Source organism: Streptomyces sp. NPDC001204 (assembly GCF_053598035.1).
In genome coordinates this window covers 294700-381739 of record NZ_JBSFJL010000001.1, presented here as the reverse complement: position 1 = coordinate 381739, position 87040 = coordinate 294700, and the positions used below count along the sequence as shown (strand labels likewise).

Genomic DNA, 87040 nt, shown 5'->3' with positions numbered 1-87040 from the left:
TGGGAGTTGCTGGTTGTCGTGGGTGTGGGCCGGGATCGTGGGCTTTTGGCGGGGTCTGCTGGCAGTTTTCGGCGGAGGTCGGCCGGGTGCCGTTGGGCGTCGTGGGCGCCGTTCGGGACGAGGGGTTGTTGGTGGCGGCCGGCTCGGAGTTGCTGGTTGTCATGGGTGCGGGTCGGGATCGCGGATACCGGCGGGGGTCGGCTGACAGTTTCCGGCGGAGGTCGGCCGGGTGCCGTTGGGCGTCGTGGGCGCGGGTCCGGACCGGGCGCCGTGTACGCGGGACGGGTCGTGACGGGACCGGTGTCCTCCGGGCCGCTGTTCTTGTTCGTCGCCCGCGGGGCCTCCGCAGGTGGGGGTCGCGGGCGAGTCATGGAAGTCATCAAGCAGAAAGGCGGGGCGGCATGACGACCTCGTTTCGCACCGAGCGGGACCTGATCGGTCGCCTCGACGTGCCCGACGGCGTGCGCTGGGGCATCCACACCGCCCGCGCCCTGGAGAACTTCCCGGTGTCGGGCACGCCGATCTCGTCGTACCCCCACCTGGTGAGCGCGCTCGCCACGGTCAAGCAGGCGGCCGCGCTCGCCAACCGGGATCTCGGCCTCCTCGACGAATCCCGCGCGCGGGCCGTCGTCGAGGCCTGCGAGCAGATCCGGAAGGGAGAACTGCACGAGGAGTTCGTGGTCGACGTCGTGCAGGGCGGGGCCGGCACCTCGACCAACATGAACGCCAACGAGGTGATCGCCAACCGGGCCCTGGAGATCCTGGGCCGCCCCCGGGGCGACTACGCGCATCTCGACCCGCACGGACACGTCAACCTCGGGCAGAGCACCAACGACGCCTATCCCACGGCGCTGCGGGTGGGGCTCTGCGAGGCGGCCGACGACCTGCTCGCCGCGCTGGCGCTGCTGGAGGACGCGTTCCGGGCCAAGGCGGCGGAGTTCGCCGGCTTCCTCAAGATGGGCCGGACCCAGTTGCAGGACGCGGTGCCGATGACCCTGGGGCAGGAGTTCGGCGCGTTCGCCGTCATGCTGGCCGAGGACCAGCAGCGCCTGCGCGAGGCCCGGGAACTGCTGCTGGAGGTCAACCTGGGCGGCACGGCGATCGGAACCGGCTTGAACGCCCCCGCGGGGTACGCCCGGCTGGCCACCCGGCACCTGGCGGCGCTCACCGGCCGGCCGTTCGTCTCCGCCGCGGACCTGGTGGAGGCCACGCAGGACGTGGGAGCGCTGGTGCACTTCTCGGGGGTGCTCAAACGCACGGCGGTGAAGCTGTCCAAGATGGCAGGCGATCTGCGGCTGCTGTCCTCGGGCCCGCGGGCCGGTCTGGCCGAGATCCGGCTGCCCGCGGTGCAGGCGGGATCCAGCATCATGCCGGGCAAGGTGAACCCGGTGATCGCGGAGATGGTGAACCAGGTCGCGTTCTGCGTGGTGGGCAACGACGTCACGGTGTCGATGGCCGCCGAGGCAGGACAGCTCCAGCTGAACGCCTTCGAACCGGTCGTCGCCCGCTGCCTGTTCCAGGGGCTGACCGAACTGACCGCCGCCTGCCGCCTGTTGGCGACCAGGTGCGTGCACGGCATCACCGCCGACCGGGACCGGCTGCGGGCGGGTGTCGAGCGCTCGATCGGGCTGGTGACCGCGCTGGTGCCGCACCTGGGTTATCACCGGGCGACCGAGGTGGCCAAGGCGGCGCTGCGCAACGGAACCAGCGTGGTCGAGGAGATCCGCGCCCAGCACCTGCTCGACGACACGACGCTGGTCACCCTGCTCGGCGACCCCGAACGGCTCGTGGGCCCGCGGCGCGAGCGGCGGTCCGACGGCTGAACCCGCACGGCGGGGAGGGCGGACTCGAAGGAGAACCCGAGTGGAACCCGAGAGGAGCCCGCCCTGCCCGCCGTGAGTCGTCAGGAGACCGCCGGCAGCGGATCCGCCTCCGCGGTGGCCGGGCGGGCGGCCTCCCGCCGCACGCGGGCGATGTGCAGACGCCCCGTGCACCAGATGCCGATCACCGAGATCACCATCAGCAGCACGGCCGGGGGCCAGTAGTGGCCGCCCGCCAGCGCGGCAAGGGACACACAGGCCACCGGCGCGAAGCCGCCGAAGATGAGGTTGCAGACCTGGTACGACAGGGAGATCCCGGTGTAGCGGACGTGCGGTTCGAAACCTTCGGCGAGGATCGCGGCGATCGGTCCGTACAGGGCCGACATCACGAACCGCATCGCGAGCATCATCAGGTAGATCAGTGCGACGCTGCCCGTGCCCATCGCCATGAACTGCGGCGCCGCCAGGACGACGACTCCGGCGAGTCCGGCGATGACGACCTTGTGCGCGCCGACGCGGTCGCCGAGCCAGGCCAGGCCCGGGGTCACCAGCAGTTCGAGGAAGGCCGCCAGCGTCAGGCCGTTGAGCAGCATCGACTCGGACAGGTGCAGGTGTCCGGTGCCGTAGGACAGCAGGTAGCTGGTCACCACGTAGTAGCCGCCGGTGGCCGTGGCCAGGGCGAAGACGCCGACCAGTACGGTGCGCCAGGCCTTCTGGAGCACCTCCGCCACCGGCAGCTTGGCCTCGGTCCCGCGCTCCTCGCGCACCTCGGACATCACCGGGGAGTCCTCGAGCTTGACGCGGATGACGAATCCGATGGCGACGAGGACGGCGGAGGCGAGGAACGGCACGCGCCAGCCCCAGCTGAGGAACGCGTCGTGGCCGAAGAGGTTCATCAGGCTGAAGGCGCCGGTGGAGAGCAGGGCGCCGACGGACGAACCGAGCTGGGCGAACGAGCCGAAGAAGGTCCTCCTGCCCTTCGGGGCGTTCTCCACCGCGATCAGCACCGCGCCGCCCCACTCACCGCCGATCGCGACGCCCTGGACCAGGCGCAGGACGATGAGCAGGACCGGAGCCAGGGCGCCGACCTGGGCGTAGGTCGGCAGCAGGCCGATGGCGAAGGACGCGATGCCCATCATCAGCAGGGTGATGACGAGGGTCTTCTTGCGTCCCACCCGGTCGCCTATGTGCCCGAACACGATGCCGCCGAGCGGTCGCAGCAGGAAGCCGACGGCGAACGTGCCGAAGGCGGACAGGGTCTTGAGCAGCGAGGGCATGTCCGCGGGGAAGAACACGTCGTTGAAGACGATGGCCGCGGCGGTGGCGAAGGCGTAGAAGTCGTACCACTCGATCGAGGTGCCGGCCAGGGCGGCCAGCGCGGCTCTGCGCGCGTTTCTCGGATCGGGCTGGTGGGTGCGGTCCGGCATGCGGGACCTCCGGCTGAGGGTGGGGACGGGGGAGCGGGAGAGCGGCGCGGCGGTGCGCGCCGCTCCCGGGTGAAGGGGACGGAGCGGGGGCGGAGCTCAGCGGCCGGGGGCCGCCCAGGCGCGGGTGCCGCCGATCCAGGTCTCGCGCACGCCGATGCCGGTGAGTTCGTCGGCCGCGGTGTGCAGGGGATCGGCGTCGAGGACGACGAAGTCGGCGAGCATGCCCGGCGCCAGCGTGCCCACCGCGTGCTCGCGGTGCAGGGCGCGGGCGGCCGCGGCGGTGTGCGCGTGCAGGCCGTCGGCGACCGGCAGCCGCAGCGCCTCGTCGCCCAGGACGGTGCCCAGGACCGTGCGCCGGGTGGCGGCCGCGGAGACCGCCTCCAGCGGGGCGGGCGGGGCGACCGGCGCGTCGGAGCTGAACACGACCGGAACACCGGCCGTGCGGCAGCGCCCCGCGGGGTTGTAGCGGTGGCCGAGCTCGCCGACGGCGGTCAGCGTGCCGTCACCGGTCCGCAGGTGGTGCTGCGGCTGCATCACCGGGACGACCCCCAGCGCGCCCATGCGCTCGATCTGCTCGTCGGTGGGCAGTCCGCAGTGCTCGATACGGTGCCGCATGTCCGGCCGGGGCCGGTCCGCCTGCGCCTTCTCGACCGCGTCGAGGACCATGCCGATGGCGTACGGGGACTGGGCGTGCGTCGCGGTCTGCAACCCCGCCCGGTGGGCCCGCGCGACGATCTCCGCGTACTCCTCGACCGAGTGGTACAGCTGCCCGTGGTGGCAGCAGTCGGCGGCGTAGCCCTCGGGGAAGTAGGCGGTCCAGCCGCCCAGCGTGCCGTCCGCGTAGAACTTCACGCCCTGCACACGGAACAGGTCGCCGCCGAAGCCGTGGACGACGCCGAGTTCCAGCGCGGTGTCCAGCAGCGCGGAGGTGAGGTACGCCGACACACGCATGCGCAGTGAGCCGGACTCCTGCGCCCGCAGATAGGTCTCCGTCTCGCGGCGCGAGGCCTGCGCGTCACCGACCGTGGTGACACCGGCGGCCAGGAAGACCTCCTGGGCGCGCGCCAGATGGTCGGCCATGATGGCGTCCGGCTCGGTGAGGTGGAAGTTCGGGCCGTGGTTGCCGATCTTCACCCCGCCCGGTCCGGTGAGCATGTCGCACGCGGCGTCCCACAGCTGCCCGTCGGGCTCGCCGGAGGCGAATCGGCCGATGCTGCCCCCCTCGGGGTCCGGGGTGCCGGCCGTGATGCCGCAGGTCCGCAGCGTGTGGGAGTTGACGACGCCGCCGTGACCGGAGGCGTTCATCACGTAGACCTCGCGGTCGTCGGCGACGCGGTCGAGGTCGTGGCGGGTGGGGTGGCGGCGTTCGGCGAGGCGGCGGTGCTCGTAGCCGAAGCCGCGTACCGGGACTCCGGCGGGCAGCTCGCGGGCGGCGTCGCGCAGCACGTCGACCAGGGTGTCGATGTCCGGCACGCGCTCGGGCCGGCAGTCGACCCAGGCCAGGGCCTGGCCGTACATCACCGGGTGGCAGTGCGCGTCGACGAAACCGGGGTGGACCAGACCGCCGTCGAGCTCCAGCTCGCGGTCCACGCGGCCGAGCGCGGCGCGGGCGTCGTCGGCCGTGCCGACGTGCACGATCCGGTCGCCGCGCACGGCCAGGGCTTCCGCGCGGGTCGTGGTGCCGGCGGAGGCGATCGCGGCGCCGGTCACCAGCAGGGTGCGGTCGGGGTTGTCGAGAGGGTGGTGCATGGGGCCTGCTTTCGACCAGGGGACGCCGAAGGTACGCGGAGGCGACGCGACGGCTGATTCGTTCGCCTGGACGATAGATAACGAACGACAGATTGGCTAGAGGTGCTTCAGGGAAAAATTTCGGAAGGTGTCGGGGGTGTGTGCTTACGGATCGTCCGTCGGAGGGGGTGATTGCCGGCGGTTCATGCTCCGGAGTCCGGTGCCGGGGTTCGTGCTCCGGCGTCAGGTGCCGGTGCCGCGGCTCCCGGGTCGTAGCGCTCCTTCACCAGTTCCATGTGCAGCCAGCTCTCCACGCCGCTCACCTGCTCGCACGCCCGCATCCGCTCCAGGGTGGCCAGGAGTGCCGGCAGCGACTCGGCCGTGATGGTGCCGACCAGATCGGCCCGGCCGATGCAGGCGGACAGGAACGACACGCGGTCCCAGGAGGCGAGCCGCTCGGCCACCGGATCCGCGGGACCCTCCAGGCGCACCGCGAAGCCGCAGAGGTGGCCCATGCCCAGCAGTTCGGGCCGTACGAGGGCGAGCACCTTCGCGACGCCGCCGTCGAGCAGCCGCAGCGTGCGGGACCGGGTGGCGCCCGCCGACAGCCCCACCCGGTCGGCGAGTTCGGCGAACGGCAGCCGGCCGTCGCGCTCCAGCTCGTCCAGGATCCGCCGGTCCAGCTCGTCGAGCTCGGCGGCGGCCGGGGGGTCGGGGAGCAGGTAGGGGTCCTTCAGCTGGCGGGTGGTGATCAGCGGATCGACCGTCCGCACGCCCGGCAGGGTGCGCACCCGCTCGATCGCCCGGTCCAGCTCGGCGAACCCCTCGGTGCGCAGCTCGGTCATGATGGCCCGCTGTCCCGCCGTGAGGGTGACGAACGGCGCCTGGGGCATCGCGGCGATGGCGCGCGCCACCGGTCCGGCCGCGCCGCAGGTGTCGATCGACAGGTGCGCCGAGGCGGTCAGCCCGCGCACGGCGGGGTGCACGATGGCCACCACGCGCACCGCGCCGGAGTCCAGCATCCGCTGGACCCGGGCCCGGGTGGCGGGCCGTGACAGGCCCACGCGCTGGGCCAGCGTCTCGTAGGTGAGGCGGCCGTCCGTCTGCAGTTCGCGCACGACGGCGAGGTCGGTGTGGTCCAGATCCACCTGGGCTGTTCCCCTCGGTTCCTTCGGTGTGTCGGCCCGCGGTGCGGCGGCGCCCGGGTCCGGTGTCATTCTCGGGCATCGTCCGCCGGGTCCACCGGCGGGTGACGCGCATCACTACACGGTCGAGTCAATCACTGATGGACATCAGATCAGCCGAAACGTAGGTTGATGGCGTTCCAAACGGTCGAATCAGTTGAGGAGGTCGCCGTGGGGCAACCCGTGGTCGTCTACACGGACCTGGGCGAGCTGGACCCGGAGCCGGGCGTCCGGCTCCTCACCGACGCGGGTTTCGCCGTGCGGATCGCCGGCAGCCGCGACCCCGAGGCCATCGCGGCCGCGGCCCATGACGCGGTGGCGCTGATCGTCGGCTACGCGCGCGTGGACGAGGCACTCCTCGACCGCCTGCCGAGGCTGCGCGTCCTCGCCACCATGTCGGCCGGGTACGACATGATCGACGCCGGCGCGGCCCGCCGGCGCGGCCTGTGGGTGACCAACCTGCCCGGCACCGCCACCGAGGACGTCGCCGTCCACGCCCTCGCCTCGGCCCTCTCCCTCGTACGCCGGCTGCCACAGGCCGACGCCGTGGTGCGCGGCGGAGGCTGGGCCACCGACTTCGCCAGAGCCGAACTGCCGCGCCGAACAGGCGGGTTGACGCTGGGCCTGGTCGGGATGGGCCGTATCGCCCGGGAACTCGTCCGGATCGCGGCTCCCGTCTTCGGCCGCCTCGCCGCGTACGACCCGCAGGCCGACCCCTCCGGATGGCCGGCCGGTGTCGACCGGCTCGAACTGGACGAACTGGTGGGCGCGGCGGACGTGCTGTCCCTGCACGTCCCGCTCACCGACCGGACCCGGGGCATGGTCGACGACGGGCTGCTCGCCCGCATGCGGCCGGGCGGCCTGCTGGTGAACGTCTCCCGCGGCGAACTCGTCGACCCCGGGGCCCTGCTCCGGGCGCTCGACAGCGGCCGGCTCACCGGAGCCGCCCTCGACGTCCTGCCCGTGGAGCCCCCGCCCGCCGGCGACCCGCTGTGCGGCCACCCGCGCATCCAGCTGTCCCCGCACAGCGCCTTCCTGTCCGACGCCTCGCACCGCGCGTACGTGTGCGAGCCCGCCGAGAACGTCATCGCCTGGCAGCGCACGGGCCGACCCCTCACCCCCGTGGTCGACCCCGAGGCCTGAACCGTCCCGAAGGAGCCCCCATGACCGACCCGCTGAGCACGCCCGCGACCCGGAGCCCGGCCGCGCCGGCCCTCGATCCGGCAGCCGAGGAGCTGCGGCTGCGCCGCGAACTGGCCGCCGTCTACCGGCTCGTCGCGCACTTCCGCATGACCGACCTGATCTTCACGCACATCTCGCTGCGGCTGCCGGGCCCGGACCACCACTTCCTGATCAACCCCTACGGCCTGCTGTTCGAGGAGATCACCGCCTCGAACCTGGTGAAGATCGACCTGTTCGGCAACCCGGTCGAGCCGACCCCGTACCCGGTCAACCCGGCCGGTTTCGTCATCCACAGCGCGATCCACGCCGCACGCGAGGACGCGCGGTGCGTGCTGCACACCCACACCAAGGCGGGCTGCGCCGTCGCCGCCCAGCGCGACGGGCTGCTGCCGGTCAACCAGATGTCGATGGAGTTCCACAACCGGGTCGGCTACCACGACTACGAGGGCGTCGCCCTCAACCTCGACGAACAGCGGCGCCTCGTCGCCGACATCGGTGGCCACTCCGCCCTGATCCTGCGCAACCACGGGCTGCTGACGGTCGGCGAGAGCGCGGCCCAGGCGTTCCTGCGCATGTACTACCTGGAGAAGGCCTGCGAGATCCAGGTGACCGCGCAGGCGGGCGGCGGCCCCCTCGTCGTCCCGCCGGCCGAGGTCTGCGAGTACACCGCCCAGCAGCTCGCGGGCGAGGCGACCTCGGACTTCGAGGACGTCGACGCCTACGAACTCGCCTGGGCGGCGCTGCTGCGCCTGCTCGACCGGACCTGCCCCGACTACAAGGACTGACCACCACCCGTTCCGGCCCCGGCGGGGGCCGCGGTCAGACGAGCCGGCGGTGGACGCGCAGCGCCAGGTGCAGGGCCGGCGCCCGGGGCGTTCCCGTCGGATCGCCGCCCAGGAGGTCGAACGCGCGCTGCAACCGCGCGTAGAGGGACTGGCGTTGCAGATGCAGTTCCGCCGCCGCGCGGGTCTTGTTGAAGCCGGTCTCGAAATACGTCTCCAGGGTGGTGAGCAGGAGGTCGCGTTCCTCGTGCCGCAGGGTGAGCAGGAGCCCGAGCTGTTCCCGTACGAGCCGCTCCGCCGGGATGCGCAGCTCGTCGTCGAGCAGCAGCCGCTCCGCACTCAGCTCGGTGGCGTCGACCACCCCGGCCCGGAACGCGCGCGTGGGGCGGCGCACGCACTCCAGCGCCGCGCCCAGCGAGACGGCCGCGTCCTCCAGGGCCGGCATCAGCGGACCGACCGCGATCGCCGTCCGGTCGGACGAGCGCCACTCGGTGAGATCGGCGACGAGCCGGGCCCGCAGGCCGGCGGCGCCGTCGCGGTCCCGCAGTGACAGGAGTGTGTGCACGGCGAGCGGGGACGGCACGTCGACCGCGGTCCGGCCGTAGCGGGACAGCAGATCGTCCAGGCGGCGCAGTTCGGCCGACGGCCCGGTGGCGCGGGCGGCCACTCCGATGACCGGCGCGTCGGCGCTGAAACCGATCGACACGCCCAGCCGGCGGATCCGCTGCGGATGGGCGCCGTTCGCGGCGGCCGGCCGGACGAGTTCACTCGCGGCGAACTCCCGCGGGCCCGGCGGCCGGAACCGCAGCAGTGCCAGCTTCAGGGCCTCCACCGTCCGGTCCTGTGCCAGTTCCAGCGTCTCGACGTCCGCGTCGGCGTCCGGGTAGAGCACGAGGGTGGCCGCGGGGACCCCGCGGATCGTCAGCCGCGTCCCCATGCCGCCGAACGGGGTCGGCTCCTCCCGCGCGGGCCCGCTCCCCGGGTCCTTCTCGGGGCCGCTGACGGTGATGAGCCGGTCGTTCGCGTCGAAGACGGCGGCCGCCGTCGAGGTGTGCCGCACGAGCGCGTCCAGCACCTCCTGCACGCCGGCGCCCTCGGCGAGCAGTTCGGACTGCTCCTGGGAGAGCGCGTCCACCGAGCGCAGCCGCGCCACGGAGTCGTTGATCAGGGCGCCGTTGATCACTTCGGCGACCTCCACGAACGGGACCACCCGCCGCAGCTCGACGACGGGGAAATCCCGCGCGGCCGCCTCCTCGACGAGCCGCGCCGGAACCTTCCGGAGCTCGCCGCCGGTCTCGATCGCGACGTGGCAGCGAGCCGGCCGGACAGGGCGCTGGACCGCGCTGAACCGGGACGGGCGTGGCACCGGGCCGGGCCCCGCGCTGGGCCGGACGTGGCAGCGAGCCGGCCGGACAGGGCGCTGGACCGCGCTGAACCGGGACGGGCGTGGCACCGCCCGGAGCGCCCCGGACATGGCACCGAGCCGAACTGCGCCGGACCCGGCCCAACCGGCCCTGACCCGGCCGGACCGTCCCGGACCAGGAAGACCTGGCTCAGCCGGGGTTACGGACGGGCCAGGCCCGACTTCAGCCCCGCGCCGCACAAGGGGACCACCGCCGACTTACCGCCCAGGGCGCCCTCGCGGATCGCCGCCCAGCAGACCGCGCCCGTCGACTCGACGTACAGGCCGCGGGAGGCCAGGTCCAGCTGGGCGTGGCGGATGCGGTCCTCCGTCACGGTCAGGAAGGTGCCGCCCGAGTTTCGTACCGCGCGCAGGATCTGGCGGGCCCGGGGCGGGTGGGGGACGGCGATGCCCTCGGCGTGGGTGGGGGCCATGGGGGTCGTGCCGGTGAGTTCCTCCGCGCCCTCCTCCCAGGCGCGGGCGAGCGGGGCGACCGCCGCCGCCTGCACCGCCCACAGCGCCGGGCGACGGTCCAGCAGACCGGCCCCGAACAGCTCGGCGATCGCCAGCGCCGCGCCCAGCAGCAGCGTGCCGTTCCCCGCCGGCAGGACCAGGACCTCCGGCAGGCGCCCGCCGAGGTCCTCCCACAACTCGTGCACGTAGGTCTTCGTGCCGTGCAGGAAGTACGGGTTGAAGACGTGCGAGGCGTAGAACGTGTCCGGCTCGTCCGCGGCGCGCTGCGCGGCCCTGCCCGCCGCCTCGCGGTTGCCGTCGACCACCTCCAGGCGGGCGCCGTGCGCCTCGATCTGCTCCAGCTTCTTCGCCGACGTGCCGAGCGGGACGTACACCGTGCACGGCAGCCGCGCGCGGGCGCAGTACGCGGCGATCGCCGTGCCCGCGTTGCCGCTGCTGTCGGCGACCACCCGGCGCGGTTCGGCGCGCAGCGCCAGTTCGGCCAGCAGCACCGCGCCCCGGTCCTTGAACGACAGCGTCGGCATCAGGAAGTCCAGCTTCGCCGAGACCTCGTCCGTCAGCGGCACCAAGGGGGTGCGGCCCTCGCCGAGGGACAGCGTGGGCGCAGGCATCGGCAGCGTCTCCGCGTACCGCCACAGGGAGTTCACCCTCCCGGTGAGGGACTTCAGGGACGCCGGGGTGGGGGAGAAGTCGAGATCGAGCGGCCCGTGGCAGGTCGGGCAGCGCCAGGCGAGGGAGTCGCCGGGGACGCGGACGCCGTCGGTGGGGCAGTAGCGGTCCGGCAGAGGTGTCATGTACGGAGGTTAAGGGGCGAGGTTCGCCGACGCCCCGTCATGACTCCCGCACGGCACGTCCGTCGCACTCGGCCCCGCCTCCTCGCCCCCGACGCTTCCGTTTTCCGCCATGTGCAGGTGTGACGGCGGCCGTAGCGGGGAGAAAGCGCCTGGGCATGCCTTCGCCGCCCGCAAGTCATCACTTCGAGTGATTCTCTGGCCCCTGCTTGCAAGTACAACCCGTGGTTGCCACGCTGTTGCTGTCTGTACAACTTGATGGGAGCGGCCAGTGACTTTCGGTGAGCAGCCGGCGTACCTGCGCGTCGCGGATGATCTCCGCAAGAAGATCGTCGACGGTCTGCTGCCCCCGCACACCCGGCTGCCCTCACAGGCCAGAATCCGCGAGGAGTACGGCGTCTCGGACACGGTCGCGCTCGAGGCCCGCAAGGTGCTGATGGCCGAGGGGCTGGTCGAGGGCCGCTCCGGCTCGGGGACGTATGTGCGCGAGCGGCCCGTGCCGCGCCGGGTCGCCCGTTCCGGCTTCCGCCTGACCGGCGGCGCCACGCCGTTCCGGCAGGAGCAGGCCGACGCCGAGGTGCGCGGCACCTGGGAGTCGAGCAGCACGCAGGCCGAGGCGAGCGGCGCCATCGCCGAGCGGCTCGGCATCAAGCCCGGCGACCGCGTGATGCGCACCAAGTACGTGTTCCGGGACGCCGGCGAGGCGATGATGCTCTCCACCTCCTGGGAGTCGCTCGCGCTCACCGGCCGCACCCCCGTCATGCTCCCCGAGGAGGGCCCGCTCGGCGGCATGGGCGTGGTCGAGCGCATGCGCGCCATCGACGTCATCGTCGACAACGTCACCGAGGAGGTCGGCGCCCGCCCCGGCCTCGCCGAGGAACTGCACTCCCTGGGCGGTGTCCCCGGCCATGTCGTGGTCGTCGTCCAGCGCACCTTCTACGCCTCCGGCCGCCCCGTGGAGACGGCGGACGTCGTGATCCCCGCCGACCGTTACCGGGTGGCGTACCACCTGCCGGTGAGGTAGGAGACGCCCGTCAGGGGCTGTGCGGCAGGAGGCTCGGAGGGGCGGGCGCCGGCCCGGAAGCAAGCGTGGAAGCAGGCCCGGAAGCGGTGATTCCGCGGGGGTGGTGTGCGCCCCCTCGGCGCCCGGCCCGTCCGTCCGTCTGCCGCGCCGCCCCGCCCGTGCGCCGCATTCCGGCCGTTCTCCCAGGTCGCCACCGCGGCTGCCGCATGCCCCCGAGCGGATGTACAGAGGCCCTCGCACGGCGCGTTCGTCTCCGTGCGCCCCGGGCGGCCGGCTCCCGTACTGGCCGGTTGCCTACCTCTTTGTGAAAAGCCGTATTCGCTGCGTGAAGGTTGGGCGTAGGCTCAGGCATATGCGGAGTGCGGTTTCCTCAACGGGCGGGACGCGGCGGGGGCCGGGAGCCGGACGCACAGGGGCGGGAAGGAGCAGTGGGGGCGCGATGAACGACAGCACGGTCACCCTTCCCTGGCTCGTCGTCCGGCAGGACGACAACGGCAATCGGTACAGCGTGGGCCGGTACGCCACCCGCGCCGAGGCCCAGAAGATCGCGGAAAGCCTCGACGGTCCGGACACCCAGCTGTACTGGGTCGAGCGGATCGGGCAGGGCGCCGGCGGTGCGGGCGGCGACGGCTGACCCCTTCGCCGGACGCGGGCCCGCTCCCGTAGGCTCCGGCGCATGAGCGAACGGATCGTGGTGGTCGGTGCCGCCCTGCTCGACGGCGGCCGCCTGCTCGCCGCGCGCCGCAGCGCGCCCGCCGAGCTGGCCGGCCGCTGGGAGCTGCCCGGCGGCAAGGTCGAGCCCGGTGAACGGCCCGAGGCCGCTCTCGTACGCGAGTTGCGCGAGGAACTCGGCGTCGAGACCGAGGCCGTCGAGCGGGTGCCGGGCAGCTGGCCCCTGCGGCCGCCGTACGAACTCCAGGTGTGGACCGCGCGGCTGCGCCCCGGCTCCGCCGACCCCAAGCCCCTCCAGGACCACGACGACCTGCGCTGGCTCACCCCGGCCGAGATCTGGAGCGTCCCCTGGTTGGACCAGGACGTGCCCGCCGTGCGGCAGACCCTCACCCGCCTCGGAGCCGGCCCGGCGGACGGCGTCCCAGGGGCGTGAGAGTCATCGTGTGCTCCGTCGAAGTCCGGGGCGCACGGGAGACGTAGGGCGTGCGCCGGGTACGCCGTTCGTGCCACACCGCACCGCCGCGAGCGGTAATGCCCCCTGGATGCCGGGTATGCCCCCTTTAGTCCTCCGAAACCGGACATGGGTGGGCTCGCCGGCCCGCGAGGTGATCGGCGTGCCTGGGAAGTGAACGGCGTGATCGACACCGATGGCGACACCGCCGAGTGGACCTTTCCCGCGGATCCCGGCGCGGTGCGCACGGCCCGCGCCGCCGTCCGCGGCAAGCTGCGCAGCTGGGACATGGACGCGCTCGGCGACACCGCGGCCCTGCTGGTGAGCGAACTGGTCACCAACTCCCTGCGGCACGCGACCGGTCCCATCGGCGTTCGGCTGCTGCGCCCCGCGGACCTGCCCAGGGTGCTGCTGGTAGAGGTCTCCGACCCGCTGCCCGACCCGCCCCGCGAGCGTCCGGCCCGCCCGGACGACGAGTCCGGCCGCGGCCTGCAACTGGTCGCCTCCACCTCCCGCCGCTGGGGCACCCGGCCGGACGACGCCGGCAAGACGGTCTGGTTCGAACTGGCCGTCCCGGGGTGAGCGGAGCGGTGGACGGGCCGTGCGCGGAGCCCGCCGGACAGCCCCCGCCGCACAGCGGCCGGCGGCGGCCGGCGACGGTTGTCCGCGAGCGGGATTCGACCCGGTCCTGCCTGGTTAGAAGACTGATGGTGTTGTCGCAGGCCCGGACCGGAAAGCATCGGGATGGTCCTGTGATCGTGAACACCGTGTTGTGCGGCGCCGTAGTGCTGGATACTGCGGGCAGCCGCCCCCGGTGACCGGTGCCGGACGCGGTGAGCTGGAGGGGACGGTTCGCGTGAGCGAGATACCAGCGAAGGCCACGGAGTCCGAGGACCCGTCGGACGGCGCGATGGCGGGGTCCGCGGGCGGCGGGGCGCCGTCCGCGGACGCCATGTGGCAGAGCAGCCCGCCCGGCTCGATGTACGACTACATCAAGGTGGCCTCCTTCTCCATCGGCCCCGACGGCCACGTCGACCAGTGGAGCCTGCGCGCCGAGCGGCTCTTCGGCATCCCCGCCGAACGCGCCGTCGGGATGGACCCCATCAAGGCGTTCGTCGACCCCGACCTGCGCGAGCACGGCCAGCGCAAGATGGCCGAGATCCTCGACGGGCGCGAGTGGACCGGCGTGGTCCCCTTCCGGATCCCGGACGACGAGGACGGCCGGCGCGGTGAGGAGGGACTCGCCGAGGTCTACGTGATGCCGACGACCACGGTGGAGGGCGACAGGGCCGCCGTGTGCACCGTCGTCGACGTCCGCACCCTGCGTCGGATCGAGACCGACCTCGCCGCCTCGCAGGCGATTTTCGGTCAATCCCCGTTCGGTTTCCTGTTGATCGACACCGACCTCAAGGTCCGCCGCGCCAACGAGCGGTTCGCCTCGATCTTCGGCGGCTCGCCGGACGACCACCGCGGCAGGGGCGTGCACGACTACCTGCCGCGCGGCGAGGCCGAGCGGGTCACCGCCACCCTGCGCCGGGTACTGGAGAACGGGCAGTCCATCACGGACATGCACGTCTCCGGCTTCGTGCCGGGAACCGAGGAGCGCCGCCACTGGTCCGTCAACCTCTACCGCGTGCACAGCGGCAGCGGCCGCACCATCGGCATCGCCTGGCTCGGGACCGACATCACCGCCCGCCGCGACGCCGCCCGCGAGGCCGCCTCCGCGCGGCGCAACCTCGCCCTCCTCAACGAGGCGGGCGCCCGCATCGGCAACTCCCTCGACCTGGAGACCACCGCGCGCGAACTCCTCGACGTCGTGGTCCCCGGCTTCTGCGACCTGGCGACCGTCGACCTCTACCAGGGCCTGCTGGCCGGCGACGAGACCCCGCCCGGCCTCGCCGACGGCAGCGCCGAACTGCGCCGCGTCGCCTTCGCCAGCGCGGTCTCCGGCGCGCCGTTCGGCGGCACCGGCGCACACGTCGAACTCGGCGCCGTCCACCACTATCCGTTCAACTCGCCCCGCGCGGACGCCCTGCGCACCGCCCGCCCGACGACCGTGCCCGGTGAGGACGGCGGTCTCGTGCAGACCACGCTGGCCGTGCCGATGGTCGCTCAGGACACGGTGGTGGGACTCGCGCAGTTCGCCCGGACCAAGGGCAGCGAGCCATTCGGCCAGCGCGACCGCGACCTCGCCGTCGACCTCGCCGCGCGCGCCGCCGTCTGCATCGACAACGCCCGCCTGTACCGGCGCGAGCACGAACGCGCCCTGATACTGCAGCGGTCCCTGCTCCCGCCCGGCGACCCCGAGGCCTCCGGCCTCGACATCGCCTGCCGCTACCTGCCCGGCAGCGCCGCCACCGGCCGGCCCAGCGAGGTCGGCGGCGACTGGTTCGACGTCATCGAACTCCCCGGCCACCGCACCGCGCTGGTCGTCGGCGACGTCATGGGCCGTGGTCTGCGCGCCGCAGTCGCCATGGGCGAACTGCGCACGGCCGTACGCACGCTGGCCCTGCTCGACCTGGAACCGGCCGAGGTCCTCTCCCAGTTGGACGAGATCGCCCGCGGTCTCGGCGCGCCCGGCGGTGTCCAGCAGGCCACCCGGGCCGCCCGCCGCCCCCGCGAGGCCGACCTCTCCGAGGTGTACCTGGCGACCTGCATCTACGCCGTCTACGACGCGGTCACCCGGCGGTGCACCTTCGCCAACGCCGGCCATCTGCCGCCGGTGCTCGTCGAACCCGGCGAGTCCGCGCTGATGCTGGACGTGCCGCCCGGCATGCCGCTCGGCGTCGGCGGTGAACCCTTCGAGGAGGTGGAGGTCGAACTCCCCGAGGGCGCCCTGCTGGCCCTCTACACGGACGGCCTGGTCGAATCCCGCGACCACCCCCTGGACGAGGGCCTCCAGGCCTTCCTCGGTGCCCTCACGGACCCCTCCCGTCCCCTGGAGGACGTCTGCGACCACATCCTCAACACGCTAGGCACCCACCACGGCGAGGACGACATCGCGCTGCTGATGGCCCGCGTCCAGGGCCTGCCCGCCGAGTCCGTCGGCGACTGGGCCCTGCCGCGCGAACCCCGCAGCGTCGGCCGCGCCCGCGAGTACGCCCGCGCCCAGCTGACCGCCTGGGACCTCGAACCGCTGATCGACACCACCGAACTCCTCGTCAGCGAACTCGTCACCAACGCCCTGCGCTACGGCGAGGGCGAGATCAGGCTCCGCCTCCTGCTCGACCGCACCCTGGTCTGCGAGGTGTGGGACTCCGGCCTCGTCCAGCCGCGTCGCCGCCGCGCCCGCGACACCGACGAGGGCGGCCGCGGCCTCCAGCTCGTGGGCCTGCTCAGCGCCGCCTGGGGCTCCCGCCGCACCCCCCGCGGCAAGACGGTCTGGTTCGAGCTCCCCCTGCCCGACGGGGAGAACGACCTGATCGACCCGGCGGAGGCGCTGCTGAGCCTGTTCTGACCGCTCCGCCCGGCCACCGTCTACGCCGCCGGTCCCGGACGGCGACGCCCCCGCGTCCGCGGGCCGCCGTAGCAGGCGGGCGGACCGCCGTCGGGATCCTCGGCCAGGAGGATGCCGCCGAGCACCGCTCCGGTGGCGCCCGCGGACGGGTCGGTGGTGGCGGTGCGCGGGTTGCCGTGCAGGCGTACGTCCTGTTCGGCGAGGTCGTGGGCCTGGCGGGCCAGGGTGTCGGCGGTCTGCGGGTCGGTCGGGAGGAGGCGAAGCGCCTCCGACAGCCGGATGCGGGCCGTGGCGCCGACCGCGGCCCGGTGCGTGCCGACGAAGTCGTCGGCGGCGGCGACGGCGCTGCGTGCGACGAGTTCCTCGGCGGCCGCCAGGACACCGGCCCGCCGGCTCCCGGCCGACGCGGTCGCCCGCACGATCCGCCGCAGCGCGTCCAGCGGGTCGTACGGCCCCGCGGCCGGCTCGGCGTGTACGCGTACGTGGGCCAGCTCCAGGTCGGCGTGCGTGACGCGGGCGCGCAGCTCACCGGCGGCGACGTCGACGGGGACGGCCGCCGAGGGAGTGCCCGCCGCGAGGGCGGGTGCCTCGTCCGAGGCGGTGGTTTCCGGAGCCGGACCGTCGGCCGTACGCTGCGCGGACTCGAGGGACTTGGCGGACTCCCGGGAGCCCGGGGCGGGCGCGGTGGCGCGGTCCGGGTCGCCGGTCAGTTGCCCGGCGGCGGACTCGGCCGCTCGCCGGATCGCCTCGAGGTCCGCCTCCGCGCCGCCGAGCGCCGCCGGTACGAGTCGCTCGGCGGTCGACAGCTCCTCGGCCAGCCGTTCGACGCCGTGCACGAACACCGCGATCTGGGCGATCGCTCCCTCGGCCACGCGCAGGTGACAGGCCGCAGCCCGGGGGTTTCCCGAATCCGCCGACTGGCGGGTCCGGTTCAGCCGGGAAGTGGCCAGCAGCAGGCGGTCCTTGGCCTGCTCCACGTGTCCCGTGACGGACGCGACGGCCGCCGGCCCGTACCGTTCGCGGAGCGCGGCGACGGTCGAGGCGGCGGTCCCCGTGCGCCCCGCCAACTTCCGGAACCGCGCCTCCGCGACCTCCAGCGCCTCAGCCGGTCCCCGCTCCAGACCGCGCAGTTCGTCGAACGCGGCGGCCTCCGCGTCCAGCAGCCGCCCCGCCTCCTCACAGCGCCCGACCACGCCGGCCAGCGCCTGCCGCCGGGCGGCCGCGTCCTCGGGGACCCCGTGGTCGTAGCGCTCCCGCATCCGGCAGGCGGCGGCGAACTCCGCCTCCGCCTCCCGCACCGCCCGCGCGAACGGTTCGACGGCCGCCGCGCCGAACCGCGCCTCGGCGAAGCCGAGTTCGTCCTGGCTGGTGCGCACCCAGTCGTCCGTGAGGCGGATCAACTGTGCCGATCTACCGCCGAGTTCATCGGACGGCGGCGGTCGCCAGGGCGCGGAGGGCGGGGCGGGACCGCCGCCGGGGGTCGTACGGGTCCTGGCCCGCCGGGTCCGCCGGACGTACCCGTACCCGGCGAGCACCCCCGCCGCGCCCACCGCCACGAGCGGCAGGGCGAGATATCCCGGCGAGGTCTCGTCGTGCCGCTGAGCGGCGGTGGCGGTCACCGGAGGGGTCTGGGGGAGCGCAACCGCGGGGCCGCTGTTGATCGTCATCCCCGGAAGCACCAGCCACACCAGGCCCGCCGCGCCGCACAGCACGGTGTGAGCGACCCGCCCCGGCGGGCGGCGTGTCGCGCGCCGCGGCCGGGCCGCCCGGAACACCGATGCCGTCACATTCGGGAGCGTATGACCGCCCGAGCGGGCACGCGACCGGGGCTGCGGCACTGGTGGGGCCGACGGGACGCGGCAACGCGGGAGGGGACACCGGCATGAAGAACACCACCGGCAGACAAGAAACGTCCGGCCAGGAAAGCACGACCGCCACCCCTGGCGGCGAGGACGCGTCCGCTACGGACGACACCTCGGTCGGGCGGGATACCGTCGGTGCGGAGCCGGCGTCCGGCGCGGGGAGTGCGAGCGGTACGGGTGGCGGTAGTGGCAGGCACGACGCTGCCGGAGGGGGGAGCGGGACCGGCAGGGCCGGTACCACCGGTGCGGGGAGTGCCTCCGGTATGGATGACGTCACTGGCGGGCGGGATACCGCCGGCGCGGAGCCGGCGTCCGATGCGGGGAGTGCGAGCGGTACGGGTGGCGGCAGTGGCAGGCACGACGCTGCCGGAGGGGGGAGCGGGACCGGCAGGGCCGGTACCACCGGTGCGGGGAGTGCCTCCGGTATGGATGACGTCACCGGCGGGCGGGAGACCGCCGGCGCGGAGCCGGCGTCCGGCGCGGGGAGTGCGAGCGGTACGGGTGGCGGCAGTGGCAGGCACGACGCTGCCGGAGGGGGGAGCGGGACCGGCAGGGCCGGTACCACCGGTGCGGAGAGTGCCTCCGGTATGGATGACGTCACCGGCGGGCGGGAGACCGCCGGCGCGGAGCCGGCGTCCGGCACGGGGAGCGCGACCGGTACTGGGGGCATCGGCGGTACGCACGACACCCCCGGCGCGGGGAGCGCGAGCGGCGGAGCCGGTATCACCGGCGGGGAGGACGTGTCCGGTACCGACGACTTCACGGGCGGGCGGGAGATCGCCGGCGCGGACCCCGCGAGCGGCAGGATCGGTATCACCGGCGGGGAGGACGCGTCCGGCACGGGCGACATCACCGGCGGGCGAGAGGCCGCTGGCGCGGAGCACACGTCCGACGCGGGGAGCGCGACCGGTACGGGCGACACCGGCGGCACGCACGACACACCCGGCGCGGAGCCCGCGACCGGCAGGGTCGGTATCACCGGCGAGGAGGACGCGTCCGGTACGGACGACCCCGCCGGTGAGCGAGAGGCCACCGGCGCGGAGAGCGCGACCGGCGGGGACGACAGCACCCGCGCGGGGAGCGAGACCGGCAAGGACGGCAGCGCACGTGCGGCGAGCGCGTCCGGTACGGGTGGCACCGTTGCCGGGCGAGAAGCCGCCGACGCGCCAGGCGCCGTGAACACGGCGCGCACCGACCCCGATCCGGGGCGCGCGGGTCCGCCATCCCGGCGGCGCCGTGGGCTGCGCTGGGTTCGTCGTGTCGCCCTCGGTGTCGTCCTGCTGTTGGTGTTGCCGCTGCTCGCCGCCGAGACCGCCCTGCGGGTGAACTACACGGGCGACCCCGCCGACGGGACGTACACCAGGGGCCAGGATGCGATCTGGCTGGGCCACGCCTGGGTGGACGGCAGGAAGACGGACGCCGATGTCGCGGCTCTTGCCCGGCGCCTGCGCGGCACCGGCATCCGCGACCTCTACGTGCACGCGGGCCCGCTCGAACACGACGGCACGCTCCCCAAATCGTCCTATCCCAGAGCGGGTTGGCTGATACCCACCGTGCACCGCGCGCTGCCCGGCATCCGCGTGCAGGCCTGGCTCGGCGACGAGCTGGCCACCGAGAGCCCGGACGGGATGCGGCTGGAGCGGGCCGCGACGCGCGCGGCCGTCGTCACCTCCACCCGCGAGATCCTGGCGGCCGGTTTCGACGGCGCCCACTTCGACCTGGAGCCGCTGCACTCCGGCGACCGCGACTACCTCGACCTCCTCGACGACCTGCGCGCCGTCACCCGCGCCCACGGCGTCCCCCTGTCCGTCGCCGCCCACCAGATCGATCCGCTGCCCGCCTTCCACTCCGTGTGGGGCACGCTCACCAACCACCCCAAGTGGTGGTCGCAGGCGTACTTCGCCCAGGTCGCCCGCCGCGTCGACCAGATCGCCCTGATGTCGTACGACACCATGCAGCCGCTGCCCAGCCTGTACGGCGGCTACGTCGCCCAGCAGACCTCCCTCGCCCTGGAGGTCACCCCGCCCACGACCGACCTGCTGATGGGCCTGCCGTTCTTCCACGACAACCGCTTCGGCCACCGCGCCTCCGCCGAAACGGTCCCCGCGGCCGTCCGCGGCGTCCGCCTCGGCCTCTCCCGCACGGACGCCGGTCGCGAGCGCTTCGGCGTCGCGCTGTACGTGGACTTCGCCGCCACGGAGGACGACTGGACCGCGTACAGGGACGGCTGGGTGCGACGGTCATGATCACGACGCTGATGGGAGGATGACCGGTGTGGAGTGGATGGCGATGGGGACGACCGTGCTGGCCGTCGTGGCCGTGACGGGGGTGGCCGTGATCGGAATCGCGGCGATCACGACCGGTTGGGTGCCGCCGGTCGGCTGGAAAAAGGTCCTGCGGCCCAAGCTGTGGGGGTACGGCTCATTGATCGGTGCCGTCGGCATGGGCGCGTTCCTGAGCCTCGGCCCGCTCAGCAGCAGGCCGGCCGCCCACTTCGACCTCGCGCTCGTCGGCATGGCCGTGTTCTTCCTGGGCACGTTCCTCCAGTACCTGTCCCAGCGCCCCGCCGGCACCGACTCCCTGAACCGCCCCCAGGGCGGGGCCTAGGACGACCGACGCCCGATCTTCGACCCCAGCCACACCAACGGGTCGTACTTGCGGTCCACCGCCCGTTCCTTCAGGGGGATCAGCGCGTTGTCGGTGATCCTGATGCCCTCGGGGCAGACCTCCGTGCAGCACTTGGTGATGTTGCAGTAGCCCAGCCCGTGGTCGTCCTGGGCCGCCCGCTTGCGGTCCAGGCCGGTGTCCGCGGCGGCGTCCAGCGGGTGCATGTCGAGTTCGGCGATACGCATCAGGAATCGCGGGCCCGCGTACGCCCGCTTGTTGTCCTCGTGGTCGCGCACGACATGGCACACGTCCTGGCACAGGAAGCACTCGATGCACTTGCGGAACTCCTGCGGCCGGTCCACGTCCTCCTGGAACATGCGGTACTCGCCGGGACCGAGACCGTCCGGCGGGACGAACGCCGGGACCTCGCGCGCCTTGGCGTAGTTGTAGCCGACGTCCGTCACCAGGTCACGCACGACCGGGAAGGTCCGCAGCGGGGAGACGGTGATCGTCTCCTCGGGCTCGAAGACCGACATACGGGTCATGCACATCAGCCGCGGCCGCCCGTTGATCTCCGCGGAGCACGAACCGCACTTGCCCGCCTTGCAGTTCCAGCGCACGGCGAGATCCGGCGCCTGGGTGGCCTGGATCCGGTGGACGATGTCGAGGACCACCTCGCCTTCGTTGACCTCGACCGCGAAGTCCTCCAGGCCCCCGCCCCGAGCGTCACCCCGCCACACCTTGAAGCGGGCCTCATAGCTGCTCACTCGTACAGCTCCTCTTCGGCGAGGTACTTGACCAGCTCCTCCTTCTCGAAGAGGGCGAGCAGGTCGGGGCGGATGGGTTCGGTGGTCTCCCGGGAGAGGGTGATCTGGCCGCGTACGGGGTCCGTCGCCGCCAGCCCGCCCGTCGGGTCGGTCAGCCGGCACAGCAGGTTGATCCGGCGCCAGGCGCGCTCCATCGACGGGCAGTCCTCCCGGGTGTGCCCGCCGCGCGACTCCGTGCGCTCCAGCGCGGCGCGCGCCACGCACTCGCTGACCAGCAGCATGTTCCGCAGGTCGAGTGCGAGATGCCAGCCGGGGTTGAACTGCCGGTGCCCCTCGACCCCGGCGCGCCGCGCCCGTACCCGCAGTTCGGCGAGTTTCTTCAGCGCCTGCTCCATCTCGCCCTCGCGGCGGATGATGCCGACCAGGTCGTTCATGGTCTGCTGGAGTTCCTGGTGCAGGGTGTACGGGTTCTCCGGCGGGCCGCCCGCCGGTTCCCCGTCCTGACCGCCCTCCGCCGAGAACGGCCGCAGCGCCTCCGCGGCCGCCGCGTCCACCTGGGCGCCGTCCACGGCCGGGCGTTCGCGCGCCGCCCCTCGCGCGTACTCGGCCGCGTGCCACCCGGCCCGGCGCCCGAACACCAGCAGGTCGGAGAGCGAGTTGCCGCCGAGCCGGTTGGAGCCGTGCATGCCGCCCGCGACCTCCCCGGCCGCGAACAGCCCCGGCACCCCGCGGGCGGCCGCCGTGTCGGAGTCGACCGCGATGCCGCCCATGACGTAGTGGCAGGTCGGCCCGACCTCCATCGGCTCCGCCGTGATGTCGACGTCGGCCAGCTCCTTGAACTGGTGGTACATCGAGGGCAGCCGGCGCCGCACGACCTCGGCCGGCATCCGCGTCGACACATCCAGGAACACCCCGCCGTGCGGCGAACCACGGCCCGCCTTGACCTCGGAGTTGATGGCGCGGGCGACCTCGTCACGGGGCAGCAGCTCCGGCGGGCGCCGGTTGTGGTCCGGGTCCTCGTACCAGCGGTCCGCCTCCTCCTCCGACTCGGCGTACTTCTCCTTGAAGACGTCGGGGATGTAGTCGAACATGAACCGCTTGTCCTCGGAGTTGCGCAGCACCCCGCCGTCGCCGCGGACCGACTCGGTGACGAGGATGCCCTTCACCGACGGCGGCCAGACCATGCCCGTCGGATGGAACTGCACGAACTCCATGTTCAGCAGCGGCGCCCCGGCGAGCAGCGCGAGCGCGTGCCCGTCGCCGGTGTACTCCCACGAGTTGGACGTCACCTTGAACGACTTGCCGATGCCGCCGGTCGCGATGACGACCGAGGGCGCCTCCAGCACGAAGAAGCGGCCGGACTCGCGCTCGTAGGCGAAGACCCCGCAGACACGGTCGCCGTCTTTGAGGACCCTCGTCACCGTGCACTCCTGGAAGACCTTCAGACGGGACTCGTAGTCCCCGGTCTCCCTCTTGTCCTCCTGCTGCAGCGAGACGATCTTCTGCTGGAGCGTGCGGATCAGCTCCAGGCCCGTACGGTCGCCGACGTGCGCCAGGCGCGGGTACTCGTGGCCGCCGAAGTTGCGCTGCGAGATCCGGCCGTCCTTCGTACGGTCGAACAGCGCGCCCCAGGTCTCCAGCTCCCACACCCGCTGCGGCGCCTCCTGCGCGTGCAGCTCGGCCATCCGCCACTGGTTGAGGAACTTGCCGCCGCGCATGGTGTCGCGGAAGTGGACCTGCCAGTTGTCGTGCTCGTTGGCGTTGGCCATGGCCGCCGCGATGCCGCCCTCGGCCATCACCGTGTGCGCCTTGCCGAACAGCGACTTGCAGATCACCGCGGTACGCGCCCCGCGCTCGCGCGCCTCGATCGCGGCCCGCAGCCCGGCGCCGCCCGCGCCCACCACGACGACGTCCCACTCCTGCCGGTCCACCACGGACATCACAAGGCCCCAGTCGTCGTACTCATCAGAAGAACCGCGGATCGTCGAAGGCGCCGGAGGCGACCAGGAACACGTAGAAGTCGGCGAGCGCCACGCTGAACAGCGAGGCCCAGGCGAGCTGCATGTGGCGGGCGTTCAGCCGGCTCACGAACTGCCAGAGCCGGTAGCGCACCGGATGCTTCGAGAAGTGCTTGAGCTTGCCGCCCACGATGTGCCGGCAGGAGTGGCAGGAGACCGTGTACGCCCAGATCAGCAGGATGTTGACCAGGAAGACGAGGGTGCCGAGGCCCATGTGGCCCCAGCGGTAGTGCTGGTCGCGGAAGGCCAGCACGGTGTCGTAGGTCAGCACGCCGGCGACCAGGATCGCCGCGTAGAAGAAGTACCGGTGGACGTTCTGCAGGATCAGCGGGAAGCGGGTCTCACCGGTGTACTTGCGGTGCGGCTCGGCGACCGCGCAGGCCGGCGGGGACGCCCAGAAGCCCCGGTAGTAGGCCTTGCGGTAGTAGTAGCAGGTCAGCCGGAAGCCCAGCGGGAAGATCAGGATGATGATCGCCGGGGAGATCGCCCACCAGCTGCCGAACAGGTCGGCGTTGGGTCCCGCGTGCATGGTCCGGCAGTTCTGCGCCAGACACGGCGAGTAGAACGGCGAGACGTACGGCGCCGCGTAGTAGTGCGTGTTCGCGAAAGCCCGCCAGGTCGAGTACACGACGAACGCGAGCAGTCCGGCCGCGGTGGCGGCGGGCGCCAGCCACCAGCGGTCGGTCCGCAGATGCCGGGCGGCGATCGCGGCCCGCCCGGGGGAGCGGACCCCGCCGCCGAGCGGATGGGGTTGTGTGCCGGGAGGTTCCGTACCTGTGGCCAATGCGGGACGCACCTTCCTGTCGGGCTCGCCTCCGGGGCACTGGAGCCGGTGCCGAGCCCCTTCGGGTCATGCGCGGTCGGTTCAGGGGGCGTGGCGGTCTCGGGCGCCGAGTCCCTCGTCGTCCGAGTCCGTCCACAGGGAGATGTCGTAGGGAGCGTCGGAGATGGTGACGAGCGAGGGCCGCTGGGGGGCGGCCTGGCTCTGGGTGGCCTCGCGCAGCAGGGCCACACTCTCCCGCAGGTGGTCGGCGTCGGTACGCACGCGGCGTATCTCCAGCCCGCCACCGAGTTGCTGCTCCAGTCGGCCCACCGACCGCAGCAGATCGTCGAGGGCTCGCTGGACCGACGTCAGGTCGTCGTGCACGGACATGACGTGACCTCGCTTCCATGGGCGTACAGCCCTAGGCGGCAACGTTCATGCGCCTGCGAGTGTTGCGCGTCACACCTGTCGGTGGGAAGGGATGTGCCGCGATTGGCGGATTGCACATCCCACACGCACGCCCGCACGCGCTCTGTGTGCGCCGGGGACGACCTGCGCCGAACGAGTGACCTTCCGGACCCGCTCCGCCGTGTCGCCTCCGGCTGACGAACCCTTTCCTCTTCAGTGGGCCGTAGATCTGATGAGCACCAAAATACCGCCAAATGCGATCAAACCCCACCCGTGCCACCGGCGGGAGCGGCTCCACGGAGGTAGCGCAGATGTCCTACGACGGTGTCGGTCCGCGCGCGGTCATGCGCTCGGTCGCCTTCCTGACCGCAGGCGCCCTCGCGGTGCCACTCCTCGCCGGCTGCGGCTCGGACGACGAGGGCAACAAGCCGCTGGCCGCCCAGGACATCGCGCCCGCAGCCCGCAAGCAGATCGCCGACGGAGGCAGGCTGCGCTGGGCGGTCGACACGATGCCGCAGACGCTGAACGCCTTCCAGGCGGACGCCGACGCCGGCACCACCCGCATCGCCCAGGCCGTGCTGCCCACCATGTTCCGGCTCGACGCGAACGGCCACCCGCAGCCCGACGCCGACTACCTGGAGTCCGCCCGGGTGGTCGAGACCGAGCCCAAGCAGGTCGTCGTCTACCGGCTCAACCAGCAGGCCGTCTGGAGCGACGGCCGCGAGATCGGCGCCGCGGACTTCGCCGCCCAGTGGCGCGCCCTGTCCGGCAAGAACTCGGCGTACTGGACCGCCCGCAACGCCGGATACGACCGCATCGAGAAGGTCGAGCGCGGCGCCAACGACCTGGAGGTCCGGGTCACCTTCGCCCGCCCCTACGCCGACTGGCGGTCGCTGTTCTCGCCGCTGTACCCGAAGGACGTCATGGGCACCGCGAACGCCTTCAACGACGGCGCCCGCAGGAAGCTGGCGGTCAGCGCCGGTCCGTTCGCCGTGCAGAAGATCGACACCAAGGCCAAGGACATCGTCCTCGGCCGCAACCCGCGCTGGTGGGGCCACTCGGTCAAGCTGTCCGAGATCGTGCTGCACGAGGTGCCGCGCGACAAGCGGGCTGCCGCCCTCGCCGAGGGTTCCGTGGACGTGGCGGACATCGACCCCGCCGACGTCCCGCGGATCACGTCCGCCGGCGCCCGGGGCGGCAGCCCCCTCCAGGGCCCGGCAGGCGGCCGCACCGCCGCGAGGGCGCTGCTCTCCTGGGCGGTGCTGCACGGATCCGACGCGCAGGCCGCCGACCGCGAGCGCCGCGCCCTGGCGGCGGAGCGCACGTCGCTCACCACGTACCCGCGGCAGCAGCAGGCGCTGCGCGACTTCCAGGTGCGCAAGTCGCTGGAGCCCGCGTACACCCAGCTCGCCCTCAACGGCTCCGAGGGCCCCCTGGCCGACGAGCGCGTCCGCCACGCGGTGGCGCACGCGCTGGACCGCAAGGAACTCGCCGAGATCGTCCTGAAGCCGCTCGGCCTGCCCGCGGTCCCGGCCGGCAGCCACCTCGCCGTGTCCGGCCAGAGCGCCTATGCCGACAGCAGCGACGCCCTCGGCGGCCAGGACACCGCCCAGGCGCGGGACCTGCTCGCGGACGCCGGCTGGGTGCCCGGGCCGGTCAAGGAGCAGAAGAAGGGGGACAAGGCGGCCGGCGGCGAGGGCCACGGCTCACAGAACTCCGCCGGGGACGGCGACGGGACGAACATCGTCGGCCGGAACGACCACGTGGAGGACGGCAAGGCACCCGGCCCGAGCGAGCAGGAACGGGACCGCAAGGACGACCAGCGGGAGCAGCGCGGGCCGGGCGACGAGGGCGCCACGCAACTCGCCCAGGACGGCAGGCAGTACACGAGCGACCACGTCAAGCAGGGCAGCGCGCCCGGCGCCTACGCCCCCAAGGGCACCGCCGCGCCGCGGCCCGGCGCCGCCGCCGGGCCGCTGGCCAAGGACGGCAAGCCGCTCACGCTGCGCTTCGTGGTTCCCTCCGGCCCCGGCTCGGACACGCTGCGCAAGGTGGCCGACCGGGTGACCGCCATGCTCAAGAAGGTCGGCGTCGGCACGGCGATCACCAGGGTCCCCGACGAGAGCTACTTCCGGGACCACATCGCCTCCGGGCAGTTCGACCTCGCGCTGTACTCCTGGCCGGCCTCCGCCTGGCCGGCCACCGACGCCCGCCCCATCTACGCCAAGCCCGTACCGGCCGCCGACGGCTCCCTGAACGTCCAGCAGAACTACACCCGCGTCGGCACCGACCAGGTCGACCAGCTCTTCGACCAGGCCATCACCACACTGGACGAGGGCGAGCAGGCCGGCCTGCTGCGCAAGGCCGACGCCCGCATCTGGGCGGCGGCCGGTTCGATCCCCCTCTACCAGCGCCCCCAGCTGACGGCCGTCCGCAAGAACCTCGCGAACGTCGGGGCCTTCGGCTTCCAGACCCCCGTCTACGAGGACATGGGCTTCCTGAAGAAGGGGGCACAGCCTTCGGGCGGCGGGTCGCCGAAGGGCTGACGCCGCAAACACGCCGGCAGGCGCCGCTCCGGAGAGCGGCGCCTGCCGGTGACGTTGTGCCCGAGGGTCAGGAGTGCTTGGCGCGGCTGGCGGCGCGGGCGCGGTCGCGCTGGTCGAGCACGACCTTGCGGATGCGGACCGCCTCCGGGGTCACCTCGACGCACTCGTCGTCGCGGCAGAACTCCAGCGACTGCTCCAGGGAGAGCTTGCGCGGCGGGACGATCGCCTCGAACGAGTCGGCCGACGACGACCGCATGTTCGTGAGCTTCTTCTCCTTGGTGATGTTGACGTCCATGTCGTCGGAGCGGGAGTTCTCACCGACGATCATGCCCTCGTACACCTCGGTGCCCGGATCCACGAAGAGCACGCCGCGCTCCTGGAGGTTGGTCATCGCGAAGGCGGTGACGGCGCCGGAGCGGTCGGCGACCAGCGAGCCGTTGTTGCGGGTCTGCAGCGTGCCGAACCAGGGCTCGAAGCCCTCGTGGATGGAGTGGCCGATGCCCGTGCCGCGGGTCTGGGTCAGGAACTCGGTGCGGAAGCCGATCAGACCCCGGGAGGGGACGACGAACTCCATGCGGACCCAGCCGGAGCCGTGGTTGGACATGTTGTCCATCCGGCCCTTGCGCACGCCCATGAGCTGCGTGACGGCGCCCATGTGCTCCTCGGGCACGTCGACCGTCATCCGCTCGACCGGCTCGTGGACCTTGCCGTCGACCTCCTTGGTGACCACCTGCGGCTTGCCGATGGTCAGCTCGAAGCCCTCGCGGCGCATCTGCTCGACCAGGATGGCCAGCGCCAGCTCGCCGCGGCCCTGGACCTCCCAGGCGTCGGGGCGGTCGGTTTCCAGTACGCGCAGCGACACGTTGCCGATCAGCTCGCGGTCCAGGCGGTCCTTGACCTGGCGGGCGGTCACCTTGCGGTCCTTGACGGCCGCCTTCGCGTCGGCGCCCTTGCCGGTGCCGCCGCGGCCGACCAGCGGGGAGGTGTTGGTGCCGATGGTCATGGAGATCGCCGGCTCGTCGACCGTGATCAGCGGCAGCGCGACCGGGTTCTCGGTGTCCGCCAGGGTCTCGCCGATCATGATGTCCGGGATGCCCGCGACGGCGCAGATGTCACCGGGGCCGGCCTTCTCGGCGGGCTTGCGGGTGAGCGCCTCGGTCATCATCAGCTCGGAGATCCGCACGTTCTGCACGGAGCCGTCGCGCTTGATCCACGCGACCGTCTGGCCCTTGCGCAGCTCGCCCTGCTCCACGCGCAGCAGCGCGATACGGCCGAGGAAGTTGTCGGCGTCGAGGTTGGTGACGTGCGCCTGGAGGGGGGCGGCCTCGTCGTAGACGGGGGCCGGGATGTGCTGGAGGATCGTGGAGAAGAACGGCTCCAGGTTGCTGGAGTCGGAGGGGACCGTGCCGTCCTCCGGCTTGGTCAGCGAGGCGATGCCGTCCCGGCCGCACGCGTAGACGATCGGGAACTCGATCTGGTCCTCGTCGGCGTCCAGGTCCAGGAACAGGTCGTAGGCCTCGTTGACGACCTCGTCGATGCGGGCGTCGGGCCGGTCCGTCTTGTTGATGCAGAGGATCACGGGCAGCCGGGCCTGGAGGGCCTTGCGCAGCACGAAGCGGGTCTGCGGCAGCGGGCCCTCGGAGGCGTCGACGAGCAGGACGACGCCGTCGACCATCGACAGGCCGCGCTCGACCTCGCCGCCGAAGTCGGCGTGGCCGGGGGTGTCGATGATGTTGATCGTGATGGGCTCCCCGCCGTCCTTGGGGTGGTACTTCACCGCCGTGTTCTTGGCGAGGATCGTGATGCCCTTCTCACGCTCCAGGTCGTTCGAGTCCATCATGCGGTCGTCGACCTGGTCGAGCTGGTGCGCGGCGAAGGCGCCGGCCTGCTTCAGCATGGCGTCGACGATGGTGGTCTTGCCGTGGTCGACGTGGGCGACGATGGCGACGTTGCGGATGTCGTGGCGCGTGGCCATAGTGAGGCGTACTCCCGAAGTGTGCGGACGACCTGCGCGTACGTCGGTGTTACGCGGGCCCTGCCGGGCGGGACACGCCACGGCCTCACCCCATGGTACGGGGTGCCGTGACCCCGACGTCGTCCCAGACCGGCGCGAAGGCCGCAACCGGCCGCAAGCTCAGGTTTCCCTCAAGTCGCTGGTGCCCCTTGGATCACGACTGTCTACTTTGACCCGGCCTCGTCATTCGGCGAGGTGGCCGCCCGGCCGGGACCAGCCGGCCGGGACAGTTGAAACGGGGAGAAGACAGTGACCAAGAGGTTCATGTCGGCGGTGGCGGCCACGGGTCTGGCCGCGGCGTCGATCGTGGTGCTCGGTCCGGTGAGCTCGGCCAGCGCCAGGCCCCTGGTGTGTGAGCCGGGCCACAAGTCCGCGACCTGGTCCAGCCTGAGCAACGCCTGGGTGATCACCCACGCCAAGCAGATCAACATCCCCAGCGGAGGCACCGGCACCTACACCAAGTCCGCGACCTACCGCAAGACCGTCAGCTCCGGCCGGGAGATCACCGGCGGGGCCAGCTACTCGGCCAGCTGGGTCATCTCCAGCATGGACGCCCATGTCTCCGGGACCCTGACCAAGGCGGGGGAGAAGACGAAGGAGACCAGCGAGTCGGTCACCTTCAACTTCAACAAGCCGGGGACCTACGTGGTCTTCAGCGGTGTCAAGAAGGCCTCCGGCTACTACCAGGCCAAGACCTGCAACAGCAACGGCACGGACTGGACCAAGGTCGGCTACGGCAAGGCGCGCAGCTGGAACGTCCAGGCTGAGGGCGCCGTCAAGTGCAGCGAGAAGCCGAAGAGCGGGACCGTGAAGCTCGCGGCGAAGAAGGGGTACTGCTGACCCCTGGGCCCCGCCGGGCCCGCTGATCGGCGCGCACCGCGCGCCCGGCCGCGGCCGGGGTTCCGCAAGGAGCCCCGGCCGCGGTGCGTTCGCGGGCGGGACCAGCGGATAGAGGGTTTTCCCTAGGGAGCGGCCGGGGGGGCCGCTCAGGGATCGCATCAACGACTCCACGGCACTAGGGTGGCGCAAATGTGCCTGCCCTTCGGTGGGTGTGTCCCGGTTCATCCCGCTCGCGATGCCGCGAGCACGAATTTGCCGACGGACGCAACTGATTTGCCGTCAGGTCGTCCGCTATCCGGACACTCGATCCCGATAGTTGTGTAACAAGTCCGTTTCGCAGGGATCTTTCGCCAAACGGTTTGTCCGGATTTTGGAAGATGTAGACATCAGGTGTGATCGAACCGAGACCGAATGGCAGTGGTCCCACCGGTGAGCGATGGCAGATAGTTAGGCGCGTAGAGCTCGGGTCGAGCGGGTCATGCGCTGCAGGAGGCGCCGACTCACGAGCGTTGCGGGTGCACTAGACCTTCCCCGTTCTTCATGACCGTGGGATGTCGTGTGCTCCGCCTTGCGGTGAACACAGGACTCAGAGGAGGAACCCATGCGTGGTGCCAGGAGCGCCAAGTGGGTCGCTGGTGCAATCGTCATAGCCCTGGCTGCGACCGCCTGCGGAGGCGGCGACGACAGCAGCAGCGGCAGCAAGGGCTCCGGCAAGGACGGTGGCTCCTTCCGGATGGGTATCACCGAGCCGGTGGCCATTGACCCCTACAACGCGCAGGAGTCCGAGGGCATCCTCGTCACGACCAACCTGTTCACCGGTCTGTACCTGCCGACCGCCGACGGTCAGGTCGTTCCGGCGCTGGCCACCTCGAAGAAGGTCAGCAAGGACGGCAAGACCTGGACCTTCGGCATCAAGAAGGACACCAAGTTCACCAACGGTGAGGCGGTGGACGCCGAGTCGTTCATCCGCGGCTGGAACCGCGTGGCCCAGAAGTCGGCCGCCTCCGACGTGGCCTACCACATGGCCGGCGTCGAGGGCTTCGACGACGTGCAGTCCGGCAAGGCCAAGACCCTGTCCGGTCTGAGCGCCCCGGACCCGTACACCCTCCAGGTGAAGCTGTCCGCGCCGGACTTCGAGTTCTACATCAAGCTCACGCACACGGTCTTCAGCCCTGTCCCGAAGGTCGCGGGCGACGCCAAGAACAAGGCGTACAACGACGCCCCCATCGGCAACGGCCCCTTCAAGATGTCGGGCAAGTGGGAGCACAACAAGTCGATCACGCTCGTCCGCAACGACGACTACGGCCTGACGAAGGCGCACCTGGACAAGGTGCAGATCGACATCCTCAACTCCAACAACGGCGTGACGCTGGAGTACCAGGGCTTCGAGTCGGGTCAGTACGACTGGGCCCGTATGCCCACCCCGCAGCTGCCGGCCGCCAAGGCCAAGTACGACCCGCAGGGTGAGTGGCTGGAGGAGGACACCAATGGCATGAACTACCTCCTGCCGATCACGGACAACGGTCCGCTGAAGAACCCGAAGGCGCGCGAGGCCGTCTCCTACGCGATCGACCGGGACGCCATCATCAAGGGCGTCTTCCAGAACATGCAGAGCAAGTCGACGACGATCCTGCCGCCGGCGTTCAAGGACGTGTACCAGAAGGACCTGTGCACCTCCTGCGTCGCGCAGGACAAGGCCAAGGCCAAGCAGCTCGCCAAGGAAGGCGGCCTGAAGCCGGGCACCACCATCGAGCTCGGCTACAACACCGGTGCGGGCCACGAGGAGTGGATCCAGGCCGTCAAGCAGCAGCTCGAGGACGTCCTCGGCGTCAAGGTGAAGGCGACCGGCAAGCCGTTCGCCGAGCTCCTCGCCGACCAGCAGAAGCCGAACGCGACCGGTCTGTACCGCTTCGCCTGGGGCGCGGACTACCCGACGCCGGACAACTTCCTGTACCCGCTGCTGGACACCGCGTCCATCAACAAGGACTCCTCCGGCAAGGTCACCGGTGACAACCGCGGCCGCTACAGCAACAAGAAGTTCGACGACCTGCTCGCCAAGGCCCGCGCCACCGAGGACCAGGCCGGCCGCAACGAGATCTACAAGGAGGCGGAGAAGGTCGCCATGGACGACATGGCCCTGATCCCGCTGTGGAACCGTCACCAGCTGCGTCTCGCCAACACGAAGAAGTTCGACAACATGTCGATGGACTTCCACGAGGACCCGAACCTCGCTGAGATCAAGCTGAAGTAACGGGTCGCCGCGCACGGCGCGGAATCCGGAAACCGGGGGTCGTGGGGTTCGAGCTGGGGCTCGGACACCACGACCCCCGCCGACCGTCGGGAGAGGTGTGATCCACCTCTCCCGCCCCCACCCCACCCCCCCACAGTCCGGGGCGCGAGGGAGCTGCTGAGGAAGTGGCAGCGAGGTAGAGAGGCAGTTATGGGAAGGTACGTGGTCCGCAGGCTGGGCCAGCTCGTCGTGGTCGTGCTCGGCGCGACGATGATTCTGTTCGCCTGCCTGTTCGTGATCCCCGGTGACCCGGTGGGTCAGATCGCCGGCAGCGACAAGGCGCGGGACCCGGCCGTCATCGCCGAGATGCACAAGCAGTACGGGCTCGACAAGCCGCTGGTCGTCCAGTACGGCACCTACGTCGGCAAGCTCGTCACCGGCGACCTCGGCACGGACTACACGCAGAGCCGGCCGGTCACCGAGATCCTGGCCCCCAAGCTCGGGAACACGGCGAAGCTGGCCGTCGCGGCCATCATCATCGACGTCGTCATCGGCATCTCGGTCGGCGTGCTCGCCGCCATGCGCAGATACTCCATCTGGGACGTGTCGGCGACCTTCCTCACGACTCTGGCCATCGGCGTGCCCTCCATCGTGCTCGGCATGATCATGCAGAGCATCTTCGTCATCAAGCTGGGCTGGTTCCCGCTGATCGCCGGCGACAGCTTCGAGGGCATCGTGCTTCCCGCCATCACCCTCGCCATCATCGACGCGGCCCTCGTGGCCCAGCTCGCGCGCAGCACGATGCTGGAGGTGCTGCGCGCCGACTACGTCAAGACGGCCATCGCCAAGGGCCTGCCCCGCCGGACGGTGCTCGCCCGGCACATCATGCGCAACTCGGTCATCCCGGTGATCACCTACCTGGGCATCTCCTTCGGCTCGCTGCTCGGCGGCGCCATCATCACGGAGACGATCTTCAACTGGAACGGCATCGGCCTCGCGCTGATCCAGGCGATCGGGCAGAACAACAACCCCATCATCGTGGGGGTCGTGACGATCGGTGTGGCGGTCTTCGTCGTGCTGAACCTGATCGTCGACCTGCTCTACGCCGCTCTCGACCCGCGCATCCGCCTTGCCTGACCCGCAGGGTCGTTTTCCTCTAGGAGTCACACAATGACCGAACTCGTCTCGGGCACGGGAGAGCCGACGGCGGCCGGCCCCGCCCCTGCGCGCCCGGACGCCGAACCCAGCGTCGCCAGGGTCAGTCAGTGGTCCGACATCCGGCACCGCTTCTTCGCCAACAAGCTGGCCGTGGTGGGCCTGGCGATCATCGTCATCCTCATCCTCGTCGCGATCTTCGCGCCGCTGCTCGCGCCGTACGACCCGCTCAAGCAGAACCTGATGAACACGCTGCAGGCCCCGGGCGGCGATCACCTGCTGGGCACCGACGCCCTCGGGCGCGACCAGCTCTCGCGGCTCATCTACGGCAGCCGCATCGCCATCGTCGTGGGTCTGGCCTCGATCCTCGTGGCCCTCACCATCGGCATCCTGCTGGGCTCCCTGGCCGGTTACTACGGCCGCTGGGTCGACACGGTGATCATGCGCATCGCCGACATCTTCTTCGCCTTCCCGCTGCTGATCGGCGCCATCGTCATCATCCTGGTGATGGGCCGCGGCGTGCTGCCCGTCGTGCTCTCGCTCGGCATCTTCACCTGGGCGACCTTCGCCCGCCTGCTGCGCAGCCAGATCCTCTCGGTGCGCGAGATGGACTACGTGCACGCGGCCAAGGCGCTGGGCGCGAGCCAGGGGCGGATCATCCGCAAGCACATCCTGCCCAACTCGCTGACGTCGGTGCTGGTGTACGGCACCAGCAACGTCGGCATCGCGATCGTGGCGGAGGCGTCGCTGTCGTACCTCGGCGTCGGCGTCGACCCCGAGGTCGCCGAGTGGGGCAACATGATCTCCGCGGGCCGCGGTTTCATGGGCGTCAAGGACTTCATGTGGACGTACCCGAGCCTCGCCATCGTCATTACCGCGCTGGGCTTCATCCTGCTGGGCAACGGCCTGCGCGACGCGCTCGACCCGAAGCTGCGGTGAGGCACCGCCATGAGTCGAACCCCTGTGACCAAGCACGATGAAGGTGACGGCATGACCAGCCTGGAGATGGCCCCCGGCAACACTGGGGCGGACGGGACCGCGCCGCTTCTCGAAGTCCGCGACCTGCACGTGGAGTTCAATGTCCGTGACACCGTGACCAAGGCGGTCAACGGCGTCAACTACAGCGTCAGGGCGGGCGAGACGCTCGCCGTGCTCGGTGAGTCGGGCTCCGGCAAGTCCGTCACCGCGCAGGCGATCATGGGCATTCTGGACAGCCCGCCCGGACGGATCGCCAAGGGCGAGATCTTCTTCCAGGGCCAGGACATCCTGCGCCTGCCGGAGAACGAGCGGCGCAAGCTGCGCGGCGCCAAGATGGCGATGATCTTCCAGGACGCGCTGTCCTCGCTCAACCCGGTGCTGTCGGTGGGCTACCAGCTCGGCGAGATGTTCCGGGCCCACCAGGGCATGTCCAAGAAGGACGCCAAGGTCAAGGCCATCGAGTTGATGGACCGCGTGCGCATCCCGGCCGCCGCCCAGCGCGTCGGCGACTACCCGCACCAGTTCTCCGGCGGTATGCGCCAGCGCATCATGATCGCCATGGCCCTCGCCCTGGAGCCGGACCTGATCATCGCCGACGAGCCGACCACGGCTCTCGACGTGACCGTCCAGGCCCAGGTGATGGACCTCCTCGCGGAGCTTCAGCGCGAGTACAACATGGGCCTGATCCTGATCACCCACGACCTGGGTGTGGTCGCGGACGTCGCCGACAAGATCGCGGTGATGTACGCGGGCCGGATCGTCGAGACCGCGCCGGTGCACGAGCTGTACAAGCGCCCCGCGCACCCGTACACCAAGGGCCTGCTGGACTCGATCCCGCGCCTGGACCACAAGGGCCATGAGCTGTACGCGATCAAGGGTCTGCCCCCCAACCTGCAGGCGATCCCGCCGGGCTGCGCGTTCAACCCGCGCTGCGGCATGGCCCAGGACATCTGCCGCACCGACGCACCGCCGCTGGTGCCGGTGACCGAGCGCGACGGCACGGAGCTGCCCGGCCGCCGCTCCGCATGCCACTTCTGGAAGGAGACGATCCATGGCTGAGCCCACGAAGCTCGCGAAGGACAACGAGCCGCAGGACGACGCCACGCCGAACGTCTCCGATGTGGACACCGTCGACGCGGCCTCCGAGGAGGAGGCGGTCGCGGCGATCGACGCGCCCGTCGAGCGCGGTGAGCCGATCCTCCAGGTCCGCAACCTGGTCAAGCACTTCCCGCTGACCCAGGGCATCCTGTTCAAGAAGCAGATCGGCGCGGTCAAGGCCGTCGACGGCATCTCCTTCGACCTGTACCAGGGCGAGACCCTGGGCATCGTGGGCGAGTCCGGCTGCGGCAAGTCCACCGTCGCCAAGCTGCTGATGAACCTGGAGCAGGCGACCGCGGGCGAGATCTTCTACAAGGGCCAGGACATCACCCGGCTGTCCGGGCGCGCGCTGAAGGCGGTGCGCCGCAACATCCAGATGGTGTTCCAGGACCCGTACACCTCGCTCAACCCCCGTATGACGGTGGGCGACATCATCGGCGAGCCCTTCGACATCCACCCCGAGGTGGCCCCCAAGGGCGACCGGCGCCGCAAGGTGCAGGAGCTGCTGGACGTCGTCGGCCTCAACCCGGAGTACATCAACCGCTATCCGCACCAGTTCTCCGGCGGCCAGCGCCAGCGCATCGGCATCGCCCGCGGCCTCGCGCTCAACCCCGAGGTCATCATCTGCGACGAGCCGGTCTCGGCCCTGGACGTGTCCGTCCAGGCGCAGGTCATCAACCTGATGGAGCGCCTGCAGGACGAGTTCAACCTCTCCTACGTCTTCATCGCGCACGACCTGTCGATCGTCCGGCACATCTCGGACCGCGTGGGCGTGATGTACCTCGGCAAGATGGCCGAGATCGGCACCGACGAGCAGATCTACGACCACCCGACGCACCCCTACACCCAGGCGCTGCTGTCGGCGGTTCCGGTGCCGGACCCCGAGGCCCGCCAGCACCGGGAGCGGATCATCCTGGCCGGCGACGTGCCGTCCCCGGCCAACCCGCCCTCGGGCTGCCGCTTCCGCACCCGCTGCTGGAAGGCCCAGGACAAGTGCGCCGAGGAGGTCCCGCTGCTCGCCGTGCCCGAGCGCTTCAAGGGCTCGGACTCCCCGGCGGCCCACGAGTCGGCCTGCCACTTCGCCGAGGAGAAGGACGTCGTCGGCGCGGCGTGATTCGTTGAGGCACAGAGCCTGACCCCCGACTGGTTCCCGGTACCGCAGGACGGTGCCGGGAACCAGCCGTATGCGCCGGCCGTTTCCTGGGCGGCGGGCAACGTCACGGAGCGCCGGAGAAGGGGAGCCGCTGGGTGACACTGCATCACATCGAGCTCTGGGTGGCCGACCTGGAGCGCGCCCGCGCCTGCTGGGGCTGGCTCCTGGAACGGCTCGGCTGGTCGCCGTACCAGGACTGGCCGGCGGGGGTGAGCTGGCGGTCGGGTGACACCTACCTCGTGATCGAGCGGTCCCCGGCCCTCCGCGGGGCCCGGCACGACCGGCTCCGCCCCGGCCTCAACCACCTGGCGTTCCATGTGCCCACCCGGCACGGGCTCGACGCCCTGGTCACCGAAGCGTCCCGGCACGGCTGGACGCTGATGTTCGCCGACCGTCACCCGTACGCCGGCGGTCCCCGGCACTACGCCGCCTACCTGGAGAACGCCGACGGCTTCGAAGTGGAGCTGGTGGCCCGCCCCGAGCCGGCCGGGGAGCACGCCGACGCCGCGCCGGACGGAGCGGATCCCGCACCGCCCGGCGAGCACCCGTGACGCCGGGCGACGTCCGCGCGCCGGGTGACGTCCGCGTGCCGGGCGGACCGGTTCCCTACTGTCCCCAAGGAGCACCCCATGACGGAGACCGCGGCGGCGAACGCCCTGCCGTACACGGAACTCGACGGCTTCGGCCTGCGCCTGCGGGCCTGGCGCGAGGACGACGTGCCGGCCCTGCTGAAGGGCCTGAACGACGCCGAGTCGCGGCGCTGGTCCGGCGCCCAGCCCATGCCCATGGACGAGGCCGGAGCGCTGGCCTTCATCGCCAGGCGCGCCGCGCTTCTCGAACAGGGCACGTTCGCGCCGTACTGCGTCACCGACGCGGCCACCGGAGAGGTGCTCGGCAGCGTGGAACTCCACAAGATAGAGCCCCGTATGGGCCACGCCGGGGTCGGGTACTGGCTCCTGCCTGAGGCACGCGGCCGCGGCACGATGACCCGGGCCGTCGAGCTGTGCGTCCGCTGGGGCTTCGAACAGCTCGGCCTGCACCGCATCGATCTGGGGCACGCCGTCGGCAACACGGCCTCCTGCCGGGTCGCCGACCGCTGCGGCTTCGTGTACGAGGGCGTGCTGCGCGGCTTTCTGCCCGCCTCGGGTGCGCCCGGCACGTACGACGACACCCACCTCCACGCGCGACTGGCGACGGACCCGTACCCGGCCTTCGCCTGAGCGAGCCGAGGACGCCGAAGACCCGGCCGATGACGTAGTGGGTCCTCCGCGGGCCCTGCCACCCGTCCGGCGGGAGTGCCCGGTGCGGCGACCGCGTGATATGCGGCTTATGTGCTGACATGTCTCAGGTCACCGCATCCCGAGGAGGCACCCATGCGTGGAGTCGCGCGCGCTACCGCGGGAGCGGTGGGGGCCGTGCTCGTCCTCGCCGCCTGCGGGGGCGGGGGCGCGGGCGTCGGCGCCAAGGCGCTGACCGCCTCCTGGGGCGACCCGCAGAACCCGCTGGAACCGTCCAACACCAACGAGGTGCAGGGCGGCAAGGTGCTCGACATGATCTTCCGCGGGCTGAAGCGGTACAACCCGAAGACCGCCAAGGCCGAGAACATGCTCGCCGAGCGCATCGACACCACCGACTCGCGGCACTTCACCATCACCGTCAGGAACGGCCGGCGGTTCAGCAACGGTGAACCAATCACCGCCAGGTCCTTCGTCGACGCCTGGAACTACGGCGCGAGCCTGCGGAACAACCAGAGGAACGCCTACTTCTTCGGCTACATCGAGGGCTACGGCAAGGTCCACCCCGGGAGTGGAAAGCAGAGCGCCGACACCCTCTCCGGGCTGAGGGTCACCGGCCCGCGCACCTTCACCGTCACCCTCGACCAGAAGTTCTCCACCTTCCCCGACACCCTCGGATACGCCGCCTTCGCCCCGCTGCCCCGCGCCTTCTTCACCCACCACGCCGCCTGGCTGGACAAGCCGGTGGGCAACGGCCCGTACACCATCGAGTCGTACACCAAGGGCGCGCAGATGACCCTCAGGAAGTGGGACGGCTACCCCGGTCCGGACAAGGCCCGGAACGACGGCGTGACCCTGGTGGTCTACACCGACAGCAACACCGCGTACACCGACGTGCTGGCCGGCAACCTCGACCTCGTCGACGACATCCCCGCCGGCCAGCTCAAGAACGTGCGGACCGACCTGGCCGGCCGCTACATCAACAGCCCGGCCGGCATCCTGCAGACCCTCGCCTTCCCGTTCTACGACCCGAAGTGGAACACCGCCGGGGCGCGCAAGGTCCGCACCGGCCTGTCCATGGCCATCAACCGCAAGCAGATCACCGAGACCATCTTCCGGAACACCCGCACCCCGGCCACCGACTGGACCTCACCGGTCCTCGGCACGGCCGGCGGCTTCAAGCCGGGCCTGTGCGGCCGTGCCTGCGACTACGACCCCGCCGGGGCCAGGAAGCTGGTCCAGGAGGGCGGCGGACTCCCCGGCGGCCAGGTGAGGATCACGTACAACGCGGACACGGGCTCGCACAAGCAGTGGGTGGACGCCGTGTGCAACTCCATCAACAACGTGCTCGGCAACGACAGGGCGTGCGTCGGCAACCCGGTCGGCACCTTCGCCGACTTCCGCAACCAGATCGGCCGGCACCGCATGACCGGACCCTTCCGGGCCGGCTGGCAGATGGACTACCCGCTGATCCAGAACTTCCTGCAACCGCTGTACTACACGGACGCCTCCTCCAACGACGGCAAGTGGTCCGACAAGCAGTTCGACCACCTCGTCGACCGGGCCAACGCCGAGACCGACAGGCCCCGGGCGATCGGCCTCTTCCAGCAGGCCGAGGGCGTCGTACGGGACAACATGGCCGCCATCCCGCTGTGGTACCAGAACGGCAGCGCCGGCTACTCCGACCGGCTGCACGACGTGGCGCTCAACCCGTTCAGCGTCCCCGTCTACGACGAGATCAAGGTCGGCTGATCCGGCATGGGACGGTATGTCGCCAGGCGGCTGCTCCAGATGATCCCGGTGTTCTTCGGGGCCACCCTGCTGATCTTCCTGATGGTGAACGTGATGGGCGACCCCATCGCCGGACTGTGCGGCGAGCGCGCTTGCGACACCGCGACGGCCGCCCAGCTCAGACGGGAGTTCGGCCTCGACAAACCGCTGTGGCAGCAGTACGCGACCTACATGGGCAACGTCTTCACCGGCGACTTCGGCACCGCGTTCAACGGACAGCCCGTCACACAGCTGATGGCGTCGGCGTTCCCCGTCACCATCCGGCTGACCGTCGTCGCGATCCTCTTCGAGATCGTCGTCGGCATCACCCTGGGCGTGCTGACCGGACTGCGCCGGGGCCGGCCCGTGGACACCTCGGTCCTGGTCCTCACCCTCGTCGTCATCTCCGTCCCCACCTTCGTCACCGGTCTGCTGCTGCAACTGCTCTTCGGCGTCCAGTGGGGCTGGATCAGACCCTCGGTGTCCCCCGCGGCGGCCTTCGGCGAGCTGATCGTGCCCGGCCTGGTCCTCGCCTCCGTCTCCCTCGCCTACGTGACCCGGCTGACCCGTACCTCCATCGCCGAGAACCGGCGCTCGGACTATGTGCGCACGGCCGTCGCCAAGGGACTGCCCCGGCGCCGGGTCGTCGTCCGGCACCTGCTGCGCAACTCCCTGATCCCCGTGGTCACCTTCATCGGCACCGACATCGGCGCGCTGATGGGCGGCGCCATCGTCACCGAGCGCATCTTCAACATCCACGGCGTCGGCTACCAGCTCTACCAGGGCATCCTGCGGCAGAACACCCAGACCGTCGTCGGCTTCGTGACGGTCCTCGTCCTGGTCTTCCTGGTCGCCAACCTGCTCGTGGACCTGCTGTACGCCGTACTCGACCCGAGGATCCGCTATGCCTGAGCAGTCGCAGGAGCCCGAGCGCGTCATCGCCGGGACCGGGATGGGCGGCGCGATGGACCTCGCGGCGAGCGAGGCGACGACGCTGGAGCGGGCGCCGGGCGGGCCGGAGGGCAAGCCCCGGTCCCTGTGGTCCGACGCCTGGCGCGACCTGCGCCGCAACCCCGTCTTCATCCTCTCCGCGCTGGTGATCTGCTTCCTGGTCGTCATCGCGATCCGGCCGTCCCTGATCGCCTCGGGCAACCCGCTCACCTGCGACCTGGCCAGAGCCCAGGACGGTCCCGCGCCCGGCCACCCCTTCGGCTTCGACGGCCAGGGCTGCGACGTCTACACGCGCACCGTCTACGGCACCCGCGCGTCCGTCACGGTCGGCGTGTGCGCCACGCTCGGGGTGGCGCTCTTCGGCTCGGTGCTGGGCGGGATCGCCGGATTCTTCGGCGGCGCCGGGGACGCCGTGCTGTCCCGGACCACCGACATCTTCTTCGCCATCCCCGTCGTCCTCGGCGGTCTCGTCCTGCTGTCCGTCGTGCCGAGCAACACCGTCTGGCCGGTCGTCGGGTTCATCGTGCTGCTCGGCTGGCCGCAGATCGCCCGGATCGCGCGCGGCTCCGTCATCACCGCCAAACAGCTCGACTACGTCCAGGCCGCCCGCGCCCTGGGCGCCTCCAGCTCCCGCATCCTGCTGCGGCACATCGCGCCCAACGCCGTCGCCCCGGTGATCGTCGTCGCCACCATCGCGCTCGGCACGTACATCGCGCTGGAGGCCACCCTGTCCTACCTCGGCGTCGGGCTGAAGCCGCCCAGCGTCTCCTGGGGCATCGACATCTCCGCCGCCTCCCCGTACGTCCGCAACGCCCCGCACGCGCTGCTGTGGCCCGCCGGGGCGCTGGCGATCACGGTCCTGGCGTTCATCATGCTCGGCGACGCGGTGCGCGACGCCCTCGACCCGAAGCTGAGGTGACGGCGCCATGCTGCTCGAAGTCCGTGATCTGCACGTGGAGTTCCGGACCCGGGACGGGGTCGTCCACGCCGTCAACGGAGTCGGCTACGAGGTGGACTCCGGGGAGACGCTCGCCGTCCTCGGGGAGTCCGGCTCCGGCAAGTCCGTGACCGCGCAGGCGGTCATGGGCATCCTCGACGTGCCGCCCGGCCGGATCAGCGGCGGGCGGATCCTCTTCCGCGGCAGGGACCTGCTGCAACTGAAGGAGGACGAGCGGCGGCGGATCCGGGGCGCCGAGATGGCGATGATCTTCCAGGACGCGCTGTCCGCGCTGAACCCGGTGCTGACCGTCGGCGACCAGCTCGGTGAGATGTTCGTCGTGCACCGGGGCATGTCCCGCAAGGACGCGCGCGCCAGGGCCGTGGAGCTGATGGACCGGGTGCGCATCCCGGCGGCACGGCAGCGCGTCCGCGACTACCCGCACCAGTTCTCCGGCGGCATGCGCCAGCGCATCATGATCGCCATGGCGCTGGCCCTGGAACCGGCGCTCATCATCGCCGACGAGCCGACCACGGCTCTCGACGTGACCGTCCAGGCCCAGGTGATGGACCTGCTCGCCGAACTGCGACGCGAGTACCGCATGGGGCTCGTCCTCATCACCCACGACCTGGGCGTGGTCGCCGACGTCGCCGACCGGATCGCGGTGATGTACGCGGGCCGGATCGTGGAGTCGGCGCCGGTGCACGACATCTACAAGGCGCCCGCCCACCCGTACACCAAGGGCCTGCTGGACTCGATCCCGCGCCTGGGGCACAAGGGCCGGGAGCTCTACGCCATCAAGGGCCTGCCGCCCAACCTCCAGGCGATCCCGCCCGGTTGCGCCTTCCACCCGCGCTGCCCCATGGCCCGGGACGTGTGCCGCACGAACGTACCGCCCCTGTACGAGGTCTCCGAAAGCCGCGCGAGCGCCTGCCACTTCTGGAGGGAGTGCCTGGATGGCAGAGCGGACGGCTGAGCGGACGGCCGAGCCGATCCTGGAGGTCAGCGGGCTCGTCAAGTACTACCCGCTCACCCGGGGCGTCCTGTTCAGGAAGCAGATCGGGGCGGTCAAGGCCGTCGACGGCGTCGACTTCACCCTGGCCCGGGGCGAAACGCTCGGCATCGTGGGCGAGTCCGGCTGCGGCAAGTCCACGGTCGCGAAGATGCTGTGCAACCTGGAGCGGCCCACCGCGGGCGAGATCCGCTACCGGGGCGAGGACATCACCCGGCTGTCCGGCCGGGCGCTGAAGGCGGTGCGCCGCAACATCCAGATGGTGTTCCAGGACCCGTACACCTCGCTCAACCCCCGTATGACGGTGGGCGACATCATCGGCGAGCCGTACGAGATCCACCCCGAGGCGGCCCCCAAGGGCGACCGGCGGCGCAGGGTGCGGGAGCTGCTGGATGTCGTCGGCCTCAACCCGGAGTACATCAACCGCTATCCGCACCAGTTCTCCGGCGGCCAGCGCCAGCGCATCGGCATCGCGCGGGGACTGGCCCTGCGTCCCGAGATCATCGTCGCCGACGAGCCGGTCTCCGCGCTCGACGTCTCGGTGCAGGCCCAGGTGATCAACCTGATGGAGCGGCTTCAGGACGAGTTCGACCTGTCCTACGTCTTCATCGCGCACGACCTGTCGATCGTGCGGCACATCTCCGACCGGGTGGGGGTCATGTACCTCGGGCGGATCGTCGAGATCGGCACCGACGAGCAGATCTACGACCATCCGACGCACCCCTACACCCAGGCGCTGCTGTCCGCCGTTCCCGTGCCGGACCCGGGGGCACGGGAACGCCGGGAGCGGATCATCCTCTCGGGAGATGTGCCGTCCCCGACGAACATCCCCTCCGGCTGCCGCTTTCGCACCCGCTGCTGGAAGGCGCGGGAGCGCTGCACGCTGGAGGTGCCGGAGCTGGCGGTGCCCGCGGAGTTCCGGCACGACACCGGGCCGGCGGTGCACCCCTCGGCGTGCCACTACGCGGCGGAGCTCCAGGTGGTGCCGCCGGAGGAGCGGGACACCGGGGGACAGGGCAGCGGCACCAGGGCGCCGTGACCGCGTTCACGGCCCGTACGGGGCCGGGGCGGCGTGTCGCGCGCCCACGGCCCCATGTCCCTGTGCGGTGTCCCGCCGGCGCTCAGCCGAGCCCGAGGGAGCGTTTGAGGAAGTCCACCTGGAGCAGCAGCAGGTTCTCGGCGACCTGCTCCTGCGGAGTCATGTGGGTGACCCCGGACAGCGGCAGCACCTCGTGCGGGCGCCCGTCGGCGAGCAGGGCGGAGGACAGCCGCAGGGCGTGGGCGACCACCACGTTGTCGTCGGCCAGACCGTGCACGATCATCAGCGGCCGGTGCGGCTCGGCGGGCGAGGACAGCCCGTCGTCGGTGACCAGGGAGCTGTGGGCGTACACCCCGGGAGCCTGCTCCGGGTCGCCCAGATACCGCTCGGTGTAGTGGGTGTCGTACAGGCGCCAGTCGCTGACCGGGGCGCCCGCGATGCCCGCGTGGAAGACGTCCGGGCGGCGCAGTACGGCCAGGGCGGCCAGGTAGCCGCCGTAGGACCAGCCGCGGATCGCCACCCGGCCGAGGTCGAGCGGATACGTCTTGGCAAGGTCCCGCAAGGCCTCGATCTGGTCGTCGAGGGTGACCGTGAAGTCGTGGTGGACGGCCTTCTCCCAGGCGGGGGAGCGGCCCGGGGTGCCGCGGCCGTCGGCGACGACCACCGCGAAGCCCTGGTCGGCGAACCACTGGGAGGTGAGGTGCGCGTTGTGCGCGGCCGCCACGCGGGAGCCGTGCGGGCCGCCGTAGGGGTCGAGGAGGACGGGCAGGGGGGCGGAGGCGGCAGTGTCACGGGGGTAGTCCGTAGGCATAAGCACGGCGCACGGGATTCTGCGTGCGCCCCCCTGGGTGAGGGTCACGCGCGGGGACAAACCGGGATCTTCCGCGTGGGAGCGGATGGTGGCCACCGTCCGGCCCTCGCGCACCACCCGCACCCGGGTGCCCGGCCGGTCGAGCGTGGCGGAGACGAGGACGGCCACGCCGCCGGCGCGCACCGCGGTGTGCACACCGGGCTCCTGGCTCACGCGCTCCACACCGAGTTCGTTGACCCGGTAGACGTGCACCTCACCGGTCTCCGGCTCGGCCGCCTCCTCGCCGGCCGAGGCGGAGACCAGCACGTCGTCGTCCGACACGTCCAGCACGGCCCGCACGTGCAACTGCGCTCCCGTGAGCGGTCGTTCACCGACCGCCAGCACCCGCGCGCCGCCCTCGTCGGCGAGCCGCACGAGCTGCCCGGAGGGGGACCAGCACGGTACCCCGGGGAAAAGATCAAGCCAATCTGGATCTTCGTCCGCGTGCACCATACGGGTCGCGCCGGACTCCGGGTCCACCGCCAGGTACAGCTGGCTGCGCTGGTCGCGCGCCTGTACGAGAATCAGTGGCGCCCCTGCCGCTGACCAGTGCGCATGAGCCAGATACGGGTAACGGGACCGGTCCCAGAGGACCTCCGTGCGGGTCCCGTCCAGGCCGAACACGAACAACTGTACGTCCGCGTTGGGGGTGCCGGCGGCCGGGTAGGGGACGCGGCTCGGCTCCCGCCCGGGATGCGCCGGATCGGAGATCCACCACCGTCGCACCGGCGTGTCGTCCACGCGCGCCGCGAGCAGCCGGTCCGACTCCGGCGCCCACCAGAAGCCGCGGGAACGGTGCATCTCCTCGGCCGCGATGAACTCCGCGAGGCCGTAGGCGACGCCCTCGGACTCCGGTTCGGCGAGCGCCCGGTCGCCGTCTCCCTCGGCACCCACCACCCGCAGGGTCCCGTCGGTGACGTAGGCGACGTGCCGTCCGTCGGGGGACGGACGAGGGTCGATCACCGGTCCGGGGACGGGCAGTTCGCGTGCCGTACCCGCTTGCAGCTCGGCCGTGAAAAGCCGCCCTGACAAGGCGAAAGACGCCAGCTCCGCGGCGGTGTCGGTGGCGTAGCCGACGATGCCCGCGCCGCCCTCGCGGCTGCGTTCGCGGCGGGCCCGTTCCTCGGCCGAGAGGTGCTCGGAGGCGCCGCCGAGGAGGGTGCGCGGGTCGGCGGCCATGCGCTCCGTGCCGTCGCCAAGGTCGAGCACCCAAAGGGAGTTGGCCCGGTCGGTGCCGGATCCGGAGCGCAGGAACACCACGCGGGAGGCGTCGGGAGCCACGGTGAACGCGCGCGGCGCGCCGAGCGTGAACCGCTGGGTGCGCGCGTGCCGTCGGGGGAAGGAGACAGGCTCGGTCGTCATGCCATGACCATATTGGCCATGCGCCCCCTTGTGCGGCCGTGCGCCGACCGATGCGCGCGTGCGGATAGTTATGATCGTTAGCGCATAGTGGGTATGAACCTGCTGCCCGCTGTGTGGATTTATCTGACCCTCATAGTCCGACGACCCCCGATACCCCCGACACCCCCCGCGTCCTGGGATCTTTGGAGGTGAACCGCCGTGGCACTCTCGATTTCGGCGGTGGTGCTGCTGGCGATCATCGTCTTCTTGCTGATCAAGAAGTCGGGCCTCAAGGCCGGCCATGCGGTCGTGTGCATGCTCCTGGGCTTCTACCTGGCGTCCTCCACGGTCGCCCCCACGATCAGCGAACTCACGACGAACATCGCGGGGATGATCGGCAACTTCAAGTTCTGAGGTCGTCCGGCGCCCCGCTCGCCCGGCCCCGCCGGGGCCGGGTTCCGGATCGGAACCGGGTTCAGGGTCAGAGGTCGCCGCAGGCGTCCCGTGCCTTCGCCAGTTCCTCCTTCACTTCCTTGCCGAAGCCGAAGGTCTGTGCATGGAGCGTCTGCGCTCGCCGGATGCTCTCGGCGAGCGGTTCGTACCGCTTGTCGCCCGCGGCCGCCGACGCCGAGAGCACACCGGCCGCGGCGAACCGGTTCAACGCGATGTCGCCCTCCGGTCCCTTCGCGCCGTACTTCGACTCGTCGAATCCGCTGAGGGCGCGGCACGCGTCGCGCGCGTCGTCCGCCGGGGCGTTCGCGGTGGACCGGCCGTCATCGCTCAGAGCCCACACCGCGCCCACGGCGCCCCCGCCGACCAGAAGGCCCGCCACAAGCGCGACGACCGGGACGGCACCGGGACGCCGGGAAGACGTGGGTGCCGGTGACGCGGGCGGGACCGGAGCGCTGTACTGCGGCTGCGACGACATGCCCCCCAACTTACGACATGCATATGACAGCTTCGCCGGGACTCCGGCGGCCCGCGCCGGGGGCGGGGCCCGGCCCCTCGTAGGGTTGACCCCATGACGGAACGGGCCGCTCGGCGGCTGATGCTGGTGCACGCGCATCCCGACGACGAGTCGATCAACAACGGCGCGACCATGGCGCGGTACGCGGCCGAGGGCGCCCTGGTGACGCTGGTGACCTGCACGCTCGGGGAGCTGGGCGAGGTCATCCCGGAGGAGCTGCGGCACCTGGAGGGGTCGGCCGGGCTCGGGGCGTACCGGCGGCAGGAGCTGGCCGCGGCCATGCGGGAGCTCGGAGTCGAGGACTTCCGGCTGCTCGGCGGGGCCGGGCGGTACCGGGACTCCGGGATGATGGGGCTCGCCGACAACGACGACCCGGACTGCCTGTGGCAGGCCGGCCTCGACAGCGCCGCCGAGCACCTCGTCGCCGTGATCCGGGAGGTGCGCCCGCAGGTCCTCGTCACCTACGACGACAACGGCGGCTACGGCCACCCCGACCACATCCAGGCCCACCGGATCGCGATGCGCGCCGCCGACCTGGCCGCCGATCCCGCCGTACGCCCCGACCTCGGCGAGCCCTGGCGGATCGCCAAGGTGTACTGGAACCGCGTCCCGCGTCCGGTCGCCGAGGCCGCCTTCGCACGGCTGAGGGACGACCTGCCGGGGCTGCCGTTCGACGAGCCGGCGGCGATCGGCGACGTTCCCGGAGTCGTCGGCGACGAGCGCGTCACCACGGCGGTCGACGGCAGCGCCCACGCCGCCGCCAAGGTCGCCGCGATGGCCGCGCACGCCACCCAGATCGAGATGGCCGAGCCGTACTTCGCCCTGTCCAACCAGCTCGCCCAGCCGGTCTTCACCACCGAGTTCTACGAGCTGGTGCGCGGGGAACCCGGAGCCGGGAAGGGGGAGCGGGAGACCGACCTGTTCGCCGGGGTCGATCTGTTCGCCGGGGCCGAGAAGGAGGCTTCATGAGTTCAGGGGGAGGGGGTCCGATGCTCGCGCAGCCCCTCAAGCCGCCCTCCGCGGGGCGGGCCGCCGCGTATCTCGGGCTCTTCCTGCTCGGCGCGGTGGTCGCGGTCGCGGGCGCCCTGGTGCAGGCCGCCTGGTTCCCCGGCGGGCTGCTGCTCGCGCTCGCGGGCGCCGCCGGGCTGTTCCTGGGCGGGGCGCGGGCCGCGCGCAGCCGGGGCGGGGCCGTGGCGGGCGCGGCCGGCTGGATCATCACCGTGTTCGTGCTCACCTCCAGCCGCCCCGAAGGCGACTTCTTCTTCGCGGCCGAGAGCGGCTCCTATCTCTTTCTGCTCGGCGGCATGGCCGTTGCTGTGATCTGCGCCACCCTCGCGCCGGGGCGGCAACGGCACGACCGCGACGCCCGACTTGGCAAGTGACGTACCACTTCTTCCCGTGGGGCCGGTGCGTGTCCTGTGGGGGTTTACCCAGCGGTCCTGGGATAAGGGCCCGGAGTGGCCAGTATGGTGGTGCGCGCGCCGCCGAGCCGCCCGCACTGAGGTCGTAACGTGCGGCGGAGCCAATCGGGAGAACCTGCCTTGAGTCGTGAAACTGACACTCCGTCGTCCGGGCCCAACGGGCACGGCGGAGCCGCCTACCCCTCGGGGACCCCGCCGTACGGAATCCCGGCGGTCTCCGACGACCGTGCGGACGCGGGCCGTTCGGCCACGCAGCCCGAGGAACGCAAGACGGAGACCACGCTGACGACCCGGATCCGGATCAACATCCCCGGATCCCGGCCGATCCCGCCGGTCGTCGTGCGTACGCCCGTCTCCTCGGAGGGATCCGAGAACAGCGCCCAGGACACCGGCGGCGAGGCCCAGCAGCCGCCCGCGCCGGCGCCCGAGGCCGCCGTCGAGCCGCCCGCCGAACCCGCGGCACCGGCCGAGGAGAAGGTGACCAGCGACTGGTTCGCGCCCCGCAAGCCCCAGGCGAACAAAGGCGGTCAGGGCGGCGGCTCCACCAACGGCGAGGGAATGCCGGGCGGTTCGGGCGCACCCGCGGCGAACGGTTCGGGAACCTCCGTGCCCGGGCCCTCGGGCGCCGGCTCCTCCGTTCCGGGCTCTTCCGGCGGGGCCCGCCCCGGAGGCGTGGTCGGCTCCATGAACGTGCCCGGCGCGGCCAACGGCTCCCGCCCCGGCTCCACCAACGGCGCCGGGCTGCCCGGGGTCACCGGCGGCCCCGTCGCCCCCGGCCACGGCGGCGGCACCGGGTCCTTCGACGTCACCGATGCGCTGGCCGCGGGCCCGCTCTCCGGCGGCCCCCGCCCCGGCGACGAGCCGCGCCGCGAGGACCTTGCGTACTTCTCCGACAACGGGCCCGGCGGACGCGACGGCCAAAGCGGCCCGAGCGGCACCGGCGGCCTGGGCGGTCCGGGCACCCCCCGCGTGCCGGGCGGCCCGCAGGGCCCCACGGGCCCGACGGGCGGCCCCGTCACCGGCGACGGACCGCTGCGGCCGCCCGGGGTCGGCGCACCCGCGGGTCCCGCCGCGGGCGCGGGACACCCGGCCGGTGCACACGGCGCGCACATGGCGCGCTCCGGCGGCGTTCTGAGCGACGACACCGCGGTCCTCACCCCGCAGCAGCAGGTTCCGGCGCCTGGCACCCCCGGTTACGGCGCCCGGCCGGACAACGTCTCCGGGAACACCGTCACCAGCGGCATGCCCGTGATCCAGCCCGGCCCCGACTCGCCGTTCGGGCCGGAGGCCGACTGGAGCGGGCCGCAGGCGCACATGCCGCCGGGGCTGTCCGAGCCGGCCCCGCAGAGCGCCGCCGCGGCCCCCGCCGCGCCCAAGGCCAAGAAGAAGGGCCGCAACAAGCTCGTCCTGCTCTGCGGTGCCGTGATCGTCGTCGCCGGTGTCGCCTACGGCACCGGGCTGCTGATGAACCACTCCGACGTGCCCAAGGGCACCACCGTGCTCGGCGTCGACATCGGCGGCGGCACCCGCGACGACGCGGTCAAGAAGCTCGACGACGCCTTCGGCGGCCGGGTGAACCAGCCGCTGAAGCTGTCGGTCGAGGGCAGGAACGTCACCCTCAAGCCCGACCAGGCCGGGCTCCAGTTCGACACCCAGGCCACAGCCAGCTCGGCCGCGACGAGCGACTACAACCCCGTGTCGGTGATCGGCTCGCTGTTCGGCAACCACCGGGTGATCGAACCGCGGATGCCGGTCGACGAGGAGAAGCTCCAGGTCGCCCTGCAGAGCGTCTCGGGCGGCGACGGGTCGATGACCGAGGGCGGCATCAAGTTCCAGTCCGGCAAGGCCGTCGCCGTCTACGGCAAGCCGGGCAAGGGCATCGACGTCGGCGGCTCGACCCGGCTGGTCCAGCAGGCGTACCGCACGCAGGTGGAGACGGGCACGGCCACGCCGGCCCAGCTGCCCACGATCACCCGGCAGCCGACGGTCCCGAACGCCGAGGTCGACCGGATGATGAAGGAGTTCGCGGAGCCCGCGATGTCCGGCAACGTCATCGCGAGGACGGACGCCACGCACTTCATCGAGTTCAGCCCGCAGAACTCCCTGTGGAAGTTCCTCGGGGTGAAGGCCGTGAACGGCAAGCTCGTCGACAGCCCCGACCTGAAGGCGCTCAAGGAGCTCTACGGGCATGCCTTCGACGGCGTGCTGATCACCCGGGGCACCGGGAAGAAGACTGCCGTCACCGCCCAGGACGTATATGTCGCTTTGCGGCAGGCCCTGCTGAGCAAGAGCAGCCGGGACGCCACCATCGACACGAACCCGAGCTGATCGAGCGCGACCCAGAGGGGGCACCCAGCTGACAGAGGGTGTCCCCTCGTTGTATGCAACTGATCGTTCGGGGTGTCAACGAGCCCTGCCTTAAACAGAGTTGCGATTTGCAAGGCAGTGATGATGTGATCTTGCTCTTGCAAGGTCAGCATGGTCAACAATCCGACTCGGACAGGAATCTGCATGCACTTGCCCCGGTCGGTGTGACCGGCACGGCGAACAACTGTGTTTCGGCGGTCGGCGAAATCTGGTGGGACGGTACTAGCTATTCCATAGATACCGGAACACGGGGATGCTGAACAACGAGGACTGAGAAGAGGCCGTCACGGTCAGGGGTGCCCGGAACCCGCCGGGTGCCCTCTTCTGCTGCAGGGGCCGTATGACATCTGTCATCCGCCAGTCAGGACCCGCGACACTGCCCGGCATCCCTGCCCGTCCGCCAGCATGGCGGCCATGACGACAACAGCGGAGCGAGCCGGCGCCGCCACGGTGGTGGGGTTCGACCAGGTGACCAAGAGTTACGGGGACGTACGGGCCGTGGACGGGCTGACCCTCGCCCTGCGTCCGGGCGAGACCGTGGCCCTGCTCGGCCCGAACGGCGCCGGCAAGTCGACCACCCTCGACCTGCTGCTCGGCCTCCGGCAGCCCGACAGCGGCGCCGTCAGCGTCTTCGGCACCAGTCCGCGCGAGGCGATCGTCGCCGGGCGCGTGGGCGCCATGCTGCAGAGCGGCGGGCTGATGGAGGACGTCACCGTCGCCGAACTGGTGCGGCTCGCCTGCGACCTGCACCCCAAGCGGTACAAGACCGCCGACGTGCTGGCCCGGGCCGGCATCTCCCAGATCGCCGACCGCAAGGTGAACAAGCTCTCCGGCGGGCAGGCCCAGCGCGTCCGCTTCGCCCTGGCCACCGCCGGCGACAGCGACCTCATCGTGCTGGACGAGCCGACCACCGGCATGGACGTCTCCGCCCGCCAGGCCTTCTGGGCCACCATGCGCGAACAGGCCGACCAGGGCCGCGCGGTCCTGTTCGCCACGCACTACCTGGAGGAGGCCGACGCCATCGCCGACCGGGTGCTGGTGCTGCACCGGGGACGGCTGTTGGCCGACGGCACGGCCGCCGAGATCAAGGCGAAGGCGGGGGCGCGACGCGTCTCCTTCGACCTCGAGGGCCCCATCGACGAGGCCGCCGTGCGCGATCTGCCCTTCCTGACCTCGATGAGCGTGAGCGGCCAGACCGTCCGCATCCAGTCCTCCGACGCCGACGCGACCGTGCACGCCCTGTACGGGCTCGGCGTCTACCCCCGCAACCTCGAAGTCGCCGGGCTCGGGCTCGAGCAGGCCTTCGTCGCCATCACCGAGGCCGAGGAGGCCAGGCAGTCGTGAACAGTCTGATCCGGCTGGAGCTCGCCCGCGCCCTGCGCAACCGCAAGTTCCTGTTCTTCTCGGTGCTCTACCCCTCGATCCTCTTCCTGATCATCGCGGGCAAGGCGGACGGCGTCACCAAGGTCGACGGCACCGGCCTGACCGTCCCGACGTACATGATGGTCTCCATGGCCTCCTTCGGCGCGCTCACCGCCGTGCTCATGGGCAACAGCGAGCGCATCGCCAAGGAGCGCGAGAGCGGCTGGGTACGGCAGCTGCGCCTCACCCCCCTGCCCGGGCGCGGCTACGTCCTCGCCAAGACCGCCGGCGCCGCCGTGGTCAGCCTGCCGTCCATCGTCGTCGTCTTCGTGGTCGCCGCGGCCGTCAAGCAGGTCCGCCTGGAGGCCTGGCAGTGGCTCGCCCTCACCGGCGCGATCTGGGCCGGCAGCCTGGTCTTCGCCGCGCTCGGCGTCGCCATCGGCTACCTCGCCACCGGGGACGCGGTCCGCCCGATCACGATGATCATCTACTTCGGTCTGTCCATGCTCGGCGGTCTGTGGATGCCCTCGACCAGCTTCCCGCGGTGGCTTCAGGACATCGCCGAGTGGCTGCCCACGCACGCGTACGCTGCACTGGGGCGGGCGATCGAGGAGAGCCAGGCCCCGCACGCGAAGGACATCGCCATCCTCGTCGTCTTCTTCGCCCTGTTCGCGGGCGGCGCGGCCTGGCTGTACCGGAAGGACACGCTGAAGGCGTGAGCGCCGTGACGGAAGACGCGCGGCCCGGCGAAGCCCGGGCGGACCGGCTGATGCGCATGGGGGAACCGCCCCGGAACGGGGGCGAGGCGCTGCGCAAACTGGTGTGGATCCTGCCCTGGCTGATCTTCCTCAGCTCGCCGGTGCACGACCTGGTCTCGGGCGCCCACACGGCCGTCGCCAGCGCGGCCGGCTGGGCGGGCCTCGTGGCCTTCACCGGGACCTATCTGGCGCTGGTCTACCGGAACATGGGCCGGCCGTTCTCCGGGGCGGTCGTCGGCTGGCTCGTCGCCGCGCTCGGCGCGCTCTCCGTCGTGCTGTGCCTGACCCTCGGCTCGCCGTGGATCGGCCTGTTCGTGTACGTCTCCGTGGCCTGCGGCGCGACGAACCCGCTGCGGATCGCCTACTGGACGATCCCGCTGACCACGGCCGTGATGCTGCTCGTCGCCCGGCACACGGGCGCCGAGGGCGAGTGGACCCTGTTCCTGCTGGTGATGCTCGTCGGCTTCGCGATGACCGGCGTACGGCAACTCGTGCGCACCACGGTCGACCTGCGCAAGGCCCGCGCCACCGTGGCCCAGCTCGCCGCCAACGAGGAGCGGCTGCGGCTCGCCCGCGACCTGCACGACCTGCTCGGCCACTCGCTCTCGCTGATCACGCTGAAGAGCGAGCTGGCCTGCCGGATGCTGCCGGACCACCCCGACAAGGCGGCCCAGCAGGTCGCCGACATCGAACAGGTCAGCCGCCAGGCCCTGGTCGACGTCCGGGAGGCCGTCACCGGCTACCGCCGCCTCCGCCTGCACGCCGAACTGGCGGGCGCCCAGGTGGCACTGACCGCCGCCGACGTCGCCGCCGACGTGCCCGCCGAGCCCGACCTGCACGACGTCCCCGAGGAGAGCGAGTCCGCGCTCGCCTGGGCGCTGCGCGAGGCGATCACCAACGTCGTACGGCACAGCGGCGCGACCCGGTGCACCGTCGACCTGGTGCGCCGCCAGACCCTGGACGGGCCGTTCCTGGAACTGTGCGTCGAGGACAACGGCTCGGGCGGCTCCGGCAGCGTGGGCAAGGGCCCCGGCAACGGTCTGACGGGCCTGGCCGAGCGCCTGGAGAAGACGGGCGGGCAACTGGAGGCGGCGCGCGCGGGGCGGGGCTTCCGGCTCGTCGCCCGGGTGCCTCTCGCCTCCCCGGCGGACGTAGGATCCCCGGCATGAGCCGAACGATCAAGGTCCTCCTGGCCGAGGACCAGTCGATGGTCCGCGAGGCACTGGCCGCCCTGCTCGGCCTCGAGGAGGACATCGAGGTCGTCGCCCAGGTGGCGCGCGGGGACGAGGTCGTGGCGGCGGCGCACGCCCACGGCGTCGACGTGGCCCTGCTCGACATCGAGATGCCCGGCTGCACCGGCATCGAGGCGGCCGCCCGGCTCCACAAGGAACTGCCCGCGGTGAAACTGGTCGTACTCACCACCTTCGGCCGCCCCGGCTATCTGCGCAACGCCATGGAGGCGGGCGCGGACGCGTTCCTGGTCAAGGACGCCCCGGCCGCGCAACTCGCCGCGGCGGTACGGAAGGTGCTCGGCGGCGAGCGGGTCATCGACCCCACGCTGGCCGCGGCGGCGCTGGCCGAGGGCGCCAACCCGCTGACCGACCGGGAGCGCGAGGTCCTGCGCGCCGCGGCCGACGGCTCCACCAACGCCGAGCTGGCCGCGGCCCTCCACCTGTCCCAGGGCACGGTCCGCAACTACCTGTCGACCGCGATCCAGAAACTCGCGGTGCGCAACAGGACGGAGGCGGTGCGCATCGCACGGGAGAAGGGCTGGCTGTAGCAGCGCGCGCCGGGTACGTCGGGCGGCCGCGCGAGCGCCCCCGGCCCGGCTTCAGTTCAGCAGGGCCCGCGCGGCCCGCGCCTGCCCCCGCACCTGCTCGGCCGCGGGCTCGTCCACCGCGCCCAGCACATCGGCGTACGACTCCAGCTCCCGGGCCCCGCCCACGAAGTCCCCGCGCTGCACCAGCAACTGCGCCCGCTCGTAACGCAGCCGCGCCGGATGCGACGGCAGCAGCAGCGACAGCTCCACCGCCCACAGCGCCACGTCCGACCGCTCGGGCCGTATGGCCGCCCAGGCCCGGATGTTGTTCAGGATCCGGGACACGACCTCCGAGGGAGAGGCGGGCACCAGCATCGACGGGTGGAGCGGCGCGCCCGTCGCCCCGACCACCAGCAGTTCGGCGTCCGCCCCCGTGAGCACCCGGCCGCCGTCGAACGGGTCCGCGAGCACCTGTTCCCCGGCCTCCCCGAACCCCACGACGAAGTGCCCGGGCAGCGCGACCCCGTACACCGGCGCCCCGGCCCGCCGCGCGACCTCCATCCACACCACCGACAGCAGGATGGGCAGCCCGCGCCGCCGCACCAGCACCTCGTGCAACAGGGACGACTCCAGTCGCTGGTAGTCCGCCGCCGAGCCGTGGAAGCCGTACCGCTCGCCGAGCAGTTCGCACAGGGCCCGCGCCCAGTCCCGCGGCCCGCCCGGCCGGTACGGCAGCTGTCCCGCGAGCCGGTCCAGCTCCAGCTGCGCCGCGTCCATGCCGGCCTCGTCCAGCGTCCCGTCGGCCGCCGCGCCCACCAGCAGGCACAGCGTCGCGAGGTCCGGCCGCTCGGACCGCACCTCCTCGCCGAACCACCGGCGCACCGCGGCAGACCGTTCCGGAGACGGCGGATGCAGGGGACGCATAGCAGGCTCGTGCCCTTTCACGACGATCCCTACGACGGACGAGCGCCGGAGTTTCGCGGGGGTCCCGACGGGAGCCCCGGCGCGGGCTCCGCCCGTGACGGCCGCGGGTGGCCGCAGTCGCCGGATTCCGGTGCGCGGTAGTGGTGGTACGCGTGGTGCGCGCCGAAGCCCATTCCGGCGTACAGCGCCCGCGCCGCGGCGTTGCCGCTCTCGACCTGGAGCCAGGCCGCCGACGCGCCCTCGTCGAGGGCCCTGCGGGCGAGCGCGGCGAGCACGGTGGTGGCGAGCCCCCGTCGCCGCAGCGCCGGATCCACCTCGACGGCGGCGAAGGACGCCCAGCGGCCGTCGACGACGCACCGTCCGATCGCCGCGGGGACACCGCCCTCACCGGGCACCGTCGCGAACCACACCGACGGCCCGCTGCCGAGCACCTTCAGGGCCACCTCGCTCACCCCCTTGCGCTGGTACCGCGCAAGCCACGCCTCGTCGGCCGTGCGGGACAGCACGACCCCGGAGCCCTCGGCCCGGTCGGCGACCGGCGCGAGCGCCCCGATCCACAGCTCGGCGGTCACCTCGCGCACCCAGCCCCGCCGTTCCAGCTCCGCGCACAGCAGTTCCTGAGTGCCGTCGGCGCCGGTGGCCGTCTGGATGTACGCGGGCAGGCCGCGCTCGCCGTACCAGCGTCGTACGGCGGCCAGGGCCGCGTCGAGCGGAAGTCCGGGATCGCCGAGCGGCAGCACCGAATTGGCGCGGCGGGTGAAGCCCGCCCGTCGCCCGGCCACCGCCCCCCGTCGGCGCGCTTCGCGCGGCACCTGCTCGACTGCCGCCCGGAGTTCCCACTCGCCCAACGGCTCGCTCTCTACCGGCCGCCAGGCCCGCGCCGCCGCGCGTGCGAGCTCCTCGTACGTGGCCGCCGGGCCCCGCCTCCGGGCCGGTGCGGCCGGTACGACCTTGCCCGCGACCAGGGAGGACTCCGCGATCCGCACGGTCTCGCCACTCTTTCGTGTGATCAGCAGCACACCGTGGTCCCATGATGTGAGAACTCCGACCGTGTCGGTGAACTTCTCACCCGGCGCGCCAGGTTCGCTCAAGCGCCGTATTGAGACCCGTTTGCCCACGTCAGCAGCGGTGATTCGGACCTCGAGGCGTCCTGAAGCCGATATTTCCACAGGTCTGTTCACCCCTCCTGTTCGGATCATGCCCCGGAACGGAGATACTAGGGGCGGGCATCGACGACGCCGCGCTCCCGCGCGCCAGGCGGCGGAGCCTGTGGAGGCCCGCCAGCGCCCTATCGAGGAGGAACGACAGCGTGACCTACGTCATCGCGCAGCCTTGTGTCGACGTCAAGGACAAGGCGTGCATCGAGGAGTGCCCGGTCGACTGCATCTACGAGGGCCAGCGGTCCTTGTACATCCACCCGGACGAATGCGTCGACTGCGGTGCCTGTGAACCGGTCTGCCCGGTCGAGGCGATCTTCTACGAGGACGACACTCCCGAGGAGTGGAAGGACTACTACAAGGCCAACGTCGAGTTCTTCGACGAGCTCGGCTCTCCCGGTGGCGCCAGCAAGCTGGGGCTGATCGAGCGCGACCACCCCATCATCGCCGCGCTGCCGCCGCAGAACCAGTAAGAGCGGCCCGCCTTCGCGCCGCCTCGGTCCCGTACGGCCTGATCGCACTCCAGCGCTCCGCCCGCCGCACGGGACCGAGGCGTTTCCCGGACCAGAAAGTGAGCCTGATCCCCGTGTCCGCACTCTCCGACCGGCTCCCCGCCTTTCCCTGGGACAAGCTGGAGCCGTACAAGAAGACGGCCGCGGCCCATCCGGACGGCATCGTCGACCTGTCGGTCGGCACCCCGGTGGACCCGGTCCCCGACCTGATCCAGAAGGCGCTGATCGAGGCCGCGGACTCCCCGGGCTACCCGACGGTGTGGGGCACGGCCGAACTGCGTGACGCGATCACCGGCTGGGTCGAGCGCCGCCTCGGCGCGCGGGGCGTCACCCACCGGCACGTCCTGCCGATCGTCGGCTCCAAGGAACTGGTCGCCTGGCTCCCCACCCAACTGGGCCTCGGCCCCGGCGACAAGGTCGCGTACCCGCGCCTGGCCTACCCGACCTACGAGGTCGGCGCCCGCCTGGCCGGCGCCGGGCACCTCGTCTACTCGGTGACACCGGGCGCCGGCGCGCCGGGCCCCACGGAGCTGGACCCGGCGGGCCTGAAGCTGCTGTGGCTGAACTCGCCCTCCAACCCCACGGGCCAGGTGCTGCCCAAGGAGGAGCTGAAGAGGATCGTCGCCTGGGCCCGCGAGCACGGCGTGCTGGTCTTCTCCGACGAGTGCTACCTGGAGCTGGGCTGGGAGGCGGACCCGGTCTCGGTCCTGCACCCGGACGTGAACGGCGGCTCGTACGAGGGCATCGTCGCGGTCCACTCGCTGTCCAAGCGCTCGAACCTGGCCGGCTACCGCGCCGCCTTCCTGGCCGGCGACCCGGCCGTCCTCGGCCCTCTGCTGGAGATCCGCAAGCACGGCGGCATGATGACCTCGGCGCCGACGCAGGCGGCGGTCGTGGCCGCGCTCGGCGACGACACCCACGTCCGCGAGCAGCGCGAACGCTATGCCGCCCGCCGCACGGACCTGCGCCGGGCCCTCCTCGCCCACGGTTTCCGCATCGAGCACAGCGAGGCGAGCCTCTACCTGTGGGCCACCCGCGACGAGTCTTGCTGGACCACGGTCGCCCACCTCGCCGAACGAGGCATCCTGGTCGCCCCCGGCGACTTCTACGGCCCGGCGGGCGCGGACTTCGTACGCGTCGCGCTGACGGCGACGGACGAACGGGTCCGCGCCGCGGTGGAGCGCCTGGCCGCGTAGTCCGCGACGGCCGTACCCGCCTCGACGCGCGGACGGGCTCCGTACGCCGACGGGGTCCGGGGAGAAGACCCCGGACCCCGTCGGCCGTTCGAGGGGCGCTCAGCCGAGAGGCAGGCCGGAGACCGGCAGGGACTGTGTCGGCAGCCCGCCCTTGGCCGCCGTCTTCGTGGCGCCGCCGAGGAGGCCTCCGGCGGACCCGGCCGCTTCGCCCGCCGCCTTCCGCGCCGTCGGCGTCGCCTGCTTCACGACCTTGCCACCGGTGTCGCCCGCGACCCCGGCGACGTGCTGCGCGGCGCCGTCCACGGTGTTGCCGACGCTCACCCCGTCCAGGGCGGTCAGCCCGCCGAGGTTCGGGGTGGCCGGCAGCTCGGGGGCAGCGCTGGCGGCTCCGGCCGCACCGACCCCGGCGGCCGCTCCCGCGGCGAGGAGCAGCGCGGCACGGGCGATCCGGCGGGTCAGGGGGAGGGACATGTTGCTCCTTCGACGGAGGGAACGGACGCTCTGACTACCGCTCGAAGTCCGCGAAGGTTGCGGCGGGCCAACGTAAAGAGTTGGTAACGCGTCGCATTATCGGGTACGCGTAAAACCGGACAAAGGGCACTCGGTGCCCGTCGGAGGGCGACGGCAAAACCCCTTGCCGCCCTTGCTCCCAAGGGCTTCCGGCGCCCTTGGGAGGGGTGACACGTCGGGGTGAGGGCCCGTACTAACGCCCGGTCGTGGTGATGAGGACCGAGCCCGCCGCCCGCTCCGCTCCGGCGGCGCCCCGCGTCTGCGCCGTCCGCCACCGGCTGTCGGTCATCCCGGCCGTCCACTGCCAGCCGCCGTAGGAGACCTGCTCGATGTGCAGCGCGGAGGCGTTGGCCACCGCCCAGTGCGCCAGCTGCCAGCCGCGCTGCCGCGCGCCGCGCCCTGCGGCCGTGTCGTCGGGCACGGGCACCGTCACGGTCCGCCCGTCCCCGCTCGCGGCCTGGCTCGGGGTGGGCGTCGGCGACGGCTTGCCCCCGACCTCCGCGCCCGCCTCCTGCACCACGTCCCGGCCGAAGTCCCGTACGAGCGCGGCACGCACCGCGTCGGGTCCGCTGGTCCGGGTGGGACCCGGGCGGCCCCGGCAGGCCAGCGTGGCCCCGGAGCGCCCGGTGAGCGCGGCGGCGAGCAGCGTCGCGTCCGGCTCGTGCTTGGCGTACGCCTGCGGGAAGCCGCTGCGCTGCACGCGCTGCGCGGCCACGGTCAGCGGCAGCCGCGTGTAGCCGGGGACCTTGTTCAGGTGCTCGTAGAAGATCCCCGCCGAGTAGGCCGGGTCCATGATCTCCTCCGGCGTGCCCCAGCCCTGCGAGGGCCGCTGCTGGAACAGGCCGAGGGAGTCCCGGTCGCCGAAGTCGATGTTGCGCAGGGCGGACTCCTGGAGGGCGGTGGCCAGCGCGATGGTCACCGCCCGCTCGGGCATGCCGCGCCCGGTGCCGACGGCCGCGATCGTCGCCGCGTTCACCGCCTGCTCCGGTGTGAACCGGTACGACGCGCCGTCGCCCTTGCCGGAGACGACCTCGCAGCCCGGGCCTCCGGTGCCTCCGGTGAGGTACTGCACCGAGAGGTAGCCCGCGAGCCCGAGAAGGACCACGACGGCCGCCCCGAACCGGAGGAGGCGGCCACGACGCTTGGATGAGGGGGGAGGGTGCGGCACGCCTACAAGGTACTGGAGGCTGGCGGGGCGCATGAGGCAGGTGTGGACAACGCGCGGCGACGTACGGGCGGTTCGCCGGGTTAGGGTCGACCGCATGGCCGATAACCCGCTTGACCTCACGCTGGACGCCGCACGCCTGACCGCGCGACTCGTCGACTTCCCCTCGGAGAGCGGCACCGAGAAGCCGCTGGCCGACGCGATCGAGGCCGCCCTGCGCGCCCTGCCGCAGCTGACGGTCGACCGCTTCGGCAACAACGTCGTCGCCCGCACGAACCTCGGGCGCGCGCAGCGGGTGATCCTGGCCGGCCACATCGACACGGTCCCGATCGCCGGAAACGTCCCCTCGCGGCTCGACGAGGACGGCGTCCTGTGGGGCTGCGGCACCTGCGACATGAAGTCCGGAGTGGCGGTCCAGCTGCGCATCGCGGCCACGGTCCCCGCCCCCAACCGCGACCTGACCTTCGTCTTCTACGACAACGAGGAGGTCGCCGCCGAGCTGAACGGCCTCAAGCACGTCGCCGAGGCGCACCCGGAGTGGCTGGCCGGCGACTTCGCCGTGCTGCTCGAACCCTCCGACGGCGAGGTCGAGGGCGGCTGCCAGGGCACGCTGCGGGTGCTGCTGAGGACGAAGGGCGAGCGGGCCCACTCGGCGCGCGGCTGGATGGGCTCCAACGCCATCCACGCCGCCGCGCCGATCCTGCGGCGGCTCGCCGAGTACCAGCCGCGCCATCCGGTCATCGACGGCCTGGAGTACCGCGAGGGCCTCAACGCGGTCGGCGTCTCCGGCGGAGTGGCGGGCAACGTCATCCCCGACGAGTGCGTGGTCACGGTCAACTTCCGCTACGCCCCGGACCGCACCGAGGAGGAGGCCGTCGCCCACGTCCGCGAGGTGTTCGCGGACTGCGGGGTGGAGGAGTTCGTGATCGACGACCACAGCGGCGGCGCCCTGCCGGGGCTGAACCACCCGGCCGCGGCCGCGTTCATCGAGGCGGTCGGCGGCACCGCGCGCCCGAAGTACGGCTGGACGGACGTCTCGCGTTTCTCGGCGCTGGGCATCCCCGCCGTCAACTACGGCCCCGGCAACCCCCACTTGGCGCACAAGCGCGACGAGCGGGTGGAGACGGCCAAGATCCTCGCGGGCGAGGAGCGGCTGCGGGCCTGGCTGACGGACTGACCGCCGTCACGGGCGTCCGACCGCCGTCACGGGCGTCCGACCGCCGCCACGAGCGTCCGACCGCCACCACGGGCGTCCGCACGGCGCTTCACGGCGGACATACCGACGTCCCCCTCTCGTAACCCCCGCGGATCTACGCTGAGGTGGAACGTCACGCACACGGAGGGAGCGCACATGCCAACAGGCAATCCCGAGGGCAAGAAGCAGCCACCGGAGGAGCAGCGACTCGGACCGGTCCTCCGGCGGCGTGGCCAGGTCCAGGCGAGCACCACGGACCAGCGGTTGCTGGACGAGCGCGCCCCCACGGACTGGGTCCACACGGACCCCTGGCGCGTCCTGCGCATCCAGTCGGAGTTCATCGAGGGCTTCGGCACGCTCGCCGAACTCCCGCCCGCCATCAGTGTGTTCGGCTCCGCACGGACGGCGGTGGACTCGCCGGAGTACGACGCGGGGGTGCGGCTCGGCCGTGGCCTGGTCGAGGCGGGCTTCGCGGTGATCACGGGCGGCGGCCCGGGCGCGATGGAGGCGGCGAACAAGGGCGCGCTGGAGGCCGGCGGCGTCTCGGTGGGCCTGGGCATCGAACTGCCCTTCGAGCAGGGCCTGAACGCCTACGTCGACATCGGCCTCAACTTCCGCTACTTCTTCGTCCGCAAGATGATGTTCGTCAAGTACGCGGAGGGCTTCGTCGTCCTGCCCGGCGGCCTCGGCACCCTGGACGAGCTCTTCGAGGCCCTGACCCTGGTGCAGACCCAGAAGGTCACCCGGTTCCCGATCGTCCTCTTCGGCACGGCGTACTGGGGCGGCCTGGTCGACTGGCTGGAGAACACCCTGATCGCCCAGGGCAAGGCGGCCCAGGCTGACCTCACCCTGTTCCACGTCACGGACGACGTGGCGGAGGCGGTGGCCCTGATGTCGAAGGAGGCGGGCCGCTAGGGCCCTCGTTCGACCATGCCGGGCTCGCGGGCCCTGGCACCGTGCCTCGCCGCGTTGTCGTCGGCCGGCAGGGCTCCGCCCTGCCGCCCTCCTCCGCCTTGCGATGCACGGCACCGGACCCCGCTCCCTGATCCGGCCTGATACAAACGAAAGACCCCAGCGCACCCGTACGGCGGGGCGCGGGGCGCTGTGCGCCCGGCCCCCACCGGCCCGCGCCGGGTCACCGGCGGCGGGAAAGCCCTACGCCAGCCCGCGCCGGGCCACGGCCGGCGGCCGGTGTCCCGCGATGGACGCCACCATGTCCAGCACCTGCCGTGTCTCGGCCACCTCGTGCACCCGGTACACCTGGGCCCCCAGCCACGCCGAGACAGCCGTCGTCGCCAGCGTCCCCACCAGCCGCTCCTTCACCGGCTTGTCCAGCGTCTCGCCCACGAAGTCCTTGTTGGACAGCGACACCAGCACCGGCCACCCGGTCGCGACCATCTCTCCCAGACGCCGGGTCGCCTCCAGGCTGTGCCGCGTGTTCTTGTTGAAGTCGTGCCCGGGGTCGATGATCACCGACTCCCGGGGCACGCCGAGCGCCACCGCCCGCTCGGCCAGCCCCACGGTCACCCGGAGGATGTCGGCCATGACGTCGTCGTACGTCACCCGGTGCGGCCGTGTCCGGGGCTCCGCGCCGCCGGCGTGCGTGCACACCAGGCCGGTGCCGTAGCGCGCCGCGACCTCGGCGAGCCGCGGGTCCACCCCGCCCCACGCGTCGTTCAGCAGGTCGGCACCCGCCTCGCACACGGCCTCGCCGACGTCGGCCCGCCAGGTGTCGACGCTGATGACCACGTCCGGGAACCGCCGCCGTACCTCGGCCACGAAGCCGACCGTCCGCCGGGCCTCCTCCACGGCCGTCACCTCGTCGCCGGGCCCGGCCTTCACCCCGCCGATGTCGATGATCGCGGCCCCCTCGGCGACCGCCTGCTCCACGCGCGCGAGGGCCGGCTCGTCACGGAACGTCGAGCCCTGGTCGTAGAAGGAGTCCGGGGTCCGGTTGACGATCGCCATGATCACCGGCTCGTGCGCGTCGAATTCGCGCCTGCCCAGCCTGAGCATCCCCTGTGACCTCTCCTCTTCTTTCTGGTCCTGCCCGGTCCTGCCCGGTCCCGCCCGGTCCCGCCCGGTCTTCCCGGGCCTTTCCCGGTCTTCGGTCGTCTGGCGACCCTAACTGTCAGCCTCGCATGGCACGATCGGACCCTGACACTTACGACAGACTCCGTGGGGACCCCAGCGATGGTTATGTTCTTCTTCCTGGTCGTCGCGCTCGCCGTCGTGGTCGCCGCGGTGACCCTCGCGGTGGTGGGCGGCGGCGAGGGAACCGGACCGCTGCCCGAGGCGGCGCCCGAGCGGCTCGTGGACACGCTGCCACCGGACCGCCCGGTGGACCGCGCGGACGTGGAGAGCCTCCGCTTCCCGCTGACCGTCCGGGGCTACCGCATGGCGGACGTCGACGACGCGCTCGGCCGTCTCGGCGCCGAACTCGCCGAGCGCGACGCGCGGATCGCCGACCTGGAGTCCGCGCTGGCCGGTGCCCGGGCCGCGGCCGCCCACGTCCACCTGACCAAGCCCGAACCGGAGGACCAGCGGTGACGGACGAGACCATGACGCCGGGTGCCGCGATCGCCGGCCCGGACGGCGCCCTGCGCTGCCCGTGGGCCCTGTCCACGGCGGAGTACGTGGCCTACCACGACGAGGAGTGGGGCCGCCCGGTCCACGGCGACGACGCGCTCTACGAACGGCTCGCCCTGGAGGCATTCCAGTCCGGCCTGTCCTGGATCACCATCCTTCGCCGCCGCGCCGGCTTCCGCTCCGCCTTCGCCGACTTCAAGATCGCGGCGGTGGCGGACTTCACCGACGCGGACCGCGAGCGGCTGCTCGCCGACCCGGGCATCATCCGCAACCGCGCCAAGATCGACGCGACGCTGGCCAACGCGCGCGTGATCGCCGACTGGTCCCCGGGCGAGCTGGACGCCCTCATCTGGTCCCACGCCCCCGACCGCGCCGCCCGCCCGGTACCCAGGACCCTGTCCGACGTCCCGGCCGTCACCCCCGAGTCGACGGCCCTGTCGAAGGCCCTGAAGAAGCGCGGTCTGCGCTTCGTCGGCCCGACGACGGCGTACGCCCTGATGCAGGCGTGCGGCCTGGTCGACGACCACCTCGCGGACTGCGTGGCGCGCCGCCCCTGACCCGGCCGGCCGGGGGCGGCACCCGCCTGCGCCGCGGTCAGCGGCCCAGGTACTTGGGCTTCTCCTTGTCGACGAACGCCCGGACGGCGATCGCGTGGTCCTCGGACTGCCCGGCCCGGGTCTGGAGCTCGTCCTCCTTCTGGAGGGTCTCCTCCAAGGAGTGCGTCAGTCCGAAGGCCACCGCCTCCTTCAGCGCCGCGTACGCCACCGTCGGCCCCTCGGCCAGCGCCCGCGCCGTCCTCTCGGCCTCGGCCCGCAGTTCGGCGGCGGGTACGACCCGGTTGGCGATGCCCAGTTCGTGGGCCTCCTGGGCGGTGACGCGGCGCGGGAAGAACAGCAGGTCGGCGGCGCGGGCCGGACCCACCACCCGAGGCAGGGTCCACGAGATCCCCGAGTCCCCGGTGAGCGCGACCCCCACGAACGAGGTGTTGAAGGACGCCGTGTCCGCCACGATCCGGTAGTCGGCGGCGAGCGCGAAACCGAAGCCCGCCCCCGCGGCGACCCCGTTCACCGCGGCGACCACCGGCTTCCGCGCCCCCGCCAGCGCCCGCACGATCGGGTTGTAGTGCTCCCGCACGGTGCTCATGGTCTGCCCCGATCCGGACTCCCGGTCGGCGGCCAGCAGCCCGATGTGCTCCTTGAGGTCCTGGCCCACGCAGAACGCCCGGTCCCCGGCGGCGGTCAGCAGCACCGCCCGCACGGCGTCGTCGTCCGCCGCCTCCCGGGCCGCGTCCCGGAGGGCCACCTTGGCGGCGACGTTCAGCGCGTTCATCGCCTCGGGACGGTTCAGCGTGATCGTCGCGAGCCCGTCGCTCACCTCGTAGAGCACGGTGTCGGCCATGGGGCATCCCCTCCGGTGTCGCCTCGATGACGTACCGCTCGGTACGTCATGGTCGGTCCTGGTCCGAGGACAGCATGACGGAGATCACCGGCCGGGGCGCGGACCCGGCATGTGACCTGCGTCAAAGAATTCCGGTGCGTCCGCGGCGGGCGCACGGAGGCGTGGGCGCGCAGTATCGCAGCCACATCGCCGAATTGAGTGGTTTTGCTCGCGCGCGTTGCCCAAGCGATGCCAACTGATGTTGGTCATCGGGTCCTGGGATGCGGGATAATGGCTTGGAAGCAATGTGTTCGATGCCGGTGTCGCGTGTCCTGTGCCGTTCTGGGCAGGGATCGCGCGCGTGCCCTGTCGGTGGGCCGTCGGCTTTGACGATGAGCTGGGTTTCAGGAAGGGGAACGAGCATGGCGGCCATGAAGCCGCGGACGGGTGATGGCCCGCTCGAGGTGACCAAGGAGGGGCGGGGCATCGTCATGCGCGTTCCGCTCGAAGGCGGCGGTCGGCTCGTCGTCGAGTTGACCCCTGACGAGGCCGACGCGCTCGGCGACGCCCTCAAGAAGGTCGTCGGCTGACGCGCAAGCGACCATACCCTTTCAGTAGCCCCGGCATCGTACGCGGTGTCGGGGTCGCTGTTTGTGCGGGGGCGCGCGGCACACGGGTGACGGGAGCGCTCAGCGCTTGACGGCGCACAGCAGTCCGTCGCCCACCGGCAGCAGGGACGGCGTCAGGTCGGGGCTCTCGCGCACCGTGCGCAGCAACTCCCGCAGCCGCACGACCTCCGTCGGCTGCGGTCCGGAGTCCACCGTCCGCCCGTGCGCGAAGACACCTTCGAAGGCGACGAGGCCTCCCGGTCGCAGCAGGCGCAACGATTCAGCGAGGTACTCGGGGAACTCCAGCCGGTCGCCGTCGCAGAACACGAGGTCGTACCCCGCGTCCGCGAGCCGGGGCAGCACGTCCAGGGCGCGGCCGGGGATGAAGCGGGCACGGTTGCCGGCGAAGCCCGCGGCGCGGAACGCCTGGCGGGCGAACTGCTGGTGCTCCGGCTCGGGATCGACGGTGGTCAGCACCCCGTCCGGCCGCATGCCGTGCAGCAGGTGGATCCCGGAGACCCCGGTGCCGGTGCCGATCTCCGCGACCGCCTTCGCGTCCACGGTGGCGGCCAGCAACCGCAGCGCGGCGCCCGCGCCGGGCGACACCGAGCGCAGCCCTGCCTCACGAGCCCGCTCACGGGCCCAGCGCAGCGCGTCGTCCTCGGCGACATAGGCGTCGGCGAACGCCCAGCTCGTCTGCCGGTTGCCGGTAATGACCCTCTCCTGTCCCCGTCGATGCCTGGGCGTGACTGTATCCGTTGGGGCCGGGAACCCGCAGATGGGACCGGTCGTTTGATGGGGTGAGGAAACGACACGGGGCGCGACGGCGGCGTGGACGGGGGGTATGGGATGGATCGGGACACCGAGCAAGTACTGACGCAGACGCACCAGCCGCGCCAGCACGTGTCAAATTCTCGTAAAACTGCTTATCCGGAGCTAACGGGCGAGGTGGCTATGGTAGGGGCTCCACTGGACACCACCAGAGCTGACAGGGGAGGTGCGGCCGCGCCTGTAGATCGGGGAGGAGTGCTACGGCGCTTTCTCGGATCGGCGGGCAGGCCGAAATCCGTGACCAACACCGCTGCTGACGTGAGCCACGCCGCCGAATCCACCCAGACCGCGACCTTCTCGACCGACGCGGACGGGCAGGCGTGGACTCCGCCCACCTGGGAGGAGATCGTCAGCACGCACAGCGGCCGTGTCTACCGCCTGGCCTACCGCCTCACCGGCAACCAGCACGACGCCGAGGATCTCACCCAGGAGGTCTTCGTCCGCGTCTTCCGCTCCCTGTCGACCTACACGCCGGGCACGTTCGAGGGCTGGCTGCACCGCATCACCACGAACCTCTTCCTGGACATGGTCCGCCGCAAGCAGCGCATCCGCTTCGACGCGCTCGGCGACGACGCGGCCGAGCGGCTGCCCAGCAAGGAGCCCACTCCGCAGCAGCTGTTCAACGACGCGCACTTCGACGCGGACGTGCAGCAGGCCCTGGACACCCTCGCGCCCGAGTTCCGCGCCGCGGTCGTCCTGTGCGACATCGAAGGACTGTCGTACGAGGAGATCGCCGCGACCCTGGGCGTCAAGCTGGGCACGGTGCGCTCCCGCATCCACCGCGGCCGTTCGCAGCTGCGCAAGGCCCTCGCGCACCGCTCGCCGCAGGCCCGGGCCGAGCGCCGCGGCTTCGTGGCCACGGTCCCCGCGCTGGGGGGAGGGGGCGCGACCGCGTGAGTGGATCACGGCCGGACCCCGCGGGGCGCCTCGCGGAACAGCATCTGGGAGACCGGCTCGCCGCCCTCGTGGACGGCGAGCTCGGTCACGACACGCGCGAGCGTGTCCTGGCGCATGTGGCCACCTGCCCGAAGTGCAAGGCGGAGGTCGACGCGCAGCGCCGTCTGAAGAACGTGTTCGCCCAGGCGGCCCCACCGCCTCCCTCCGAGAGCTTCCTGGCCCGCCTCCAGGGCCTCCCGGGGGGCGGTACCGGTGGCGGCGGCGGTTCGCCGCTGGGCGGCGGTGGGCTGCCCGGGGGGCTGTCCTCGGGCTCCGGCGTGTTCGGGGTGGAGCGCGGCGAGCAGTTCGAGTTCGGGTATGTGCCCGCCCGGCCGCATCCCGCCGTCCCCGCCGAGGACCGGGGCTTCCGGGTCCACCCCGTCGGCCGTCCCGACAGCGAGCGGTCCGCGTCGCGCGGGCTGCGGTTCGCCTTCGTCGCCGCAGGGGCGGTGTCGCTGGCCGCCCTCGCCCTGGGCGGGGTGACCACCGGCTCGGCGGGTGACACCGCCGCGGAAGCGCGCGGTGGCTCCGGGGCCGGCAGCAACGTGACTCCGGCGCGCACCGCGGGTGCGGGCGCGGCGTCGGCCTCCGACACCGCGCGGCGCCGCCAGTCGGCCGCGCCGCAGTCGGGCCGGGGACAGCGGTCGTCGGGCGCGGTGCGGGCGGCCTCGACGCCGCCGGCCGCACCGCTGCTGCCGGGGGCCGTGCCTCCCGGCGGGCAGACGCAGAACGTGATGCATCCGCTGACCACGCCGGTGGTCGCCGGCGCGGCCGTCATGTCGCCGTTGATACGTCCGCTCACCGCGACCCCGCCGATCTCCCTGACCTCGTGGTCCGCCGACCCGGGGCTCACCACCCCGGGCCTGCTCGCCGCGCCCTCCCCCACCGCCTCCTCCCACACTGCACGCTGACCGGTCCCTGCGCCCCGGCCCGGGAACCTGGTTGAATCCACAGTGGTCGCGCCCATGACACCGGTCGGGGCGCGGAGTCGACGCCGTACGGCCACCGAACGACGAGCCGTGCCGCGACCCGCTGTGGGGAGAACATGAACGAGGGCAAGCCCACGAAGTCCGCCCGCCCGAAGTGGTGGAGCCGCTCAGTCCCTCCGGACGACCGGCCGGAGGGCACGTCCGGTCCCGCCCCGGCCGCCGACGCGGCTGGGACACCGGCCCAGGGTGCGGCAGCCGGCGGGCCCGTGGCCGAGCAGGCGCAGGCCGCGACCCCCGCACGCGCCGACGCAGACGGTGACTACGAACTGGACCGCCCGCTCCAGACCTCCGGCGCCGCCCCCGACACGGGCGACTTCGAACTCGCCCGGCCCCGCCCGGCGTCCACCGAGGCGGAGGGCACCCACCTTGCGGCGGAGGACGCCCCGTCCACCCTCGCCGTCGGAACGGACCACACACCGGCGGCACCGGCCGCGCCCGCCATGCTTGGCACGGATGCCGAGCCCGCGGCGCCTGCCGAGCCTGCCGCACGTACCGAGCCCGCGGTGCCCGGCGCGCTTGCCGCACCTGGCGAGCCTGCGGCGTCTGTCGCGCCGGCCGTACCTACCGGACCTGGCGTGCCTGGCGCACCCGCCGTACCTACCGCACCAGGCGTGCCTGCGGAGTCTGTCGAGCCGGCCGTACCCACCGCACCCGCCGTACCTACCGCACCAGGCGTGCCTGCGGAGTCCGTCGAGCCGGCCGTACCCACCGCACCTGGCGTGCCTGCGGCGCCCGGCGAGCCTGCTTCACCCGCCGCGCCCGCCGTACCCGCTGCGCCCGCCGTGCCGGTGACTGAGGCCGTTCCCGGTGCCCCCGGGACGTCCGCCGAGACGGTCGCCAATCGGCCCGTGGAGGGGCCCTCCGGGGCCGTTGACACCTCCGTCGTCTCCGGCGAGCGGCCCAGGCCGCTGCACGATCCCGATCCCTACGGCACCCCTCCGTACGGTCAGCCCGGTCCCTGGGCGCCCGCCCCGCCGGTGCAGCACCCGGCGGTGACGCCCGCCCAGGACACACCCGCCCTCTCCTCCGGCGCCCCTGCACCGGCCCCCCAGGGGCCGCCCGCCGTGGACACCCGGCCGTACGGTTCGGCGCCCCCGGCTCCCACCCACCCCGCGCCCTCCGGACTCCCCTCGCAGCCGCAGGCCCCGACCGCCGCACCGCAGGAGGCGCCACCCGCGGACACCGTGCCGGCGGGCGTGCCGCAAGGAACCCCGCTCGGAGGCGGCCCGTCGCACGGCGTGCCCGCCCAGGCTGTGGGGGACGGGCACGGCATCCCCGCTCCCGGCGCCGCCGAGGCCCACCACGGTGCCGGCCCAGCCGACCCCTGGAGGCGTTACGACCCCTGGGCCGGTGGCCGGGTCGCCGCGCCGTTGCAGCAGACCGGAGCCGGCGTGCTCAGCGTCGAGCAGCGGCACCGGCGGGTCACACGGGCGCTGGTGGGCGGGGCCGTGGTGCTCGCGCTCGTGTCCGGAGCGCTCGGCGGGCTGGCCGGGGCGTACATCGAGCGCAACGGCGGCGTGGGCACCGTGGAGTTGCCGCAGGCCGGGAAGGAGCCCGCCGGGCGCGCCCCGGACAGCGTCGCCGGGATCGCCGCGCGGGCCCTGCCCGGCGTGGTGACGCTGCACGTCAGCGGCTCCGGCGAGCAGGGCACCGGCACCGGGTTCGTGCTCGACGGCCTCGGCCACGTCCTCACCAACAACCACGTCGTGGAGAACGCGGCCTCCGGCGGCGACATATCGGTGACCTTCAGCGGCGGGCAGACCGCCAAGGCCAGGATCATCGGCCGGGACGCCGGATACGACCTCGCGGTCGTCCAGGTCCGCGGTGTGCGCGGCCTGACCCCCATCCCGCTCGGCAACTCCGACAACGTGCAGGTGGGCGACCCGGTCATCGCCATCGGCGCGCCCTTCGACCTGGCCAACACCGTCACCTCCGGCATCATCAGCGCCAAGGAGCGCCCCATCACGGCGGGCGGCGAGAAGGGCGACGGCAGCGACGTGTCCTATGTCGACGCCCTCCAGACCGACGCCCCGATCAACCCGGGCAACTCCGGTGGCCCCCTCCTCGACGCCCGGGGCCGGGTCGTCGGCATCAACTCCGCCATCCGCTCCGCGGACACCGGCTCCGACCTCCAGACCGGCCAGGCCGGCTCCATCGGCCTGGGCTTCGCCATCCCCGTCAACCAGGCGAGGCGCGTCGCCGAGGAGCTGATCAACCACGGCAAGGCCAGCCACCCGGTGATCGGGGTGACCCTGGACATGAACTACCCCGGCGACGGGGCCCGGGTCGGCGCCAAGGGCCGGGACGGCGGACCGCCGGTCACCCCGGGCGGTCCCGGTGCCAAGGCGGGCATCAAGGGCGGAGACGTCATCACCGTGGTGGACGGCCAGCGCGTCCACTCGGGTGAGGAGCTGATCGTCAAGACACGTGCCCACCGCCCCGGCGACCGTCTGGAGCTGACCGTCGAACGCGACGGAAAGGCACGCAAGGTTTCCCTGGTACTCGGGTCCTCGAACAGCAACTGACACAAACCGTGCGGAACAAGCCGGAAAATCCGTCGTGTACACGCAGTCCGACACCTCGGGACGGTACCGGTCGGGCACGTGGGCCGGGTACCGTGGATCCGGCCCGGACCACGGACAGCCCCACACAGACCGGACCACCCGAGGGCCGAGGACCGAGGACATCGCAAGGAGCTTCAGGTGTTCAATGACATAGGACCGCTCGAGCTGCTGACGATCATCATCGTGGCCGTGCTCGTGTTCGGTCCCGAAAAGCTCCCGAAGGTCATCCAGGACGTGACGCGCACGATCCGGAAGATCCGTGAGTTCTCGGAGAGCGCCAAGCAGGACATCCGCAGCGAACTCGGCCCGGAATTCAAGGACTTCGAGTTCGAGGACCTCAACCCCAAGACGTTCATCCGCAAGCAGCTGGACAACGACGACCTGGGGCTGCAGGAGATCCGCAACGGCTTCGACCTGAAGAAGGAGATGGCCGAGATCACGGACGCGGTGAACGGCAACGAGTACGAATCCTCGGCGTCCTCCACGTCCTCCGCCTCTGGTTCTTCGGGCTCCTCGGGTTCGGCCGGCGGCCGGATCGACATGACCAAGAAGCCCGAGGCCCCCGCTCAGGAAGAGCGCCCGCCCTTCGACGCGGACGCCACCTGACCCGCGTCCCCATGTGACGTGTTTCACGCCGCGCGCGGCCCGTGCACGGCGTGAAAACGGCCCAACCCGCGACCCACGCGCCGAGCGGTTTCCCGGCTGCCCGAAGCGGGATGGATATGCTGCCGAGTTGTTGTGCGGACCGGACGAGTACGCCCGAAGGGGGGCGGGACACCCCGGTCCGACGAGAGCGAGGAGGCCACCGGGCACATGGAGACGACAAGTCGGGCAGGCGCGCAGGCGCCGGCCGCGGAGGGCGGACAACAGTCCCCCTTCGCCCGGCGCACGGCCGAGGGTTACCTGCTGGCGCCCTTTCCCTGGTACGGCCTCGACGAGGCATTCACGGGGCCGCGCTGGCTGATGCAGGTCGGCACCTCGGCCGACGGTTCCGTGGAACACGGCTCGACCGGGCACGGCGACGAGCCGTCCGTACGCAACGAGTTCGTGTCCGGATCGCCGGACGAGTCCAAGGAGAGGTTCGCGGTCGTCGTCACCGTCGCCGCCCAGCCCGTACGGCGCCTCGCCGACGGGACGGGCCAGCTGGAGGCCACCTCGGTCTCCTCGGCGGCCTGGCTGGCCGCGGTGGGCCTGCTGTCGTTCACCTGGCCCGGGCAGGTGGACCACACCCTGCGGGACGACTGGCTGGAGCAGCAGACGGAGACCGCGTGGGAGCTGGCCGACGACCTGTCCGGCCCGGAGTGGTCCGTGCTGTCCCTGCCCGTCGACGGCGCCCCGACGCCGTTCTACTACCGGGAGTCGGAGTTCGGCTGGGTGCTCGCCGGTTCGACCTCCCAGGGCGTCCACCTGGGGGCGTACGGCAGGGGCATGAGCGCGTACGGGCTCGGCTTCGCCATGATCAAGGACATCGGCGCGTACGCCTGACGCCGCGCGGCACGCGGCTGACGACACGAAGGGGCGCCGTCCACGCGGGACGGCGCCCCTGTCGCCTTACGGGCGGTGCGGGCCGCCACGGCCCTCGTACGGCCTAGAACTTGTTCTTCGGGGTGATCCCCAGCGACAGCCCCGCGAGGCCCCGCTGCCGGCCCGCGAGCTTGTCGGCGATCGACCGCAGGGCCGAGCCGGCGGGGGAGTCTGGGTCGCTCAGGACGACCGGCTTGCCCTCGTCGCCGCCCTCGCGCAGGCGGACGTCGATCGGGATGGAGCCGAGCACCGGGACCGTGGCACCCGTGGTGCGGGTCAGGCCCTCGGCGACCGTCCGGCCGCCGCCCGTGCCGAAGACGTCGACCATCTCGTCGCAGTGCGGGCAGGGCAGGCCGGACATGTTCTCGACCACGCCGACGATCTTCTGGTGGGTCTGGACGGCGATGGAGCCCGCCCGCTCGGCGACCTCGGCCGCCGCCTGCTGAGGCGTCGTCACCACCAGGATCTCGGCGTTCGGCACCAGCTGGGCCACGGAGATCGCGATGTCGCCGGTGCCGGGCGGCAGGTCGAGCAGGAGGACGTCCAGGTCGCCCCAGTACACGTCCGCCAGGAACTGCTGGAGCGCGCGGTGCAGCATCGGCCCGCGCCAGACGACCGGCGCGTTGCCCGGGGTGAACATGCCGATGGAGATGACCTTCACGCCGTTCGCCGACGGCGGCATGATCATGTTCTCGACCTGGGTCGGGCGGCCGTCCGCGCCCAGCATCCGCGGCACGCTGTGGCCGTAGATGTCGGCGTCGACCACGCCCACCTTCAGGCCGTCGGCCGCCATCGCCGCCGCCAGGTTGACCGTCACCGAGGACTTGCCGACGCCGCCCTTGCCGGAGGCGACGGCGTAGACGCGGGTGAGGCTGCCGGGCCTGGCGAAGGGGACCTCGCGCTCGGCCTGGCCGCCGCGCAGCGCGGTCGCCAGCTCCCGGCGCTGCTCGTCGCTCATCACGTCGAGAGTGACGTCGACCCGGGTGACACCCTCGACACGGGAGACGGCGTCGGTCACCCGTTGGGTGATCGTCTCGCGCATCGGGCAGCCGGAGACCGTCAGGTAGACGGTGACCGCGACCGCTCCGTCCGCGCCGATCTCGATCGATTTGACCATGCCGAGCTCGGTGATGGGCCGGTGGATCTCGGGATCGTCAACCGTCGCCAGAGCTGCGCGCACCGCGTCTTCCGTAGCCATAAGGACGATGGTACGGCGCTCCGTGCGGGCCCCGGGACCCCGTCACCGGTCGTCCATGTCACGTGCGTGCGGGTGATCCGCCGGGAATACCCCGTGCCGCCGGTGACCGTCGACGGTCCGCTCCTCCAGCTCCTTGACCAGGTCCTGGAGCTCCGAGCGCATCCAATCGCGGGTCGCCACCTCGCCCAGGCCCATGCGCAGCGCGGCGATCTCGCGGGTCAGGTACTCGGTGTCGGCGATCGACCGCTCGTTCTGCTTGCGGTCCTGTTCGAGGTTGACCCGGTCCCGGTCGTCCTGCCGGTTCTGCGCCAGCAGGATCAGCGGGGCGGCGTAGGAGGCCTGAAGGGACAGGGCCAGGGTCAGGAAGATGAACGGGTACTCGTCGAACCGCAGATGCCGGGGCGCAGCCACGTTCCACAGCACCCACACGATGATCACCACCGTCATCCAGACGATGAACCGTCCGGTGCCCAGGAACCGCGCGATGCGCTCGGACAGCCGCCCGAAGGCGTCCGGGTCCCACTCCGGCAGCAGCCGGCGCCGGGGCGGGCGCGGCTGGTCCAGCCGGCCGGCCCGCGGCCGTCCGGCGGCGGTGGCCCCCACCGGCCGCTCGCGGAGGCCCTCTCGCTCAGCCACCATGCGTCGCCGCCCCCTCGTCCAGGTCGTACTCCGTCTCCCGCCAGTCGTCCGGCAGCATGTGGTCCAGGACGTCGTCCACGGTGACCGCGCCGAGCAGCGAGCCGGACTCGTCGACGACGGGCGCCGCCACCATGTCGTAGGTCGCGAAGAACCCGGCGACGACCGGCAGCGTGGCGTCGGGCGCGAGGGGCTGCAGGTCGTCGTCGAGGATCGATCCGACGAGGGTGTAGGGCGGGTCGCGCAGCAGCCGCTGGAAGTGCACCGTGCCCAGGTACTTCCCGGTCGGGGTCTCGTCGGGCGGGCGGCACACGTAGACCTGGGCGGCCAGCGCGGGGGAGCGGTCGCGGTTGCGCACGCGGGCCAGGGCGTCGGCGACGGTCGCGTCCGGGCGCAGCACGATCGGTTCGGTCGTCATCAGACCGCCCGCGGTGTGCTCCTCGTACGACATCAGCCGGCGCATGCCGGCCGCTTCGGCGGGCTCCATCAGCCCCAGCAGCCGCTCCTGCTCCTCCTTCGGCAGCTCGGCGAGCAGGTCGGCGGCGTCGTCAGGGTCCATCGCCTCCAGCACGTCGGCCGCGCGCTCGCCCTTTAGCTTGCCCAGGATCTCGATCTGGTCGTCCTCCGGGAGCTCTTCGAGGACGTCGGCGAGCCGGTCGTCGTCCAGCGCGGCGGCGACCTCGGCACGCCGCTTGGAGGACAGGTGGTGCAGCACGTTGGCCAGGTCGGCGGGGCGCAGCTGCTCGAAGGTGGCGAGCAGGCTCTCCGCGCCCTGCCCGTGCTCCTCCAGCGAGAAGCCGGTGACCGCGGACCACTCCACGGTCAGGGCCTCTCCCCGGTTGCGCCGGAACGCGCCGCCCTTCCTGCCCTTGCGCACGAAGACGCGGTCGACCTCCCAGTCCCGGCGCGCGGACAGCTGCCGCACCGACATGTCCAGGACCGTGACCTCCTCGCCGGTCTCCGCGAGCGTCACCCGCCGGTCGAGCAGTTCGCCGAAGACGAGACGTTCGGTGGGGCGCTGCTCGAAGCGCCGGACGTTGAGCACGCCCGTGGTGATGACCTGGCCCGACTCGATGCCGGTCACCCGGGTCATGGGCAGGAAGATGCGGCGCCGGGTGGCGAGTTCGACGACCAGCCCGAGCAGACGGGGCGGCCGGCGCCCGACGCGCAGCATGACGACCAGATCGCGTACGCGGCCCACCTGGTCGCCCGTCGGGTCGAAGACGGCGACTCCGGAGAGATGCGAGACGAAGATCCGGGGGGCGCCCGCTGCCATGGCTGCGCCTCCTTTGCACGGCTGTGTGGTGCGTGTGGTGCGTGTCGTGTGTGCCGGGTTTCCTTTCCCAAATGCCCGCTCAGGTGCGCTTCAGGCTAGCCCGTCCACCCCGGATACGCCCTGGTGAGGGTCCGCACGAGCCGGGTCCGCCGGGCGCCCCCGGCCCCGGTACGCTGCCGTACGCCGCTCAGGACACCCGTCAGAAAGGCAGCTCCACCTGTGACCGTGATTCCCCAGGGCCGTACCCGCCGGACCGCGCTGACGAGCGCGCTGTGTGCTCTGGTCGTCGCGGGCGCGGGTCTGACGGGGTGTTCCGGGGACGATCCGGACGCGGGCACCAACGGGGTGGGCAGACTCCCGGCCGACAAGATCCAGGCCAGGACGAAGGCGGCGGCCGCCGCCGCGGACACGGTGCACCTGTCCGGGAACGTGGTCACCAACGGCCGTACGTACCGGCTCGACATGCGTCTGAAGGACGACGGCGGCTCCGGTTCGGTCACCTCGGAGGGGGTGACCTTCGGGCTGCTGCGGGTCGGGGAACAGCTGTATCTGAAGGCGGACGCCGGGTTCTGGGGCCAGGTCGACGGCAGCGGCAAGGCCACCGGGGCCGCCGACAAGCTGGACGGCAAGTACGTGAAGGTGCCGCAGGGCGATCCCGCGTACAAGCGGTTCAGCGGCTTCACGGACAAGGACGTCCTCCTCGACGGGCTGCTGACACTGCACGGCACGCTGGCGACCGACGGGCACCACGAGCAGGCGGGCGTCCGCACGATCCGCATCACCGGCGGCAAGGGCACCGGCGGCACCCTGGACGTCTCCCTGAAGGGCACCCCCTACCCGCTGCGCCTGGTGCGCGCGGGCGACGCGGGGACGCTGAGTTTCTCGGACTGGGGCAAGGACTTCGCCGTGTCCGAGCCCGGGAAGGACGAGACGGTCGACTACGGCAAGCAGCTGCCGACGTCCTGACCTGCGTGCCCCTGCTCCCCAGGCCCTGTCGTCACATTCCCGCCTGCCGCGCGGGGTCTGGCACGCACTCCCCCAAGCTCTTCGAGCAGGGGGGACCCCCAGTCGTGTTGCCGAACCGCCCACGTGGCTCCGCCACGAGGACGCTGCGGCGCCTTGCGATCGCACGCACCAGACCCCGCGCGGCCCGCCCGTCGGGCGGACGACGGGAATGTGACGACGGGACCTGGGAGGGGGCTACTTCCGGCGCCGTCTCTTCACCAGCAGCCGCGGCAGCCCGTCCGGAGCCGGCCGGCGGGTCGTCGCCGGGGTCGGCAGCGGTGCCTCGGCCAGCGAGCCCTCCGGGAGCGGCGCGGTCGTCCCCGTGGGCTCCAGGCGCAGCACCCGGCACTCGCGGGCCCAGCGCGCCGTCATGGCCTCGCCGTCGGGCGCGTTGAGCCGCTTTCCCTTCAGCTCGGCCACGACCTCCGGCCACCGCGGGGAGTCCGGCGCGACCTCCACCACCCGCGCCGCCCAGGTGACCAGGCGGCCGCCCTTGTCCTTGCTGCGCACCGTCACCTCGGCGGCGGCCCCGTCGGCAAGTCCGGGCAGCGGCTGCTCGCCGGGCCCGTCGCCCACCACGCACGCGGCGCCCTCGTGCCAGACGTGCCACAGGGCACGGGCCGGGACGCCGGGGCCCTTGACCCAGATGAGGCCGGACTTCTTCGTGGCCTCCTCGACGAGGGCCTGGTCGAGCAGCTCGGTGTTCATGGCAGAAGAGTAACGAGCCCGCTCACAGCCAGCCGTTGCGTTTGAGCGTGCGGTGGATGCCCAGGCAGATCGCGGCCGTGACCGCAACGATCAGCGGGTAGCCGTACTTCAGGTGCAGCTCGGGCATGTACTTGAAGTTCATGCCGTACACCCCGCAGACCATCGTCGGTACGGCGATGATCGCGGCCCAGGCCGTGATCTTCCGCATGTCCTCGTTCTGGGCGACGGACGCCTGCGCCAGGTTGGCCTGGAGGATGGAGTTGAGCAGCTCGTCGAAGCCGATGACCTGCTCCTGCACCCGGGCCACGTGGTCGGCCACGTCCCGGAAGTACTTCTGGATGTCCGGGTCGATCAGCCGCATCGGACGCTCGCTCAGCAGCTGCATGGGCCGCAGCAGCGGCGACACCGCCCGCTTGAACGCCAGTACCTCGCGCTTGAGTTGGTAGATCCGGCCGGCGTCGGTGCCGCGCGGGGTGCCGCCCCGGCCCGGCGAGAACACCTCCGTCTCGACCTCGTCGACGTCCTCCTGCAACGCGTCCGCGACCGCCATGTACCCGTCGACGACGTGGTCGGCGATGGCGTGCAGCACCGCGGAGGGGCCCTTGGCCAGCAGCTCGGGGTCGTCCTGCAGCCGGTGCCGCAGCGCGCGCAGCGAGCCCTGCCCGCCGTGCCGGACGGTGATGAAGAAGTCCCGGCCGGTGAAGCACATCACCTCGCCGGTCTCCACGATCTCGCTGTTGGCGGTCAGCTCGTCGTGGTCCACGTAGTGGATGGTCTTGAAGACCGTGAAGAGCGTGTCGTCGTAGCGCTCCAGCTTGGGCCGCTGATGGGCCGTGACCGCGTCCTCCACGGCCAGCGGGTGCAGCCCGAACTCCCCGGCGATACCGGCGAACTCGGCCTCGTTCGGCTCGTGCAGACCGATCCACACGAAGCCCCCGTCGCGCCGCACCTGGCGCATGGCCTCCTGCGGCGTGAGCGGGCGGTCGGTCGGGACACGGGAGCCGTCGCGGTAGACGGCGCAGTCCACGATGGCCGAGGGCGTGGCCGGGTCGCGCGTGGTGTCGTACGCGCCGTCGTCCTGGCGCGCGGCCGTGCGGGAGGGGCGGACCACGGAACGCAGGTCGCGGATCATCGACATGGCGGGGCTCCTTCGCGGCGAGCGACGAGGGCCGCCGACGGCGGTTGGAACTGCCCGGAATGAGGACGTGGTGGCCTCAGGGATGTTTGGCACGTCCACAAAGCGGGGAGCACCGCACCGTCGCGGTGGCGAGCTTCGTCACTGGTTCAGATCAGACAGATCAAACGAAACGAAGTGCTCTTCCGTATGACGTGCGCGAAGGCACGAACGCGAGAGGTGGCGGCCGACCGGAGTCAGAGCGACGACATCAGCGGCGGGAAGAGCGGGTGCTACTGCACGGTCGACTTCGATCCATGACAGCCCCACCTCCTCCGGCCGGTCCCTCGTAAGGGAGTCCCATCGGCGTCAGGGCCGGATCGAGACCTCCCAGGGCTGAGCACCTGGGGGGCATCCCGTTGCGCGCGCTGCCCCGGACGACCGGCCAAGAGTATCAGCAGCCCGGTGTGTCAAGGTGCCGCTTTGCCTGCCGCTGACGAGTTCTATGCTCGCCGCATGGCTGATGTTCTTCCTCTGGTGGAGGCCCGGTTGTGTTCCGCGCTGGGTGAACCGGACGCCCGCGCCGCGGTCACCTTCCTCGGCACGGACCGGCTCGAGGTGCTGCGCTTCCACGAGGGGGACGTCGTCCGGTACGCCACGCTCGGCATGTCCGCGCGGCCCATGACCGACCCCACCGCGCTGCTCGCCGACCCGGTCAAGGGGCCGCGCGCCGAGCTGGTCCTCTCCGTGCGCGCCGGACTCGCCGACACCGACAAGGTGCTCCGCCCGCTCGCCGTACTGGGAGCGTCTCCGCAGGTCGAGGGAGTGGTCGTGGCGCCGGGTGCCTCGCTCGACGTGGGCGAGCCGCTGTGGCCCGGCGCGCTGTTCACCTCGGTCCTGGTGGCCGAGCCGGGCGGCCTGGTGGAGGACCTGGAACTCGACGAGCCGCTGGACCCCGTACGGTTCCTGCCGCTGCTGCCGATGACCCCGAACGAGGCCGCCTGGAAGCGGGTGCACGGCGCGCAGGCCCTGCGCGAGCGCTGGCTGAGCCACGGGACGGATCTGCGGGACCCCGCCCGCGGTTCCGTCCCGCTGGAGTGAGCAAACTCACCAACAGGCCGCCGTTCGCCGTCAGTTGGCGAAGACCGTGACGCTGTCCTCGCTGGCGTGCCGCGGCTGGAGCTCCTCCGCCTCGTGGGTGAGGGCCCCGCGCCGGACGGCGACCACCACCGCGCCCGCCACCGCGGTCGCTCCCGCGACGACGAACGGCACGTGGATGTCGGTCCACTCCGCGATCTTCGGCGCGAGGAAGGGCGCGGCTGCGGCCGCGAACCAGCGCACGAAGTTGTAGCCCGCGCTCGCCACCGGACGGGGGGCGTCCGACACTCCGAGGGCCAGCTCGGTGTAGACGGTGTTGTTCACGCCGATGAAGGCGCCGGACAGGATGGTGCAGACGACGGCGGTGGTGTGGTCGCCGTAGCCGAGCACGACCACGTCGGCGGCCAGCAGCACCAGCGAGCCGCCGAGCACCTTCAGCGAACCGAACCGCGCCTGCATGCGCGGCGCCACCACGACCGAGAACAGTGCGAGCAGCACACCCCAGGCGAAGAACACCGCACCCGACTTGTACGGGGTCATGTTCAGCACGAACGGCGTGAAGGCCAGCACGGTGAAGAACGTGTAGTTGTAGAAGAACGCCGAGACCGCCGCCGAGGCCAGGCCGCCGTGGCCGAGCGCCTTGACCGGGTCCAGCAGGGAGGTCTTGCGGGCCGGCTTCGGCTGCTCCTTCAGGAACACCGTGATGCACAGGAAGCCGATGGCCATCAGGAACGCGGTGCCGAAGAACGGATAGCGCCAGCTGGCGTTGCCGAGCAGCGCGCCGAGCAGCGGGCCGCAGGCCATGCCGAGGCCGAGCGCCGACTCGTAGAGCAGGATCGCCGCCGCGCTGCCGCCGGCCGCCGCGCCGACGATGACCGCGAGGGCGGTGGAGACGAAGAGCGCGTTGCCGAGGCCCCAGCCGGCCCGGAAGCCGACGAGCTGGGCGACGGAGCCTGAGGTGCCGGCGAGTCCGGCGAAGACCACCACGAAGGCGAGGCCGAGCAGCAGGGTCTTGCGGCCGCCGATGCGGCTGGAGACGAAGCCGGTCACCAGCATCGCGATGGCGGTGATCAGGAAGTACGAGGTGAAGAGCAGGGAGACCTGGCTCGCGGTGGCGTTCAGTCCCTTGGCGATGGAGGGCAGGATCGGGTCGACGAGCCCGATGCCCATGAAGGCGACGACGGACGCGCCGGCCGTCGCCCAGACCGCCCTGGGCTGCCGCAGGATGCTTCCCGCGCCCGCGTCGAACGGGTCGTCGCCCTCCGCGGGACCTCCTGTGCTGCTGTGCATGCTGCTCCTTCCGATCGTTGCTGTTTACACACAATAAGTTAGTCACTCTAATTGATGCAACATGCATCTAGTTGGTCGTGGCCGGGCGTCCGGGCCGGACGGGTGATCGTCCTTGACGTGGCGCTGCCGGGGTAGGACCGTGGGGCCCTATGAGGGGCGAACCCAGTTGCCCGAAGTGCGGTGGCCGGGTCAGGGCTCCCGGACTCTTCAGCGATTCCTGGCAGTGCGACGTGCACGGGACCGTGTATCCCCTGCAGCCCGTGATCCCGCCCAGCGTCGAGGCCCTCGGTGTCGTGGTGCGGCGCACCCAGGTGCCCGTGTGGATGCCGTGGCCCCTGCCGGTCGGCTGGCTGTTCACCGGCGTGGTCTACGCCGGGGACGACCGCAGCGGCGGCCGTGCCACGGCCGTGGCCTGTTCCGGACCCGGGCCGCTCGGTGGCATGGGCGAACTCATCCTGGTCGCCGAGGAACTCGGCGTCGGCCTCGGCGCGCGCTACGCCGGCATCGACGGCCCGGACCCCGGAACCTACCTGGACGTGGAGAAGCCGCCCGACGCCAAGGTCCTGGCCGGCGGCCGCCCCACCCCGCTGTGGCACGTGTCCGGCGCGCCGGACGACCGTGCCGTCTTCGCGGGCGAGGCGCTCGGGTTGTGGCTGTGGGCGGTGGTGTGGCCCGAGCAGTCCGGGCTGCTGATGTACGACGAGCTGGTGCTGGCCGACCTGCGGGACGCGGGCGCCGAACTCGAACTGGTCCCGTGCGGGGCGCTGTCGCCGCGACTGCTCCATCCGTAGGCGCCGAGGGCCGGGGCTGTCGAGAGCCGCAGGGGCGTGTGACGCGTCGGGTGCGCGAGCCAGGGGTGCGCGAGGCGTCGGGTGTGCGAGCCGTAGGGGGGTGTGCGAGCCGTAGGGGGCGCACGGCCCTCGCGGGTGTGACACGGCACCCTCGGGCGCCCGTTATCCTGGAGCGTCCCCTTCCGTCCCGTCAGAGCCTGGAGTCCGTGTCGTGCGCATCGATCTGCACACCCACTCCAGCGCGTCCGACGGCACGGACACCCCTGCCGAGCTGGTGCGCAACGCCGCCGCGGCGGGTCTGGACGTCGTCGCGCTGACCGACCACGACACCACCCGCGGGTACGCCGAGGCGATCGCCGCGCTCCCCGAGGGGCTCACCCTCGTCACCGGTGCCGAGCTCTCCTGCCGTGTCGACGGCATCAGCATGCATCTGCTGGCCTACCTCTTCGACCCCGCGGAGCCCGCGCTGCTCGCCGAGCGCGAGCTGGTACGCGATGACCGGGTGCCGCGGGCCAAGGCCATGATCGCCAAGCTGAACGCGCTGGGCGTGCCGGTCACCTGGGAGCAGGTCGCGCGGATCGCGAACGACGGCTCGGTCGGACGGCCGCACGTCGCCTCGGCGCTGGTCGAGCTCGGCGTCGTACCCACCGTGAGCGACGCCTTCACGCAGGACTGGCTGGCAGACGGCGGCCGCGCCTGGGTCGAGAAGCACGAGACGGACCCCTTCGAGGCGATCCGACTGGTCAGGGGCGCGGGCGGAGTGTGTGTCTTCGCCCACCCGGCGGCCGCCAAGCGGGGCCGTACGGTGCCGGAGTCCCGCATCGCCGAGATGGCCGCGGCCGGGCTGGACGGCATCGAGGTCGACCATATGGACCACGACCCCGACACCCGCGAGCGGCTGCGCGGGCTGGCCGGCGAACTGGGACTGCTCGCGACCGGCTCCAGCGACTACCACGGCAGCCGCAAGACCGTCTCGCTCGGTGAGTTCACGACGCATCCCGACGTGTACGGGGAGATCACGCGGCGGGCCACCGGGGCGTTCCCGGTCCCGGGGGCCGGCGGGGTCTGAGGCCCGTCTCCCTCGCCCTCACGTCACTTCTCTCTTCCTCAAGGCCTCTCACCGATGTTCGACGCTGCCGTTTTCGGCTCTCTGTTCCTCACCCTTTTCGTCATCATGGATCCCCCCGGGATCACCCCGATCTTCCTCGCGCTGACCGCCGGACGGCCCGCCAAGACGCAGAAGCGGATGGCCTTCCAGGCCGTCTGCGTGGCCGGCGGGGTCATCGCCGTCTTCGGCGTGCTCGGCAACCAGATCCTCGGCTACCTGCACGTGTCCGTCCCGGCGCTGATGATCGCCGGCGGACTGCTCCTGCTGCTGATCGCGCTCGACCTGCTCACCGGCAAGACGGACGAACCCAAGCAGACCAAGGACGTCAACGTCGCGCTGGTCCCGCTCGGCATGCCGCTCCTCGCCGGTCCCGGCGCGATCGTGTCCGTCATCCTCGCCGTGCAGAAGGCCGGCAGTGTGTCCGGCCAGATATCGGTGTGGTCGGCGATCCTCGCGATCCACGTGGTGCTGTGGCTGGTCATGCGCTACTCGCTGCTGATCATCCGGGTCATCAAGGACGGCGGTGTGGTCCTGGTGACACGGCTGGCGGGCATGATGCTCTCCGCGATCGCCGTGCAGCAGATCATCAACGGGGTCACGCAGGTGATCCGGGGCGCCTGAGCGCGCACACGCGCGAAGCCCCCGTACGGCAGCCGTACGGGGGCTTCGAAGCAGCTTCTGCGGTGTTCCGCGTCTGTGCTGAGGCCGGGGTCTCGGCCTCTGTTACGAGGCCGTGGTCCCGGCCGGGCGGATCCACAGCCGCTGTCCGACAGCGGCGGCCTGCTGAACGATCCGGTTGACGGAGGCGGCGTCCACGACGGTGCAGTCCACGGGCGTGCCGTCGACCTCGTCGAGTCGCATGATTTCGAAGCGCATTGCCTCTCCCTTCGTCTGGTCATCCTCCTGAGGAGAACTACTGGCTTCACCCGGGTTCAACGACCTGCACGATGCAAACATTCCCTACGCTAAGGAAATTTTTCGAATGTCTAATCAGTGACCGGTAAGGCAGCTTCAATTGACCGACCGGGACCGGTTGTGTTCGCAGCGTGACCGCCGGGACAATGGAAGGCGATGAACGATGACCTCGCGGCGCTGTCCGCCCGCATCGACCGCACGAACGAGTTGCTGGAACGCATGCTCGCCGAGGTGGCGAAGACGCCCTCGACCCATGCGATCTTCGTCGACGCCGGGTATCTCTACGCGGCGGCGGGGCGGCTGGTGGCCGGGACGGAGGACCGCCGCGCCTTCGACCTGGACGCCGAGGGGCTGATCGACGCGCTCATCGACCGGGCCCGCACCGTCTTCGCCGACAGCCGGCTGCTGCGCGTCTACTGGTACGACGGCGCCCGGCGCCGCATCCACACCGCCGAGCAGCAGTCGATCGCCGAACTGCCGGACGTCAAGGTCCGCCTGGGCAACCTCAACGCCAACAACCAGCAGAAGGGCGTGGACTCCCTCATCCGTACGGACCTGGAGTCACTGGCCCGGCACCGCGCCATCAGCGACGCCGCGCTGCTCGGCGGCGACGAGGACCTGGTCTCGGCGGTGGAGGCCGCCCAGGGCTACGGCGCCCGGGTGCACCTGTGGGGCATCGAGGCCCCCGACGCCCGCAACCAGGCCGAGCCGCTGCTCTGGGAGGTCGACAGCCAGCGCACCCTCGACCTCGAGTTCTTCAAGCCGTACGTCTCCCGGCGCACCGTCCCGGCGTACGACCCCGCCCAGACGGCCCGTCCGACCCGCGAGAACGTCCGCTTCGTGGGCGCGCAGATCGCCGCCAAGTGGCTCGTGGCGCGCGGCCGCGAAACTCTGGCGGAACTGCTCCCCGGGCACCCGTATCTGCCGGGGTCGGTGGACCAGGACCTGCTGGTCGAGGCCGAGGGCATCCTCCAGTACTCCCTGCGCGGCCAGGCGGACCTGCGGCGCGCGCTGCGGGACGGCTTCTGGGAGCACCTTCAGACGCAGTTCTAGCCGCCTGCCCGGTCCTCCGGCGGTTCGGTGGCGGTGTCCCAGAAGCCGGCGAGGGCGCGGGCGGTGGCGAGCGGCTGGTCGCAGTTGGGGGAGTGCTCGGCCCCCTCGACGACCGTGCGCCGGGCCCCCAGCCGCCGGGCCATGTCGTCCAGGAGCGGCACCGGCCAGGTGTCGTCCCGTGCGCCCGAAAGCACGTGGAACGGCATTGGCAGGGCCGCGAGTTCGGCGACGCGATCCGGCTCGGTGCACAACTGGAGCCCGGTCGCCAGGAGTTGGGCGGGCTTGTGGCCCAGCCAGCGGCGGCGCAGGTCCGCGCGGTCGTCTAGGCCCGCGTCGAGCCCGGCGCCGGTGTCGGTCTCCTCGGGCGGTTCCATCGCCTGGATGACCTCCCACACCTCGGCCATCGACATCACGCCGAGCGCGTCCCGCAGCAGTTTCACGCGCTGCTGCTGGGAGGCGGAGATCTGCGCCGGGCCGGAGGCCATCAGGGTGAGCGAGACGAAGGGGGAGTGGTCGAGGAGCACGGCCGCGCGTGCGATCTGCCCGCCCAGCGAGTGCCCGAGCAGATGCAGCGGCGTGCCGAGCGCCTCCGCCTGCGCGAGGACGTCCCGGGCGAGTTCCCTCTGGGCGTACGCGGAGTCGTCGTCCACCGGTCCGTCCGACTCGAACTGTCCGCGGCCGTCCACGGCCACCGTGCGGTACCCGCGCGCCGCGAGCGGCCCGTGCAGCGGGTTGAAGTCCTCCTTGCTCCCGGTGAACCCGGGCAGCAGCAGCACGGTGCCCCGCGGCTCGGCACCGGCCGCGACGGGCGCGTCGACCACGGCGAACTCGCCGCGCGCGGTGCGCAGCCGGTAGGCGCGCGCCCCGGGCGGCGGGACGAACGTAGGAGGCCTGCTCATGCGCCGAGGCTACCGGGCACGGCGTCCTCGGGGGCGGGGGACGGCGGTTCGGGTGAACCGGTCGGCGGCCGGGATGGACCGGCCGGGTCCCGCGCGTACGCCGGCGGCCCGGTCCCACACGGAGTGGGCCGGGCCGCCGGGTCGTACGGGCGCCTGGAGCGCTGGATCAGGCCTCCGTGGACTCCACCGCGGTGGCCGTCTTCCCGGTGGTCTGCGCCGGGATCTCGGCGGCGTCCACCGCTGCCTTGGCGGCGGCCGCCGTCTTGCGCGTACGGCGCGGCTTCGGCTCGGCGGCCGTGCTCACAGCCGTGTCGACGGCCTCCGCGGGGGCCTCGGCGGCCTTGCGGGTCCGGCGACGCGGCTTGGCCTCGGCGGTGTCCACGGCGGCTTCCGGCGCGTCCGCGGTGGCCGTAGCCGTGGCCGCGGCCTTGCGGGTGCGGCGGGGCTTGACTGCCGTGGCCTCGTCGGTGACGGGTGCGTCGGCCGTCTCGGCGGTCTTGCGGGTCCGGCGACGCGGCTTGGTCTCCGCCTCGCCGGTGGTGCCCTCGGCGGTGTCCGTCACGGTCTCGGGCGCGGTGGCCGCCTTGCGGGTGCGGCGGCGCGGCTTGGCCTCCACACCCTCGGCGACGTCGACCGCCGCCTCGGCGGCGCTGTCCGGCCCGTCGGCCGCCTGCGCCGGGATCTCCGCGGCGACCGTTTCGGCGGCCTTGCGGGTGCGGCGCGGCTTGGCCTCGGCAGCGGCTTCCGGCGCGTCCGTGGTGGCCGTGGCCTTGCGGGTGCGGCGACGGGGCTTGGTCTCCGCTTCGGCGGTGGCGCCCTCGGCGGTGTCCACGGCGGCTTCCGGCGTGGTGGCCGCGGCCTTGCGGGTGCGGCGACGGGGCTTGGTCTCCGCTTCGGCGGTGGTGCCCTCGGCGGTGTCCGTCACGGTCTCGGGCGTGGTGGCCGCCTTGCGGGTCCGGCGACGGGGCTTGGCCTCCGCTTCGGCGGTGGTGCCCTCGGCGGTGTCCGTCACGGTCTCGGGCGCGGTGGCCGCCTTGCGGGTGCGGCGGCGCGGCTTGGCCTCCGGCTGGTCCGTGGTGGACTCGACCGTGTCCAGGGCCGTCTCGGCGCCGGTCGCGGCCGGAGCCTCCGGTTCCGGGGCGACCTCGGTCACGGTCTCGGCCGGGGCCGTCGTGACCGTCTGCTCCGCCGCCTTGCGGGTGCGGCGGCGGCGCGGCTTCTCGGGCGCCTCGGTGGCGTCGAGGGCGGGGCCCTCGGCCGCGGTCACCGC

The 87040-nt window shown here is 72.1% G+C and carries 80 protein-coding genes (1 of these 80 cut by a window edge); 51 read left to right on the top strand and 29 right to left on the bottom strand.

Annotation, left to right across the window (positions count from 1 at the left end; genetic code table 11):
* Positions 1–401: 401 nt before the first annotated feature.
* Complete coding sequence (locus tag ACWC91_RS01725; protein WP_225075393.1) at positions 402–1823, top strand: aspartate ammonia-lyase; 1422 nt, start codon at positions 402–404, stop codon at positions 1821–1823.
* A gap of 80 nt (positions 1824–1903) precedes the next feature.
* Here ACWC91_RS01725 and ACWC91_RS01720 read toward each other — a convergent pair whose 3' ends face one another.
* From ACWC91_RS01720 to ACWC91_RS01710, 3 genes are all read right to left on the bottom strand, one after another.
* Positions 1904–3247, bottom strand: a complete 1344-nt coding sequence (locus ACWC91_RS01720) for an MFS transporter (protein ID WP_450642234.1) — start codon at positions 3245–3247, stop codon at positions 1904–1906.
* A gap of 96 nt (positions 3248–3343) precedes the next feature.
* Positions 3344–4996: an amidohydrolase gene (locus ACWC91_RS01715; RefSeq protein ID WP_450642236.1), complete on the bottom strand. Its 1653-nt coding sequence runs from the start codon at positions 4994–4996 to the stop codon at positions 3344–3346.
* Between the two features lie 182 nt (positions 4997–5178).
* The gene (locus ACWC91_RS01710; protein ID WP_281154985.1) at positions 5179–6123 is read right to left on the bottom strand and encodes an Lrp/AsnC family transcriptional regulator; all 945 of its coding nucleotides are present in this window, start codon (positions 6121–6123) and stop codon (positions 5179–5181) included.
* Positions 6124–6330: 207 nt separating this feature from the next.
* Here ACWC91_RS01710 and ACWC91_RS01705 point away from each other — a divergent pair, with 207 nt between their 5' ends.
* Positions 6331–7302: a C-terminal binding protein gene (locus tag ACWC91_RS01705; RefSeq protein ID WP_450642238.1), complete on the top strand. Its 972-nt coding sequence runs from the start codon at positions 6331–6333 to the stop codon at positions 7300–7302.
* Positions 7303–7322: 20 nt separating this feature from the next.
* Entirely contained in the window at positions 7323–8126 is an 804-nt protein-coding gene (locus ACWC91_RS01700; protein WP_450642239.1) for a class II aldolase/adducin family protein, read from the top strand.
* Positions 8127–8160: 34 nt separating this feature from the next.
* Here the strand turns inward: ACWC91_RS01700 and ACWC91_RS01695 are convergent, their stop codons facing one another.
* A complete protein-coding gene (locus tag ACWC91_RS01695) occupies positions 8161–9489 on the bottom strand; it encodes a helix-turn-helix domain-containing protein (RefSeq protein WP_281154983.1) in 1329 nt (442 codons plus the stop codon).
* 197 nt (positions 9490–9686) lie between these two features.
* Complete coding sequence (locus ACWC91_RS01690) at positions 9687–10793, bottom strand: pyridoxal-phosphate dependent enzyme (RefSeq protein WP_225075400.1); 1107 nt, start codon at positions 10791–10793, stop codon at positions 9687–9689.
* A gap of 268 nt (positions 10794–11061) precedes the next feature.
* On the opposite strand from ACWC91_RS01690, the gene ACWC91_RS01685 reads away from it, so the two are divergent.
* The 5 genes from ACWC91_RS01685 to ACWC91_RS01665 all read left to right on the top strand — a co-directional run bounded on the left by ACWC91_RS01685 (position 11062) and on the right by ACWC91_RS01665 (position 16394).
* Positions 11062–11814, top strand: a complete 753-nt coding sequence (locus ACWC91_RS01685; protein ID WP_225075401.1) for a GntR family transcriptional regulator — start codon at positions 11062–11064, stop codon at positions 11812–11814.
* A 439-nt stretch (positions 11815–12253) separates the two neighbouring features.
* Positions 12254–12448 (top strand): SPOR domain-containing protein, encoded by a 195-nt coding sequence (locus ACWC91_RS01680; RefSeq protein WP_225075402.1) that lies wholly within the window; start codon positions 12254–12256, stop codon positions 12446–12448.
* Positions 12449–12490: 42 nt separating this feature from the next.
* Complete coding sequence (locus ACWC91_RS01675; protein ID WP_450642242.1) at positions 12491–12919, top strand: (deoxy)nucleoside triphosphate pyrophosphohydrolase; 429 nt, start codon at positions 12491–12493, stop codon at positions 12917–12919.
* A gap of 147 nt (positions 12920–13066) precedes the next feature.
* On the top strand, positions 13067–13519 hold the full coding sequence (locus ACWC91_RS01670) for an ATP-binding protein (protein ID WP_225075404.1): 453 nt from the start codon (positions 13067–13069) through the stop codon (positions 13517–13519).
* A gap of 274 nt (positions 13520–13793) precedes the next feature.
* Positions 13794–16394 carry a SpoIIE family protein phosphatase gene (locus ACWC91_RS01665; RefSeq protein WP_450642244.1) on the top strand — a complete coding sequence of 867 codons (2601 nt, stop codon included), beginning with the start codon at positions 13794–13796 and terminating at the stop codon, positions 16392–16394.
* Positions 16395–16414: 20 nt separating this feature from the next.
* Here ACWC91_RS01665 and ACWC91_RS01660 read toward each other — a convergent pair whose 3' ends face one another.
* Positions 16415–18181 carry a hypothetical protein gene (locus tag ACWC91_RS01660; protein ID WP_450642246.1) on the bottom strand — a complete coding sequence of 589 codons (1767 nt, stop codon included), beginning with the start codon at positions 18179–18181 and terminating at the stop codon, positions 16415–16417.
* Positions 18182–19431: 1250 nt separating this feature from the next.
* Here ACWC91_RS01660 and ACWC91_RS01655 point away from each other — a divergent pair.
* Positions 19432–20502 (top strand): hypothetical protein, encoded by a 1071-nt coding sequence (locus ACWC91_RS01655; RefSeq protein WP_450642249.1) that lies wholly within the window; start codon positions 19432–19434, stop codon positions 20500–20502.
* A gap of 19 nt (positions 20503–20521) precedes the next feature.
* The gene (locus tag ACWC91_RS01650) at positions 20522–20863 is read left to right on the top strand and encodes a hypothetical protein (RefSeq protein ID WP_225075407.1); all 342 of its coding nucleotides are present in this window, start codon (positions 20522–20524) and stop codon (positions 20861–20863) included.
* On the opposite strand, the gene ACWC91_RS01645 is transcribed toward ACWC91_RS01650, so the two are convergent.
* The 4 genes from ACWC91_RS01645 to ACWC91_RS01630 all read right to left on the bottom strand — a co-directional run bounded on the left by ACWC91_RS01645 (position 20860) and on the right by ACWC91_RS01630 (position 24801).
* The gene (locus ACWC91_RS01645) at positions 20860–21630 is read right to left on the bottom strand and encodes a succinate dehydrogenase/fumarate reductase iron-sulfur subunit (protein ID WP_225075408.1); all 771 of its coding nucleotides are present in this window, start codon (positions 21628–21630) and stop codon (positions 20860–20862) included. The two genes, ACWC91_RS01650 and ACWC91_RS01645, sit on opposite strands and share 4 nt — an antisense overlap.
* Positions 21627–23570, bottom strand: a complete 1944-nt coding sequence (locus ACWC91_RS01640) for a fumarate reductase/succinate dehydrogenase flavoprotein subunit (RefSeq protein WP_281154979.1) — start codon at positions 23568–23570, stop codon at positions 21627–21629. Before ACWC91_RS01640 ends, ACWC91_RS01645 begins: the two co-directional genes overlap by 4 nt.
* A gap of 25 nt (positions 23571–23595) precedes the next feature.
* Entirely contained in the window at positions 23596–24432 is an 837-nt protein-coding gene (locus tag ACWC91_RS01635) for a hypothetical protein (protein ID WP_225075410.1), read from the bottom strand.
* Between the two features lie 81 nt (positions 24433–24513).
* Complete coding sequence (locus ACWC91_RS01630; RefSeq protein WP_225075411.1) at positions 24514–24801, bottom strand: hypothetical protein; 288 nt, start codon at positions 24799–24801, stop codon at positions 24514–24516.
* Positions 24802–25130: 329 nt separating this feature from the next.
* Here ACWC91_RS01630 and ACWC91_RS01625 point away from each other — a divergent pair, with 329 nt between their 5' ends.
* A complete protein-coding gene (locus tag ACWC91_RS01625) occupies positions 25131–27365 on the top strand; it encodes an ABC transporter family substrate-binding protein (protein WP_281154996.1) in 2235 nt (744 codons plus the stop codon).
* Between the two features lie 67 nt (positions 27366–27432).
* Here the strand turns inward: ACWC91_RS01625 and typA are convergent, their stop codons facing one another.
* The gene (gene typA / locus ACWC91_RS01620) at positions 27433–29340 is read right to left on the bottom strand and encodes a translational GTPase TypA (protein WP_225075412.1); all 1908 of its coding nucleotides are present in this window, start codon (positions 29338–29340) and stop codon (positions 27433–27435) included.
* Between the two features lie 288 nt (positions 29341–29628).
* Here typA and ACWC91_RS01615 point away from each other — a divergent pair, with 288 nt between their 5' ends.
* From ACWC91_RS01615 to ACWC91_RS01555, 13 genes are all read left to right on the top strand, one after another.
* Positions 29629–30219, top strand: coding sequence for a hypothetical protein (locus tag ACWC91_RS01615; protein ID WP_450643556.1), 591 nt, complete (start codon positions 29629–29631; stop codon positions 30217–30219).
* A 601-nt stretch (positions 30220–30820) separates the two neighbouring features.
* Positions 30821–32470, top strand: coding sequence for a peptide ABC transporter substrate-binding protein (locus tag ACWC91_RS01610; RefSeq protein ID WP_225075414.1), 1650 nt, complete (start codon positions 30821–30823; stop codon positions 32468–32470).
* Between the two features lie 189 nt (positions 32471–32659).
* Complete coding sequence (locus tag ACWC91_RS01605) at positions 32660–33586, top strand: ABC transporter permease (protein WP_225075415.1); 927 nt, start codon at positions 32660–32662, stop codon at positions 33584–33586.
* A gap of 33 nt (positions 33587–33619) precedes the next feature.
* A complete protein-coding gene (locus ACWC91_RS01600; protein WP_225075416.1) occupies positions 33620–34543 on the top strand; it encodes an ABC transporter permease in 924 nt (307 codons plus the stop codon).
* Positions 34544–34594: 51 nt separating this feature from the next.
* On the top strand, positions 34595–35641 hold the full coding sequence (locus ACWC91_RS01595) for an ABC transporter ATP-binding protein (RefSeq protein ID WP_225075417.1): 1047 nt from the start codon (positions 34595–34597) through the stop codon (positions 35639–35641).
* Positions 35634–36794: an ABC transporter ATP-binding protein gene (locus ACWC91_RS01590; RefSeq protein WP_225075418.1), complete on the top strand. Its 1161-nt coding sequence runs from the start codon at positions 35634–35636 to the stop codon at positions 36792–36794. The genes ACWC91_RS01595 and ACWC91_RS01590 overlap by 8 nt, the downstream gene beginning before the upstream one ends.
* Before the next feature lie 134 nt (positions 36795–36928).
* A complete protein-coding gene (locus ACWC91_RS01585) occupies positions 36929–37384 on the top strand; it encodes a VOC family protein (RefSeq protein WP_281154976.1) in 456 nt (151 codons plus the stop codon).
* A gap of 78 nt (positions 37385–37462) precedes the next feature.
* On the top strand, positions 37463–38053 hold the full coding sequence (locus ACWC91_RS01580) for a GNAT family N-acetyltransferase (RefSeq protein WP_141358733.1): 591 nt from the start codon (positions 37463–37465) through the stop codon (positions 38051–38053).
* Positions 38054–38206: 153 nt separating this feature from the next.
* Positions 38207–39820 (top strand): peptide ABC transporter substrate-binding protein, encoded by a 1614-nt coding sequence (locus ACWC91_RS01575; protein ID WP_450643555.1) that lies wholly within the window; start codon positions 38207–38209, stop codon positions 39818–39820.
* Between the two features lie 6 nt (positions 39821–39826).
* Complete coding sequence (locus tag ACWC91_RS01570) at positions 39827–40750, top strand: ABC transporter permease (RefSeq protein WP_225075421.1); 924 nt, start codon at positions 39827–39829, stop codon at positions 40748–40750.
* Positions 40743–41708: an ABC transporter permease gene (locus ACWC91_RS01565; RefSeq protein WP_225075422.1), complete on the top strand. Its 966-nt coding sequence runs from the start codon at positions 40743–40745 to the stop codon at positions 41706–41708. Before ACWC91_RS01570 ends, ACWC91_RS01565 begins: the two co-directional genes overlap by 8 nt.
* Positions 41709–41715: 7 nt before the next feature.
* The gene (locus ACWC91_RS01560) at positions 41716–42702 is read left to right on the top strand and encodes an ABC transporter ATP-binding protein (protein WP_450643554.1); all 987 of its coding nucleotides are present in this window, start codon (positions 41716–41718) and stop codon (positions 42700–42702) included.
* The gene (locus ACWC91_RS01555; RefSeq protein ID WP_450643553.1) at positions 42683–43777 is read left to right on the top strand and encodes an ABC transporter ATP-binding protein; all 1095 of its coding nucleotides are present in this window, start codon (positions 42683–42685) and stop codon (positions 43775–43777) included. Before ACWC91_RS01560 ends, ACWC91_RS01555 begins: the two co-directional genes overlap by 20 nt.
* 82 nt (positions 43778–43859) lie before the next feature.
* Here ACWC91_RS01555 and ACWC91_RS01550 read toward each other — a convergent pair whose 3' ends face one another.
* Positions 43860–45989 (bottom strand): S9 family peptidase, encoded by a 2130-nt coding sequence (locus ACWC91_RS01550; protein ID WP_376501515.1) that lies wholly within the window; start codon positions 45987–45989, stop codon positions 43860–43862.
* Between the two features lie 198 nt (positions 45990–46187).
* Between ACWC91_RS01550 and ACWC91_RS01545 the strand changes: the two genes are divergently transcribed.
* Positions 46188–46382 carry a hypothetical protein gene (locus ACWC91_RS01545; RefSeq protein ID WP_030419064.1) on the top strand — a complete coding sequence of 65 codons (195 nt, stop codon included), beginning with the start codon at positions 46188–46190 and terminating at the stop codon, positions 46380–46382.
* Between the two features lie 67 nt (positions 46383–46449).
* On the opposite strand, the gene ACWC91_RS01540 is transcribed toward ACWC91_RS01545, so the two are convergent.
* On the bottom strand, positions 46450–46896 hold the full coding sequence (locus tag ACWC91_RS01540) for a hypothetical protein (protein ID WP_225075425.1): 447 nt from the start codon (positions 46894–46896) through the stop codon (positions 46450–46452).
* 93 nt (positions 46897–46989) lie between these two features.
* On the opposite strand from ACWC91_RS01540, the gene mshB reads away from it, so the two are divergent.
* The 8 genes from mshB to ACWC91_RS01500 all read left to right on the top strand — a co-directional run bounded on the left by mshB (position 46990) and on the right by ACWC91_RS01500 (position 54623).
* Complete coding sequence (mshB, locus tag ACWC91_RS01535; protein ID WP_376501517.1) at positions 46990–47904, top strand: N-acetyl-1-D-myo-inositol-2-amino-2-deoxy-alpha-D-glucopyranoside deacetylase; 915 nt, start codon at positions 46990–46992, stop codon at positions 47902–47904.
* Positions 47901–48317, top strand: a complete 417-nt coding sequence (locus ACWC91_RS01530; RefSeq protein WP_376501518.1) for a DUF6113 family protein — start codon at positions 47901–47903, stop codon at positions 48315–48317. Before mshB ends, ACWC91_RS01530 begins: the two co-directional genes overlap by 4 nt.
* Positions 48318–48476: 159 nt before the next feature.
* Positions 48477–50684 carry a hypothetical protein gene (locus tag ACWC91_RS01525; RefSeq protein ID WP_450725755.1) on the top strand — a complete coding sequence of 736 codons (2208 nt, stop codon included), beginning with the start codon at positions 48477–48479 and terminating at the stop codon, positions 50682–50684.
* Positions 50685–50737: 53 nt separating this feature from the next.
* On the top strand, positions 50738–50983 hold the full coding sequence (locus ACWC91_RS01520) for a hypothetical protein (RefSeq protein WP_450644155.1): 246 nt from the start codon (positions 50738–50740) through the stop codon (positions 50981–50983).
* A gap of 154 nt (positions 50984–51137) precedes the next feature.
* Positions 51138–52067: an ABC transporter ATP-binding protein gene (locus ACWC91_RS01515; RefSeq protein ID WP_225075429.1), complete on the top strand. Its 930-nt coding sequence runs from the start codon at positions 51138–51140 to the stop codon at positions 52065–52067.
* A complete protein-coding gene (locus ACWC91_RS01510; protein WP_225075430.1) occupies positions 52064–52804 on the top strand; it encodes an ABC transporter permease in 741 nt (246 codons plus the stop codon). Before ACWC91_RS01515 ends, ACWC91_RS01510 begins: the two co-directional genes overlap by 4 nt.
* Complete coding sequence (locus ACWC91_RS01505) at positions 52801–54012, top strand: sensor histidine kinase (RefSeq protein WP_450644158.1); 1212 nt, start codon at positions 52801–52803, stop codon at positions 54010–54012. Before ACWC91_RS01510 ends, ACWC91_RS01505 begins: the two co-directional genes overlap by 4 nt.
* On the top strand, positions 54009–54623 hold the full coding sequence (locus ACWC91_RS01500) for a response regulator transcription factor (protein ID WP_450644160.1): 615 nt from the start codon (positions 54009–54011) through the stop codon (positions 54621–54623). The genes ACWC91_RS01505 and ACWC91_RS01500 overlap by 4 nt, the downstream gene beginning before the upstream one ends.
* 51 nt (positions 54624–54674) lie before the next feature.
* On the opposite strand, the gene ACWC91_RS01495 is transcribed toward ACWC91_RS01500, so the two are convergent.
* Both ACWC91_RS01495 and ACWC91_RS01490 read right to left on the bottom strand, forming a co-directional pair.
* A complete protein-coding gene (locus tag ACWC91_RS01495; RefSeq protein ID WP_225075432.1) occupies positions 54675–55526 on the bottom strand; it encodes a transglutaminase family protein in 852 nt (283 codons plus the stop codon).
* A 29-nt stretch (positions 55527–55555) separates the two neighbouring features.
* A complete protein-coding gene (locus ACWC91_RS01490; protein WP_225075647.1) occupies positions 55556–56695 on the bottom strand; it encodes a GNAT family N-acetyltransferase in 1140 nt (379 codons plus the stop codon).
* 140 nt (positions 56696–56835) lie between these two features.
* Here ACWC91_RS01490 and fdxA point away from each other — a divergent pair, with 140 nt between their 5' ends.
* Together fdxA and ACWC91_RS01480 are read left to right on the top strand one after the other, a co-directional pair.
* Positions 56836–57156 (top strand): ferredoxin, encoded by a 321-nt coding sequence (fdxA, locus tag ACWC91_RS01485; protein WP_100568222.1) that lies wholly within the window; start codon positions 56836–56838, stop codon positions 57154–57156.
* 113 nt (positions 57157–57269) lie between these two features.
* Positions 57270–58391, top strand: a complete 1122-nt coding sequence (locus tag ACWC91_RS01480; RefSeq protein ID WP_450644162.1) for a bifunctional succinyldiaminopimelate transaminase/glutamate-prephenate aminotransferase — start codon at positions 57270–57272, stop codon at positions 58389–58391.
* 99 nt (positions 58392–58490) lie between these two features.
* Here ACWC91_RS01480 and ACWC91_RS01475 read toward each other — a convergent pair whose 3' ends face one another.
* Positions 58491–58862, bottom strand: a complete 372-nt coding sequence (locus tag ACWC91_RS01475; RefSeq protein ID WP_225075434.1) for an ATP-binding protein — start codon at positions 58860–58862, stop codon at positions 58491–58493.
* Between the two features lie 232 nt (positions 58863–59094).
* Complete coding sequence (locus ACWC91_RS01470) at positions 59095–60102, bottom strand: heavy metal transporter (protein ID WP_450644165.1); 1008 nt, start codon at positions 60100–60102, stop codon at positions 59095–59097.
* Between the two features lie 61 nt (positions 60103–60163).
* On the opposite strand from ACWC91_RS01470, the gene dapE reads away from it, so the two are divergent.
* Together dapE and ACWC91_RS01460 are read left to right on the top strand one after the other, a co-directional pair.
* On the top strand, positions 60164–61243 hold the full coding sequence (dapE, locus tag ACWC91_RS01465) for a succinyl-diaminopimelate desuccinylase (RefSeq protein ID WP_450644167.1): 1080 nt from the start codon (positions 60164–60166) through the stop codon (positions 61241–61243).
* A gap of 174 nt (positions 61244–61417) precedes the next feature.
* Positions 61418–62176, top strand: coding sequence for an LOG family protein (locus ACWC91_RS01460; RefSeq protein WP_225075437.1), 759 nt, complete (start codon positions 61418–61420; stop codon positions 62174–62176).
* Between the two features lie 240 nt (positions 62177–62416).
* On the opposite strand, the gene folP is transcribed toward ACWC91_RS01460, so the two are convergent.
* Positions 62417–63277 (bottom strand): dihydropteroate synthase, encoded by an 861-nt coding sequence (folP, locus tag ACWC91_RS01455; protein ID WP_450725753.1) that lies wholly within the window; start codon positions 63275–63277, stop codon positions 62417–62419.
* A 177-nt stretch (positions 63278–63454) separates the two neighbouring features.
* On the opposite strand from folP, the gene ACWC91_RS01450 reads away from it, so the two are divergent.
* A complete protein-coding gene (locus tag ACWC91_RS01450) occupies positions 63455–63811 on the top strand; it encodes a DivIVA domain-containing protein (protein ID WP_225075439.1) in 357 nt (118 codons plus the stop codon).
* 11 nt (positions 63812–63822) lie between these two features.
* Positions 63823–64407 (top strand): DNA-3-methyladenine glycosylase I, encoded by a 585-nt coding sequence (locus ACWC91_RS01445; protein ID WP_450644686.1) that lies wholly within the window; start codon positions 63823–63825, stop codon positions 64405–64407.
* 37 nt (positions 64408–64444) lie between these two features.
* Here the strand turns inward: ACWC91_RS01445 and chcB are convergent, their stop codons facing one another.
* Positions 64445–65248: a 2-cyclohexenylcarbonyl CoA isomerase gene (gene chcB, locus ACWC91_RS01440; RefSeq protein WP_225075440.1), complete on the bottom strand. Its 804-nt coding sequence runs from the start codon at positions 65246–65248 to the stop codon at positions 64445–64447.
* A 401-nt stretch (positions 65249–65649) separates the two neighbouring features.
* Here chcB and ACWC91_RS01435 point away from each other — a divergent pair, with 401 nt between their 5' ends.
* Positions 65650–65817 (top strand): DUF3117 domain-containing protein, encoded by a 168-nt coding sequence (locus ACWC91_RS01435; RefSeq protein WP_003966491.1) that lies wholly within the window; start codon positions 65650–65652, stop codon positions 65815–65817.
* A gap of 99 nt (positions 65818–65916) precedes the next feature.
* On the opposite strand, the gene ACWC91_RS01430 is transcribed toward ACWC91_RS01435, so the two are convergent.
* Positions 65917–66615, bottom strand: a complete 699-nt coding sequence (locus ACWC91_RS01430; protein ID WP_281157045.1) for an O-methyltransferase — start codon at positions 66613–66615, stop codon at positions 65917–65919.
* 246 nt (positions 66616–66861) lie between these two features.
* Between ACWC91_RS01430 and sigE the strand changes: the two genes are divergently transcribed.
* From sigE to ACWC91_RS01405, 5 genes are all read left to right on the top strand, one after another.
* Positions 66862–67563 carry an RNA polymerase sigma factor SigE gene (gene sigE / locus ACWC91_RS01425; protein ID WP_141358680.1) on the top strand — a complete coding sequence of 234 codons (702 nt, stop codon included), beginning with the start codon at positions 66862–66864 and terminating at the stop codon, positions 67561–67563.
* Positions 67560–68513 (top strand): anti-sigma factor family protein, encoded by a 954-nt coding sequence (locus ACWC91_RS01420; RefSeq protein WP_225075441.1) that lies wholly within the window; start codon positions 67560–67562, stop codon positions 68511–68513. The genes sigE and ACWC91_RS01420 overlap by 4 nt, the downstream gene beginning before the upstream one ends.
* A gap of 926 nt (positions 68514–69439) precedes the next feature.
* Positions 69440–71116: a trypsin-like peptidase domain-containing protein gene (locus ACWC91_RS01415; RefSeq protein WP_450725751.1), complete on the top strand. Its 1677-nt coding sequence runs from the start codon at positions 69440–69442 to the stop codon at positions 71114–71116.
* Between the two features lie 177 nt (positions 71117–71293).
* Positions 71294–71761 carry a sec-independent translocase gene (locus ACWC91_RS01410; RefSeq protein ID WP_225075443.1) on the top strand — a complete coding sequence of 156 codons (468 nt, stop codon included), beginning with the start codon at positions 71294–71296 and terminating at the stop codon, positions 71759–71761.
* A 207-nt stretch (positions 71762–71968) separates the two neighbouring features.
* Positions 71969–72640, top strand: coding sequence for a hypothetical protein (locus tag ACWC91_RS01405; protein ID WP_450643930.1), 672 nt, complete (start codon positions 71969–71971; stop codon positions 72638–72640).
* Between the two features lie 103 nt (positions 72641–72743).
* Here the strand turns inward: ACWC91_RS01405 and ACWC91_RS01400 are convergent, their stop codons facing one another.
* Genes ACWC91_RS01400 through ACWC91_RS01390 form a run of 3 tightly spaced genes read right to left on the bottom strand, consistent with a single transcriptional unit; the run spans position 72744 to position 75789 of the window.
* The gene (locus tag ACWC91_RS01400) at positions 72744–73877 is read right to left on the bottom strand and encodes an Mrp/NBP35 family ATP-binding protein (RefSeq protein WP_225075445.1); all 1134 of its coding nucleotides are present in this window, start codon (positions 73875–73877) and stop codon (positions 72744–72746) included.
* Positions 73878–73919: 42 nt separating this feature from the next.
* Positions 73920–74516, bottom strand: coding sequence for a DUF1003 domain-containing protein (locus tag ACWC91_RS01395; protein ID WP_141358668.1), 597 nt, complete (start codon positions 74514–74516; stop codon positions 73920–73922).
* The gene (locus ACWC91_RS01390) at positions 74506–75789 is read right to left on the bottom strand and encodes a magnesium transporter MgtE N-terminal domain-containing protein (RefSeq protein ID WP_225075446.1); all 1284 of its coding nucleotides are present in this window, start codon (positions 75787–75789) and stop codon (positions 74506–74508) included. The genes ACWC91_RS01395 and ACWC91_RS01390 overlap by 11 nt, the downstream gene beginning before the upstream one ends.
* 219 nt (positions 75790–76008) lie before the next feature.
* Here ACWC91_RS01390 and ACWC91_RS01385 point away from each other — a divergent pair, with 219 nt between their 5' ends.
* The gene (locus tag ACWC91_RS01385; RefSeq protein WP_225075447.1) at positions 76009–76755 is read left to right on the top strand and encodes a hypothetical protein; all 747 of its coding nucleotides are present in this window, start codon (positions 76009–76011) and stop codon (positions 76753–76755) included.
* A gap of 234 nt (positions 76756–76989) precedes the next feature.
* On the opposite strand, the gene ACWC91_RS01380 is transcribed toward ACWC91_RS01385, so the two are convergent.
* Positions 76990–77502, bottom strand: a complete 513-nt coding sequence (locus ACWC91_RS01380; RefSeq protein WP_225075448.1) for a hypothetical protein — start codon at positions 77500–77502, stop codon at positions 76990–76992.
* Between the two features lie 22 nt (positions 77503–77524).
* The gene (locus ACWC91_RS01375) at positions 77525–78640 is read right to left on the bottom strand and encodes a magnesium and cobalt transport protein CorA (protein WP_141358662.1); all 1116 of its coding nucleotides are present in this window, start codon (positions 78638–78640) and stop codon (positions 77525–77527) included.
* A gap of 492 nt (positions 78641–79132) precedes the next feature.
* On the opposite strand from ACWC91_RS01375, the gene ACWC91_RS01370 reads away from it, so the two are divergent.
* Positions 79133–79717: a suppressor of fused domain protein gene (locus ACWC91_RS01370; protein ID WP_225075449.1), complete on the top strand. Its 585-nt coding sequence runs from the start codon at positions 79133–79135 to the stop codon at positions 79715–79717.
* 30 nt (positions 79718–79747) lie between these two features.
* On the opposite strand, the gene ACWC91_RS01365 is transcribed toward ACWC91_RS01370, so the two are convergent.
* Positions 79748–81004 (bottom strand): MFS transporter, encoded by a 1257-nt coding sequence (locus tag ACWC91_RS01365; protein ID WP_225075450.1) that lies wholly within the window; start codon positions 81002–81004, stop codon positions 79748–79750.
* A 149-nt stretch (positions 81005–81153) separates the two neighbouring features.
* On the opposite strand from ACWC91_RS01365, the gene ACWC91_RS01360 reads away from it, so the two are divergent.
* The 3 genes from ACWC91_RS01360 to ACWC91_RS01350 all read left to right on the top strand — a co-directional run bounded on the left by ACWC91_RS01360 (position 81154) and on the right by ACWC91_RS01350 (position 83524).
* Positions 81154–81795, top strand: a complete 642-nt coding sequence (locus ACWC91_RS01360; RefSeq protein ID WP_225075451.1) for a DUF6758 family protein — start codon at positions 81154–81156, stop codon at positions 81793–81795.
* Between the two features lie 211 nt (positions 81796–82006).
* A complete protein-coding gene (locus ACWC91_RS01355; RefSeq protein ID WP_450643931.1) occupies positions 82007–82864 on the top strand; it encodes a PHP domain-containing protein in 858 nt (285 codons plus the stop codon).
* A 54-nt stretch (positions 82865–82918) separates the two neighbouring features.
* Positions 82919–83524, top strand: coding sequence for a MarC family protein (locus ACWC91_RS01350; RefSeq protein WP_225075453.1), 606 nt, complete (start codon positions 82919–82921; stop codon positions 83522–83524).
* 102 nt (positions 83525–83626) lie between these two features.
* On the opposite strand, the gene ACWC91_RS01345 is transcribed toward ACWC91_RS01350, so the two are convergent.
* The gene (locus ACWC91_RS01345) at positions 83627–83779 is read right to left on the bottom strand and encodes a hypothetical protein (protein WP_141358650.1); all 153 of its coding nucleotides are present in this window, start codon (positions 83777–83779) and stop codon (positions 83627–83629) included.
* Between the two features lie 195 nt (positions 83780–83974).
* On the opposite strand from ACWC91_RS01345, the gene ACWC91_RS01340 reads away from it, so the two are divergent.
* Positions 83975–84871, top strand: a complete 897-nt coding sequence (locus ACWC91_RS01340) for an NYN domain-containing protein (RefSeq protein ID WP_225075454.1) — start codon at positions 83975–83977, stop codon at positions 84869–84871.
* On the opposite strand, the gene ACWC91_RS01335 is transcribed toward ACWC91_RS01340, so the two are convergent.
* Together ACWC91_RS01335 and ACWC91_RS01330 are read right to left on the bottom strand one after the other, a co-directional pair.
* On the bottom strand, positions 84868–85770 hold the full coding sequence (locus tag ACWC91_RS01335) for an alpha/beta fold hydrolase (RefSeq protein ID WP_225075455.1): 903 nt from the start codon (positions 85768–85770) through the stop codon (positions 84868–84870). The genes ACWC91_RS01340 and ACWC91_RS01335 overlap by 4 nt on opposite strands.
* Before the next feature lie 166 nt (positions 85771–85936).
* Positions 85937–87040, bottom strand: partial view of a DEAD/DEAH box helicase gene (locus ACWC91_RS01330; RefSeq protein ID WP_450725749.1) — the 3' end only. 1533 nt of this gene lie beyond the right edge of the window; 1104 of the gene's 2637 nt are visible here — the last part of the coding sequence; its start codon lies beyond the right edge, outside the window — the gene reads right to left on this strand; the stop codon is at positions 85937–85939.

Coding starts and splice junctions, on each gene's coding strand:
- ACWC91_RS01725 (WP_225075393.1), top strand. CDS start 402: ATGACGACCTCGTTTCGCACCGAGCGGGACCTGATCGGTCGCCTCGAC.
- ACWC91_RS01720 (WP_450642234.1), bottom strand. CDS start 3,247: ATGCCGGACCGCACCCACCAGCCCGATCCGAGAAACGCGCGCAGAGCC.
- ACWC91_RS01715 (WP_450642236.1), bottom strand. CDS start 4,996: ATGCACCACCCTCTCGACAACCCCGACCGCACCCTGCTGGTGACCGGC.
- ACWC91_RS01700 (WP_450642239.1), top strand. CDS start 7,323: ATGACCGACCCGCTGAGCACGCCCGCGACCCGGAGCCCGGCCGCGCCG.
- ACWC91_RS01690 (WP_225075400.1), bottom strand. CDS start 10,793: ATGACACCTCTGCCGGACCGCTACTGCCCCACCGACGGCGTCCGCGTC.
- ACWC91_RS01680 (WP_225075402.1), top strand. CDS start 12,254: ATGAACGACAGCACGGTCACCCTTCCCTGGCTCGTCGTCCGGCAGGAC.
- ACWC91_RS01675 (WP_450642242.1), top strand. CDS start 12,491: ATGAGCGAACGGATCGTGGTGGTCGGTGCCGCCCTGCTCGACGGCGGC.
- ACWC91_RS01670 (WP_225075404.1), top strand. CDS start 13,067: ATGGGTGGGCTCGCCGGCCCGCGAGGTGATCGGCGTGCCTGGGAAGTG.
- ACWC91_RS01650 (WP_225075407.1), top strand. CDS start 20,522: ATGACCGGTGTGGAGTGGATGGCGATGGGGACGACCGTGCTGGCCGTC.
- ACWC91_RS01640 (WP_281154979.1), bottom strand. CDS start 23,570: ATGTCCGTGGTGGACCGGCAGGAGTGGGACGTCGTCGTGGTGGGCGCG.
- ACWC91_RS01630 (WP_225075411.1), bottom strand. CDS start 24,801: ATGTCCGTGCACGACGACCTGACGTCGGTCCAGCGAGCCCTCGACGAT.
- ACWC91_RS01625 (WP_281154996.1), top strand. CDS start 25,131: ATGTCCTACGACGGTGTCGGTCCGCGCGCGGTCATGCGCTCGGTCGCC.
- typA (WP_225075412.1), bottom strand. CDS start 29,340: ATGGCCACGCGCCACGACATCCGCAACGTCGCCATCGTCGCCCACGTC.
- ACWC91_RS01610 (WP_225075414.1), top strand. CDS start 30,821: ATGCGTGGTGCCAGGAGCGCCAAGTGGGTCGCTGGTGCAATCGTCATA.
- ACWC91_RS01605 (WP_225075415.1), top strand. CDS start 32,660: ATGGGAAGGTACGTGGTCCGCAGGCTGGGCCAGCTCGTCGTGGTCGTG.
- ACWC91_RS01600 (WP_225075416.1), top strand. CDS start 33,620: ATGACCGAACTCGTCTCGGGCACGGGAGAGCCGACGGCGGCCGGCCCC.
- ACWC91_RS01595 (WP_225075417.1), top strand. CDS start 34,595: ATGACCAGCCTGGAGATGGCCCCCGGCAACACTGGGGCGGACGGGACC.
- ACWC91_RS01590 (WP_225075418.1), top strand. CDS start 35,634: ATGGCTGAGCCCACGAAGCTCGCGAAGGACAACGAGCCGCAGGACGAC.
- ACWC91_RS01580 (WP_141358733.1), top strand. CDS start 37,463: ATGACGGAGACCGCGGCGGCGAACGCCCTGCCGTACACGGAACTCGAC.
- ACWC91_RS01575 (WP_450643555.1), top strand. CDS start 38,207: ATGCGTGGAGTCGCGCGCGCTACCGCGGGAGCGGTGGGGGCCGTGCTC.
- ACWC91_RS01570 (WP_225075421.1), top strand. CDS start 39,827: ATGGGACGGTATGTCGCCAGGCGGCTGCTCCAGATGATCCCGGTGTTC.
- ACWC91_RS01565 (WP_225075422.1), top strand. CDS start 40,743: ATGCCTGAGCAGTCGCAGGAGCCCGAGCGCGTCATCGCCGGGACCGGG.
- ACWC91_RS01560 (WP_450643554.1), top strand. CDS start 41,716: ATGCTGCTCGAAGTCCGTGATCTGCACGTGGAGTTCCGGACCCGGGAC.
- ACWC91_RS01555 (WP_450643553.1), top strand. CDS start 42,683: ATGGCAGAGCGGACGGCTGAGCGGACGGCCGAGCCGATCCTGGAGGTC.
- ACWC91_RS01550 (WP_376501515.1), bottom strand. CDS start 45,989: ATGACGACCGAGCCTGTCTCCTTCCCCCGACGGCACGCGCGCACCCAG.
- ACWC91_RS01540 (WP_225075425.1), bottom strand. CDS start 46,896: ATGTCGTCGCAGCCGCAGTACAGCGCTCCGGTCCCGCCCGCGTCACCG.
- mshB (WP_376501517.1), top strand. CDS start 46,990: ATGACGGAACGGGCCGCTCGGCGGCTGATGCTGGTGCACGCGCATCCC.
- ACWC91_RS01530 (WP_376501518.1), top strand. CDS start 47,901: ATGAGTTCAGGGGGAGGGGGTCCGATGCTCGCGCAGCCCCTCAAGCCG.
- ACWC91_RS01520 (WP_450644155.1), top strand. CDS start 50,738: ATGCAACTGATCGTTCGGGGTGTCAACGAGCCCTGCCTTAAACAGAGT.
- ACWC91_RS01515 (WP_225075429.1), top strand. CDS start 51,138: ATGACGACAACAGCGGAGCGAGCCGGCGCCGCCACGGTGGTGGGGTTC.
- ACWC91_RS01500 (WP_450644160.1), top strand. CDS start 54,009: ATGAGCCGAACGATCAAGGTCCTCCTGGCCGAGGACCAGTCGATGGTC.
- ACWC91_RS01495 (WP_225075432.1), bottom strand. CDS start 55,526: ATGCGTCCCCTGCATCCGCCGTCTCCGGAACGGTCTGCCGCGGTGCGC.
- ACWC91_RS01475 (WP_225075434.1), bottom strand. CDS start 58,862: ATGTCCCTCCCCCTGACCCGCCGGATCGCCCGTGCCGCGCTGCTCCTC.
- ACWC91_RS01470 (WP_450644165.1), bottom strand. CDS start 60,102: ATGCGCCCCGCCAGCCTCCAGTACCTTGTAGGCGTGCCGCACCCTCCC.
- dapE (WP_450644167.1), top strand. CDS start 60,164: ATGGCCGATAACCCGCTTGACCTCACGCTGGACGCCGCACGCCTGACC.
- ACWC91_RS01460 (WP_225075437.1), top strand. CDS start 61,418: ATGCCAACAGGCAATCCCGAGGGCAAGAAGCAGCCACCGGAGGAGCAG.
- folP (WP_450725753.1), bottom strand. CDS start 63,277: ATGCTCAGGCTGGGCAGGCGCGAATTCGACGCGCACGAGCCGGTGATC.
- ACWC91_RS01450 (WP_225075439.1), top strand. CDS start 63,455: ATGGTTATGTTCTTCTTCCTGGTCGTCGCGCTCGCCGTCGTGGTCGCC.
- ACWC91_RS01445 (WP_450644686.1), top strand. CDS start 63,823: ATGACGCCGGGTGCCGCGATCGCCGGCCCGGACGGCGCCCTGCGCTGC.
- chcB (WP_225075440.1), bottom strand. CDS start 65,248: ATGGCCGACACCGTGCTCTACGAGGTGAGCGACGGGCTCGCGACGATC.
- ACWC91_RS01435 (WP_003966491.1), top strand. CDS start 65,650: ATGGCGGCCATGAAGCCGCGGACGGGTGATGGCCCGCTCGAGGTGACC.
- ACWC91_RS01405 (WP_450643930.1), top strand. CDS start 71,969: ATGGAGACGACAAGTCGGGCAGGCGCGCAGGCGCCGGCCGCGGAGGGC.
- ACWC91_RS01400 (WP_225075445.1), bottom strand. CDS start 73,877: ATGGCTACGGAAGACGCGGTGCGCGCAGCTCTGGCGACGGTTGACGAT.
- ACWC91_RS01395 (WP_141358668.1), bottom strand. CDS start 74,516: ATGGTGGCTGAGCGAGAGGGCCTCCGCGAGCGGCCGGTGGGGGCCACC.
- ACWC91_RS01390 (WP_225075446.1), bottom strand. CDS start 75,789: ATGGCAGCGGGCGCCCCCCGGATCTTCGTCTCGCATCTCTCCGGAGTC.
- ACWC91_RS01380 (WP_225075448.1), bottom strand. CDS start 77,502: ATGAACACCGAGCTGCTCGACCAGGCCCTCGTCGAGGAGGCCACGAAG.
- ACWC91_RS01375 (WP_141358662.1), bottom strand. CDS start 78,640: ATGTCGATGATCCGCGACCTGCGTTCCGTGGTCCGCCCCTCCCGCACG.
- ACWC91_RS01370 (WP_225075449.1), top strand. CDS start 79,133: ATGGCTGATGTTCTTCCTCTGGTGGAGGCCCGGTTGTGTTCCGCGCTG.
- ACWC91_RS01365 (WP_225075450.1), bottom strand. CDS start 81,004: ATGCACAGCAGCACAGGAGGTCCCGCGGAGGGCGACGACCCGTTCGAC.
- ACWC91_RS01360 (WP_225075451.1), top strand. CDS start 81,154: ATGAGGGGCGAACCCAGTTGCCCGAAGTGCGGTGGCCGGGTCAGGGCT.
- ACWC91_RS01350 (WP_225075453.1), top strand. CDS start 82,919: ATGTTCGACGCTGCCGTTTTCGGCTCTCTGTTCCTCACCCTTTTCGTC.
- ACWC91_RS01345 (WP_141358650.1), bottom strand. CDS start 83,779: ATGCGCTTCGAAATCATGCGACTCGACGAGGTCGACGGCACGCCCGTG.
- ACWC91_RS01340 (WP_225075454.1), top strand. CDS start 83,975: ATGAACGATGACCTCGCGGCGCTGTCCGCCCGCATCGACCGCACGAAC.
- ACWC91_RS01335 (WP_225075455.1), bottom strand. CDS start 85,770: ATGAGCAGGCCTCCTACGTTCGTCCCGCCGCCCGGGGCGCGCGCCTAC.